Here is a 114,951-nt window from a genome sequence, read left to right on the forward strand (position 1 = left end):
ACTAGATTTCTTATTCCATATCAATGGTCTGAAAATAAAATCCATCCGAAAGCCGTAAGCGGATTTAACATATAAACTGTTAATGTTGTCATATATTTGAGTCATCCAAGGAAGTTTACCATACTTTTCTTTATATAAGGCGCAAATTTCTTTGTAATATTTACGGTTTACTCTCCCTAGAATAGCGCTGATTATGCACAACAGCATAGCTATAATACCAGTATATGCTATAGCGTACTGTAAGTTATTCATCACTTGTTATCTCATATAAGCCAAGCATCTTACCAAGATACTCTCCAACACTACCGAAGGTAGAACCAAAAAATTTATCGCTACCATACCCAATTCCTCCAGCTACGCCTATCGTACAAAGCAAAGCTCCCGCACCACCTGCTTCAACGGTTGCAGCTCCCAGAACTAATGAGCAGACGGCAGTTGCAGCTCCTTTATCAATTAATTGTGAAGCTACCATCCCACCAAACATACTACCTGAAAACTCACCAATCGAGGTAAAAGCAGTTTTTGCACAATCCCGGCCCACTGCGCAAGCTTCTGTAATTTTTGAAGCAGTATCAAGGGCAGATAAACCAACTCCGATTTTTCCTGCCACGTCCATCAATTTGATGTACTTTGCAAGTTTCTCAATATGAGTAGCGTAGCCCTCGATATCTCCGACACCTGTTTCATCCCACCGATGTGTTATGGAATGGGTTGAAAGGCCCAGGGCTGATTTCAGGTCTGCATATTGATTGAACATGAAGCGATGCTTCATGAACATTTTCAGAACGCTATCAAGTTCCTTAAACAACCTTCCTCTTTCAACATAAAATTGTTCGCCGATCAGTGTGCCACTGGTGAGGTACTGATTTTTGTAGGTTGTTTCGATCTCTTTGAGAATTTTCTCAACTCTTTCAAAGTAACGTTTAGCGGCTTCTGTAGCTTGTCCAGAATAACTGTACACGTTGTTTGCTGTACTGGCGGCGGCTGCAAACATTTCAACAGTATCTTTATTTTTATAGAGGAAGCGGGCCTGTTGGTCTGTCAGAGGGGCTAATGCTTTATCTAACTTCTCCTGTGCTGCTTTCATATGCTCTATCTGCTTGCTGTCCTGCTTATCAGGATCAACCAGAAGGAAGATAGAACCTGCTTTTCGTGAAACATTCGTCTTCAGTGAACGATATAGTTCGCGTGTACCCGCTGGTGGATTATCGAAAATATAGCGATCAAACGCCGGAGCAGATCCGCCATAGGGAAGAATGCAGTAACCCGCATCTACAGGGATTCTTGGCTCGCTGGGGGCTACTGGAGCTGGGGCTGGAGCAGGTTGTGCAACGGTTTTCGGCTGAACTTCAGGCTTGGCGCTGGCAACAGGTTTTGGTGCTGGCCTGGCTGATTGCAGTTTACTTTCAGATTCGAAGTTATAGCTATCATTCCAGTTAGAGGGGATGAAGCGGCACTTGCAGCCGCACGTACCTCTGCTGTGTAGGGTTCCCGCAGCACTTACTCCATGAATTATATAATTTGGTATGCCGCCAGCAATATGGTAAATTTTTCCATCTTCACCACAAATGTATTTATCTCCATTCCTTGCAGTGGCGCGTCCATAAAATGAATGATTTTCACAGCCTGTTATTATTCTGCCCCCGCAAGTTGTCTTATCACCAACCGTTAAAAAATATCCCGTAGCCATTTTTTTAATCCTTTAATTGATAGGGTTATTTAAATTTGAGTAAATCCATTTTTGTTCCGGCATAGACCATATTGTTGCAATGTCAGGATTGAAATCTCTATTGGTTTCTGCCGAATTGATATTTTCGAGAGCAAGGATTGCTTCTTTCTTGCAGATTACATCATCAAGTTCATTAACTGACTCAAGATATTTCCTGTAGTCAGCGCTATCACTGATTTTATTGTTCCAGCATGAATAGATAAAATTCAATGTTTCTTTACTGAATCTTATTACAATGTCTTCATCACCCTCATATCTGCTGTCAACAGTGAACCCCTCAACTGCAAGGCACTGGCTTAAACAATATTTTTTATTAATTAAGTTACCCTCGCTATCACTCCAGAATCCAAATGAATAAATAAAGTTGTACCTGCTGTTATTGGTTAATTTTTTACAATTAACCATCATTTCTTGAATGTCAAAATTATTAAGTGGATAGACTTTCCATCGTTCATTATTCCTTTGCATATATTGCACTAATATTTCCGCATACAGCCGTGAAACAAATATTGCAATACCTTTTTGATCGGAGGTAGATAGCCAGAAAGGTTCCATCCACTGTTTAACTTCCTTCTTCTCATTAACTACATCAACTAGCCTGGCGATAACCCATAAATCACATTCATTGATGTATTTAATCTTATCATCCGGTTTGTAAAAATAAATATCGTTCAATTTAGAGTTCTCTTGTAAGTGAAAGCTCTAAGATATGAGGTGGATAGATATTTTTAATGATCCAGTTCAAATGATATGCAGTTTATGGGTTGCTTTTGATTACCTAGATGTTACCTATTTAGATGGTGAATATTAATGCCTGCATTAATATTTTTAATTTATTAAATTCAGTAAAACAGATTCCCATTTCAAAACCGCTTCCATCTTCTCTTCAAAGTAATCATAGCGATCATAGTGTTTAGAAGACACGTCACTTTTATTATGATTCTGAATGCGGTCCCTGATTTCCTTTGACAGTTTTATTTGTCCTCCGAGGGTTTTAAAAGTTCGACGGAAATCGCGTGGCGTAAATGATTGCATATCAACACGCTCACGACGAATATTTTCACTGAGAATACTTGTTGATATGAAAGGAGTGGGTTTTACAGAGTTCTTTTTCAGGGTTCCTTCCTTCTCTTTTGTAATCCATCCCTCCATTTTTGATTCATAACGTATATCAGGGAAAAGGTATTCACTTTCAGGATAACGCAAACACATTTCATCAATTAATTCTATCGCGCTGGGGCTTAAAGCGATGTGATACCATTTTTTTGTTTTTGCAATTTCAGGAGGGATCGAAAGTAACTGCGCATCCCGATTATAATGTTCTTTTTTTGCTGCCAGTATTTCGTATGGACGTTGACCACAACAAAAGAAAACAAGCTTTAAAAACACACTTATGTCATGTATGAAGTGTTCGCCTGAATGCGCATCTTTCAGTAGCTGACCCAGCTCATCAAAAGACAGGTAGCGCTCACCTACGTAGCTCTCACAAGCAAGTGTAGGAATGGCAGTAACAGGGTTAAAAGGGATATCAAACTTGCTTTGTACAACATCCATAACAGGCGATTTATCAGACTTCATACCCCAGGAAAAGAGAGCGCACATGTAGGAACGAACTTCAGGTAGACAGGTGTTCGGGGACATGGTGAACACTTTTTAACATCCTTTACCCATGGTGATCGACTTTTTCTTCAGGTTGATCACCCCCACTTTCGTGCTGTACCACCACACTTCATAGCAGCCGTCATCCTGCGTCTCCTTCAGCCCGACCCGTTCTCCCCTGAACGCCTTGCCTGCGCTCAGACTTACCCCTTTCACGCTCAGCTTTCCGCTGATATCCACTTTCCTGACCATCACGCCCTCATCGTATTCCGGTGGCGTCATGGTGCCACTGTACTGTCGTGCAGATGGCTTATACCGCGAGCCCGGTACCGCCATATCCAGCGCCTCATGCGGGCGTTCAAGGTTATAGACCGTCCGCCAGTGGTCGAAGGCGCGCTGCAGCTCACCCTCGCTCGCGAACCACTTCCCCTGCAGCACCTCTGCCTTCAGGCTGCGGTGAAAACGCTCCAGCTTGCCCTGCGTCTGCGGATGATACGGCCGGGAGTGCCCCACCCGGATACCCAGGCGCATCAGCCACAGCTCCAGCGCTGTCCAGGTGCCGGTGGTGTCTCCCCACGGTGAGCCGTTGTCCATTGTCATCCGGTCCGGCAGGCCGTAGCGTTCAAACACGCTGACCAGCTGCTGCTGCACGGTCTCGCGCCGTTCATCGTTACAGTGCGCCAGGCACAGGGAAAAACGGGAGTGGTCGTCCAGCAGGGTGAGCGGATGGCAGCGGCCACCGCCGAAGGGAAAGTGGCCCTTAAATCCATCTGCCAGAGGCGGTTCGGCGCGTTGTGTTCGAACCGTCCCGTGGCGGGAATGCCCGGTGAAGTGCCCGGCAGCAGGCCATGGCGGGCCATCAGGTTATGGACGGTGCTGAAGGCGGGCATGGTGTGCCCCTGGTCTTCGAGCCAGCGCTTTATTTTGCGTGCCCCCCAGCGTTGATGGCGGTCATGGGCCATACGCAGCAGGGCCGTGATGTCGTCAGATGAGCGGTTCGGGGAATGGTGCGGTATGCGCGGGCGGTCCTGAAGGCCGGCGGCACCTTCCTCCGCCCAGCGACGAAGCCACTTATAGCCGGTGGCAGGTGAAATGCCGAAGCGACGGCAGAGGGAACGGATGTTCGCCCCGTCCTGCGAGGCGAACAAAACAAACCCGGTACGTAATGACATGGTATCTCTCGCATCCCAGGGCATAAGCGACTCCATAAACGGGTTCTTATGCCTTAGTTGTAAGTGTCTACCATGTCCCCGAACAAGTGTTCACTATGTCCCCGGACCGTACAGTGGGAGAGGGCCGGGGTGAGGGCATCAGGCCGCAGAGTTCTGTTTTTTGCCGGGTGGCGCTGCGCTTACCCGGCCTACATGGGGCTGGGTGCTTACCGGTGCAATTTCCCATGATCCCGCAGCCACGCCGCCGTGCGCACAATCCCTTCATCCAGCGTCACAATCGGTTTATACCCCAGCTCATTCTCCGCTCGCGAAATATCCAGCGTGAAATCAAAGTTAAGCTTCGATACGCCGTAATGCGTCAACGCAGGCTCTTTGGCGGATTTACTGCCAAAACGCTCCATGCTGCGGGCGATCATGTCCAGCATCGGGTAGGGGACGGAACGAATGCGACAGTCGATCTGCAGCTCGTCGATCAGCCGCTGCACAATGCTGCGAAGCGTGCAGTGCTCGCCGTTGGTGATGTTGTAGGCGCGACCGGAAATCAGCTTATCGCAGTCCGGCTGGCTCGCCAGCCACATGGCGTGGACGGCGTTTTCGTAATAGGTCATATCCACCAGCGCATCGCCGCCGCGCGGCAGCAGCACGCTACCGTAGTGGTGCATCATCTGCGCCAGACGCGGAATAAACACTTTGTCGTGCGGCCCGAACAGGCTCTGCGGGCGCAGCACCGTAAAGCGGGTATGCGGGTTCGACTGCGCCAGCAGGTCAATCACCTCTTCACTGGCCGCCTTGCTGCGGGCAAACTCACAGGCAAAGCGAGCCGGACGGAAATCTTCCTGCACGTCACGATGGTGGTGATAGTCGAAATAGAGTGACGGGGAGGAGATATGAATGAAATTACGCACGCCCCAGGCAACGGCCCATTCGCCCAGACGGCGCGTGGCGCGCACGTTGGCGAGGTCAAAAGCTTCCTGGGTACCCCACGGGGAGGTGAAACTGGAGCAGTGCCACAGCGTGTCAATACCGGCGAGCATCACTTTCGCCTGAGAGGAGACCAGCTCCGTCAGGTCGGCATGGACAAATTCTGCGCCCATTTTTTGCAGCAGCTTACCCATCGCCTCGTTGCGACCGGTGGCCCTGACGCTGATGCCTTTGTTGCGCAGAAACTCGACCGCATTTCGGCCTAAGCCGCTGGTCGCCCCGGTAACCAGTACCTTCATATCAATCCACTGTGTTGAAAAAGAATTTCGTGCGCATTCTTTCGTGAATTACGACGTGTTGCAATGGGAAAGGTGAAAGAATAAGAGTTTTATTTACTTCTTTTCCGCCTTTTGTTCTGCCAGTTGCGCAATACGTTTTGCCATTCCGCGGAAGATAAACAGGTGTGCGGGGATCATCAATAACCAGTAGAACAGACCCGGCATCCCGTGCGGATGCCACCAGGCGCGGACGTCCAGTTCCCGGCGATCGCCTTTATCCTTCAGCGTAAAGCAGAGTCGGCCCAGCCCAGGCGCTTTCATGCCAAACAGCAGCGCCAGCTGTTTTTCCGGCTCGACGATGATCACCTTCCAGCTGTCTACCGTATCGCCCACCTCAAGATACGGGTGCGCCGGGCGGCCTTTCGCCAGACGATGGCCTACCAGCAGATCCATCGCGCCGCGCGTTTGCCAGAGAATATTGCCGAAGAAGTAGCGTTCTTTGCCACCGATCTGGTTCACGACCTCCCACAGCTCTGCAAGGCTGGCGGACGTTTTCACCGTGCATCCTGCCTGTTTCGGGTAGTAGCCATACTCCGGCCGCCAGCGGGCAAAGGCCTGGGCGTCGTAGCCCCAGTCGCTGGAGTTCACCAGCTGCTCTTCCTCTTTCAGCGTATTGCGCACGGCATCGTCAAAGCGGATCAAATCCTGAGGAATGAGCGCCCGCAGCGCGCGATCGTCCGCCAGCAGATCGTGCTTCAGCCCCTGGATCAGCGCTTTCGCGGTCGTCGGCGGTACCGAGGTGATCACATTCAGAAACCACACCGAAATCCAGCGGGTTGGAAAGGGGATAGGGATCAGCCAGCGGCGGCGGCCGCTGACGCGCATGAAATGTTCGAACTGCTCCTGATAGCTCAGGACTTCGGGGCCAGCGGCTTCCAGCACGCGGTGTTGCGCCGCCGGGTGATCCAGCAGGGCCACCAGATAATGCAGGAGATTCTCCAGCGCAATCGGCGTGGTGCGCGAACGGACCCAGCGCGGCGGCGTGAGTACCGGCAGGTTGTAGACCATATCGCGCATCACTTCGAAGGCGGCGGAGCCCGCGCCGACAATAATCCCGGCCCGCAGTTCGGTGACGGGGATATTTGCTCCGCGCAGGGTTTCAGCCGTCAGTTGGCGGGCGCGCAGGTGATCGGACTGCTCGTGTTCAGGTGCCTGGAGAGAGCTTAAAAAGATCACCTGCTTCACCGGCGTTTGCAGCAGGGCATCGCGGACGTTCATCGCCACCTGACGCTCGTGGGCGATAAAATCCCCGCCTTCGCCCATGCTGTGCACCAGGTAGTAAAGCGTGTCGACCCCGTCCAGCAGCGCGGGAAGTTCCTTCGGCCAGTTGAGGTCAACGTTGTGGCAGGTGACGCCTGGCAAACTGAGTTTTTGCAGGCGTTCGGTGTTGCGTGCCGCTGCCAGCACCTGGTGTCCCCGCTGGCTTAACGCCGCGGTGAGATGCTGACCGATGTACCCGCTGGCGCCGAGCACCAGAATGCGTTGCGGCACGTGATGCTCCTTATCGCTGTAAAAACGCCTGCCAGTGTTTCACCACGTCCGCCAGCTGTTCGCGGCTCACGTCAAGGTGCATGACCAGGCGCACGACAGATGAGGCGTTGATCAGCACGCCACGTGATTTCATAAACTCACCCAGCGCAGCGGCGTGCTCATCTCCGACGCGCACGAACAGCATGTTGGTGTCGTGACGCATCACGTCGGCACCAATCTCGCGCAGCTGCGCCGCCATCCACGCGGCGTTGTCGTGATCGTCCTTCAGGCGCGCCACGTTGTTTTTCAGGGCATACAGTCCGGCAGCCGCCAGAATACCCGCCTGACGCATGCCGCCGCCGGTCATCTTACGCCAGCGGTTGGCACGCTTGATGTAGTCTGCGTTACCGACCAGCAGAGAGCCCACCGGCGTGCCCAGACCTTTAGAGAGGCAGATGGTGAACGAGTCGCAGTATTGCGTGATCTCTTTCAGTTCGCAGCCGTACGCGACCACGGCGTTAAAGATACGCGCGCCGTCCACGTGCAGCCCGAGCTTGCGCTCGCGGGTAAACTCCCAGGCCGCTTTCAGGTATTCGCGCGGCAGCACTTTGCCGTTGTGGGTGTTTTCGAGGCTGAGCAGTCTGGTGCGGGCGAAGTGAATATCGTCGGCTTTGATTTTCGCGGCGACCTTATCGAGCGGCAAAGAACCGTCCGGCGCGGCGTCAATCGGCTGCGGCTGAATGCTGCCGAGCACCGCCGCGCCGCCTGCTTCATACAGGTAGTTATGTGCACCCTGGCCGACAATGTACTCTTCACCGCGCTCGCAGTGGCTGAGCAGCGCGACCAGGTTAGCCTGCGTGCCGGTGGGCAGGAACAGGGCCGCTTCCTTGCCGCTCAGTTCAGCCGCGTAGCGCTGCAGCTCGTTGACCGTCGGGTCATCGCCGTAGACGTCGTCCCCGACCGGGGCGGCCATCATCTCTTCGAGCATGGCGCGGCTCGGGCGGGTAACGGTATCACTGCGTAAATCGATCATGGCATGTCCTTATTATTAAAAAGGCGATGCCAGATGTTTTACCTGAGCCAGTTGGTTTTTGCCAGTTCGATCACCTCGTCACCGCGCCCGCTGATGATGGCGCGCAGCATATACAGGCTAAAGCCTTTGGCCTGTTCCAGCTTGATCTGCGGCGGGATCGCCAGCTCTTCTTTGGCGACGACGACATCCACCAGCACCGGACCGTCGATGGAGAAGGCGCGCTGCAGGGCTTCATCCACCTCAGAGGCTTTCTCCACGCGAATACCGGTAATGCCGCAGGCCTCGGCGATGCGCGCGAAGTTGGTGTCGTGCAGCTCTGTGCCGTCCGTCAGGTAACCCCCGGCCTTCATCTCCATCGCCACAAAGCCCAGCACGCTGTTGTTGAAGACCACGATTTTCAGCGGGAGCTTCATCTGCACCACCGACAGGAAATCCCCCATCAGCATGCTGAACCCGCCGTCGCCGCACATCGCCACCACCTGACGCTCGGGGGCCGTCGCTTTTGCGCCCAGCGCCTGCGGCATGGCGTTGGCCATCGAGCCGTGGTTGAACGAGCCGAGCAGACGGCGTTTGCCGTTCATCTTCAGATAGCGTGCGGCCCAGACCGTTGGCGTGCCCACGTCGCAGGTAAAGATGGCATCGTCGTCCGCGAAATGGCTGATCTGCTGCGCCAGATACTGCGGGTGAATGGCTTTGTCGCTCGGTTTGGCGAGGTCGTCCAGCCCCTTGCGGGCATCGCGATAGTCACTCAGGGCTTTATCAAGGAACGTGCGGTCGGTTTTCTCTTCGAGAAGCGGCAGCAGTGCTGCAAGGGTAGATTTGATGTCGCCCACCAGCGCCATATCGACCTTGCTGTGCGCGCCGATGCTGGCCGGGTTGATATCAATCTGAATGATTTTCGCATCCGCCGGGTAGAACGGGCGGTACGGGAACTGGGTACCGAGCAGGATCAGCGTGTCGGCGTTCATCATCGTGTGGAAGCCGCTTGAAAAACCGATCAGCCCGGTCATCCCCACGTCGTAAGGGTTGTCGTACTCGACGTGCTCTTTGCCGCGCAGGGCGTGGACAATCGGCGCTTTCAGCTTCCCGGCAAATTCGAGGAGTTCTTTATGCGCGCCCGCGCAGCCGCTGCCGCACATCAGGGCGATGTTGCTGGAGTAACGCAGCAGCTGGGCCAGCTTTTTCAGCTCCTCTTCAGCAGGCGTTACCACGGGCTGCGGGGCGTGATACCAGTGGGTGCTGGCCCCTTCTGGCGCAGCCTTGAGCGCCACATCGCCCGGGATGACGACCACCGATACGCCGCGGTTCAGCACGGCTTTACGCATGGCAATCGCCAGCACCTGCGGGATCTGCTCCGGGGATGAAACCAGCTCGCAATAGTGGCTGCATTCACGGAACAGCTCCTGCGGATGCGTTTCCTGAAAATAGCCGCTGCCGATTTCCGAAGAGGGGATATGGGCGGCAATCGCCAGCACCGGCACATGGTTACGGTGACAGTCGAACAGGCCGTTAATCAGATGCAGGTTGCCCGGCCCGCAGGATCCGGCGCAAACGGCCAGCTCGCCCGTGAGCTGTGCTTCAGCACCTGCGGCGAAGGCGGCAACCTCTTCATGGCGGGTGGGCATCCATTCGATGGTCTTCATCTTGTTGAGGCTGTCGCTGAGTCCGTTCAGGGAATCGCCGGTCACGCCCCAGATACGTTTCACGCCAGCCTGTTCGAGGGTTTTTGCTATATATGCAGCCACGGTGTGTTTCATGGTTGTCCGTCTCCTTTTTGTGATATCGCTTACAAGCTTAGAAGAAAGTCACTGTATTGCCTGCTTATTGCCCCTTAATTAAAGGTGGTTTTCCTGCGCAATTATTCGGCATAATCTGGTGATACTTAGGATGAAAACAGGAATCATTTCAAATGGTTAAATCATTGTTAATTGCTGTTAATGAAAAGCTATCATGCGACGATCTTGGCAAACTCTTGTTACGACTTGCCGTTGGCGGGCTGATGCTGTTTCACGGGCTGCATAAGCTTTTTGGTGGCGTGGGGTTCATCAGCGGCATGCTGGTGGAAAAGGGGTTGCCGGGGTTTATCGCCTACGGCGTGTTGATTGGCGAAGTAGTGGCACCGATCCTGATTATTGTTGGGCTCTTCACGCGTCCGGCCGCGCTGGTGCTGGCGTTTACGATGATCGTGGCGTGGCTGATGGTGGGCGTGGGGGAAACGCTCGCCCTCGATAAGGTAGGTGCATGGGCGATTGAAAGCCTGGTGTACTTCTTTATCGGTTCGCTGGCGGTGGCGTTTTTAGGGGCAGGGCGGTACGCGGTAGGGAAAGCGCCCGCGTGGCGGTAATGTCGTGGTAGGTCGGGTAAACGCAGTGCCACCCGACAAAAAAAGCCCGGTGGCGCTGACGCTTACCGGGCCTACAGGTGAATGGTTTACCGTTTATGCGAGAACCAGATCACCCTGCGGATGACACGAACACGCCAGCACGTAACCCTCGGCAATTTCGGCGTCGGACAGCGTCATGGTGCTGGTGACGGTGTAGTCACCGGAGACCACTTTCGTCTTACAGCAACCGCAGACGCCTGCACGGCAGGCTGCTACCACCGGCACCTTGTTACTTTCCAGCGCCTCCAGCAGCGTAGTGCCCACGCGGCCAAAGAAGGTTTGCGCTGGCTGAAGTTTGGTGAACTTAACGCCGCTGGTTACCGCTTCCGCCACCGGGGTGAAGAACTGCTCTTTGAAGAAGCGGGTCACGCCAAGCGCTTTCACCTCTTTCTCGACGATATCCATGTACGGCGCCGGGCCGCAGGTCATCACGGTGCGGTTCGCCATATCCGGCACGCTTTGCAGCAGCTCGCGGCTCAGGCGACCGGGCACAAAACCGTGGGTCGCGTTGTGCTCCGCCACCAGCGTCACCGGATAATCACGCCACTCCTCGGCAAAAATGACATCTTCCGGTGAACGCACGCTGAAGATCACCTGCACGTCGGCCTGCGGGCGATTTTTCGCCAGCCAGCGGCGCATCGACATAATTGGCGTTACGCCACAGCCCGCCGCCAGCAGCAGGAATTTATCGTCTGCTTTGTCGTCACAGGTGAAGTCACCCTGCGCGTCAGACAGCCAGATATAATCTCCGCGCTTCACGTCACGTGTCAGCCACTGGGAGCCTGCGCCGTCGTCAATGCGACGGACGGTGAGCGTAATGTACTCGCTCACGCCCGGCGTGGAGGAGATCGTGTAGGCGCGCAGGGTGTCCGCCGAGTTGCGAACGCTAACCAGCGCATACTGGCCTGCACGGTACGGATAGTAGTCATGGCACAGCAGCGACAGCGTCCACACATCCGGCGTCTCCTGATGGATGTGATGAACCTGCATCCGCCACGGACATTGTGAGGTTGGCATGGTCATGAGTTACTCCTTACGCGCTCAGCAGCTGCTTCATGTCATCTTCAACGTTGGTCACGGAACGCAGACCGAATTTCTCGTTCAGCACCGCCAGCAGGTCCGGCGTCAGGAAGCCTGGTGCGGTCGGGCCAGTCACGATGTTGGTTACGCCGAGAGAAAGCAGGGTCAGCAGGATGACAATCGCTTTCTGCTCAAACCATGACAGCACCAGCGACAGCGGCAGGTCGTTCACGCCGCAGCCCAGTTTCTCCGCCAGAGTGACCGCCAGAATGATGGCCGAGTAAGCGTCGTTACACTGGCCCGCATCGATCAGGCGCGGCAGGCCTTCGATGTCGCCGAAGTCCAGCTTGTTGAAACGGTATTTGCCGCACGCCAGGGTCAGGATCAGGCAGTCTTCCGGCACGTGGGTGGCGAAGTCGGTGAAGTAGTTACGCTCGCCGCGCGCGCCGTCGCAGCCGCCGACGAGGAAAATGTGGCGCAGCTTTTCACGGCTGACGAGATCGATCAGCGAATCAGCGGCGCCCAGCAGTGTTTCACGACCGAAGCCGACGGTGATCAGGTGCGGGATCTCGCTGTACGGGAAGCCCGCCATCTGCTGCGCCTGGGCGATAACGGGACCGAAATCGTCGCCTTCGAGGTGGCTCACGCCCGGCCAGCCTACGATGCTGCGCGTCCAGATGCGGTCGTCATACGCGCCCACGGTAGGGTCGATGATGCAGTTAGAGGTCATTACGATAGGGCCCGGGAAGCGGGCGAACTCCACCTGCTGGTTCTGCCAGCCGCTGCCGTAGTTACCGATCAGATGCGTAAACTTGCGCAGCTCCGGGTAGCCGTGCGCGGGCAGCATTTCACCGTGGGTGTAGACGTTAACGCCGGTGCCTTCGGTCTGTTTCAGCAGGTTGTAGAGATCTTTCAGGTCGTGACCGGAAATCAGGATGCACTTGCCTTCGGTCGCCTTAACGTTGACCTGCGTTGGCGTCGGGTGGCCGTAGGTGCTAGTTTCACCGGCATCCAGAATGCTCATTACCTTGAAGTTCATCTGGCCGATTTCCATTGAGCATTCCAGCAGCGCGTTCATATCCGCAGGCCAGGTGCCCAGCCACGCCATGATTTTGTGGTATTGGGCGTAGATGTCGTTATCGTACTGGCCGAGCACGTGCGCGTGTTCCATATAGGCCGCAGCGCCCTTCAGGCCGTACAGGCACAGCAGACGCAGGCCGAGAATGTTCTCGCCAATCGCCGCTTTGTCTTTATTCGGGGTGAATTCTGCCGCCTGACGCTGCAGGTCGCCCAGATCGTCGCTGGCCAGCTGAAGCTCTGACATCGGGTTTTCCACGCAGGCGCTGGCGTCCGCCTTCAGGCACTGCGCCTTAAGCGCTTCACGCAGGGCAATCGCTTCGCGGGCATAGCCGACAATGCGCGGGGAATCGAAGTTAACGTTGGTCAGCGTGGAGAAAAACGCGCGCGGGGCGAAGTTGTCGACATAGTGGTCGACAATGCCGTATTCACGGGCTTTAAAGGCCCAGGCGGAAAGGCCTTGCAGGGCTGCAATCAGCAGATCCTGCAGGTCAGATGTTTCTGCGGTTTTGCCGCACATACCCTGTGCGTAGGAGCAGCCATTGCCTGCCGGGGTACGGATGGTTTGTTCACATTGCACACAAAACATAATCACACCTGTTAAAGTTATATTTGATATACATGTTTAAGGTTATGCCTGTGCCAGAACGGTGAAAAGGGCTTTTTGCTACAAAATAGAGGGAGATTGATTTAGCGCAATTTTGGCGGCAGGTTCGCTACCGCCAAAGAAGTATCAGGCCGAGAAGAAGGCCATCAGAACGGGAACCAGCAGGCTTAAAATAAAGCCGTGCACGATGGCGGCAGGGACCAGCTCCAGCCCCCCTGAGCGTTGTAAAACCGGCAGGGTAAAGTCCATCGAGGTCGCGCCACACAGCCCCAGCGCGGTAGAGCGGCTGCGGCGTACCAGACCCGGGATCAGCATGATGGCAATCAATTCGCGCGCAAGGTCATTGAAGAAGGCGGCGCTGCCAATGACCGGTCCGAACGATTCGGTCAGAAGAATACCGGAGAGGGAGTACCAGCCAAAACCCGACGCCATCGCCAGGCCGGTTTTCAGCGGCAGGTCGAGAATAACGGCATTAATCACGCCTGCGACCATTGAACTGGCGACGACGACAATGGCCACTATCATTCCCCGGCGGTTGAGGACAATCTGTTTCAGCGTCATGCCATTATTTCGCAGCTGAATACCAATCAGGAACAGCAGGAAGATCAGGGTATATTCGCTGGCCTCCGTGGCGTGCTGTAAAAATGACCATCCGGTAAGGCCCAGCAGAAAACCGAGCACCACGACGCCGCAGAGTTTTAATGATTCCAGCGCCATCGCAATACGGGAAGGGAGTTTTTCCTGTTGATGGTTATTTTTCCAGGGAATAGTGCGTTCCAGCCAGAACAGCGCGGCAATATTACACAGCAAAATAACCACCACGGTGACGACGGAATAATGGAGGATAGAGAGTAAATTCGCTGACAGGTTATCCAGGAAGGCCAGGCTTATCCCCATAAAGAAAAGAATGACGTAAACAATCCAGCTGAGAAAACGGTTGATGAGCCGTAATGCGGATTCTCTGCGCAGCGGAATAAGGTAGCCCACGATCAGGGGCAGCAGAATAATGAGGAGTCCTGAAAACATGAACAGCCGGTCCTTTTGAGTATCTGTTAAGCGCCAGAGACACTACCCAATAAAGGCTGTCAGGTAAAGGAGCAATAAAAAAGCCGGGTGGCGGCTACGCCTTACCCGGCTTGTATATTTGGGGTGGTGCGGCCTGATGCCCTCACCCCGGCCCTCTCCCACGGGGAGAGGGAGAAAACCATTAATCGCGTTTTTCCAGCAGGGTGCGGTACAGCACGCCGCCCAGAATACCGCCGATAATTGGCATCACCCAGAACAGCCAAAGCTGCTCAAGCGCCCAACCGCCCTGGAAGATAGCAACCGCGGTGCTGCGCGCCGGGTTAACGGAGGTGTTGGTCACCGGGATTGAGATCAGGTGAATCAGCGTCAGCGCCAGACCAATGGCGATTGGCGCGAAGCCTGCAGGTGCGTATTTGTCCGTTGCGCCGTGAATAACCAGCAGGAAGCCTGCGGTCAGTACGATTTCAATCACGATGGCAGACAGCATTGAGTAGCCGCCCGGTGAGTGTTCACCGAAACCGTTAGAGGCGAAACCGCTGGCTACGGCGTCAAAGCCTGCTTTGCCGCTGGCAATCACGTACAGGACTGCGGCTGCAATAATACCGCCGATGACCTGGGCAATAATATAGCCTAATACGTCTTTCACCGGGAAACGACCGCCCGCCCATAAACCCAGCGTCACAGCAGGGTTAAAATGACCGCCGGAAATATGCCCTACCGCGAATGCCATGTTTAAGACCGTTAAGCCGAATGCCAGTGCGACACCGACAAAACCAATTCCTAATTCCGGGAATGCCGCTGCCAGCACTGCACTACCGCAGCCGCCAAACACCAGCCAGAATGTACCAAAACATTCTGCCGCTAATTTTCTGAACATAACCACCTCAATAATAAATTTCCGCACACTATCCTGCGCACGGGTTATATCGCCATAAAGGGATGACGACTCAAAGAGCCTTTATTTTAGAAAGCAACAACACCCCTTCGCCACTTAAATAAATTCGGATAATTTGATTTAAGGCAATGTGATGTCAATCCTTGTTCAAACTGGAGGTAAATAGAGCATAGTCCAATTTTCAAACGGGAGTATCTTGTTCTGGAAGCACCTTTTCAAATGAAACTTGATGGGTAAATTCTGAATTTTTCGTGCTTCATCGGAATAACGGAGGTGTCTGGCAGTGTCCACTCGGCGCCGCTGCCGCTATACTGCTGATAACTTGAAGGAAAAAGTGGTTATTACGCGGGGGATTTATGCTTCTCGAACGTGTGGAAATTGTCGGGTTTCGCGGTATTAACCGCCTGTCGCTCCAGCTGGAGCAGAATAACGTCCTGATCGGTGAAAACGCCTGGGGTAAATCCAGCCTGCTGGATGCGCTGACACTGCTGCTTTCCCCTGAAGATGACTTGTACCACTTCGTTCACGATGACTTCTGGTTTCCGCCGGGGGATGTCGCGGGGCGCGAGAAGCATCTGCATATCATTCTTACGTTTCGCGAGTCCGAGCCGGGGCGGCATCGCGTACGTCGTTTCCGCCCGATGTCGCCATGCTGGGTGCCATGCGATGATGACTATCACCGTATTTTCTACCGTCTTGAAGGTGAAATGGCGGAAAATGACGGGGTGTTAACCCTGCGTGAGTTTCTTGATGAAAAAGGCAACCCCATCCCGCTGGAGAATATTGACGACCTGGCGCGCCATCTGATTCGCCTGTCGCCGGTGCTGCGCCTGCGCGATGCACGCTTTATGCGCCGGATCCGCAACGGTTCCGTACCCAATATGCCGGAGGTGGAAGTCACCGCCCGCGAGCTGGATTTCCTGGCACGTGAGCTGGTCTCTCGCCCGCAGAACCTCACCGACGGTCAAATCCGCCAGGGGCTTTCGGCCATGGTGCAACTGCTGGAGCACTATTTTTCCGAGCAGGGGACGTCACAGTCACGCCATCGCCTGATGCGTCGCCGTTCGCACGATGAACAACGCAGCTGGCGTTATCTTGATATCATTAACCGGATGATAGACCGGCCCGGTGGACGTACCCATCGGGTGATCCTGCTGGGGTTATTCTCGACGCTTTTGCAGGCGAAAGGCACCGTCCGGTTAGACCGGGACGCCCGCCCGCTGCTGCTGGTGGAAGACCCCGAGACGCGCCTGCATCCGATCATGCTCTCCGTTGCGTGGCACCTGTTGAACCTGCTGCCGCTGCAGCGCGTGACCACCACCAATTCCGGCGAGTTGCTCTCGCTAACCCCCGTGGAATACGTCTGCCGCCTGGTGCGTGAATCCTCACGCGTATCCGCATACCGGCTGGGGCCGGGCGGCCTGAATGCGGAAGACGGTCGCCGCATTGCATTTCATATTCGCTTTAATCGTGCTTCATCGCTGTTTGCCCGCTGCTGGCTGTTGGTTGAGGGTGAAACCGAGACCTGGGTTATCAACGAACTGGCGCGTCAGTGCGGTCACCACTTCGATGCGGAAGGTATTAAGGTCATAGAGTTTGCCCAGTCGGGGTTAAAACCGCTGATCAAGTTTGCCCGCAGGATGGGGATTGAATGGCATGTTCTGGTCGATGGCGATGAAGCAGGTAAAAAGTATGCCGCAACCGTGCGCGGTTTGCTGAATAACGATCGCGAAGAAGAGCGTGACCATCTGACTATGCTGCCCGCGATGGACATGGAACACTTTATGTATCGACAGGGATTTGACGATGTTTTTCACCGCGTGGCGATGATCCCGGTGGACGTGCCGATGAACATGCGGCGGGTGATCGCCAAAGCGATTCATCGTTCGTCAAAACCGGACCTGGCCATCGAAGTGGCGACGGAGGCGGGAAGGCGAGGCGTGGAGTCGGTGCCCACGCTGCTGCGTAAAATGTTCTCCCGCGTGCTTTGGCTGGCGCGCGGGAGAGCGGATTAACGTTGGGTTGCCTGCGTCATTTGTTGGATCAGGCTATCCAGCAGTTCGTACCGGCGGCGGTATTCAGCGCGTTTCTTACTCGCAATCTCTTCCATCGGTTTGCGCGGCATGGTTAACGGCAGCGCGAAATGACCGCTCTCCCGGCGCTCGCCACCCAGGGAGAGCCAGAAACTGTCGTAATCCGCCAGCAGTTTTCCCTCTTTTTTCTTGCGGTAACGCCAGCTACGGTAAATGTGAGTGGCGTTGCTCACGGCGAGGATCTGTTCAACCGGGAACGCGGTGCCCAGCGTCATCACCGCTTCAACCAGCAGACGTTTCGGGAACAGGCCGTGGCACGCTTTGGTCGCGCCCTGAATCAACTCGTGCGGAACGTGCGCTTTTGCGCCCTGTAACCCGCCGATGAACAGCGTGGTTTTTCCCTCAAACGGGCACAGCGTAAAGGTCATTTCGGCCAGCACGGTGTTCTGATGGTTGCAGAAGGTGAGGGTCGCTTCACCCTCTTTGTCCATAAAGGCATCGGCACACAGGCGAATCGTGAACTGCTGCTCGTCCTTGCCGGTTAGCGTCAGCAGCGTCATTCCCTGACTTGAAAGATAGCCCTTGAGCAGCGTGGCGGGGAGGTGTTGGCTCATCGTCTGATAGTGCCCGTTTAGCGCCTTCAGCGCGTTCCGGCGGTTCATACTGACCGTCAGCCACGGACGATGCAGCCGGCACGGCAACCCTGGCTGGACCTGCAAGATTTGCATCAGACGCGGTTGCTTTGCCAGGCTTGCCAGCAGGCGAGCGGTGCTGAAAGGGGAAACCAGGGAACGTAACATAAATTTGCGTCGATATGAGGGGTTCTGCCACGCCAGACCGGGCGTGATGGCACCGGTTGCCAGACTTTTAAAAAGCGCCCAGCCGGACGTAGGCTGCGGCAGATTAGAATAAGGTGTATCGACTATGGAAGACATGTTAGATCCTGCTTCTTGGGGAAGAACGCTATTTCAGCAGGCGTTTTGTCAACATCATGTAAACAAATGCGGCCATTTCCAGAAAACAGGGGTTTCGTTGAGGAGTGGTTTAGATAGAATCAACGGTGATGTTAGCCAGAATAATTATTTGGAATATTTATGAACCTTAAGGGAAAACGCAGAAAACTGTTTCTGCTGCTGGCGGTCGTGCTGGTGGTCGGTGGATTCTGGCTTTGGCAGGTCCTCAATGCGCCCGTGCCGCAGTATCAAACGCTGATCGTTCGCCCCGGCGAGCTGCAGCAAAACGTGCTGGCGACCGGCAAACTGGATGCCCTGCGTAAAGTCGATGTTGGCGCGCAGGTGAGCGGCCAGTTGAAAACGCTGTCCGTCGAGATTGGTGACAAGGTCAAAAAAGGCCAGCTGCTTGGCGTTATCGATCCTGAACAGGCCGAAAACCAGATCCGCGAAGTGGAAGCGACGCTGATGGAGCTGCGCGCGCAGCGTGCGCAGGCCCTGGCGGAGCGTAACCTTGCGCAGGTGACGCTGACGCGCCAGCAGGCGCTGGCGAAAACCCAGGCCATTTCGAAGCAGGACCTCGATACCGCCACCACGGAACTGGCGGTAAAACAGGCGCAGATCGGTACCATCGACGCGCAGATTAAACGCAATCAGGCTTCGCTGGATACGGCGAAAACCAACCTGGACTACACCAAAATCGTCGCGCCGATGGCCGGAGAAGTGACGCAAATCACCACGCTGCAGGGACAGACGGTGATTGCCGCGCAGCAGGCGCCAAACATCCTGACGCTGGCGGACATGGGCACCATGCTGGTCAAAGCCCAGGTTTCCGAGGCGGATGTGATCCATCTTAAGCCGGGGCAGAACGCCTGGTTTACGGTGCTGGGCGATCCGCAGACCCGCTACGAAGGCGTGCTGAAAGACATTCTGCCGACGCCGGAAAAAGTGAACGACGCCATCTTCTACTATGCCCGCTTTGAGGTACCAAACCCGCAGGGCGTGCTGCGTCTGGACATGACCGCCCAGGTACATATCCAGCTGACCGGCGTGAAAAACGTGCTGACCGTTCCGCTCTCCGCGCTGGGTGAATCCGCCGGGGATAGTCGCTACAAGGTGAAGGTGCTGCGCAACGGCGAAACGCGCGAGCGCGAAGTGGTGATTGGCGCGCGCAACGACACCGACGTGGTGGTGGTGAAAGGGCTGGAAGAGGGGGAGGAGGTTGTCACCAGCGAAAGCCTGCCCGGAGCCGCTAAATGACCGCGCTGCTTGAGCTGAAGGATATCCGCCGCAGCTATCCGTCCGGCGACGGCCCGGTGGAGGTGCTGAAAGGGATCTCGCTGCGCGTGGAAGCGGGCGAGATGGTGGCGATTGTTGGCGCGTCCGGTTCGGGTAAATCGACGCTGATGAATATTCTCGGCTGTCTGGATAAACCCACCAGCGGTACGTACCGGGTGGACGGAACGGATGTCTCCACGCTCGACGGCGACGCGCTGGCGAAGCTGCGCCGGGAACACTTCGGCTTTATCTTCCAGCGTTACCATCTGCTTTCTCACCTGAGCGCGGCGCAGAACGTGGAGGTTCCCGCGGTTTATGCGGGCGTCGAGCGGAAGAAACGGCTTGAGCGCGCGAAGGCGCTGTTAACGCGTCTGGGGCTGGCGGAACGCGTGGAGTATCAGCCGTCGCAGCTTTCCGGCGGTCAGCAGCAGCGCGTGAGTATCGCGCGCGCCCTGATGAACGGCGGGCAGGTGATCCTCGCGGATGAACCGACGGGCGCGCTCGATAGCCACTCCGGCGAAGAGGTGATGGCAATCCTTCACCAGCTGCGCGATCAGGGGCATACGGTGATTATCGTCACCCACGACCCGCAGGTGGCGGCGCAGGCGGAACGCATTATTGAGATCCACGACGGCGAGCTGGTAAGCAACCCGCCGCCGCGCGAGTCCCGGGCGGCCGCACCGAAAGAGGCGCTGCCGGCCGCAACCGGCTGGGGGCAGTTCTCCAGCGGCTTTCGTGAAGCGCTGACCATGGCCTGGCTGGCGATGGCGGCCAATAAAATGCGCACCCTGCTGACGATGCTCGGCATCATCATCGGTATTGCCTCGGTGGTGTCGATTGTGGTGGTGGGCGACGCGGCAAAACAGCTTGTGCTGGCGGATATCCGCGCCATCGGCACCAATACCATCGACGTCTATCCCGGCAAAGACTTCGGCGACGACGAGCCGCAGTATCAGCAGGCGCTGAAGTATGACGATCTGGCGGCGATTCAGAAGCAGCCGTGGGTCAATTCGGCTACGCCTGCGGTCTCGCAGAACCTGCGTCTGCGCTACGGCAACATCGACGTAGCGGCCAGCGCCAACGGCGTCAGCGGCGACTACTTCAACGTCTATGGCATGACCTTCAGCGAAGGGGCGACCTTCAACGCCGAGCAGCTAGCGGGCAGGGCGCAGGTGGTGGTGTTAGACGCCAACTCCCGCAGGCAGCTGTTCCCGAATAAAACCAACGTGGTGGGGGAAGTGATCCTGGTGGGCAATATGCCTGCCACGGTGATCGGCGTGGCGGAAGAGAAGCAGTCGATGTTCGGCAGCAGCAAAATCCTGCGCGTCTGGCTGCCGTACACCACGATTTCCGGGCGCATTATGGGCCAGTCCTGGCTCAACTCCATTACCGTTCGCGTGAAGGAGGGCTACGACAGCGCCATGGCCGAACAGCAGCTTGAGCGGCTGCTCACCCTGCGCCACGGGAAGAAAGATTTCTTCACCTGGAACATGGACGGTCTCTTGAAAACGGCGGAAAAGACCACACGTACTCTTCAGATGTTCCTGACGCTGGTGGCGGTGATTTCGCTGGTCGTCGGCGGTATCGGGGTGATGAATATCATGCTGGTGTCGGTCACGGAGCGCACGCGGGAGATTGGCATCCGCATGGCGGTCGGGGCCAGAGCCAGCGACGTGCTGCAGCAGTTTTTGATTGAAGCGGTGCTGGTGTGTCTGGTCGGCGGGGCGATGGGCATTGCGCTTTCGATGATGATTGCGTTTGCGCTCCAGCTCTTTTTACCAGGGTGGGAGATTGGCTTTTCCCCCGTGGCGATCCTCACCGCGTTCTTATGCTCGACCTTCACGGGTATTTTGTTTGGCTGGTTACCGGCACGAAACGCGGCGCGGCTGGATCCGGTGGACGCACTGGCGCGGGAATAACCCGAAAATAAAAATGCCAGCCGATCGGGCTGGCATTTTGCCTGCGGGGTGTACACAATGAATTAGGGAGCTATGCAACCGCTTCTGCTTCAACGGGGACGATCAGACTGGCGTGATTGCCTTTAGGCCCCTGGTGTACATCGAACCGAACGGACTGCCCGGCTTTGAGCGTCCTGTAACCATCCATCTGAATGGTGGAATAGTGAGCGAAGATATCCTCGCCGCCGCCTTCAGGGCAGATGAAACCAAACCCTTTGGCGTTGTTGAACCACTTAACAGTACCCATTTCCATGCTTCGACATCCTTCGTAAATCTTATAAATTAAGATGGAATGAACCGGTGGTGGAGTGGGGGCTGTTCAAAACCTCGCCATCTCACGCTTGTACAATTTAGATAAACGGAAGAAGCCGTCAAGCGTTTGGCGCTGGAGTTGGGACAATAATCAACCAAAATTTGAGGCAGTTAACGCTATTGCAACAGTTTGTGACAGACATCGCGGATGACAGTAATAGATGATTGTTATCTAACATCTGAGGTAGATTCAAAGTGGTTATGCATAATGGGTAAGACCAACGATTGGCTGGATTTTGACCAGCTGGCGGAAGATAAAGTGCGCGACGCGCTAAAACCGCCATCTATGTATAAAGTTATGTTAATGAACGATGATTACACGCCGATGGAATTTGTTATTGACGTGCTACAAAAGTTCTTTTCTTATGATGTAGAACGTGCAACGCAACTGATGCTTACCGTTCATTATCGAGGCAAAGCGATCTGCGGCATCTTTACTGCCGAAGTCGCGGAAACCAAAGTGGCGATGGTGAACGACTATGCGAGGGAGAACGAGCATCCGTTGCTGTGTACGCTGGAAAAGGCCTGATAAGGCATAAAATTGGGGGAGGTGCCTATGCTCAATCAAGAACTGGAACTCAGTTTAAACATGGCTTTCGCCAGAGCGCGTGAGCACCGACATGAGTTTATGACCGTCGAGCATTTACTGCTCGCACTGCTTAGCAACCCATCTGCCCGCGAAGCGCTGGAAGCCTGCTCCGTGGATCTGGTGGCGCTACGTCAGGAACTCGAAGCCTTCATCGAACAAACCACACCGGTGCTGCCAGCCAGTGAAGAAGAGCGCGACACGCAGCCGACGCTCAGCTTCCAGCGCGTGCTGCAGCGCGCGGTATTCCACGTCCAGTCTTCCGGACGTAGCGAAGTGACTGGCGCAAACGTCTTAGTCGCCATCTTCAGCGAGCAGGAGTCACAGGCTGCCTACCTGCTGCGCAAACACGAAGTCAGCCGCCTCGACGTGGTTAACTTTATCTCTCACGGAACGCGCAAAGACGAGCCTAACCAGGCATCGGATTCCAGCAATCAGGTCAATAACAATGAAGAGCAAGCAGGCGGGGAGGATCGTATGGAAAACTTCACCACCAATCTTAACCAGCTTGCTCGCGTTGGCGGTATCGACCCGCTGATTGGTCGCGATAAAGAGCTGGAGCGCGCGATCCAGGTGCTGTGCCGTCGCCGCAAGAACAACCCGCTGCTGGTGGGTGAGTCAGGCGTGGGTAAAACCGCGATTGCCGAAGGGCTTGCCTGGCGCATTGTACAGGGCGACGTGCCGGAAGTGATTGCCGACTGCACCATCTACTCGCTGGATATCGGCTCGCTGCTGGCGGGCACGAAATACCGCGGTGATTTTGAAAAACGCTTCAAGGCGCTGTTAAAACAGCTGGAGCAGGACACCAACAGCATCCTGTTTATCGATGAGATCCACACCATCATCGGCGCAGGTGCGGCTTCCGGCGGCCAGGTGGATGCGGCTAACCTGATCAAACCGCTGCTCTCCAGCGGCAAGATCCGCGTGATGGGCTCCACGACGTACCAGGAGTTCAGCAACATCTTTGAGAAAGACCGCGCGCTGGCGCGTCGCTTCCAGAAAATCGACGTCACCGAACCGTCCGTCGAGGAAACGGTGCAGATCATCAACGGCCTGAAAACCAAGTACGAAGCGCACCACGACGTGCGTTACACCGCGAAAGCGGTCCGTGCGGCGGTGGAACTGGCGGTGAAATACATCAACGATCGTCATCTGCCGGATAAGGCGATTGACGTGATTGATGAGGCAGGGGCGCGTGCGCGCCTGATGCCGGCCAGCAAGCGTAAGAAAACCGTTAACGTGGCGGATATTGAGTCCGTGGTGGCCCGCATAGCGCGTATCCCTGAGAAGAGCGTTTCTCAGAGCGACCGCGACACGCTGCGCACCCTCGGCAATCGCCTGAAAATGCTGGTCTTTGGTCAGGATAAAGCCATTGAGGCCTTAACCGAAGCGATCAAGATGGCCCGTGCCGGACTGGGGCATGACCACAAGCCTGTCGGTTCCTTCCTGTTCGCTGGCCCGACCGGCGTGGGGAAAACCGAGGTGACGGTTCAGCTCTCGAAAGCGCTGGGCATTGAGCTGCTGCGCTTTGATATGTCCGAGTATATGGAGCGTCACACCGTCAGCCGTTTGATTGGTGCGCCTCCGGGATACGTGGGCTTTGACCAGGGCGGCCTGCTCACCGACGCGGTGATCAAGCATCCACACGCGGTACTGCTGCTCGATGAAATCGAGAAAGCGCACCCGGACGTGTTCAACATCCTGCTGCAGGTGATGGACAACGGGACGCTGACCGACAACAACGGGCGCAAGGCGGACTTCCGCAACGTGGTGCTGGTGATGACCACCAACGCCGGGGTACGTGAAACCGAGCGTAAATCAATCGGCCTGATCCACCAGGATAACAGCACCGATGCGATGGAGGAGATCAAGAAGATCTTCACGCCTGAGTTCCGTAACCGTCTGGACAACATTATCTGGTTCGATCACCTGTCTACCGAGGTGATCCATCAGGTGGTGGACAAGTTCATCGTCGAGCTGCAGGTTCAGCTGGATCAGAAAGGCGTATCGCTGGAAGTGAGCCAGGAGGCCCGCAACTGGCTGGCCGAGAAAGGCTACGACCGTGCGATGGGTGCCCGTCCGATGGCCCGCGTGATTCAGGACAACCTGAAGAAACCGCTGGCGAACGAGCTGCTGTTTGGCTCGCTGGTGGACGGCGGCCAGGTGACCGTGGCGCTGGACCAGGCGAAGAACGAACTGACGTACGATTTCCAGAGCGCGGCGAAGCACAAGCCGGAAGCGGCTCACTGAGTGAGTTGAACGTTAATGTCAAAAACCGGGCTTTTGCCCGGTTTTTTTATGGCTGCCAAGGTAAAAGCAAAACGACAACAGTGTTGTCGTTTTTAGTATTTTCTCCCTCTCCCTGTGGGAGAGGGTTGGGGTGAGGGCATCAGGCCGCAGAGGAATTTTGCGAGGCGCTTTCCAGTTTCTTTCGAAGTCAGTTGCTGGATAAAACTACAGTATTAAAATGGCGGCGCACCTGCAAAATCAGGTGCCGGGATTGGCGTCCTGATTACACACGAGAAATGATGTTGATACGTCAACTATCATCAGGTTCGTTCACACTTTTGAAAGCTAGCGATATAATCCGCAGACTCAATTATGGTGGGCTGAACCGGGGCTTCTTTTGAAGCGCCGATTTTCCCGTGTGGGTCGGTACGCCAAACCGGTTCAGTCTGCCACCTGAGTTGGCGTTCGGGTGGAGATCTCATCATTTCACACGGAGTCATAATCAAATGGAACATAACAATTTTTCACAGCTCTACAGCGAACTCTCTCTCAACCCCGATCTCCCAATCCTTGCCGAGCGCTGCAAACTGCTCACCGAAATCCTCCTCGACTGCAAATCACTCCCACAAACCCAGCCCGTTTGCCGCTGTCTCGGGGCCTGGCTGGAAGAGGTGAAAACCGGCCTCACAGAGTCAATGCGTGATTTTCAGGTGGTGGAATTTGAGGACGAAGCAGAACAACCGCGACAAAAAGAGTGGTTACTGGAAGATACAGAAACGAAATGCGACTACTGCCGGGCGTTAAACCATGTGCTGCTGGTGTCGCATTTTGACCGCGATATGTTGCCGCATCTCACGGGATTACTTCACGACATGGCTCATTCTATGGCAGGGGATTTAATCGCTCCTGCACAACCGTGGATGACAATACATCTTCCGACGCAGCAACACTGAAGCCATAAATAAAAAAGGCCGGGGTTATCCCGACCTTTTAAATATTCATCTGCCATTACAGGCGAAAACAATTAGCGACTACGGAAGACAATGCGGCCTTTGCTCAGGTCGTACGGGGTCAGTTCAACAGTCACTTTGTCGCCCGTTAAAATGCGGATGTAGTTTTTGCGCATTTTACCGGAGATGTGCGCAGTTACCACGTGACCGTTTTCCAGCTCTACGCGAAACATGGTATTAGGCAACGTATCAAGTACGGTACCCTGCATTTCAATATTGTCTTCTTTGGCCATCTAATCCTCTGGGGTATCACTACCAAGTTTTGAACCGGCAAGATAATGCCGAAATTCATCAATTAAGTAAAGAATTGCGCGTTTAAAACGCAGCAAAACAGTTTCAGCGCATTGCCCAAGCGTCACGGTACAACCGAACGGAAAGCGCATTCGTAAAGGGGAAACGACAGGATAAACGTCAGGACGTTATCTGAAGCGAGGGTCCCAAACGGCGGCGGGGCAACAGGCAGAAGCTACTCTGCGGCATAATTATAACACCCTCATAAAAAATATGCGGAAAACATTTAGGCATTGGGCAGAAAGAGTGTACGCGGTACCCAGAAGTCGCGCGGGAGCTTCTCCAGACGACAATTATCAAGATGTTCAATGTAGTGGCGACGGGAGATTTCGACAGCGCCAAGCGAGGCGGTGTGCTCGTTAAGCACCTGGCAATCCATCAGTCGTCCGCCACGCTGGGCAAATTCCTCGCTGAACACCAGCAGTGCCGTTTTTGAGGCATTAACCGCACGCGAGAACATCGACTCCCCACAAAACAGCGTTCCCTGAGCCACGCCGTACATGCCGCCCACCAGGTCACCGCCATCCCATACTTCAATAGAATGCGCGTAACCCAGCTCATGCAATTGGTGATAGGCGGTGATGATATCGCGAGTGATCCATGTACCTTCGTGCCGATCTTCAGCACAGCCTTCAATGACCTGACCAAAAGCGTGATTCAGGGTTACGCGATACGGCGACTTCGCGTGAAAGCGCTTCATGCTGCGGCTAATGTGAAACTGCGCTGGCCACAATACGGCTCGTGGATCGGGTGACCACCATAAAATCGGGTCGCCTGGAGAAAACCACGGAAAAATCCCGCGCTGATAAGCCATCAACAGACGAGCAGGGCTGAGATCGCCGCCCAGTGCCAGCAACCCGTTAGGTTCACGTAGCGCCCCCTCCGGTGAAGGGAACGCAATATTATGACGAGACAGCTGGACCAGGCGCATGACAGCAGAACTCCAATACGCGAGTGAGGATCGGTACAAATATAGTCTACAGACGTTGTTTAAACTGGTAGTAGCGACCCTGTTTTGCCAACAGTTCTGCGTGACTACCTTGCTCAATAATGTGTCCGTTGTCCATCACAATTATCCGATCGAAACTCGCCAGTCCGCGCAGGCGATGCGTCACCATCAGCACCGTTTTACCGGCCATAACATTCGCCAGTAAATCAAGGATTTGGCTTTCGGTGGTGGCGTCCAGCCCTTCGGTGGGCTCGTCGAGCAGCATCAGCGGCGCATCGTGCAGCAGCGCACGGGCGATCGCCAGACGACGCAGTTCGCCACCGGAGAGTTGACGACCGCCTTCACCCAGCCAGCTATTCAGACCTTCGTCCTCAAGCAGCTTATGAAGCCCGACCTGTTCTAGCGTGGTACGAAGTGCATCGTCAGATGCGTCCGGCGCTGCCAGCAGCAGGTTGTCTCGCAGCGTGGCGCTAAACAGATGCACGCGCTGTGGGACAACGCTGACGGTCTTGCGTAAGATCTGCTCGCTGAAATCAACCAGCGGCACTTCGTTAAAGAGAATCTGACCGTGCTGCGGATCCCAGGCGCGCGTCAACAGCTGCAGAAGCGTTGACTTACCGCATCCGGTCCGCCCAAGGATTGCAATGCGCTGGCCCGGGTTAACGGAGAGATTGATATCTTCAAGCGCATTCTGCGTCTGTGTGTTATAGGCGAAGGTGACGTTATTCAGCGTCAGCGCAACCTGCGCAGGAACCGCACTCTGTCCAGCCGTGAATTTCACCTCAGGTTCCTGCTCCGCAATTTCCGTGATGCGCAGGGCAGAGGCGATAACCTGCCCGAGATGCTGGAAGGCTCCCGTCACTGGTGCCAGCGCTTCGAAGGCTGCCAGAGCACAGAAGACAAAGAGCGCAATTAACGGGCCTGGCTGCAGATTTCCACCCACGCCGCCGGAGGCCATCCACAGCATCGCGATAACAGCCACGCCACCGATGAGCATCATCAGCGCCTGGGAGAAGGCCGTGAGTTCAGACTGTCGACGCTGAGCTTCATGCCAGTTCAACTCCGTACTTTCCATACGCGCGCGGTAACGCTTGCTGGCACCGAAAATGGTCAGTTCAGCCTGTCCCTGCAGCCAGGAGGTCAGCTGCTGACGATATTCTCCACGCAGGCGCGTCAGGCTTTCGCCGGTGGATTTACCGGCGCGATAGAACAGCGGCGGCAGGATAATCAACGTCAGCAGCATAATGCCGCCGAGCGTCAGCGCGATAGGGACGTCCAGAACACACAGACCCAGCGTGACGACAACAATCACCACAAACGCGCCGACTATCGGTGAAATCACGCGCAGATAGAGGTGATCAAGCGTATCGACATCTGCAACCACGCGGTTGAGCAATTCACCCTGACGAAAACGCGCCAGCCCGGCAGGGGAGAGCGGGAGCAGCTTGCTGAACGTGTAAATGCGCAGGTGCTGGAGCACGCGGAATGTGGCGTCATGGCTGACCAGACGCTCGAAGTAACGCCCGGCGGTACGGGTAATGGCGGTGCCACGTACCCCTGCTGCCGGGAGCATGTAGTTAAAGCTGTAGAGCCCGGCGAAACCTGCAACGGCAGAGGCAGACAGGAACCAGCCAGAAAGGGTGAGCAGGCCGATGCTGGCGAGCAGGGTAATAATTGCCAGCACGATCCCCAGCGTCAGCATCCATTTGTGGCGCTTATACAGGGCAAGATAAGGGAGCAGGGCACGCATCAGATGTCCTCCTGGCGATTCGCGAGAAGGGCCGCAAAAGGCCCCTGCGCGGCAACGAGTGAGGCATAATCGCCTTGCTCAACGAGTTGACCGTTTTCCATCACCCAAATCTGGTCCCAGTCGGCGATGCCTTCAAGCTGGTGGGTGACCATCAGCGTGGTTTGCTGCTGTGATGCGGCATTAAGCGCTTCCATCACGCGTTGTTCGCTGTGCGCGTCCAGGCTGGCGGCAGGCTCATCCAGCAACATCAGTTGGCAAGGATTCAACAACGCGCGGGCAACAGCCACACGCTGCGCTTGCCCTACGGACAGCCCGGCAGACTGGTCGCCAACGACCGTATCCACGCCCTGCGGGAGCAGCGGCAGAAACTCGCTAACCCAGGCGCGATCGAGGACCGATTGCAGCTCGTCTTCCCGCGCGTCCGGGCGAGCCAGAAGCACGTTTTCGCGTAGCGTGGAAGCCGGAAGCTGCGGGTTTTGTCCTACCCAGCTCAGCTGTTTGCGCCAGGCATCAGGCTCCAAATCGCACAACTCAGTTTTATTAATGCACAGCGAACCGGTGTAAGCCATAAAGCCGGAGAGTGCATTTAACAGCGAGCTTTTCCCTGAGCCACTGGTTCCGACCAGCACCACGCGCTGCCCGGCAGGCAGGGTAAAGTTGAGCGGACCTGCCAGCACTTTGCCTTCAGGTGACAGAACAGAAAAATCCTTCGCCTCAATCGTCACGGGCTCTTTGGCGTTCAGAACGATGTCACCACGCTCGGGATGCGCCAGCGGTGTTTCAAGGAAGGTTTTCAGGCTGTCGGCCGCGCCAACCGCCTGTGCTTTGGCATGGTAAAAGGTGCCAAGATCGCGCAGCGGCTGGAAAAACTCCGGAGCCAGGATCAATGCCAGGAAACCCGCTGAAAGCGTTACGGCTGTGCCGTAGTGGCCGAAATCCAGCGCGCCGAGGTAAGAAAACCCGAAGTAGACCGCCACAAGGGCAATCGACAGCGAAGTGAAGAATTCAAGCACGCCAGAGGAGAGGAATGCGAGACGCAGCACCTCCATGGTGCGCTGACGGAAATCCTGAGACGCCAGGCGAATATTTTCCGTTTCCGCTTCACCCCGGCCAAAAATACGCAGGGTTTCCATTCCGCGCAGCCGGTCAAGGAAATGACCGCTCAGGCGGCCCAGCGCGAGGAAGTTACGACGGTTAGCATCCGCCGCACCCATCCCGACCATCGCCATAAACAGCGGGATAAGCGGGGCGGTACCCAGCAGGATCAGCGCCGCTACCCAGTTGGTCGGGAAAATCGCAATCAGAATCAGCAGCGGGACGCAAACGGCCAGCGCCATCTGCGGCAGGTAGCGGGCGTAGTAGTCGTGCATATCGTCGATCTGTTCAAGGATCAGCGTCGCCCAGCTTCCTGCTGGTTTACCCTGGATCCAGGCCGGCCCGGCCTCCTGAAGACGATCCAGGACCTTACGGCGGATCTCGTAGCGGATATGCTGTCCGGCATGAAAACCAACGCGTTCACGCAGCCAGACGACCCACGCACGAAGGATAAAAACCAGAATCAGGACAATAAAGGGCAACAGGAGCGCTTCACGCGGAATGTTCTCCATGATCATATGATTAAGAATGCGGGCCAGCAGCCATGCCTGGGCAACAATCAACAAACCACTGACGAGTCCCAGAAGACGGGAAATCATGAGCCAGCGGCGGGAAAGAACGCTTTGCTGTTTAAGCCAGCGTGTTAACTCTTGTTGACGGGTTTTTTCCATTGCGTACTTTGCAGGTGACGTTATAAGAAATTAGACCACTGCATGTTACACGTGGGGAAAAATAAAGGCGACCTGTGGCCGCCTTTATTTACGTTTGTTACTGACTTGTAAAGATTATTTACCTTGTTCAGCCAGTCCGTCGAGGTAGCGTTCAGCATCCAGCGCGGCCATACAGCCGGTGCCTGCAGAGGTAATCGCCTGACGATAAATATGGTCCATCACGTCGCCAGCCGCGAACACGCCCGGGATGCTGGTCTGGGTCGCGTTACCGTGAATGCCGGACTGCACTTTGATGTAGCCGTTTTCCAGCTCCAGCTGACCGTCGAAGATCGCGGTGTTCGGGCTGTGACCGATCGCCACAAACAGGCCCGCCACTTCCAGCGACTCGATGTTATCGGTGTTCTGGGTATCGCGCAGACGCAGACCGGCAACGCCCATCTGGTCGCCCGTGACCTCTTCCAGGGTACGGTGGGTGTGAAGCACGATGTTGCCGCTTGCCACTTTATCCATCAGGCGTTTGATCAGGATCTTCTCCGCGCGGAAGGTGTCGCGACGGTGGATCAGGTGCACTTCAGAGGCGATGTTTGCCAGGTAGAGCGCTTCTTCCACTGCGGTGTTACCGCCGCCGATCACGGCGACTTTCTGATTGCGATAGAAGAAACCGTCGCAGGTCGCGCAGGCAGATACGCCGCGGCCCTTGAACGCTTCTTCAGACGGCAGACCAAGGTAACGGGCAGAGGCGCCGGTGGCGATGATCAGCGCGTCACAGGTGTATTCGCCGCTGTCGCCGGTCAGGCGGAACGGACGGTTCTGCAGATCGACCTTATTGATGTGGTCGAACAGAATTTCAGTTTCGAATTTAGCGGCATGCTCGTGCATACGTTCCATCAGCAGCGGCCCGGTCAGGTCGTTCGGGTCCCCTGGCCAGTTTTCCACTTCGGTGGTGGTGGTCAGCTGACCGCCTTTTTCCATGCCGGTGATGAGTACCGGGTGCAGGTTAGCGCGTGCAGCATAGACCGCTGCGGTATATCCCGCAGGTCCAGAACCAAGGATTAGCAGCTTACTGTGTTTGGCCGTGCCCATGAGATCCCCATTGTTGTTGGCAGACATTTGGCTGGATTGTAGGGAATTTGTTGTCGTAAAAAAAGAGCGCAGGAATTTTGATATCAATCTGTGTAATAGCCACGGACGATGAATGAGGCGCTATAACATCACTATTTCGCCTGAAATCCGGTCGTTTATAAGGCAATAAAATGACGATTAATACCCTGCCGTAATGAATATCCGGCATGTTGTACTAAAAATCGATGTTTTGCTTTGACAATCACCTGCGCTTTTGCGAAAACATTCAAGGAAGAAAAAAAAACCGCGTTAACCGTGTGCCGCATAGGCATGCACGTAAATGCCATTTTTACCGTGTCAGTGAAATCTACGCATGGCGTGGACAGACGCCATACGTGATGTCGGTGACTGCCTTCGGGCAACGGTCTTCTTACCAACAGAACCCGAATCCGCATCGCGTCTATAGCCTAATAATTCGAGTTGCATGAAGGCGGCGACGCAGCGAATCCCCGGGAGCGTACATCAGTACGTGACTGGGGTGAGCGAGGAAAGCCAACGCACAGGCAACTTGAAGTATGACGGATATAATACATAACCAGGCGATGTGATGACTAACGGGTACAGGCTCTGAACAGTGATGTGCACAGGGTCCAGGCAGGAGTAGGGAAGGAATACAGAGAGACAATAATAATGGTAGATAGCAAGAAGCGCCCTGGCAAAGATCTCGACCGTATCGATCGTAACATTCTTAATGAATTGCAAAAGGATGGGCGTATTTCCAACGTCGAGCTTTCAAAACGTGTGGGACTTTCCCCGACGCCGTGCCTTGAGCGTGTGCGCCGACTGGAAAGACAGGGTTTTATTCAGGGCTATACGGCTCTGCTTAACCCGCATTATCTGGATGCCTCACTTCTGGTATTTGTTGAGATTACTCTGAATCGTGGTGCGCCGGATGTGTTTGAACAATTCAACTCCGCTGTACAAAAACTTGAAGAAATTCAAGAGTGTCATCTGGTTTCCGGTGATTTCGACTACCTGTTGAAAACCCGCGTGCCTGATATGTCCGCCTATCGTAAGCTGCTGGGTGAAACCTTGCTGCGTCTGCCGGGCGTGAACGACACCCGTACGTATGTGGTGATGGAAGAGGTTAAACAGAGCAATCGTCTGGTCATTAAGACGCGCTAACACGGAACAGGTGCAAAATCAGCGTAGTTTGATTACACTCCTGTTAATCCATACAGCAACAGTGCCGGGGAGTCCCCCGGCGCTGTTGTCCGTTTTAGCAAACAGGCAGGATATGCCTGATACCTGGAGAGCCTTTCTTGAGCCAGGAATACACTGAAGACAAAGAAGTCACACTATCGAAGCTAAGCAGCGGACGTCGTCTCCTCGAGGCTTTGCTGTTGGTTATTGCCCTTTTCGCCGTCTGGCTGATGGCAGCCTTACTCAGTTTCAACCCCTCCGATCCCAGCTGGTCGCAAACCGCATGGCATGAGCCTATCCATAATTTAGGCGGTGTACCGGGTGCCTGGCTTGCGGACACGCTCTTTTTCATTTTCGGTGTGATGGCCTATACCATTCCCGTCATTATCATTGGCGGATGCTGGTTTGCCTGGCGTCATCGCCAGAATGACGACTACATCGATTACTTCGCGGTATCGCTGCGCCTGATTGGCGCGCTGGCATTGATCCTCACATCGTGCGGGCTGGCGGCGATAAACGCCGACGATATCTGGTACTTCGCCTCCGGTGGCGTCATCGGCAGCCTGCTGAGTTCCGCCCTGCAGCCGATGCTTCACAGCAGCGGAGGTACCCTGACGCTGCTTTGCATCTGGGCCGCAGGGTTGACCCTGTTTACTGGCTGGTCATGGGTGAGCATCGCCGAGAAGATCGGCAGCTTTATTCTCACTATCCTCACTTTTGCCAGTAACCGTACCCGTCGTGACGATACGTGGGTCGATGAAGACGAATATGAAGATGAGTACGAAGAGGAAGACGAGGCGCCGGTACAGCGTCGTGAATCTCGTCGGGCCCGTATTCTTCGTGGCGCGCTCGCGCGTCGTCAGCGCGTCGCTGAAAAATTTGCCAATCCGCTTGGGCGTAAAACAGATGCGGCGCTCTTCTCCGGCAAACGCATGGATGAAGACGAGCAGGTTGAGTACCGTGCGGCGGGTGCCGCCGTCGATCCTGATGATGTTCTGTTCTCCGGCAACCGTGCGATGCCGGGCGATTTTGACGAATACGATCCGCTGCTGAATGGTCATTCAGTGACAGAACCGGTCGCAGCCGCTGCTGCCGCAACCACGGCAGCGCAGGCTTTTGCTGCGCCATCGGAAGCCGTAATGCCATCCGCGCCCGTTCCTGCACCGGAGTCGGTTATCCAGCAACCTCAGGTTGACTGGCAGACTGCGCCGGGTGTCCACACCCCGGAACCTGTTATTGCGCCTGAACCAGAAAGCTATGTTCCTGTGCAGCAGGCACAATGGCAGCAGCCTTATCAGCCGGAGCCCGTGTATGAACCACAGGGGTACCCGGAATATGAGCAGCCGGTCGCACAGCCGTATGTACCGGAACCGGTTGAACCTGCGCAGCCATACGCACAACCTGAGCCTGACGTGGCGGAGGAGGCGAAACCATCTCGTCCACCACTGTACTACTTTGAAGAAGTGGAAGAGCGCCGCGCCCGTGAGCGCGAGCAGCTGGCAGCCTGGTATCAACCTGTGCCGGAGCCGGTGCAAGAGCCTGTCGCAAAAGCGCCTTCCGTTTCCGTACCGCCAGTCGATCCAACGCCTGTGGCAGAGAGCGTGAAGCAAGCCTCTGTCGCTGCCGCCGCTGCGGCACCAGTCTTTAGCCTGGCGACCGGCGGCGCGCCTCGTCCTCAGGTGAAAGAGGGCATTGGCCCGCAATTGCCTCGTCCTAATCGCGTACGTGTGCCCACGCGCCGCGAGCTGGCTTCCTACGGTATCAAGCTGCCTTCCCAGCGTATGGCTGAGGAAAAAGCGCGTGAATCGGACTATGAAGACGACGCCGATGAACTTCATCAGGATGAGCTGGCGCGTCAGTTCGCCGCGCAGCAGAATCAGCGTTACGGTGAAGAATATCAGCACGACGAGCAAATCCAGGAAGATGAAGACGATGCGGCAGAAGCGGAATTAGCCCGCCAGTTCGCCGCTACGCAGCAGCAGCGTTATTCTGGTGAACAGCCTTCGGGCGCGAACCCGTTCTCGCTGACGGATTTTGAATTCTCACCGATGAAAGATCTGGTGGATGATGGCCCAAGCGAACCATTGTTTACGCCGAGCGTAATGCCGGACGCTGAACCCGTGCGCCAGCAGCCTGCGCCTCAGGCCTACGCGCAGCCGCAACAACCTGCTCAGCAGCCGTATGCGCAACCGCAGCAGCCACCACAGCCGCCGCAGTTACAGCAGCCTGCGCCTCAGCCGCAGGAAAGCCTTATTCACCCGCTGCTGATGCGTAACGGCGATAGCCGTCCGCTGCAGCGCCCAAGCACACCGCTGCCGTCGCTGGATCTGTTAACGCCGCCACCGTCAGAAGTGGAGCCGGTTGATACCTTTGCGCTCGAACAAATGGCGCGTCTGGTCGAAGCCCGTCTGGCTGATTTCCGTATCAAGGCGGATGTGGTGAACTACTCGCCGGGTCCGGTGATCACGCGATTCGAACTGAATCTGGCACCAGGCGTAAAAGCAGCGCGTATTTCTAACCTGTCACGAGACCTGGCGCGTTCCCTGTCGACCGTTGCGGTACGTGTGGTGGAAGTGATCCCAGGCAAGCCGTACGTTGGCCTTGAGCTGCCGAACAAGAAACGTCAGACCGTTTACCTGCGAGAAGTGCTGGATAACACCAAGTTCCGCGATAACCCGTCCCCGCTGACCGTGGTGCTGGGTAAAGATATCGCAGGCGATCCGGTAGTGGCAGATCTCGCGAAAATGCCTCACCTGCTGGTTGCCGGTACCACCGGTTCCGGTAAGTCAGTTGGCGTTAACGCCATGATCCTCAGCATGCTATACAAAGCGCAGCCGGAAGATGTGCGTTTCATCATGATCGACCCGAAAATGCTCGAACTGTCGGTCTACGAAGGTATTCCGCATCTGCTCACGGAAGTGGTGACGGACATGAAAGACGCCGCCAACGCGCTGCGCTGGAGCGTCAATGAGATGGAACGCCGCTACAAGCTGATGTCTGCGCTGGGCGTGCGTAACCTGGCCGGCTATAACGAGAAAATCGCCCAGGCGATGCGCATGGGACGTCCTATTCCGGATCCTTACTGGAAGCCGGGTGACAGCATGGATGCCCAGCATCCGGTGCTGGAAAAACTGCCTTATATCGTCGTGCTGGTCGATGAATTCGCCGACCTGATGATGACCGTCGGTAAGAAAGTGGAAGAGCTGATTGCTCGTCTGGCGCAGAAAGCGCGTGCGGCGGGTATTCACCTTGTGCTGGCGACGCAGCGTCCTTCCGTGGACGTTATTACTGGGCTTATCAAAGCGAACATTCCGACGCGTATTGCGTTTACCGTATCAAGTAAAATTGACTCCCGTACCATTCTTGACCAGGGCGGCGCTGAGTCGCTGCTGGGTATGGGGGATATGCTCTATTCCGGTCCGAACTCCACCTCGCCGGTGCGTGTCCACGGTGCGTTTGTCCGCGATGAGGAAGTTCACGCTGTCGTGCAGGACTGGAAAGCGCGCGGTCGTCCACAATACGTGGACGGGATCACCTCTGACAGCGAGAGCGAAGGCGGCGGCGGCGGCTTCGACGGCGGCGAAGAGCTGGATCCGTTGTTCGATCAGGCGGTTAACTTCGTGACCGAAAAACGCAAAGCGTCCATCTCTGGCGTGCAGCGTCAGTTCCGCATCGGCTACAACCGCGCGGCGCGTATCATCGAGCAGATGGAAGCGCAGGGGATTGTGAGCGAGCAGGGGCATAACGGTAACCGCGAGGTGCTGGCTCCGCCGCCGTTTGATTAACCTTCAGCGATTGCAAAGAAGGGTAAATCAGCCAAAATTAAGCATTTTCTTCTGTCGCCTGCCTTCGGGCAGGGCCAGAATAGAAGACGAAAACCCCATATCGGGAAGACGTATTTTAAGGAATAACAATGAAAAAAATCGCCATCGCCTGTGCATTACTCACCAGTTTTGTCGCCAGCAGCGTCTGGGCTGATGCAGCCAGCGACCTTAAAAGCCGACTGGATAAAGTAAGCAGCTTCCACGCCAGCTTCACGCAAAAAGTAACTGACGGCAGCGGCAACGCGGTGCAGGAAGGTCAGGGAGATTTGTGGGTAAAACGCCCAAATCTCTTCAACTGGCACATGACCCAGCCGGATGAGAGTATCCTGGTGTCTGACGGTAAAACCCTGTGGTTCTTCAACCCGTTTGTTGAACAAGCCACGGCGACCTGGCTGAAAGATGCGACCAGCAATACGCCGTTTATGCTGATTGCCCGCAACCAGTCCAGCGACTGGCAGCAGTACAACATCAAACAAAACGGTGATGAGTTTGTCCTGACGCCGAAAGGCAGCAACGGCAACCTGAAGCAGTTCACCATTAACGTGAGCAGCAACGGCACGATCAATCAGTTCGGTGCGGTTGAGCAAGATGACCAGCGCAGCAGCTACCAGCTGAAAACGCAGCAAAACGGCGCTGTTGATGCATCGAAATTCACCTTTACCCCGCCGCAGGGCGTAACGGTGGATGACCAACGCAATAAGTAAGAGGCATGAGTGGGCAATCTGTCGCTCGATTTTTCAGATAATGCGTTTCAACCTCTGGCCGCTCGTATGCGGCCAGAAAATTTAGCGCAGTACATCGGCCAGCAGCATCTGCTGGCTGCCGGGAAACCGTTGCCACGCGCCATTGAGGCCGGGCATCTGCACTCGATGATCCTCTGGGGGCCACCAGGCACCGGTAAAACGACCCTCGCTGAAGTGATCGCCCGATATGCAAACGCGGACGTTGAGCGGATTTCTGCCGTGACCTCCGGCGTGAAGGAGATCCGCGAAGCGATCGAGCGTGCGCGGCAGAACCGCAATGCCGGGCGGCGCACCATCCTCTTCGTGGACGAAGTTCATCGCTTCAACAAGAGCCAGCAGGATGCCTTCCTGCCGCATATTGAAGACGGCACGATCTTCTTCATCGGTGCCACCACGGAAAACCCATCCTTTGAACTTAACTCAGCACTTCTTTCCCGTGCGCGCGTTTACCTGCTCAAATCGCTGACTACAGACGATATCGAAAAGGTGCTCACCCAGGCGATGGATGACAAAGCGCGGGGTTACGGCGGACAAGACATCGTTCTACCGGATGAGACGCGCCTCGCGATTGCTCAGCTGGTTAACGGTGATGCGCGTCGGGCATTGAACACGCTGGAAATGATGGCCGATATGGCCGAAATGGATGATTCCGGCAAGCGGGTGCTGAAGCCTGAATTGCTTACTGAAATAGCCGGTGAGCGCAGCGCGCGTTTTGATAATAAAGGCGATCGTTTTTACGACCTGATCTCGGCGCTGCATAAGTCTGTGCGCGGTAGTGCGCCGGATGCGGCGCTTTACTGGTATGCGCGCATTATCACAGCGGGCGGCGATCCGCTGTATGTCGCACGTCGCTGTCTGGCGATTGCATCAGAAGACGTCGGTAATGCCGACCCGCGCGCCATGCAGGTGGCTATCTCCGCCTGGGATTGTTTCACCCGCGTCGGGCCTGCTGAAGGCGAGCGTGCGATTGCGCAGGCGATTGTCTATCTGGCCTGCGCGCCGAAAAGTAATGCGGTTTATACCGCCTTCAAAGCAGCAATGTCTGATGCACGTGAGCGTCCGGACTATGATGTGCCGGTTCATCTGCGTAACGCACCAACAAAGTTGATGAAAGAGATGGGGTACGGGCAGGAGTATCGGTACGCCCACGACGAACCCAATGCCTACGCCGCCGGAGAGAACTATTTCCCGCAGGAGATGGCACAAACCCGCTATTATCACCCCACAAACAGAGGTCTTGAGGGTAAGATTGGCGAAAAGCTCGCCTGGCTTGCCGGACAGGATCAAAATAGCCCTATAAAACGCTACCGTTAGCGCTATCGTTGCGGTAATGTTGGCGTTGTATCCCTGTGACCGCAGGCTGTGGTCACTTTTCCTATTTTAATTCGATAAGCACAGGATAAGCATGCTCGATCCCAATCTGCTGCGTAATGAGCCAGACGCAGTCGCTGAAAAACTGGCACGCCGGGGCTTTAAGCTGGATGTAGATAAGCTGCGCGCTCTTGAAGAGCGTCGTAAAGTTCTGCAGGTACAAACTGAAAATCTGCAGGCAGAGCGTAATTCTCGATCGAAATCCATCGGCCAGGCGAAAGCGCGCGGGGAAGATATTGAGCCATTACGCCTGGAAGTGAACAAACTGGGTGAAGAGCTGGATCAGGCGAAAGCTGAACTGGACGTTCTTCAGACCGAAATTCGTGATATCGCCCTGGCTATCCCGAACATTCCTGACGACAGCGTGCCTGTCGGCAAAGATGAAAACGACAACGTTGAAGTGAAACGCTGGGGCACGCCTCGCGAGTTCGACTTCGAGGTTCGCGATCACGTGACCCTGGGCGAAATGCACGCGGGCCTGGACTTTGCTGCGGCGGTTAAGCTGACTGGCTCTCGCTTCGTGGTCATGAAAGGTCAGATTGCCCATCTGCACCGCGCGCTGGCACAGTTCATGCTTGATCTGCACACCGAGCAGCACGGTTACAGCGAAACCTACGTACCGTATCTGGTTAACCACGATACGCTGTACGGTACGGGTCAGCTGCCGAAATTTGCCGGCGATCTGTTCCACACCCGTCCGCTGGACGAGGAAGCAGACAGCAGCAACTATGCGCTGATCCCAACCGCGGAAGTGCCGCTGACTAACCTCGTGCGTGATGAGATCATCGACGAAGACGACCTGCCAATCAAACTGACTGCACACTCTCCGTGCTTCCGTTCTGAAGCAGGATCTTACGGTCGCGATACGCGCGGTCTGATCCGTATGCACCAGTTCGACAAAGTTGAGATGGTGCAGATCGTCCGTCCGGAAGAGTCTATGGACGCGCTGGAAGAGATGACCGGCCACGCTGAGAAAGTGCTGGAGCTGCTGGGTCTACCGTACCGCCGTATGGCGCTGTGCACCGGCGACATGGGCTTTGGTGCCTGCAAAACCTTCGACCTGGAAGTTTGGGTACCTGCGCAGAACACCTACCGTGAAATCTCCTCTTGCTCTAACGTCTGGGATTTCCAGGCGCGCCGCATGCAGGCTCGCTGCCGCAGCAAGTCCGACAAGAAAACCCGTCTGGTGCACACCCTGAACGGTTCTGGTCTGGCTGTGGGTCGTACGCTGGTTGCCGTGCTGGAAAACTATCAGCAGGCAGACGGACGTATTGAGATCCCGGAAGTGCTACGTCCCTACATGAAGGGCCAGCAGTTCATCGGCTAAATAATATGTCTTAAAACAAGAAAGCGCCTCAGGGCGCTTTTTTTATGCCTGCTAATTGATACGACTCAATAATCTCTCCCTCTAAAGTAGTAATACTCCTCCGAATGAAAGTCAGCATAAAAAGCTGATAACGAAGAAATTCGTTCTATATAAAACTATATAGCGGTTTGTGCCGCCTCTCTTTTCTTTGTGAGCAACCAAAGTGAGTCTTTATGAAAATCAAAGCGCCTGAAGCGTTAATGGCTGCCGAGGTCACTCGCCGTGGGTTGATGAAAACCACGGCAATTGGCGGCCTGGCTGTAGCCAGCAGCGCCTTCACGCTCCCTTTTACCCGACTAGCATCGGCGGCGGATGCATTATCCCCAGCCTCAGCCCCGGAAAAAGTGGTGTGGAGTGCCTGTACCGTTAACTGCGGTAGCCGTTGTCCACTGCGCATGCATGTGGTGGATGGTGAAATTAAATATGTCGAAACCGACAACACCGGGGACGATAACTATGAAGGGTTACATCAGGTTCGCGCCTGCCTGCGCGGGCGCTCCATGCGTCGCCGCGTCTATAACCCGGATCGTCTTAAATACCCGATGAAGCGTGTCGGTAAGCGTGGGGAAGGGAAGTTCGAGCGCATTAGCTGGGACGAAGCCTACGATATTATCGCGACCAACATGCAGCGTCTGATCAAGGAGTATGGCAACGAGTCCATCTACCTGAACTACGGCACCGGGACGCTCGGCGGCACGCTGACTCGCTCCTGGCCGCCGGGAAAAACGCTGGTAGCACGCCTGATGAACTGCTGCGGTGGTTATCTCAATCACTACGGCGACTACTCTTCCGCGCAGATTGCGGCTGGCCTGAACTACACTTACGGCGGCTGGGCCGACGGCAACAGCCCGTCTGATATCGAAAACAGCAAGCTGGTCGTCCTGTTCGGTAACAACCCGGGCGAAACACGCATGAGCGGCGGCGGGGTGACCTACTATCTCGAACAGGCCCGTGCTAAATCCAATGCCCGCATGATCATCATCGATCCGCGCTACACCGACACCGGTGCCGGACGTGAAGACGAGTGGATCCCAATCCGTCCGGGTACCGATGCGGCGCTGGTTTCAGCGCTGGCGTGGGTGATGATCACTGAAAACCTCGTCGATCAGTCTTTCCTCGATAAATACTGCGTCGGCTATGACGAGAAAACCCTGCCAGCCAGCGCGCCTGCTAACGGTCACTACAAGGCCTATATTCTCGGACAGGGCAGCGACGGCGTAGCGAAAACGCCAGAGTGGGCGTCCACCATCACCGGGATCCCGGTGGAGCGTATTGTTCAGCTGGCGCGTGAGATTGGTTCAGCTAAACCAGCCTACATCAGCCAGGGTTGGGGACCGCAGCGTCATGCAAACGGTGAAATTGCGACCCGCGCGATCTCCATGCTCTCCATTCTGACCGGCAATGTCGGCATTCACGGCGGTAACACCGGCGCACGCGAAGGCTCGTATGAAGTCCCGTTTGAACGTATGCCGACGCTGGACAACCCCGTGCAGACCAGCATCTCCATGTTTATGTGGACGGATGCGATTGAACGTGGCCCGGAAATGACCGCCCTGCGCGACGGCGTGCGCGGCAAAGACAAACTGGATGTGCCGATCAAGATGATCTGGAACTATGCCGGCAACTGTCTTATCAACCAGCACTCCGAAATCAACCGTACCCATGAAATCTTGCAGGATGACAAGAAGTGCGAAATGATTGTGGTGATTGACTGCCACATGACATCGTCGGCGAAATATGCCGATATCCTGCTGCCGGACTGTACCGCGTCAGAGCAGATGGATTTCGCCCTGGATGCCTCCTGCGGCAACATGTCCTACGTGATCTTTACCGACCAGGCGATTAAACCGCGCTTCGAGTGCAAAACCATCTATGAGATGACCTCTGAGCTGGCGAAGCGTCTTGGCGTAGAGCAGCAGTTTACCGAGGGGAGGACGCAGGAAGGGTGGATGCGCCATCTGCACGAACTTTCCCGTAAAGCGATTCCGGACCTCCCGGACTTCGATACCTTCCGCAAGCAGGGGATGTACAAACAGCGTGACCCGGAAGGGCATCACGTCGCGTACAAAGCCTTCCGCGAAGACCCGCAGGCTAACCCGCTGACCACACCGTCGGGCAAAATCGAAATTTACTCCGAAGAGCTGGCAAAAATTGCCTCCACCTGGGAGCTGCCGGAAGGGGATGTTATCGATCCACTGCCAATCTACACGCCGGGTTTCGAAAACTACAACGATCCGCTTACCGCGAAATTCCCGCTGCAGCTGACCGGTTTCCATTACAAGGCCCGCGTCCACTCAACCTACGGCAACGTCGACGTACTGAAAGCCGCGTGCCGCCAGGAGATGTGGATCAACCCGATGGATGCCAAAGCGCGTGGAATCAACAATGGTGACCGCGTACGCATTTTCAATGGTCGTGGTGAGGTACATATCGAAGCCAAAGTCACTCCGCGCATGATGCCTGGCGTTGTCGCGCTGGGGGAAGGGGCCTGGTATAACCCGGATGCAAACCGCATTGACCAGGCGGGCAGTATTAACGTACTGACCACACAGCGGCCGTCGCCACTGGCGAAGGGCAACCCGTCCCACACGAACCTTGTTCAGGTTGAAAAGGTGTAAGGAGTAACCGATGACAACCCAGTATGGATTTTTTATTGATTCCAGCCGCTGCACAGGGTGTAAAACCTGCGAGCTGGCCTGCAAAGATTACAAAGACCTGACGCCGGATGTGAGCTTCCGCCGTATTTACGAATACGCCGGTGGCGACTGGCAGGAAGATAACGGCGTCTGGCATCAGAACGTCTTTGCCTACTACCTGTCAATTGCGTGCAACCACTGCGAAGATCCGGCTTGTACCAAAGTCTGTCCGAGCGGTGCGATGCACAAGCGTGAAGACGGCTTTGTGGTGGTGGACGAAGATGTCTGCATCGGCTGCCGCTATTGCCATATGGCGTGTCCGTACGGTGCGCCGCAGTACAACGAAGCCAAAGGTCATATGACCAAGTGCGACGGCTGCCACTCCCGCGTGGCCGACGGTAAAAAACCGATCTGCGTGGAATCCTGCCCGCTGCGCGCGCTGGACTTTGGCCCAATTGAAGAGCTGCGTAAAAAACATGGCCAGCTTGCTGCCGTTGCGCCGCTGCCGTCCGCGCACTTCACCAAGCCGAGTATTGTCATTAAACCTAACGCCAACAGCCGTCCTACAGGTGATACCACCGGCTATCTGGCAAACCCGAAGGAGGTGTGAGATGGGAAGTGGATGGCATGAATGGCCGCTGATGATCTTCACGGTCTTTGGGCAGTGTGTTGCGGGTGGCTTTATTGTGCTCGCGCTGGCGCTGTTGAAGGGTAATCTCAACGCTGAACAGCAGCAGCGTCTGGTGCTGAGCATGTTTGGCCTTTGGGTACTGATGGGGCTTGGCTTTATTGCTTCTACGCTGCACCTCGGTTCACCAATGCGCGCGTTCAACTCTCTGAACCGCGTGGGCGCATCGTCCCTCAGTAACGAGATTGCCAGTGGGGCGATTTTCTTTGCTGTTGGCGGACTGGGCTGGCTGCTGGCCGCGCTGAATAAATTGCCTGCGGCGCTGCGCAGCCTGTGGCTGATTGTGACGATGGTGCTGGGCGTGGTGTTCGTGTGGATGATGGTGCGTGTCTATAACACCATTGATACTGTCCCAACCTGGTACAGCGTCTGGACGCCGATGAGCTTCTTCCTGACGATGTTTATTGGCGGGGCCGCTGCTGGGCTACCTGCTGCTGCGCGTGGCGGGTGTGGATGGCTGGGCAATGCGTTTGCTGCCTGCCGTATCGCTGCTGGCGCTGGTGGTGAGCGCTGTGGTTGCTCTGATGCAAGGGGCGGAGCTGGCAACGATTCACAGTTCGATTCAGCTGGCATCTGCCCTGGTCCCGGATTACGGTTCTCTGATGGCCTGGCGCATCGTTCTGCTGGTCGCGGCGCTGGTATTCTGGATCGCCCCTCAGCTTAAAGGTTATCAGCCCGCACTGCCGCTGCTGTCACTGGCCTTTGTGCTGGTATTGGCGGGTGAAATGATTGGCCGCGGTGTGTTCTACGGGTTGCATATGACCGTTGGTATGGCTATCGCCAGTTAGCGTTGTATTTAGTTCTATCAAGCCGGGCCCGAGCGCCCGGCTTTTCTTTTTTCAATCATGAAATTTTTCGACTGTCGTTTTGTTTTAATTTCGGGCATTAATAAATAAAAACAGAGACATAATTAATATCTATAGCAGGCGTGGCATTAGCAGGATAAGTTTTTTAAATCGACAGGGATCATATTGTGCGTGGCGCTTAAATCAGTGGATTGACTTTGTTTTTGCCAGTGGCATGATGCGCACGAAATCTGAACTTCCTCACGGTTTTTAATCCATGACCACCTATACCCGGCCAGTGCTTCTGTTGCTCTGTGGCCTGCTTCTGTTGACCCTGGCGATCGCAGTGTTAAATACGCTCGTCCCGCTGTGGCTCGCCCATGAAAACTTACCGACCTGGCAGGTGGGTATGGTCAGCTCGTCCTTTTTTACCGGGAACCTGCTGGGCACATTATTAACCGGTAGCCTGATTAAGCGTTTTGGCTTTAATCGCAGCTATTATCTGGCTTCGCTGATTTTTGCCGCCGGATGTGCCGGGCTGGGACTGATGGTTGGTTTCTGGAGCTGGATGGCATGGCGCTTTATCGCTGGCGTAGGCTGCGCGATGATTTGGGTGGTGGTTGAAAGTGCGCTGATGTGCAGCGGCACATCACGTAACCGCGGACGCCTGCTGGCCGCCTATATGATGGTTTACTACGTCGGCACCGTGCTGGGTCAACTGATGGTTAGCAAGCTGCCAACCGACCTGATGAGCGTTCTGCCGTGGGTAACGGGCATGGTGCTGGCCGCAATCCTGCCGCTGCTGTTTACGCGCATTGTGAACCAGAACAGCGAGCATCAGGAAGCGACCCACATCTGGCCGATGCTGAGGCTGCGCCATGCGCGCCTGGGGATTAACGGCTGTATTATTTCCGGGATTGTGCTGGGTTCGCTCTATGGCCTGATGCCGCTCTACCTGAATCATCAGGGCATGAGCGATTCCGGAATAGGGTTCTGGATGGCGGTGATGGTCAGCGCCGGGATTGTAGGGCAGTGGCCTGTCGGTCGTTTGGCTGACCGCTTTGGTCGCCTGCTGGTGCTGCGCGTTCAGGTTTTCGTGGTGATCATGGGATGCCTTGCGATGCTCAGCAATGCCGCCATGGCACCGGCCCTGTTTATTCTCGGGGCTGCGGGCTTTACGCTCTATCCTGTTGCGATGGCCTGGGCCTGTGAGAAAGTTGAACATCACCAGCTGGTGGCGATGAACCAGGCGCTGTTACTGAGCTATACCATCGGCAGTTTATTAGGGCCGACGTTTACCGCGATGCTGATGCAGAATTATTCCGATAACCTGCTGTTTATCATGATCGCCAGCGTATCGTTTATTTATCTCTTAATGCTGCTGCGCAAAGCGGGCGAGCACCCAACGCCAGTGGCACATGCCTGATTAAATAAAAGCCTGTCGATGACAGGCTTTTTTGTCCCCATCACAACTAAGAGTTTTACTTATTGTGTGTTTATCTCACCAGGCGATAATTCACAGGAGTCCTACCACAATAAGGCAGCCATCATGTCTATACGTCGTTTTTCCACTACTGCGCTTGCCGTAGTGTTGTCTTTAACGTTTGCAACCGCTCCGGTCATGGCTAATCCTGGAAATGGGAATGGCGGTGGTCACGGAAACGGTGGCGGACAAGGTAATAGCGGCAATCATGGCAACGGGAATTCTGGTGACCATGGTAATAAGCAAAACAACGGTAAGGACAATCCGGGAAAATCGGATAAGAGCTTCAAAAACAGCAAAGATGTCAGTAATGATGTCGACGTTCGTGTGAGCTTCGATCATGCCCGCCATCTGGCACTGAATTACGGCTTAACGGGCTATGATTCTCTGCCTCCGGGGATCGCAAAAAACCTGGCGCGCGGTAAACCGCTGCCTCCGGGCATTGCGAAGAAAACCGTGCCAGCGTCTATGCTGGGCCAACTTCCTTCTTATCCGGGCTATGAATGGCGGGTGGTGGGGGATGACCTGGTCTTAATCGCATTGAGTACCGCGATTGTGACCTCCGTTATTAACGGCGTCTTCAAATAGAATAAAGAAAAGGCCCGGTTTTCACCGGGCCTTTTCTTTAATACATCACCTTGTGGCCGTACTGTTCAAGAATACCTTTGACGCGTTCCATCGTCTCTTTTTTCGGCGGCTTCACGCCATCAAGCTTATATTCTTCACCCATCGCCACCCATTTGTGTTTACCGAGTTCGTGATAGGGCAGAAGCTCAATTTTCTCCACGTTGCCCATATCACGGGTAAATTCGCCCAGACGGTGCGCGGAATCATCATCATCTGACCAGCCCGGCACGACCACATAGCGGATCCAGGTTTTAATGCCTTTGTCGGCAATGTATTTGGCAAATTCCAGCGTGCGGTGGTTGGAGACGCCAACCAGGTTCTGGTGGATCTCATCATTCATCTGTTTGAGATCGAGCATGACCAGATCGGTCACTTCGAGCAGTTCATCAATAACCGGATCGTAGCGGCGTACAAAGCCATTGGTGTCGAGACAGGTATGGATGCCTTCCTTGCGGCAGGCACGGAACCAGTCGCGGACAAATTCAGCCTGCAGGATGGCCTCGCCGCCGGACGCGGTGACACCGCCGCCGGACGCGTTCATAAAGTGGCGGTAGGTCACCACCTCTTTCATCAGATCTTCAACGGTTACTTCTTTCCCGCCATGCGTATCCCAGGTGTCACGGTTATGGCAGTACAGGCAGCGCATCAGGCAGCCCTGGAAAAAGGTGATAAAGCGGATGCCCGGGCCATCGACGGTGCCACAGGATTCAAAGGAGTGAATGCGACCAATAATTGACATTGCGGTGATATCTCCAGCATCGGCCCGTCCGGGGCCTGTGTATGCACAGCTCAAAACCGGCTGTGTTAAGTCTGTTTTGGCTGTTATCCATTAAGTATAGATAGCGGACAAAAGAGACTGAGATGGAGAGGGTGCTAAAAAGGCCCCACTGACGTGGAGCCTTTATTGTACGCTTTTTAACGCGTGATTTCAGTCAATTCCAGTTAGATGGACTGAGTGAAAGTACGGGTGATAACGTCCTGCTGCTGTTCTTTAGTCAGGGAGTTAAAACGTACTGCGTAGCCAGATACGCGGATGGTCAGCTGAGGATATTTCTCAGGGTGTTCCATCGCGTCGAGCAGCATTTCACGGTTCATTACGTTCACGTTCAGGTGCTGACCACCTTCGATGGACGCTTCGTGGTGGAAGTAACCATCCATCAGACCCGCGAGGTTAGTTTTACGCACTTCGTCGTCTTTACCCAGCGCGTTTGGCACGATAGAGAAGGTATAAGAGATACCATCTTTCGCGTAAGCAAACGGCAGTTTAGCAACGGAGGTCAGAGAGGCAACTGCACCTTTCTGGTCACGACCGTGCATTGGGTTAGCACCTGGGCCGAATGGCGCGCCAGCACGACGACCGTCTGGGGTGTTACCGGTTTTCTTACCATACACAACGTTCGAGGTGATGGTCAGAACAGACTGAGTCGGGATAGCGTTACGGTAAGTCGTCAGTTTCTGAATTTTCTTCATGAAACGTTCTACCAGGTCAACCGCCATGTCATCAACGCGAGAGTCGTTGTTACCAAACTGCGGGTATTCACCTTCGATTTCGAAGTCTACAGCCAGGCCGTCTTCGTCACGAATTGGTTTAACTTTCGCATATTTGATTGCAGACAGGGAGTCAGCGGCAACGGACAGACCCGCGATACCACATGCCATGGTGCGAACCACGTCACGGTCGTGCAGCGCCATCAGAGAGGCTTCGTAGCTGTACTTGTCGTGCATGTAGTGGATAACGTTCAGCGCAGTGACGTACTGTTTAGCCAGCCAGTCCATGAAGTGATCCATACGATCCATCACTTCGTCGAAGTTCAGAACGTCGCCTTTGATCGGCTCAGACTTAGGACCAACCTGCATTTTCAGTTTTTCATCAACGCCGCCGTTGATTGCGTACAGCATGGTTTTCGCCAGGTTTGCACGCGCACCGAAGAACTGCATTTGTTTACCAACAACCATTGGGCTTACGCAGCAAGCGATAGCGTAATCGTCGTTGTTGAAGTCCGGACGCATCAGGTCATCGTTCTCGTACTGCAGAGAAGAGGTATCGATAGACACTTTAGCGGCGAATTTCTTGAAGTTCAGAGGCAGTTTTTCTGACCACAGAACGGTGATGTTCGGCTCCGGAGAAGGACCCATGGTGTACAGGGTATTCAGGAAGCGGAAGCTGTTTTTGGTTACCAGAGTACGGCCGTCAACGCCCATACCACCGATTGATTCTGTTGCCCAGATTGGGTCACCAGAGAACAGCTCATCGTATTCAGGGGTACGCAGGAAGCGAACCATACGCAGTTTCATGACCAGGTGGTCAATCATTTCCTGAGCGTCTTGCTCGGTGATTTTGCCTGCTTTGATATCACGTTCGATGTACGCATCCAGGAAGGTGGATACGCGACCGAAGGACATTGCTGCACCGTTCTGAGACTTAACCGCGGCCAGGTAGCCGAAGTAGGTCCACTGGATAGCTTCCTGAGCGTTGGTAGCAGGACCAGAGATATCGCAGCCATATTTAGCAGCCATCTCTTTGATCTGACCCAGTGCGCGGTGCTGTTCAGCGATTTCTTCACGCAGACGGATAGTCGCTTCCAGGTTTACGCCGTTTTCCAGGTCAGACTGCAGGGAAACGAACTGCGCATATTTGTCTTTCAGCAGGAAGTCGATACCGTACAGCGCAACGCGACGGTAGTCACCGATGATACGGCCACGGCCATACGCATCTGGCAGACCGGTCAGAACGCCAGATTTACGGCAGTTCAGAATGTCTTTGGTGTAAACATCGAATACACCCTGGTTGTGGGTTTTGCGGTATTCGGTGAAGATTTTTTTCAGCATTGGGTCCAGCTCGCGGTTATACGCTTTGCAGGAACCTTCAACCATTTTGATGCCACCGAACGGGATGATTGCGCGTTTCAGTGGTGCTTCAGTCTGCAGACCAACGATTTTCTCAAGGGCTTTGTTGATGTAACCAGCATCGTGAGAAGTGATGGTGGAAGCAACGGAGGTGTCAAAATCAACTGGCGCGTGAGTGCGGTTTTCCAGTTTAACGCCTTCCATTACGCTGTCCCACAGCTTGGTGGTCGCGTCAGTTGCGCCAGCCAGGAAGGATTCGTCACCTTCATACGGGGTATAGTTTTTCTGAATGAAGTCACGTACGTTTACTTCATTCTGCCAGTCACCTTTCGCAAAACCTTCCCAGGCTGTGGCTAACTTTTCATTAAGCTCGGACATGTAACACCTACCTTCTTAAGTGGATTTTTTATTTACTGCCTGAGACAACCATTAATGATGGTCGTCGCCACGCAGGTAAATGACCCAGTATGTCAACCCAACTAACAGACCCCCACCGATAATGTTCCCGATAGTGACAGGGATCAGGTTATCAGTAATGAAGTTCATGATAGTCAGGTGAGAGAAACTTTCCGGATTTGAACCAACTGCGGTCCAGAACTCCGGGCTCGCAAAGTTGCGGATAACAATCCCCATTGGGATCATAAACATATTCGCAATACTGTGCTCGAAGCCGCTGGCAACAAACATCGCAACCGGCAGAACCATAATCATGGCTTTGTCCATCAGGCTACGACCCGAGTAGCTCATCCAGACGGCCAGGCAGACCATCAGGTTTGCGAGGATGCCGAGAGCAACAGCTTCGATAAATGTATGGTGCATTTTGTGGTCAGCGGTTTGCAGGACGTTAAGCCCCCAGCCACCGTTGGCGGTCATATACTCGCCAGAGAGCCACATCAACAGAACAAAGAGCAGACAGCCAATCAGGTTACCAACATAGACGTTTAGCCAGTTGCGTGCCAGTTGACCCCAGGTAATTCTTCCGCTGGCTTTCGCCACAACAATCAGCACCGTAGAGGTGAAAAGGTCGGCGCCGCAGATGACGCAAAGAATCAGACCCAGTGAGAAGCAAATGCCGCCAATCAGTTTGGCCATGCCGAAAGGCATCCCGGCAGTACCGGTGGTGGCAGTGATGTAGAAGACGAAAGCGATTGAGATGAACACACCGGCCGTGATCGCCAGATAGAACGTCTTCATCGGGTGTTTCGTTGCTTTATAGACACCCGCTTCTTCGGCAACTTTGGCCATTGCAGCTGGGAGTAAAAGATCAAAAGGGTTGTCAGCTTTCACACTAACTCTCTCTTTATTAAGTCGGCGACGAGATACTAACAAAGCATTATAGAAGAGAAATTGATATAGATCATATCTCGCCTGGCTTATAGGCCCGCAATGTGTATGGATTTACAGTGAATGCGGAGTAAGTATTTGATTATCCGTATAAAAATAAATTTTAAAAGTTATGAAAAGAGTTGAATTTTTTCGTTAGGCCTCCCGTAAAACAGTTAATTAAAATGGAGTATTTACCACAAAAAGTAACAGCCCAGCCCAGGTAAGTATTATTATATTTACCCGTAATTAACTTAATTATTACAATCAAACGTCATTACCGAAAAAAAAAAAAAGGGGCAATGAAATTGCCCCGTAATATAGCCCAGACGATTGGATACGCCTACATCTGGTAATGTTATGTGCGCTTATTTTGACCAGTAAGCGGTTTTTGCCTTCTGTAATTTTTCATACGCTTTCAGCAGCGACTGATGCGCCGGGAAGGCTTTCAGATCGCTATCAACAGCCTGCAGGCCATAGAACGGCTCTTCGCCGCTCAGCGCCGCGCTGGCCGCTTCGACGGCATCTGCACCGTACATACGGACAAAGGCATTCAAGTACTGCAGAGGTTCACGGTCCTCTTCCTGAGCGAGCAGCAACAGCGTCTGAAGACAGCGGTAGTAGTTGGTGCGCTCGGCTGAGAAGACGGACTGGTTGAATTCCATGGTCCACTCGGTCCAGGCCAGGGCCTGGTCCAGATCGCCACCCGCAAGAGCCAGCATCGCTTTCAGCTCACCAATACGCAGGGTGTACCAGCCGTTGTCTTTACCGGTCGCCAGACCCAGCAGTTCACGCACGCGGGTGAAGTCATCGTGGCCTTCTTCGTCCAGTTGGGCGATCAGGTTCAGATAATCTTCTTTCTCCCACTCGCTGCCCGGCAGGGCCAGCAGCGTTTCGCGCAGGTGTGCGCCCATGCTGTTATTCGCCAGCCACAGATCTTCAGCCGGGTAGATGTCGGACATGCCAGGAACGATAATGCGGCACGCGTAGACGCCAAGGTGTTCGTAGTCAGCAATATAGACGTCCTGGTCTTCCGCTTTGAAGATTGCCATCAGCGTGGCGAACTCTTCTTCCGTGGTACCGGCAAAACTCCAGTCCACGAACGGATAGTCTGCATCCTGCTTAAACATGTCCCAGGAGATCAAACCGCTGGAGTCGATGAAGTGGGTTTCGAGGTTGGTGTGCTCGGCCACTTCTTCATCGTCAAAGGTTGGCGGGGTGAACACGTCGAGATCTTTCAGGCTACGGCCCTGCAGCAGCTCGGTGACGGTACGCTCCAGCGCCACGCCGAAGTCCGGGTGCGCGCCGAAGGAGGCAAAACAGGTGCCGTTGGTCGGGTTAAACAGCACGACGCAGATAACGGGATATTTGCCGCCCAGCGAGCCGTCATAGGCAAAGATTGGGAAACCTTCTGCTTCCAGCTTAGCGATGGATTCCACCACGCCCGGATAGCGCGCCAGCACGTCTGCCGGAATTTCTGGCAGGCTGATGGATTCGGCAATAATGCGGTTTTTGATGTGACGTTCGAAGACTTCAGAAAGACCCTGCACGCGCGCTTCATTGCGGGTGTTACCCGCGGACATACCGTTGGATACATACAGGTTGCCGACAATGTTCATCGGGATGTAAACGGTCTTTTCGTCAGACTGGCGAGTAAACGGCAGGGCGCAGATACCGCGATCCTCGTTACCGGACTGCAGATCGATCAGCATGCTGGCAGTCAGTTCGCTGTCTGGATCGTAGAACGCACGCAGGCGCGCGTCGAGAATGCCTTCCGGCAGTTCGTCGTCTTCGGTCAGCGGGAACCATTTTTCGTTCGGATAGTGAACGAACGGGCCGTTAGCGATGGTTTCGCCCAGCCAGAAGTCAGCGAAGAAATAGTTAGTGGACAGACGCTCAAAATACTCACCCAGCGCAGAGGCCAGTGCCGCTTTTTTTGTCGCGCCTTTACCGTTGGTAAAGCACAGGGCACAGTCTTTATCGCGAATATGCACGGACCAGACATGCGGCACCGGATTGAGCCAGGAGGCTTCTTCGATGTTAAAACCCAGGTCGGTCAGTTTCTGCTGGAAGCGAGCGATGGAATCTTCCAGAGCGGCGTCTTTGCCGGGGATAAACGTTTGAGTCATGGCGTTCACTTTTATCGTACGTAAAGCGCGCAATGATACGGGTTTTGCGTGACGGGTGCTATCTTCGGCGAAAATAAAAGGCTGGGCTATGCTTAGTGGCAGTAACTGACTGTTAAGGCATAGAAAAATGAAAGCATTTGATCTCCAGCGGATGGCGTTTGATAAAGTTCCTCCTGAATTTCTGGGCGAAGTGGCGCTGCGCAGCCTGTATACCTTCGTGCTTGTCTTCCTGTTTCTTAAAATCACCGGCCGTCGCGGCGTGCGGCAGATGTCGCTCTTTGAAGTGTTGATCATCCTGACGCTGGGGTCAGCGGCGGGGGACGTCGCCTTTTATGACGATGTGCCGATGGTGCCGGTGTTTATCGTTTTTGTCTCACTGGCGCTACTTTACCGTCTTGTCATGTGGCTGATGTCGAAAAGCGAAAAGCTGGAAGATCTGCTTGAAGGGAAGCCGGTCGTTATCGTCGAGGACGGACAGCTGGCCTGGGAAAATGTAAAAAGCGCCAATATGACCGAGTTTGAGTTCTTTATGGAGCTACGCCTGAACAGCGTTGAACAGCTCGGGCAGGTGCGGCTGGCGATCATGGAAACCAACGGGCAGATCAGCGTCTATTACTATTCTGACGACGAGGTGAAGCCGGGACTGTGTATCCTGCCGGATATGCTGATCGAGCGTTTCAGAACGGTTCCTGAATCAGGCGAGTATGCTTGCGTAAGATGTAGCCATGTTGTCGCGATGCAGCCGGGAGATCGTCAATTGTGCCCCCGCTGTGCAAATCCGGAATGGACGAAGGTTAGCCGGGCCAAACGTATCACCTGACAGCCATTTTGTCGGTTTTGTCTTAGCGAGGCGGCAGATTGTTTTGTGTGACGCGGGGCACATTTCATGGGTCATAAGTTTTAGACATTGCGGCGCGTGTCACTGAATGATAAAACCGATATCCACAGTTATAACTTATGGCTTTTAGCGTGGTGAGGGGAAATGGCTCAAGTCTTTAATTTCAGTTCAGGTCCGGCAATGTTACCGGCAGACGTGCTTAAACAGGCTCAACAGGAGCTGTGTGACTGGAACGGTCTGGGTACGTCGGTGATGGAAGTTAGCCACCGTGGTAAAGAGTTTATTCAGGTGGCGGAAGAGGCAGAAAAGGATTTTCGCGATCTGCTGAACATTCCCTCGAACTACAAAGTATTGTTCTGCCACGGCGGTGGGCGCGGTCAGTTTGCCGGTATCCCGCTCAACCTGCTGGGAGACAAAACTACCGCTGATTATGTGGACGCGGGCTACTGGGCGGCCAGCGCTGTCAAAGAAGCGCATAAGTACTGCACACCGAATGTCATCGACGCCAAAGTGACCGTTGACGGCCTGCGCGGCGTTAAGCCGATGAGCGAGTGGCACGTTTCTGATAACGCAGCCTATCTCCACTACTGTCCGAATGAAACCATCGACGGTATCGCCATCCATGAAGAGCCAAACTTTGGTGAAAACGTGGTTGTTACCGCGGACTTCTCTTCGACCATTCTTTCCACGCCGCTGGACGTTAGCCGTTACGGTGTGATCTACGCTGGCGCACAGAAAAATATCGGCCCTGCTGGGCTGACAATTGTGATTGTGCGTGAAGACCTGCTGGGCAAAGCACACAAATCCTGCCCGTCGATTCTCGATTACACCGTGTTGAACGATAACGATTCTATGTTCAACACGCCACCAACGTTTGCCTGGTATCTCTCCGGGCTGGTCTTCAAATGGCTGAAGCAAAACGGCGGCGTGGCGCAGATGGATAAGGTTAACCAGCAGAAGGCTGAACTGCTGTATGGCGTGATCGACAAGAGCGATTTCTACCGCAACGATGTGGCGAAAGCTAACCGTTCCCGCATGAATGTGCCGTTCCAGCTGGCGGATAGCAACCTGGACAAAGTGTTCCTGGATGAGTCCTTCTCTGCGGGTCTGCACGCGCTGAAAGGCCACCGTGTGGTGGGCGGCATGCGTGCCTCCATCTATAACGCGATGCCGCTGGAAGGCGTTAAAGCGCTGACCGATTTCATGATCGACTTCGAACGTCGTCACGGTTAATTTGCTGTTTTTCACCCCCGCAGCATCCCTGCGGGGTTTTTATTATGTTGAGTTGAGAGTTTAGTTTTCATGGAATCCCTGACGTTACAACCTATCGCGCGGGTAGATGGCACCATCAATCTGCCTGGTTCAAAAAGTGTCTCGAACCGCGCTCTGCTGCTGGCAGCTCTGGCAAACGGCACCACCGTCCTCACAAACCTGCTGGACAGCGATGACGTGCGCCATATGCTCAATGCACTGAAAGCGTTGGGCGTTCATTACACTCTCTCTGACGATCGTACCCGTTGTGAAGTCACCGGCAACGGCGGCGCATTACGTTCCGCTGAAGAGCTTGAGCTGTTTCTGGGTAACGCGGGTACCGCGATGCGTCCGCTGGCGGCAGCCCTGTGTCTGGGCAGCAACAATATTGTGCTGACCGGCGAACCGCGTATGAAAGAGCGTCCGATTGGCCATCTGGTCGATGCCTTACGCCAGGGCGGCGCGCAGATTGACTATCTGGAGCAGGAAAACTATCCACCACTGCGTCTGCGCGGTGGTTTTACCGGCGGTAACGTCGAGGTGGACGGCAGTGTTTCCAGCCAGTTCCTGACGGCACTGCTGATGACCGCGCCGCTGGCACCGCAGGATACGGCGATCGCGATTAAAGGCGATCTGGTTTCTAAACCGTACATTGATATCACGCTGCACCTGATGAAAACCTTCGGCGTTGAGGTGGAAAACCAGTCTTATCAGCGCTTCGTGGTGCGCGGGGCGCAGCAGTATCAGTCTCCGGGCAGCTACCTGGTTGAAGGGGATGCGTCATCCGCGTCCTACTTCCTGGCCGCGGGTGCGATTAAAGGCGGCACGGTAAAAGTGACCGGTATTGGCCGTAACAGCGTGCAGGGCGATATCCGTTTTGCGGACGTGCTGGAAAAAATGGGCGCGGTTGTGACCTGGGGCGATGACTTTATCTCCTGTACCCACGGTGAGTTGAACGCCATCGACATGGACATGAACCATATCCCGGATGCGGCGATGACCATCGCCACGGCGGCGCTGTTTGCCAAAGGCACTACCACGCTGCGTAATATCTACAACTGGCGCGTAAAAGAGACGGACCGCCTGTTCGCGATGGCGACCGAGCTGCGTAAGGTCGGCGCAGAGGTGGAAGAGGGCGAAGACTACATTCGCGTGACTCCGCCGGCAAAACTGCAGGTTGCGGAAATCGGCACCTATAACGATCACCGTATGGCGATGTGCTTCTCGCTGGTGGCGCTGTCCGACACGCCCGTGACCATTCTTGATCCGAAATGTACGGCGAAAACCTTCCCGGACTACTTCGAGCAGCTGGCGCGCATTAGCACGCTGGCCTGATACCTTCATGCCGCATCATCCGATGCGGCATTTCCTTACGCTTCCTGACGAACACTCCCGCTCATTTCTTCTACACTCTGCTTCTATCATTCTGTAATTTGCACGCAAAGGTAACAGTTGCGCACGTTGGCGCGTATAATGCGCGGCGTTCATGTAAACGGTATGCCTTATTTAAGGAGAAAAAGATGACGGCACTTGCCCCGGTAATCACCATTGATGGGCCTAGTGGCGCAGGGAAAGGTACTCTGTGCAAAGCGATGGCAGAAGCATTGCAATGGCATCTTTTAGATTCGGGAGCAATCTATCGCGTGCTGGCTCTGGCTGCGCTGCATCACCATGTGGATGTCGCCTCTGAAGAAGCGCTGGTACCGCTGGCTGCACATCTGGATGTGCGTTTTGTTTCGACTGATGGCAACCTTGAAGTGATCCTGGAAGGAGAGGACGTCAGCGGGGAAATTCGTACTCAGGAAGTCGCTAACGCGGCCTCCCAGGTCGCGGCCTTCCCGCGCGTTCGCGAAGCCTTGCTGCGCCGCCAGCGTGGTTTCCGTGAAGCCCCAGGTCTGATCGCTGACGGACGCGATATGGGAACCGTGGTATTCCCTGATGCGCCTGTGAAAATTTTCCTCGATGCCTCTTCGGAAGAACGTGCTCAACGCCGCATGCTTCAGTTGCAGGAAAAGGGGTTTAGTGTTAACTTTGATCGCCTTTTATCCGAGATAAAAGAGCGCGATGACCGCGATCGTAACCGCGCCGTCGCCCCACTTGTTCCTGCAGAAGATGCATTAGTTCTGGATTCAACCAGTTTAACTATTGAGCAAGTGATTGAAAAAGCGCTACAATATGCGCGCCAGAAATTGGCACTCGCGTAATCGCGACCGATTTAGCAGTACCCCCGCTGCAATGGATTGACGGCGGGTATGTGAAACAACCCCATCCGGCACGGAGCCAGGTGGACGTTATCTTAACCTGAAGATTAAACATGACTGAATCTTTTGCTCAACTATTTGAAGAATCCTTAAAAACAATCGAAACCCGTCCGGGTTCCATCGTTCGTGGTGTTGTTGTTGCTATCGACAAAGACGTAGTACTGGTTGACGCCGGTCTGAAATCTGAGTCCGCCATTCCGGCAGAGCAGTTCAAAAACGCCCAGGGCGAGCTGGAAATCCAGGTTGGTGACGAAGTTGACGTTGCTCTGGATGCAGTGGAAGACGGCTTCGGTGAAACCCTGCTGTCCCGTGAGAAAGCTAAGCGTCACGAAGCTTGGATCACGCTGGAAAAAGCTTACGAAGAAGCTGAAACTGTGGTCGGTGTTATCAACGGCAAAGTTAAAGGCGGCTTCACTGTTGAGCTGAATGGTATTCGTGCGTTCCTGCCAGGTTCACTGGTAGACGTTCGTCCAGTCCGTGACACCCTGCACCTCGAAGGCAAAGAGCTTGAGTTCAAAGTAATCAAGCTGGACCAGAAGCGTAACAACGTTGTTGTATCCCGTCGTGCCGTTATCGAATCCGAAAACAGCGCAGAACGCGATCAGCTGCTGGAAAACCTGCAGGAAGGCATGGAAGTCAAAGGTATCGTTAAGAACCTCACTGACTACGGCGCATTCGTTGACCTGGGCGGCGTTGATGGCCTGCTGCACATCACCGACATGGCGTGGAAACGCGTTAAGCACCCAAGCGAAATCGTGAACGTTGGCGACGAAATCACTGTTAAAGTGCTGAAGTTCGACCGCGAACGTACTCGTGTATCCCTCGGCCTGAAACAGCTGGGCGAAGATCCATGGGTAGCTATCGCTAAGCGTTACCCAGAAGGTACTAAACTGACTGGTCGCGTTACCAACCTGACTGACTACGGCTGCTTCGTTGAAATCGAAGAAGGCGTTGAAGGCCTGGTGCACGTTTCCGAAATGGACTGGACCAACAAAAACATCCACCCATCCAAAGTTGTTAACGTTGGTGATGTAGTGGAAGTGATGGTTCTGGATATCGACGAAGAACGTCGTCGTATCTCCCTGGGCCTGAAACAGTGCAAAAACAACCCATGGCAGCAGTTCGCGGAAACCCACAACAAGGGCGACCGTGTTGAAGGTAAAATCAAGTCTATCACTGACTTCGGTATCTTCATCGGCCTGGACGGCGGCATCGATGGCCTGGTTCACCTGTCTGACATCTCCTGGAACGTTGCAGGCGAAGAAGCAGTACGTGAATACAAAAAAGGCGACGAAATCGCTGCAGTTGTTCTGCAGGTTGACGCAGAGCGTGAGCGTATCTCCCTGGGCGTTAAACAGCTCGCAGAAGATCCGTTCAACAACTGGGTTGCACTGAACAAGAAAGGCGCAATCGTAAACGGTAAAGTGACTGCAGTTGACGCTAAAGGCGCAACCGTAGAACTGGCTGACGGCGTTGAAGGTTACCTGCGCGCTTCCGAAGCTTCACGTGACCGCGTTGAAGATGCCACTCTGGTTCTGAGCGTTGGCGACGACGTTGAAGCTAAGTTCACCGGTGTTGACCGTAAGAACCGCGCAATCAGCCTGTCTGTTCGTGCTAAAGACGAAGCTGATGAGAAAGATGCAATCGCAACTGTTAACAAACAGGAAGATGCAAACTTCTCTAACAACGCAATGGCTGAAGCTTTCAAAGCAGCTAAAGGCGAGTAATATCAAGTTCTCAGCATCATTTGAGCTGTAACGCATTTACAGCGAGAAGGATGAGGAGCAGACTTGACAGATTGCAGGATTCGTCCTGTAATCAATAACAAAGGGCGGCTACGGCCGCCCTTGTTTAATGAGCTGTTCAGCTAATTGGTTTGAAAGGAACCGGAGGAATCATGACCAAGTCAGAATTGATTGAAAGACTTGCCAGTCAGCAACCGCACATCCCAGCAAAGGCTGTGGAAGATGCTGTTAAAGAGATGCTGGAGCATATGGCCACCACTCTTGCCCAGGGCGAGCGCATTGAAATCCGCGGTTTCGGTAGTTTTTCTCTGCACTATCGTGCTCCACGTACCGGGCGTAACCCGAAGACTGGCGATAAAGTTGAGCTGGAAGGCAAGTACGTTCCGCACTTTAAGCCGGGTAAAGAACTGCGCGATCGCGCCAATATTTACGGCAACTGAGTTTTAGCCATAATGGCTAAGCTGGGTTTAAAAGAAAGCACCTGCGGGTGCTTTTTTTGTGCCTCTCGTCTGCATTTCTGAATGCGTCACGCATTTCCATTCTGGCTTTTCTGCAAACCGCTAAAAACGTTGCAGCGCCCGCCGTAACGCCCCTTTTTCCTGTCTGACGACACGCTATTCTCACGGCATACTGCCCGAAACAGGGAGGTATAAATGGGGATTCACATTGTCAGTGCTTGCGCCATTCTGGCCATTATTCCGCTCTATTGGTTACCTGTTTTACCGGAGCCAGAGAGCGTCTGGATGATGATTGCCGCAGGGATCGCGTTAGCCGCGCAGCAAAGACGATGGCTAACGTTCTCAGGCATCGGGTTGCTCTTTTTTTGCTGGGGCGTATTAGCGGCGCAGGAGAGCGTTTGGCCCTTGAATCATCTCACGACAGGGCCGCAGCAAGCGGAGGTGGTAATTACAGCAACCGACGGCGCAACAATGCATCAGGGAAACATTGTCAGCCTCAACGGAAAACGCTGGTGGGGCGTTACTGGGGTGACGCTGTATGGCAATTACCTGCCCCAAAAGGTGTGTGCCGGTCAACGCTGGGCCATGGTGCTGCGTCTTAGAGCGGTACATGGTGAATTAAACGACGGTGGCTACGATTCGCAGAAAAATGCTTTTGCCCGACATCAAACGCTGAGCGGGCGTTTTACGCATGCTGAGGCTGTTGACGCACGCTGTAGTCTGCGTTCACGGTATCTGGGCTCACTGCAAAACGCACTCACAGCATACCAGTGGGGGCTGGTGATCCTTGGGCTGGGGATGGGGGAGCGCCTGAATGTACCGCGTGAGATAAAAAATCTCATGCGCGAGACAGGGACAATACACTTGATGGCAATTTCGGGTCTGCACATCGCGCTGGCTGCGTCCATCGTCTGGTTACTGGCAAGAGGGTTGCAATATTTCCTGCCGAGCCACGCTATCCATTGGCAGTTTCCCATGCTTGCAGGTCTGTGCTTTGCGGCTTTTTATGCATGGTTAACGGGGATGCAGCCGCCCGCAATGCGCACGGTGGTCTCTCTCATGGTGGTGGCTGCGCTGCGGATTAGCGGCCGTCAATGGTCTCCCTGGCAGATCTGGTTAGCCTGCGTGGCGGCGATTCTGATTTTTGACCCTGTTGCTGTTCTGTCGCAAAGCTTTGCGCTGTCGGCGTTTGCGGTTGCGGCATTAATTTTTTGGTACCAGTGGCTACCGCTTCCGAACGGGCTCTGGATCCGCCGAATAAAACCTCTGGCAAATCTCATACATCTGCAAACAGGGATGCTGTGCCTGCTGCTTCCACTGCAGGTGCTGATATTTCATGGTTTCAGCCTGTCTTCATTCCTCGCGAATCTGTTTGCTGTTCCGCTGGTCACGTTTATTTCCGTGCCCCTGATCCTTCTCGGTATGCTGCTCCATCTTTTTCCGCTGGCGTTACTGGAGAACGCTGTCTGGTATGCGGCCGATAAGTCTCTGGCAGGGTTATTCGGGTTGCTGACTCGTTTGCCGGACGGCTGGCAGGATGTCGATGAACGTTGGCAATACCTGACGCTGCAACCCTGGCTTGCCATTATCGGCTGGCGTTTTAGAAGCTGGAAAGTTCTACCGGCTGTATGTCTGACAGCAAGTATTATGCTCGCACTTCCTTTGTGGCGAACGGATAAAACTGACAGCTGGACGCTGCACATGCTGGATGTCGGGCAGGGGCTGGCAATGGTAATTGAACGTCAGGGGAGGTCTATTTTATACGATACCGGGCTGGCCTGGCCGGGGGGCGATAGCGGGCAGCAGTTGATCATTCCATGGTTACGCTGGCATCATCTGAAGCCAGAAGGGGTGATCCTGAGTCATGAGCATCTCGACCACGCGGGAGGACTGGCATCGCTGCAAAAAGCCTGGCCCGAAATGTGGGTGAGGAGTCCGCTGCACCAGGATGGACATCTTCCTTGTTTTCGAGGGCAGCGATGGCAGTGGCAGGGGCTAACGTTCAGCGTTCACTGGCCGCCTGAAGAAGGGCACGCCAAAGGTAACAACCGCTCCTGCGTGGTTAAGATCGACGACGGTGAGCAGAGCATCCTGCTGACCGGGGATATTGAAGCACAGGCCGAAATGGCAATGCTGAGCCACCGCTGGCGCCATCTTGCGTCTACACTCATTCAGGTACCTCACCACGGCAGCAACACCTCGTCTTCTATGCCGTTGGTGCAGCGTGCCGAAGGGGAAATAGCGCTGGCCTCTGCAGCCCGCTATAACGCGTGGCATTTTCCATCCGCGAAAGTGGTGCGGCGCTACGGGAAAGAGGGATATACCTGGCTAGACACCCCTCATTCTGGACAAATATCGGTGACATTTTCGCAACATAACAGGCAGATCCGACGCTTGCGTGAACACAATTTACCGCGTTGGTATCATCAGTGGTTTGGCGCGCCCGTAGATAACGGGTAGAATATGCGGCTATTTCAACAAATGCTGGTTTTTTGAATGCATAACGACAAAGATCTCTCCACGTGGCAAACGTTCCGCCGACTCTGGCCGATGATTGCCCCTTTCAAAGCAGGCTTGATCGTGGCGGGCGTAGCGTTAATCCTCAACGCAGCCAGCGATACTTTTATGCTATCGCTCCTCAAACCGTTACTGGATGACGGTTTTGGTAAAACGGATCGCTCAGTGCTGCTATGGATGCCGCTGGTGGTTATTGGGCTGATGATCTTACGCGGTATTTCCAGCTATATCTCCAGCTACTGTATCTCCTGGGTATCAGGAAAAGTGGTAATGTCCATGCGTCGCCGACTCTTCGGTCACATGATGGGCATGCCGGTCTCATTCTTTGATAAACAGTCTACGGGCACGCTGCTGTCACGTATTACCTACGATTCAGAGCAGGTGGCATCATCGTCCTCCAGCGCGCTGATTACCGTGGTCCGTGAAGGCGCATCGATCATCGGCCTGTTTATCATGATGTTCTATTACAGCTGGCAGCTGTCGCTCATCCTGATCGTGCTGGCCCCGGTTGTCTCCATTGCTATCCGCGTCGTCTCAAAGCGTTTCCGCAATATCAGTAAGAATATGCAGAATACGATGGGGCAGGTCACGACCAGCGCTGAACAGATGCTGAAAGGCCACAAAGAAGTGTTGATCTTTGGTGGTCAGGAAGTCGAAACCAAGCGCTTTGATAAGGTCAGCAATAAAATGCGCCTGCAGGGAATGAAAATGGTGTCGGCCTCCTCTATCTCCGATCCTATCATTCAGCTGATTGCCTCACTGGCACTGGCATTTGTTCTGTATGCGGCGAGCTTCCCGAGTGTAATGGAGACCCTGACTGCAGGGACCATCACCGTAGTGTTCTCCTCCATGATTGCGCTGATGCGTCCGCTGAAATCCCTGACCAACGTGAACGCGCAGTTCCAGCGCGGGATGGCAGCATGCCAGACGTTGTTCAGCATTCTCGATTCCGAGCAGGAAAAAGATGAAGGTACGCGCGTGATTGAGCGTGCAAACGGAGACGTTGAATTCCGCAATGTGACCTTTACCTATCCAGGCCGTGAAGTGGCAGCACTGCGTAATATCAACCTGACGATTCCAGCAGGTAAAACCGTTGCGCTGGTGGGCCGTTCCGGCTCGGGTAAATCAACCATTGCCAGCCTGATTACGCGCTTCTACGACATTGATGAAGGCGAAATCCTGTTAGATGGTCATGACCTGCGGGAGTATACCCTGCAGTCGCTGCGTAACCAGGTTGCACTGGTTTCTCAGAACGTGCATCTGTTCAACGACACGGTTGCCAACAACATCGCCTATGCGCGTACTGAAGAGTACAGCCGCGAGCAGATCGAGAATGCCGCACGCATGGCGTATGCGATGGACTTCATTAACAAGATGGATAACGGTCTGGATACCATCATTGGTGAAAACGGCGTGCTCCTTTCCGGTGGTCAGCGTCAGCGTATCGCCATTGCGCGTGCGCTGCTGCGCGACAGCCCAATCCTGATTCTGGATGAAGCGACGTCCGCGCTGGATACTGAATCTGAACGCGCTATCCAGTCAGCGCTGGACGAACTGCAGAAGAACCGCACCTCTCTGGTGATTGCGCACCGTCTCTCGACCATCGAACAGGCTGATGAAATCGTGGTGGTAGAGGACGGCGTGATTGTCGAGCGGGGCAGCCATGCCGATCTGCTCGCCCACCGTGGCGTCTACGCTCAGCTTCATAAGATGCAGTTCGGTCAACAATGATTGCACGCATCTGGTCCGGTGAATCACCGCTGTGGCGACTGCTTCTGCCGCTCTCCTGGCTCTATGGCCTGGTGAGCGGTGCCATTCGTCTGATGTACCGCCTGGGGCTGAAGCGCGCCTGGCGCGCACCGGTTCCGGTTGTGGTGGTCGGTAACCTGACCGCTGGTGGGAACGGCAAAACGCCGGTGGTGATCTGGCTGGTGGAGCAGTTGCAAAAACGCGGTATTCGCCCAGGGGTTGTATCGCGCGGCTACGGTGGTAAAGCGACGCACTATCCGCTTCTGCTTACGGCTGATACAACAACGGCCGAAGCGGGTGATGAACCGGTCCTGATCTATCAGCGGACAGGTGTGCCGGTTGCGGTCTCACCCGTGCGCAGCGACGCCGTTCAGGCACTGCTTGCCGGGCACGCGGTGGACATCATTATCACCGACGATGGCCTTCAGCATTACGCGCTGGCGCGTGATAAAGAGATTGTGGTTATCGACGGCGTGCGCCGTTTTGGCAACGGCTGGTGGCTGCCTGCCGGCCCGATGCGTGAACGCGCGTCGCGTCTTCAGTCCGTTGATGCGGTCATTGTTAACGGTGGCCAGGCTAAGCCAGGGGAAATCCCTATGCATCTTCAGCCTGGCATGGCGGTTAACCTGTTAACGGGCGAGCGTAAGGCGGTTGAACAGCTGCCTGCGCTGGTGGCGATGGCGGGTATTGGCCACCCTCCGCGCTTCTTCGCGACGCTGGAGCAGTGTGGTGCCCGGCTGGAAAAATGCGTTCCGCTGGCGGACCACCAGGCGTTGGTGGAAGGCCAGGTAGACGCCCTGACCGTACCCGGGCAGTCGCTGATCATGACCGAAAAAGATGCGGTGAAATGCCGTGCCTTTGCGAAAGAAAACTGGTGGTATCTGCCGGTTGACGCTGAACTCAGCGGCGAGCAGCCGGAACACTTGCTCAAGGAACTGATTGCGTTGGTGCGATAAACGCTTACGCGGTTCTGGTGGCGCTTTGACTGACAGGAAAACGCATGTCTTTACCGCAACTCTCGCTTTCAGCCGCACGTCATTTACACCTTGCTGCCCAAGGGCTGCTTAAAAAGCCTCGCCGTCGCGCACAACCCTCTGACATTCTCTCCACCGTACAGCGCATGTCGTTGCTGCAAATCGATACCATCAACATCGTGGCGCGAAGCCCTTATCTGGTGCTCTTCAGCCGCCTGGGCAATTATCAGCCGCAGTGGCTGGACAATGCGCTTAGCCAGGGTGAGCTAATGGAATACTGGGCACATGAAGCCTGTTTCCTGCCCCGCAGTGATTTCGCACTGATTCGTCACCGCATGCTCTCTCCGGATAAGATGGGCTGGAAATATCGTCAGGAGTGGATGCATGAACACGCCGCTGAAATTGAGCAGCTTATCGCGCATATTCAGGAAAACGGTCCAGTGCGTTCGTCTGATTTTGAGCATCCGCGAAAAGGGGCGAGCGGATGGTGGGAGTGGAAACCGCATAAACGTCATCTGGAGGGGTTGTTTACATCCGGTAAAGTGATGGTTGTGGAACGACGTAACTTTCAGCGCGTATACGACCTGACGCACCGCGTGATGCCGCACTGGGACGACGAGCGTGACCTGCTTACGCAGGAAGCGGCCGAAGCCATCATGCTGGAGAACAGCGCCCGCAGTCTGGGAATTTTTCGTCCGCAATGGCTGGCAGACTACTACCGACTCCGTCAGCCCGCGCTTAAACCGTTGCTGGATGTGTGGCAGCGCGAGCAGCGCGTCATACCTGTCGCTGTCGAAACGCTGGGCGAGATGTGGCTGCATGCCGATTTACTCCCGCTTTTACCACAGGCGCTGGAAGGTAAGCTCAAGGCCACACACAGCGCGGTACTGTCACCTTTCGACCCGGTCATCTGGGACAGAAAACGGGCCGAGCAGCTGTTCAATTTCAGCTACCGGCTGGAGTGTTACACCCCCGCGCCAAAACGCCAGTACGGCTACTTCGTTTTGCCTCTGCTGCATAAAGGGCAACTGGTGGGACGCATGGATGCCAAAATGCACCGCAAAACCGGGACGCTTGAAATCATCGCGCTGTATCTTGAAGACGGGGTTAAGGCGACGGCTACCCTGGAGAAAGGATTATCATCCGCCATTAGCGAATTTGCGCGCTGGCAAGGGGCGAACAGCGTGACGCTGGGTCGTATGCCGGACGGGCTGTTTACGACCTGCCGAAGTGGTTGGGAAACAGACACTCCCTGAAAAGGGAATGTGTTAAGCTTTAGCGATTACCCATACGGAGGAACTATGGATCACCGTTTACTTGAAATTATTGCCTGCCCGGTGTGCAACGGCAAACTCTACTACAGCCAGGATAAACAAGAGTTGATATGCAAGCTGGACAGTCTGGCTTTCCCGCTGCGGGACGGTATTCCGGTCCTGCTGGAAAATGAAGCCCGTTCCCTGGTGGCAGAAGAGAGCAAGCCATGAGTTTCGTTGTCATTATTCCGGCGCGCTATGCATCAACGCGTCTGCCGGGTAAACCTCTGGTTGATATCAACGGCAAGCCAATGATTGTGCATGTCCTGGAGCGTGCGCGTGAATCGGGTGCAGACCGCGTCATCGTGGCAACCGATCACCCGGACGTGGCGCAAGCGGTTGAAGCGGCGGGTGGTGAAGTGTGCATGACTCGCGCCGATCACCAGTCCGGCACTGAGCGTCTGGCGGAAGTGGTTGAGAAATGCGGTTTCAGCGATGATACGGTCATCGTCAACGTGCAGGGCGACGAGCCGATGATCCCGGCGGTTATTATTCGCCAGGTAGCGGAAAATCTGGCGCAGCGACAGGTTGGCATGGCCACCCTCGCGGTACCCATTCAAAATGCTGAAGAAGCATTTAACCCGAATGCGGTTAAAGTGGTTATGGATGCCGAGGGCTATGCGCTCTATTTCTCACGCGCGACGATCCCCTGGGATCGCGATCGCTTTGCGGTATCGAAAGAGACCATCGGTGATTCATTCCTGCGCCACATTGGGATCTACGGCTATCGTGCGGGCTTCATTCGCCGCTATGTCAACTGGGCACCAAGCCCGCTGGAGCATATTGAAATGCTGGAGCAGCTCCGCGTGCTCTGGTATGGCGAAAAAATCCACGTAGCCGTTGCCAAGGAAGTTCCCGGAACGGGCGTTGATACGCCGGAGGATCTTGAGCGCGTTCGCGCCGAACTGCATTAATTTTGCCTCCATCCCTCCTTTCGGGGGGATGTTCTCACCCCACAATTTTTCCTTTCTTACCCATAATTGATCTCTTCCGGGTGACATCCTTTGCTCTCGCGCTCATTATAAAAGCAGTAGCCTTAATGGGGGTAATCTCATATGGAACAGCTGCGTGCCGAACTGAGCCATCTGCTTGGCGAGACGTTGAGCCGGGTCGAGTGTGTGAATGAAAAGGCGGATACCGCACTTTGGGCGCTGTATGACAGTCATGGAAACCCAATGCCTCTCATGGCCAGAAGCTTTACCTCACCCGGCGTCGCCAGACAGCTGGCATGGAAAATATCGATGCTGGCAAGGGAAGGTACGGTGCGAATGCCGACGGTTTACGGTGTCATGACGCATGAGGAACACCCCGGCCCGGATGTCCTGCTTATTGAGCGCCTGCGTGGCGTCTCTGTTGAAGCCCCGGCGCGCACGCCGGACCGCTGGGAACAGCTGAAAGATCAGATCGTCGAGGCGTTGCTGGCCTGGCACCGGCAGGATAGCCGCGGGCTCGTCGGTCCCGTCGACAGCACTCAGGAGAACCTGTGGCCGCTCTGGTATCGTCAGCGGGTGGAAGTGCTGTGGGGAACGCTTAACCAGTTCAACAACACCGGTTTAACCATGCAGGACAAACGCATTCTGTTTCGTACCCGCGAGTGCTTGCCTGCGCTGTTTGACGGCTTTAATGACAACTGCGTGCTGATACACGGCAATTTTACCCTGCGCAGCATGCTGAAAGATCCCCGCAGCGACCAGCTGTTGGCGATGGTTGGGCCGGGCATTATGCTCTGGGCACCGCGCGAGTACGAACTGTTCAGACTATGCGACAGCGCCTCTGCGGAAGGTTTGCTCTGGCATTATCTGCAACGAGCACCTGTCGCGGAGGCGTTTCTCTGGCGGCGCTGGCTCTATTTGCTCTGGGATGAAGTGGCGCAACTGGTGAATACCGGACGGTTCAATCGCGCCAACTTCGACCTGGCGACAAAATCACTCTTGCCCTGGCTCGCCTGACGCGCCTTTCAGCCATTGCCAGAGGCGTCCAAGCGTCTCGTAACCGACACGATCGCTGTGCATCAACCAGACCGGGGACGGGATTGCTCGTTCCCACGGGTTAAGCGGCGCGTTGATCGCTATCTGGTTAGCCGGTGCGGGTAGGGGGTGTAATCCCTGTTTCTCGAAGAAAATCATCGCTCTCGGTAAATGCGACGCCGATGTCACGAGCAGGAACGGCACGTCGCCGATGGCCTGCTTCACCGCGGCGGCTTCCTCTTCGGTGTCTTTTGGGCTGTCCAGGGTGATGATAGATGAACGCGGCACGCCCAATGATTCAGCGACGCGTGCGCCAGCCTCCGCCGTACTCACCGGGTTTGTTTTGGCGGCGGCTCCGGTGAAGATCATTTTCGAACCCGGATTAGCAAGCCACAGGCGGATACCTTCGTTCAGGCGCGGCAGGCTGTTGTTGATCAGATTAGAGCTGGGTGCCCAGTTCGGATCCCAGGTATACCCGCCACCCAATACCACGATGTACTCCACTTTCTGATTTCCCTGCCAGGTCGGGTACTTATTTTCGATGGGGCGTAACAGACCATCCGCGACCGGCTGCAGGCTCAGCAGCAGCATCATCAGCCAGCCGAGGGTGATAAGCGTTTTGCCACTTTTCTGAAAGCGACTGAACCACACCAGTGCCAGCCCCAGCGCGATGAGAAGCAGCAGCAGGGGAAGGGGAAGCATCATGCCTCCGATGTATTTTTTTAGGGTAAAAAGCATCCTTTTTGGTTCCTTTTTTAACCATACAGCAGGCGATTACCCGTGATATTACACCAGAGTGGTTCATTCTCCGCGCGGGTGTGACAAAATAGCGGTTTTGCAGTTAGCGAGTGGAACCTTCCCAATGCGGGATCGCAATTTTGATGACATCGCGGAAAAGTTTTCGCGCAACATTTATGGCACCACCAAAGGTCAGCTTCGTCAGACGATCCTCTGGCAGGATCTGGACAAGCTGTTGGCGGAATTGGGTGACCGGCGGTTGCGCGTGCTCGATGCCGGTGGCGGGGAAGGTCAGACTGCAATTCTGATGGCGCAGCGGGGGCACCACGTCACGCTTTGCGATCTTTCTGCTGAGATGGTTACTCGCGCCGAACGCGCGGCAGAAGAGAAAGGTGTGAGCGACAACATGCATTTTATACATTGCGCCGCTCAGGACATTCCCCAGCATTTGGAAACGCAGGTTGATCTGATATTGTTTCATGCTGTGCTCGAATGGGTCGCCGAACCGCAAGCCATGTTAAAAACGCTGTGGTCGATGTTGCGTCCGGGCGGTGCGTTATCGCTGATGTTCTACAATGCAAACGGTCTGCTGATGCGAAACGTGCTGGTGGGCAATTTTGGCTACGTGCAGCAGGGTATGTATAAAAAGAAACGGCGCACGCTATCGCCGGATTTCCCACGTGAACCGCAGCAGGTCTATGGCTGGCTGGAGGAGATCGGTTGGGAGATCACCGGTAAAACAGGCGTGAGGGTGTTTCATGATTATCTGCGTGATAAACAAAAACAGCATGACTGTTTAGACGCCTTAACAGAAATAGAAACGCGGTATTGCCGCCAGGAGCCTTATCTGAGCCTTGGCCGCTATATACACGTCACCGCGCGCAAGCCGCAGAAGCAAGGATAATCTATGAGTGAATTTTCCCAGACAGTCCCCGAACTGGTTGCCTGGGCCAGGAAAAACGATTTCTCCATCACGCTGCCGGTAGACAGACTCTCCTTCCTGCTGGCGGTTGCCACGCTGAACGGCGAACGGCTGGATGGTGAAATGAGCGAGGGTGAACTGGTGGATGCGTTCCGCCATGTCAGTGATGCGTTTGAGCAAACCAGCGAAACCATTAGCGTGCGTGCCAACAACGCAATCAACGATATGGTGCGTCAACGTCTGCTGAACCGCTTTACCAGCGAGCAGGCGGAAGGAAACGCCATTTATCGTCTGACGCCTCTGGGGATCGGCATTACCGATTACTACATTCGCCAGCGCGAGTTTTCGACGCTGCGTCTCTCCATGCAGCTCTCGATCGTGGCGGGCGAGCTTAAGCGCGCCGCCGACGCGGCAGATGAAAACGGTGACGAATTTCACTGGCACCGTAACGTCTACGCGCCGCTGAAGTACTCGGTGGCAGAGATTTTCGACAGCATCGATCTGACCCAGCGTCTGATGGATGAACAGCAGCAGCAGGTGAAAGACGATATCGCTCAATTGCTGAATAAAGACTGGCGTGCAGCCATCTCCAGCTGTGAACTTTTATTGTCAGAAACCTCCGGTACGCTGCGTGAACTGCAGGATACGCTGGAAGCCGCAGGCGACAAGCTGCAGGCCAATCTGCTCCGCATCCAGGATGCGACCATGGCGCACGACGACCTCCACTTTGTCGACCGTCTTGTCTTCGATCTGCAAAGCAAACTCGATCGTATTATTAGCTGGGGCCAGCAGTCGATCGACCTGTGGATCGGCTACGACCGACACGTGCATAAATTTATCCGTACCGCGATCGACATGGATAAAAACCGCGTCTTCGCTCAGCGTCTGCGTCAGTCGGTACAAACCTATTTCGATGCCCCGTGGGCGCTGACCTACGCGAATGCCGACCGTCTGCTGGATATGCGCGACGAAGAGATGGCGCTGCGTGATGAAGAGGTTACCGGTGAATTGCCACCGGATCTGGAATACGAAGAATTTAACGAAATTCGCGAACAACTTGCGGCGATGATCGAAGAACAGCTCGCTGTCTACAAAACCAGACAAGCACCGCTGGATCTTGGTCTCGTGGTGCGCGACTATCTGGCGCAATATCCTCGCGCGCGGCACTTTGACGTTGCCCGCATCGTGGTAGATCAGGCGGTACGCCTGGGCGTCGCGCAAGCAGATTTCACCGGACTGCCGCCGAAGTGGCAGCCGATCAACGATTACGGAGCCAAGGTACAGGCGCATGTCATTGACAAATATTGAACAAGTGATGCCAGTGAAGCTGGCACAGGCGCTGGCGAATCCGTTATTTCCGGCGCTGGACAGCCAGCTGCGTGCCGGTCGTCACATTGGTCTTGACGAGCTGGATAATCACGCTTTTTTGATGGATTTCCAGGAATACCTGGAAGAGTTCTACGCGCGCTACAACGTGGAGCTGATTCGCGCGCCGGAAGGGTTTTTCTACCTGCGCCCGCGCTCAACCACGCTGATTCCGCGTTCCGTGCTCTCCGAGCTGGATATGATGGTCGGCAAAATCCTCTGCTACCTCTACCTCAGCCCGGAACGTCTGGCGAACGAAGGGATTTTCACTCAGCAGGAACTCTACGACGAACTGCTGTCGCTGGCAGATGAAAGCAAACTGCTGAAGCTGGTGAACAACCGTTCGACAGGTTCCGATCTTGACCGTCAGAAATTACAGGAAAAAGTTCGCTCTTCCCTGAACCGTCTGCGTCGTTTGGGCATGGTCTGGTTTATGGGCCATGACAGCAGCAAATTCCGCATTACGGAATCCGTCTTCCGCTTTGGCGCCGACGTGCGCGCGGGTGACGACGCCCGTGAAGCGCAGCTGCGCATGATCCGCGACGGTGAAGCGATGCCGGTGGAAAACCATTTGCAGCTCAATGATGAGCATGAAGAGAATCAGCCGGATAGCGGGGAGGAAGAGTAATGATTGAACGCGGTAAATTTCGCTCACTAACGCTGATTAACTGGAACGGTTTCTTTGCCCGAACCTTCGATTTGGATGAGCTGGTTACGACGCTCTCCGGCGGTAACGGTGCGGGTAAATCCACCACCATGGCGGCATTTGTGACGGCGCTGATCCCCGATCTGACGCTGCTGCACTTCCGTAACACCACCGAAGCGGGCGCGACAAGCGGCTCTCGTGATAAGGGTCTGCACGGTAAGCTGAAGGCCGGTGTCTGTTATTCGGTGCTGGACGTCATTAACTCCCGTCACCAGCGCGTCGTAGTGGGCGTTCGCCTGCAGCAGGTCGCCGGTCGCGACCGTAAAGTGGATATCAAACCGTTCGCCATCCAGGGGCTGCCAACATCCGTGCAGCCGACGGCGCTGCTGACGGAAACCCTGAACGAACGTCAGGCGCGCGTGCTGACGCTGCAGGAGCTGAAAGACAAGCTCGAAGCTATCGAGGGCGTGCAGTTCAAGCAGTTCAACTCCATTACCGACTACCATTCCCTGATGTTCGATCTGGGCGTGGTGGCGCGTCGTCTGCGCACGGCATCAGACCGTAGCAAATACTACCGTCTGATCGAAGCGTCCCTGTACGGCGGTATCTCCAGCGCTATTACCCGCTCCCTGCGCGACTACCTGCTGCCGGAAAACAGCGGCGTGCGTAAAGCCTTCCAGGATATGGAAGCCGCGCTGCGTGAAAACCGCATGACGCTGGAAGCCATTCGCGTGACCCAGTCTGACCGCGACCTGTTTAAACACCTTATCAGCGAAGCCACCAACTATGTGGCCGCAGACTATATGCGTCACGCCAACGAGCGCCGCATTCATCTCGATCAGGCATTAGAGTACCGCCGCGAGCTGTTTACCTCGCGTAAGCAGCTGGTGGCCGAGCAGTATAAGCACGTCGAAATGGCGCGCGAGCTGGGTGAGCACAACGGTGCCGAAGGTGACCTGGAAGCGGATTATCAGGCCGCCAGCGATCACCTCAACCTGGTGCAGACCGCGCTGCGTCAGCAGGAAAAAATCGAGCGCTATGAAGCGGACCTCGATGAGCTGCAAATTCGTCTCGAAGAGCAAAACGAAGTGGTGGCTGAAGCCGCCGACATGCAGGAAGAGAACGAAGCCCGCGCCGAAGCCGCCGAGCTTGAAGTGGATGAGCTGAAAAGCCAGCTTGCCGATTACCAGCAGGCGCTGGACGTGCAGCAGACGCGTGCTATTCAGTACACTCAGGCCCTGCAGGCGTTACAGCGTGCCAAAGAGCTGTGTCATCTGCCTGACCTGACGCCCGAAAGCGCCGACGAATGGCTGGATACCTTCCAGGCAAAAGAGCAGGAAGCCACTGAGAAACTCCTGTCTCTCGATCAGAAAATGAGCGTCGCGCAAACGGCGCACAGCCAGTTTGAGCAGGCTTACCAGCTGGTGGTGGCGATTAACGGCCCGCTGGCGCGTAATGAAGCCTGGGACGTCGCCCGTGAACTGCTGCGTGACGGGGTGAACCAGCGCCATCTGGCCGAGCAGGTTCAGCCGCTGCGCATGCGTCTCAACGAGCTGGGACAGCGTCTGCGCGAGCAGCAGGAAGCCGAGCGTCTGCTGGCGGAATTCTGCAAGCGTCAGGGGAAAAATTACGATTTCGACGAGCTTGAGGCTCTGCATCAGGAGCTTGAAGCGCGTATTGCGGCACTTTCAGACAGTGTCTCTAACGCCAGCGAACAGCGTATGACGCTGCGCCAGGAGATGGAGCAGCTTCAGTCCCGCTCGCAAAAACTGTTGCAGCGTGCGCCGGTCTGGCTGGCAGCTCAAAGCAGCCTGAGCCAGCTCAGCGAACAGTGCGGCGAGCAGTTTGAATCCAGTCAGGAAGTGACCGAATACCTGCAGCAGCTGCTGGAGCGCGAGCGCGAAGCGATTGTTGAGCGTGATGAAGTCGGTGCCCGCAAGCGTGAAGTCGACGAAGAAATTGAACGCTTAAGCCAGCCGGGCGGTGCGGAAGATGCACGCCTGAATACCCTGGCGGAGCGTTTCGGCGGTGTACTGCTGTCCGAAATTTATGACGATGTTGGCCTGGACGATGCGCCGTATTTCTCCGCGCTGTATGGTCCGTCGCGTAATGCAATTGTTGTCCCGGATCTGTCGCTGATTTCTGAGCAGCTGGCAGGACTGGAAGATTGCCCGGAAGATCTCTACCTGATCGAAGGGGATCCGCAGTCGTTTGATGACAGCGTATTCAGCGTCGACGAGCTGGAAAAAGCGGTGGTGGTGAAAATCGCTGACCGCCAGTGGCGCTATTCTCGCTTCCCGGAACTGCCGCTGTTTGGCCGTGCCGCGCGTGAAAACCGTATTGAAAGCCTGCACGCCGAGCGTGAAACGCTCTCCGAACGCTTTGCGACGCTGTCGTTTGACGTTCAGAAAACCCAGCGTTTGCACCAGGCATTCAGCCGCTTTATTGGTAGCCATCTTGGCGTGGCCTTTGACGCGGATCCGGAAGCAGAGATTCGCAGGCTCAATACCCGCCGTGGTGAACTTGAGCGCGCGATTGCCAATCATGAAAGTGACAACCAGCAGAGCCGCGTCCAGTTTGAACAGGCGAAAGAGGGCGTCGCCGCCCTTAACCGCATCCTGCCGCGCCTGAATCTGCTGGCTGATGACACGCTGGCTGACCGCGTAGATGAAATCCAGGAACGTCTGGATGAAGCGCAGGAAGCCGCGCGTTTTGTGCAGCAGCACGGTAATCAGCTGGCGAAGCTGGAGCCGGTCATCTCCGTTCTTCAAAGCGACCCGGAACAGTTCGAGCAGCTAAAAGAAGATTACGCCTGGTCACAGCAGGTGCAGCGCGAAGCGCGTCAGCAGGCGTTTGCCCTGACGGAAGTGGTGCAGCGTCGCGCCCACTTCGGCTACTCCGATTCAGCAGAAATGCTGAGCGGAAACAGCGATCTGAATGAAAAACTGCGTCAGCGCCTGGAGCAGGCTGAAGCCGAGCGTACCCGCGCTCGTGAAGCCATGCGTACGCATGCCGCACAGCTGAGCCAGTACAGTCAGGTCATGGCCTCGCTGAAAAGCTCCTTCGATACCAAGAAAGAGCTGTTGAACGATCTGCACAAAGAGCTGCAGGATATTGGCGTGCGTGCCGACAGCGGTGCGGAAGAACGTGCGCGCATTCGTCGCGATGAACTGCACAGCCAGCTCAGCAACAACCGCGCGCGCCGCAATCAGCTGGAAAAAGCGCTGACCTTCTGCGAAGCGGAAATGGACAACCTGACGCGTCGCCTGCGCAAGCTGGAGCGCGACTATCACGAAATGCGCGAGCAGGTCGTGACCGCGAAGGCGGGCTGGTGCGCGGTAATGCGCATGGTGAAAGACAATAACGTTGAGCGTCGTCTACACCGTCGCGAGCTGGCCTATCTTTCCGGGGACGAATTGCGTTCCATGTCGGATAAAGCGTTGGGTGCGCTGCGTCTGGCTGTGGCGGATAACGAACACCTGCGTGATGTGTTGCGCATGTCGGAAGATCCGAAGCGTCCAGAGCGCAAAATCCAGTTCTTCGTGGCCGTTTATCAGCACCTGCGCGAACGTATTCGTCAGGATATCATCCGTACCGACGATCCGGTCGAAGCCATCGAACAGATGGAAATCGAGCTGGGTCGCCTGACGGAAGAGTTGACCTCCCGCGAGCAGAAACTGGCTATCAGCTCCCGCAGCGTGGCGAACATCATCCGTAAGACCATTCAGCGCGAGCAGAACCGTATCCGCCAGCTGAACCAGGGCCTGCAGAGCGTGTCGTTTGGCCAGGTTAACAGCGTACGTCTGAACGTGAACGTGCGTGAGGCTCACTCTACGCTGCTGGACGTGCTGTCTGAACAACACGAACAGCACCAGGATCTGTTCAATAGCAACCGTCTAACCTTCTCTGAAGCGCTGGCGAAGCTGTATCAGCGCCTGAACCCGCAGATCGATATGGGCCAGCGTACGCCGCAAACCATTGGTGAAGAGCTGCTGGATTACCGTAACTATCTGGAGATGGAAGTTGAGGTTAACCGTGGCTCCGACGGCTGGCTGCGTGCGGAGTCTGGTGCGCTGTCGACGGGTGAGGCTATCGGTACCGGTATGTCGATTCTGGTGATGGTTGTCCAGAGTTGGGAAGATGAAGCGCGTCGTCTGCGCGGGAAAGACATCTCGCCATGTCGTCTGCTGTTCCTTGATGAAGCGGCGCGTCTTGATGCCCGTTCCATCGCCACGCTGTTTGAGCTTTGCGATCGCCTCGATATGCAGCTCATCATCGCGGCACCGGAGAACATCAGCCCGGAAAAAGGGACGACGTACAAACTGGTACGTAAAGTGTTCCAGAACAGCGAACACGTACACGTTGTCGGGTTACGCGGTTTTGCACCGCAACCACCTGAGTCCTTACCGGGTACGGCAGACGCCTCCTGAGGTGTTTTGTTACAAAGCGCGGCGCAGTAGCGCCGCTTTTTTTTTACTCATAGCTTGTGCTTACGGCTGCGTTATCTTTAAACTTCTTTACATAAGGTAAGCCAACAGCAATTGTGCCTACCTATAATGAAAGAAAGCCCCAATGTGATGGGCGTGTCGTGAAAACAGGGGGCAAGGGATGTTGCTAAAGAAAAATCGTGGTCGTCAGCTGTCAGTGCTGAGTTTGTGTCTGGCAGTGATGTTTGCTCCACTGTTCACCGCGCAGGCTGATGAGCCTGAGGTTGTACCGACTGACAGCTCTGCAACGATGGGCGCTCAGCCTACATCGTTGTCGCAGCCGCTGGAGCAGTCGCCAGCAACGGCCATTATGGCCGGTATTACGCCGTTACCTGAAGGTATCGACATAGAGTCTGTCCGTCAGCAGCTGCAGTCCGGGCTGCCATCAGGATATACGCCTGCTTATCTCAATCAGCTCACGCTGCTCTATGCCGCGCGTGATATGAAACCGATGTGGGACAATCGTGATGCGGTGCGAGCTTTCCAGCAGCAGCTGGCCGAAGTGGCCATCGCGGGCATTCAGCCGCAGTTTACGACCTGGGTTGAGCTGTTGACCGATCCTGCCGTGACGGGGAAGGCGCGTGACGTGGTTCTCTCGGATGCCATGATGGGGTATCTCCAGTTTGTGGCGGGTATTTCGGTGAATGGCAATCGCTGGTTATACAGCGAAAAACCGTACAAACTGGCGACGCCAGCCCTGTCGGTCATAAACCAATGGCAACTGTCACTGGATAGTGGCGACCTGCCGCGCTTTATCGCAAGCCTTGCGCCTGCACATCCGCAATACGCCACAATGCATCAGTCGCTGCTTGAGCTGGTTGCGGATTCGCGTCCGTGGCCGCAGCTGCGAGCGACCGCCACGCTGCGTCCGGGGCAGTGGAGCAGTGATGTTCCCGCACTGCGCGAAATTCTCAAACGTTCCGGCATTCTGGATAATGGGCCAAAGATTGCGCTTCCTGGCGATGACGGTCAAAGCGTGGCCGTGAGCCCGTCGGCACCGGTAAAAGAGACCAGTGCAGCTCCGCTAAGCTCGAAGCCAGCCGCGTATGATCGCGAGCTGGTTGCGGCAGTTAAGCAGTTCCAGGCTATTCAGGGGCTGGGTGCCGATGGCGTAATTGGTCCGTCAACGCGCGACTGGCTGAATGTTTCTCCGGCACAACGGGCGGGCGTACTGGCGCTGAATATCCAGCGTTTGCGCTTGCTGCCAGGCACGCTGTCTACCGGCATCATGGTAAATATACCGGCGTATTCGCTGGTCTATTACCAGAACGGGAGTGAAGTGCTGGCTTCGCGTGTGATTGTCGGGCGTCCCGATCGTAAAACGCCAATGATGAGCAGCGCGCTGAATAACGTGGTGGTTAACCCGCCGTGGAACGTTCCGCCGACGCTGGCTCGTAAGGATATCCTGCCTAAGGTCTGGAACGATCCAGGATATCTGGAGCGCCACGGGTATACCGTGATGCGCGGCTGGAACAGTAAAGAGGCGATAGATCCCTGGATGGTCGACTGGTCAACGATAACGGCGTCAAATTTACCGTTCCGCTTCCAGCAGGCTCCAGGCGCCCATAACTCGCTGGGGCGCTATAAATTCAACATGCCAAGTTCAGATGCAATCTATCTGCATGATACGCCGAACCACAACCTGTTCCAGAAGGATACGCGCGCGCTCAGTTCGGGCTGCGTCCGTGTGAATAAGGCCTCCGAGCTGGCAAATATGCTGCTGCAGGATGCGGGCTGGAACGATACGCGGATTTCAGATGCGTTGAAACAAGGTGATACCCGTTACGTTAATATCCGACACAACATTCCGGTCAATCTTTACTATCTGACGGCGTTTGTCGGCGAGGACGGGCGCACCCAGTACCGTACAGATATTTACAATTATGATCTCACTGCGCGATCCGGCGCACAAATTTTGCCAAAAGCTGAACAATTAATCAGGTAAATGAAGTAGTTCGGGCAAATTGATTGTCGTAAGTTATGGTGAATACGGGGCGATCTGGCTGTAAGCCGCGTATTCACTGGGGTTGGGCGCCTTGACGTAAGCTGTTTTGACGGTTAAGGTGCCCTTCGTGCGCTAAGCATATTTACGATTTCATTGACCTGTAGACCTGATTATCATGGACAAATTTGACGCTAATCGCCGCAAATTGCTGGCGTTAGGTGGTGTTGCGCTCGGCGCTGCGGCCATCCTTCCGACGCCAGCATTTGCCACCCTCTCGACACCACGTCCGCGTATTTTAACGCTCAACAATCTTCATACCGGTGAGTCGCTTAAAGCGGAGTTTTTCGATGGCAGAGGCTATATTCAGGATGAATTAGCAAGACTTAACCATTTTTTCCGTGATTTCCGCGCGAATAAAATAAAAGCCATCGATCCAGGACTGTTTGATCAGATTTTCCGCCTTCAGGGCCTGCTGGGAACCAGCAAGCCGGTGCAGCTCATTTCAGGATACCGTTCACTCGATACCAACAATGAACTGCGCGCCCACAGCCGTGGGGTAGCGAAAAAAAGCTATCACACCAAAGGGCAGGCAATGGATTTCCACATTGAAGGCGTTTCGTTAGCCAATATTCGCAAAGCCGCGTTATCTATGCGCGCAGGTGGTGTAGGATACTACCCACGTAGCAACTTTGTGCATATTGATACCGGGCCGGTTCGGCACTGGTAATAACGAAACACAGGAGCAGTATGAACTATCGTATTATTCCGGTTACCGCGTTCTCCCAGAACTGTTCATTGATCTGGTGCGAGCAAACTAAACTGGCCGCGCTTGTCGATCCCGGCGGTGACGCTGAGAAAATCAAGCAGGAAGTCGCAGCAAGCGGCGTTACGCTGATGCAGATTTTGCTCACTCATGGTCATCTTGACCATGTGGGTGCTGCGGCTGAACTGGCTGAACACTACGGTGTGCCGGTGATCGGCCCGGAAAAAGAAGATGAGTTCTGGCTGCAGGGGTTACCCGCCCAAAGCCGCATGTTTGGCCTTGATGAGTGTCTACCATTGACGCCCGATCGTTGGTTAAACGAAGGAGATCGCGTTACCGTAGGGAATGTGACTTTACAGGTGTTGCATTGTCCTGGGCATACGCCAGGCCATATCGTCTTCTTTGATGACCAGTCACGTCTGCTGATTTCCGGCGATGTTATTTTCAAAGGTGGCGTAGGACGCAGCGATTTCCCGCGCGGCGATCACGGTCAGCTGATTCAGTCGATTAAACAAAAGTTATTGCCGCTGGGTGATGACGTAACGTTTATCGCAGGACACGGTCCGATGTCGACGCTGGGCTATGAACGGCTCCATAACCCGTTCCTTCAGGACGAAATGCCTGTCTGGTAACCCGAATAAAAAAAAGCCTGCATAATGCAGGCTTTTTTATGGGCGCAACTTACAGTACGGCGACAATCGCTTCGCACAGTGGCGCCATGTTGTCAGGTGTCATGCCTGCAACGTTCACGCGGCCAGACGCTACGGCGTACACGCCAAACTCTTCACGCAAACGCAGCACCTGCTCTTTGGTCAGGCCGCTGAACGAGAACATGCCGTTCTGTTTGATGATAAAGCTGAAGTCGCGGTCAGCGCCTTTCTCAGCCAGGGTGTTCACGAACAGCAGGCGCATGCGCTGAATGCGCTGGCGCATATCGTTCAGCTCTTGTTCCCAGATCGCACGCAGGGCATCGTTGCTCAGGATGGTGGCAACAACAGACGCACCGTGTGCCGGTGGGTTAGAGTAGTTCGCGCGGATAACCGATTTCATCTGGCTGAACGCACGATCGACGGTCTCTTCGTTTGCCGCGACCAGCGTACAGGCACCTACGCGCTCATTGTACAGGCCGAAGTTCTTGGAATAGGAACTCGCCACGATCAGTTCCTGATGCACGGCTGCGAACGCGCGCAGGCCTTCCGCATCTTCTTCCAGACCACGGGCAAAGCCCTGATAGGCGAAGTCAAACAGCGGCAGCCAGCCTTTTTCTACGGACAGCTTCGCCAGGTGTTCCCACTGCTCAAGCGTTGGATCGATACCGGTTGGGTTGTGGCAGCAGCCGTGGAACAGCACTACGTCACCCGCCTGCGCTTCGCTCAGGCTCGCCAGCAGGCCGTCAAAGTCGAGGGAGTGATTTGCCGCGTCGTAGTAAGCATATTCACGTACTTCCAGACCCGCAGAGTTAAAGACGCTCTTGTGGTTTGGCCAGCTTGGGTTGCTCACCCATACGCGCTTAACAGAGGTGTTTTTCGCCAGGAAATCCGCCGCAACGCGCAGCGCTCCGGTACCGCCAGGGGTTTGTGCTGTGCGAGCGCGTTTGCTGCTCACAATTTCGCTGCCTTTACCGAACAGCAGTTCCTGAGTGCAGCGACCAAATTCAGGGATACCATCAATACCGAGGTAGTTTTTGGTGGTTTCGTTTTCCAGCAGATACTGTTCAGCTTTTTTAACGCTGGTCAGGACCGGGGTTTTGCCGGTTTCATCTTTATATACACCAATACCCAGGTTGATTTTGCCAGGGCGGTCGTCGGCACGAAACAGATCGGCCAGGCCCAGAATAGGGTCGGCAGGAGCGGCGGTAATGTTCTCAAACATGACGAAGTTCCATTGTGATTACAGAAGTGAAATCCGCTATCAGGTTAACGGTAGATTTACAAAATGCCAACCGTTTGCGACGAAAAGCGTGCGGCTTTTCAAAAGTCGCCATTATTTTCTGTCGGGCATAAAAAAACAGGGCCGAAGCCCTGTTCATTAAGCATATAACAACGTGGTGTACTGATTAGAACTGGTAAACCAGACCTACAGCAACGGTATCATCGTTGTTGATGCCCAGCTTGTTGTCGTCTTTCAGCTGGTTGATCTGGTAGTCAACATAGGTGGACATGTTTTTGTTGAAGTAGTAAGTCGCACCGATGTCGATGTAGTTGATGTAATCTTCATCACCCACGCCTTCTACGTCTTTCGCTTTAGATTTGTAGTAAGCGATGGATGGACGCAGGCCGAAGTCGAACTGGTACTGAGCAACAACAGAGAAGTCCTGAGTTTTGTTAGCGAAGCCGTTGTCCAGGCGAGCCGCGTTGCGCATTTCACCGTACAGCGCTGCCAGGTAAATGTTGTTCGCGTCGTATTTCAGACCGGTAGCCCACTGCTCAGCTTTATCGCCTTTGCCCCACTGCAGATTCTGCTGGGCATTGGTACGGTCAGCTGCGCCGTATGCACCTACAACACCGAAACCGTCGAAATCGTAGCTAACAGAAGTTGCCCAGCCGTCGCCGTTGGAACGTGACGCATCGGTACGCTCGTTTTTGCCCAGGTACTGAACGCCAAAGTTCAGACCGTCAACCAGGCCGAAGAAGCCGCTGTTACGGTAAGTCGCCAGACCACCAGTACGGCCAGAGAAGAAGTTGTCGCTCACGCCGGTGTCGCCGCCGAACTCTGGCAGCATATCGGTGATGCCGATTGCATCATAAACCAGGCCATAGTTACGACCGTAGTCGAAGGAGCCTGCGTCACCGAATTTCAGACCTGCGAATGCCAGACGGGTTTTGTTACCGGACTGTGCATCGGAGCCTTCAGAGTTGTTACCCTGGAAGTTGTATTCCCACTGACCGTAACCAGCCAGCTGATCGTTGATCTGAGTTTCGCCTTTGAAGCCCAGACGCGCGTAAGTTTTGTCGCCATCGTTGCCGTCATTATCAGAGAAGTAATGCAGACCAACAGCTTTCCCGTAAAGATCTAATTTGTTGCCGTCTTTGTTATAGATTTCTGCAGCGTTTGCTGCACCGGCTACCAGCAGGGCAGGGATAACCACTGCCAGGATATTGCGCTTCATCATTATTTATTACCCTCATTGGTTTTTTTATGACACTCGCCACTGCCGTCAATAAATTCTGTCAATAAATATTTCCGGAACTATTGATGAGAGTTAGGTGTCTTTATGTATCTGACAGGCATCTTTCCATTCATAGAACCGTTTCGCTAGCCCGAAAGTGCTACAATTCTCAAGATTAGGTAACAAAAAGAAATAATGTGTAACTAGATATATATTTTGGGGAACTTTGTGAACCATCTCAAATTTCAGAGAGACTTGGTTAATTAATCGGCGGTTTCATTCCTATATATGAATTGCTTATGTTTAATTTGGCTAAAGGCAATTCATATAAACAGCGGTTAAACGGCTCATCTTTTCTTATGACCGCGAAAGGCCTTCTGGATGGCTGTGAAATTGAATAAAAAATATGCTATTGCTTGAGAATTAAATAAGCACAATAAGAATGCGGGATATTTTTTATTCACAGATATTCCATGGAAACAAAACGTAACAGCTAGTGCTTTTGACGGGGTTGTCTTTTAAAGAGGCTGACTTTGCGCTGACATAAACTGACATTGCAGAATAAAATAATGGCCAGCATGTGCTGGCCATTATCATTGAGGCGGGTTAGAAGCTTGCGTTACGCGGCGTACGTGGGAACGGAATCACATCACGGACGTTCTGAACACCGGTTACGTAGGCAATCAGACGCTCGAAGCCCAGGCCGAAGCCTGAATGCGGAACAGTACCGTAACGACGCAGATCGCGATACCAGCTGTAGTCAGCCGGGTTGAGACCCATCTCTTCCATACGGGCATCCAGGACGTCCAGACGCTCTTCACGCTGAGAACCCCCGATGATTTCTCCGATGCCAGGTGCCAGGACATCCATTGCGGCAACGGTTTTACCGTCTTCGTTAAGGCGCATATAGAAGGCCTTAATGTCTTTCGGGTAGTTTTTCACGACAACCGGTGCTTTGAAGTGTTTCTCTGCCAGATAGCGTTCGTGCTCAGAAGAGAGATCCACGCCCCAGTAAACCGGGTTCTCGAACTTCTCACCGCACTTCTCGAGGATGGCAACCGCATCGGTGTAATCCACCTGCGCGAAGTCAGCGGATACAAAGCGCTCCAGACGGGCAATAGCGTCGTTATCCACGCGCTCAGCGAAGAATTTCATGTCGTCTGCACGCTCTTCCAGAACGGCTTTAAACACGTATTTCAGCATGGCTTCCGCCAGGCCTGCCACATCATTGAGATCGGCAAAGGCCACTTCTGGTTCCAGCATCCAGAATTCCGCCAGGTGGCGGCTGGTGTTGGAGTTTTCTGCGCGGAAGGTTGGGCCAAACGTGTAGATCTTAGACAGCGCACAGGCATAGGTTTCACCGTTGAGTTGGCCGGATACCGTCAGGAAGGCTTCTTTACCAAAGAAGTCTTTGTCGTAATCCACTTTACCTTCCGGCGTACGCGGCAGGTTTTCCATATCCAGCGTAGAAACGCGGAACATCTCACCCGCACCTTCAGTGTCGGACGCGGTGATCAGCGGCGTGGATACCCAGAAGTAACCCTGCTCATCGAAGAAACGATGCAGCGCCTGCGCCAGCGTGTGACGCACGCGGGCCACCGCACCGATCAGGTTGGTGCGTGGACGCAGGTGTGCCACTTCGCGAAGATACTCAATGCTGTGGCGTTTTGCCGCCATCGGGTAGGTATCCGGATCTTCCACCCAGCCGGTGACTTCAATCGCCGAAGCCTGAATTTCGAAGCTCTGGCCCTGACCAGGCGATGCGACAACCACGCCGGTAACAATGACGGAGCAACCTGTGGTCAGGCGCAGAACGTCATCATTGTAATTGGGCAGAGAATTATTAATGACGGCCTGTACAGGATCAAAGCAGGAACCGTCATAGACGGCGAGGAAGGAGATGCCAGCTTTAGAATCTCGGCGGGTACGCACCCATCCGCGCACGGTGACTTCTTGGTCAACGGCGACACGGCCCTGGAGTACGTCGGCTACAGGCACAACGCTCATAATATTCTCTCTGTTAATTGTCGGAAATGATAAACACTTGTCCGCCCTTATGGGGGGATATCTATGTTACCTGGCATCCGCCATCAGACAAGCAGATTTCGCAGTCTTAAGAGAAGAAATAAGAAATAAATAAGAAGTGGGGAGCCTTTACGGCTCCCGAATGCGGTTAACTGGCTTTTTTAACCTGCGGCAGATCGAAGGCTTTGCGCAATGCGCGGACAAAAGCTTTGTCATGACAGATGGTTTTACCCGGACTATCAGAGAGTTTCGCCACTGGCTTGCCGTTACATTCCACCAGCTTTATGACGATGTTCAGAGGTTTTACCTGAGGAATATCGCAGGTCAAACGGGTGCCAATACCAAAGCTCAGATTCACTCTGGAGGAGAAGTGGCGGTAAAGATCCACCGCTTTGGCTAAATCCAGGTTATCAGAGAAGACCAGCACTTTCGTCATCGGATCAATGCCCAGCTTCTCGTAATGGGCAATGGCCTTTTCACCCCATTCCACCGGGTCTCCGGAGTCATGGCGTAAACCCTGATAACGCTCAGCAAATTCAGGACCGAAGTCGCGCAGGAAGGCATCCATTGTGATGCAGTCGGTGAGGGCGATCCCCAGTTGATTCGGATACTCATCAAGCCATGCGGCCAGGGCCGCGCGCTGGCTATTGGCCAGGTCAGGGCTGATCTGCTGATGCGCCTGGAACCACTCGTGCGCCTGGGTGCCCATTGGCGTCAGGTCCAGACGACGCGCAAGGTCGTAATTGCTGGTGCCCACAAACCACGGCTCTTGCTGAAGACGTTTAACGATAGCCTGCTGTACTTCGCGAGAGAAACGGCGGCGGGTGCCAAAGTCCATCAGGCGGAAGCGGGACATATCCAGCCCTTCGGTCAGGTGGGAAAATTCAACCAGCTTATTCTCCAGTGAGGCAACCGCCTGCTCAACGCCGGTTTCCGGCGAACGGTAGCGGTGGGCCAACTCGCTGATCACCGCCAGAAGCGGCACTTCCCACATGATCACTTCACGCCACGGACCGGCAAGGCGGATATTCAGCTTGCCATTATCGTTAGTCACCGTGACCTGCTCTGGCTTGTAGCGGAAGTCGCGCAGCCAGGTAAGGTAGTCAGCTTTAAAGAAGGGCAGGCCGGAAAGCCAGTGATATTCGTCGTCCTGCAGCGCCAGATGCTGCATGGCATCGACCTGTTCACGAATGGAATCCGCGTAGATACCCAGCAAGTCGTCGCCCCGGCAGCGAAACTCCGCCGCAACATGAACGTCATGGTAATGGTGGAAAACGGCTTGCTGCATATGCAGTTTATACGCGTCGGTATCCAGCAATGTATGCAGAACAGGAGAAGCGAATTGAGTCATAGGTGCGCAGTAGCATCCTCTCACGGGAGCGTTTAGTACAATAAACAACTCCGGAGTATACCTGTTTTAGTGATTTATTGAACCCCGATCACAACATAAGCGCTCTTTATGGTCGAGGGCATTTTGTGCCTCGTGTTATACAAATGTAGCAATAGAGCAGCTAACCACTTGAATTTACAGATTACTACTGTGCTACAACCATGCTTTGGGGCAGTGATGGGGCAAAGCGTGAAAGCGCCTGGTTGAGCAGGGTAACCTGTTCGGCACTCTTCTCTGACATCCACTTTCCATACACCTTGTAAACCATCTGTGCATCGGTATGTCCCATTTGAGTTGCTATAAAGTTTGGGTTTGCCCCAGCTGATAATGACCAGCACGCATAAGTATGTCGCGACTGGTAGGCGTTGCGGTACCGTATTCCGGCGCGCTTGATTATCGGGGCCCAAATTTTATTAATCGAATTAACCGCGTAGTGATATCCTCTACGAGGCCCATGCTTGACGCATTGAGGACTGAAAACGAAAGTGCAGGGGTGTATGACTGACTGGCCATATTCCCGCAATTTCACTTCAATCTCATACTGCCGGCCAAGGCGCGTCAGCTGGGCCTGATTCCTCAGGGCATCAATAGCTGGTTGAATGAGATAAATCACCCTGTCAGTGCCTGCGTCGGTTTTTGGCAGGGTGAACTCATTCGTCTGGGTAAGGTTGCGTTTTACTGTGATGGTTCCGGCATGCAGATCGATATCTTCCCACGCCAGACCGCACAACTCCCCATGCCTCATTCCAGTATAGACTGCCAGCGACCAGAGATTTCTCATCTGCTGGTGGCCGCAAGCCTGGATAAACCGGATAAACTCTTCTGTCGTGAGTGGATCTGGTTCACCTTTCGCTTTTTTGAGGCGGTTAATTCCGCTAAACGGGTTTTCCTTCGCGTAACCGTTATCCGCTCCGAACTGGAAGATCTCGGCCATCAGCATCATGTAATTATTCACGGTCGAAGACTTCCTGCCTTTAACCTGTGTCCGGTGATCCTTCTTCATTACATGAAAACCCGTCAGCAACTCCTTTCTCACGTACAGCAAATCCTCAGTGGTCACCGCAGAAACCATTTTGTTTTCGCCGATGCGCGGAAGCATGTTTTTTATGATGGATTCGTACCGACTCATAGTGTTAGAGCTGATTTCCATCCTCTTCAGCTCAGACCACTTTTCGGTAAGCTCCAGCACAGTAATTTCCTTTCTATCCTGACCGAACCGGGCAAGGTTCGGTGAGTTTGGGAATTTTTCCGCATAGTCAAAATTTCCCATCCTTATCGCAAAACAAACTGAAGAACGAAGCTCGCCGGCTATCTTGCGATTTTTGGCAGTATCAGGGACACCGAGGTTTTCCCTGACACGCTTGCCTTTATATACAAACCAGATGCGGAGTGAACCGCCGTGGTTTTCGACGCCTGTCGGGTATGATGCATTAGCCATTAATCCCTCCTGACGTCCAGGAGCGTTGACGAGTGTACTGCTTTTCATGCTGTCTTCGCACCTGGTTGATTTTTTTTCTGAGCCTCGATCCACTGATCAACGGCTTTTCTGTTGTACATGCATTCGCTCGAAGGCTTTGGATTGCCATCTGGTGAAATGTGCAGGTACTCGCGACCAAGCATCCAGGATTCTTTTCTGGCTCGGGTGATGGTTCCGGGCTTAAGCCCGGTAACCGCAATCAGAACCTTTTCGCTAACCCAGTCATTCGGCACCAGAAGAATAATTTCAGCACTGGTTTGCATGGTTCTCCTCCATTTTCTCTTTAGCCAGACGCACGCAACGCGCAAAAGAGGAGGGCGTAACAATTTCGCGCAGAGCCTGAACCAGGAAGTCGTTGTGCTGCTGGTGCAGATCTATGTTGCGTTCTTTTTCCTCATGACGCAGGACTGCCAGACGGGCTGTGATGATGCGACGCTTCCCTTTGATCAGCCGCAGAGCGTTCTCTGCCTTTTTGCGCCATGTACTCCATTCACTGCTGCTGTTCGATTTCGCCAGTTGCTCTTCAATACTGAGCTGCGCTTCTTCTGCGTTAACAAGCTGCTGCAGGCAATCGCTGATAGTGTTCAGGTTGTCTGTCTCCACGAAGAATTTGTGCATTCTTAACCCTCCCACCCAATCGCCTGGAACAGGCCCATTTTAGGGTGATACCAGCGAGTGCCGCGCGGTTCAGCTTCTGACATCATCTGGCGAAACGCGGCCATAAACGGCTCCAGTTCGACAATAGCCCTACGTGACAACAGCCCGTCTGGAGTCATAAATTCGTGCGTGTCTGTCGGGATGCGGTAGGCATTGACCAAATTACGGCACTTGGCGTCACTCATTCCGCTTTTGGCTACCACCTGGCGGTAACCGACATATCCGGCGCGCATGGTCCCGCGTTTGATGTTCTCCACAGCTTCAGTGACCGTTTCGATCTGCTCTTCAACATGATTCAGGCGCTTCTGCTGGCGAACGGCATCGGCGGCCATTGCGGCGATCATCTCGATTTCCGTCAGTGGTGCGCGAGTGCGAAAATAGCTGTTAACCAGCTCACGCTGAACCTGCCAGGCCAGATCGTCCGTGAGTGACTTCGCCACCATCAGATATCCAGATTCGAAAAGCACAATTCCAGAGGGCGCAAACTTAGAAAACACACCTTCCGGAAGGTCCCGGCGTATAGCGTCGGAACCTAATTCAACGTAATCTACCCCATCGACAAAGTAGTTCCTGTTTTCACGAAAATTACGTCCTGCTGTTCCATCTGGTCGTTGGTGAGCTTCGTCAATCATTGCGAATGTCACAACTCGCTGATCGCGGAATTCGACGGCTGGTAGTTGTTTGTTATTAATCGTTACTGTGTTCATCACCATTCTCCTCAGTGCATCACCGGCATGTCAGGCATACCTTCTTTTTGGATTTGTTCAATAAAGCTGTTGTGCAGCAGGTCGAAGCACTCTCTGCCCAGAGGCGACAACCTGAAGCCGCGTTCGTCGTCAGTCACAACCATGTCTTGGTACATCCGCAGCGCCAGCTTCTGCCCAATCTGCAGGCCGTATTTTTCGATGGCGCAGCCCTCAACATGATTTGCGAGCGCGAATCGCTCCGGTCCTGGGTAGACGCTGATTGAGCCGCACTTGCCGGAGTAGATAACGGCTGTGTCAAAGCCGCCTTCGTCATTGGCTACATCAATGGTCCCGTTCTTCTCCTGTTCCTCAGTAATTAAGACGGCGATGAGCAACCAACGCCATACGATTATTTCCTTCTCAATGCCAAGAGTGATCCAGCCGCTTTCTACCGCCTCCATGATGCAAGCCAATATGTCCATGCCTTCCGCGATGTTTTTGTCACAGTGACCTTTGTCGAGCTGGCGAATAGCTACTGAATACCCGATAACTCTGTTTCCATAACGGATGCCAATTGATGTGGGCTCCGGGTTAAAGACTGAATCAACCATTAATGCACTCCTTCTGGTTTGCATGCTTGCAGTGCATCACCCTCTTTAACGAATCGGTCATGCATCGCATCCCATTTCTCACACCATTTCTGCATATCTCGCTTACGCGCCAGGATTCGGCGAATGCGGCGCATGCATCGCTGGTGGGCTGCGATATATTCCGCCGTTACCTCCCCTCGTTGGCACATTTCAAAGCCATCTCTTTCTACGAGGACATCTGGATGGTTAGTCTGAAAACCTGAACATTCAAAAGCCCATGTCGTCATAAAAAACGCCAGGTAGCGGATCGCAGTGTCACGACTGAAGCATTTTTTGATGCGTCCATGGCGGCGGGCCACAAACACGGGTCCCGCAGGTGTGTCGTACTTCTGGAACACCAGGTCAATCATGCTGGTTGTACGGTTATTGTTCATTTTCTGTCCTTAACTTTTGAATAGCGCTCATGAGACATCACTTCCCAGCTCTGACCGCCATCGCGGGAAAATAGCCGCCAGCGGCGATTAACCCTCAGGCTCAGGTTTCCGGAGCCGTGCATACGGCAGGGATGAATCCGCCTGGTTCTGAACTGGCGGAGTACATGGACCGCCTGCAGGTGTACCCACTCAGGAATTCGTATTGCTGTCAGGGCCATTGTCCTTCTCTCCTGCAGGTGGGGTGATCGTGTAACCGGCGCGTTCAGCCATCCATAAAAAAGTCTCGAACGAAGCGGTAACTTCTCCTTTACAAACCCGGCGCGTGTCTATCACCTTCCCGTTCTCGATGGTCAGCACTACTTCAAATGTGGCGTGCTCCACCGAATAATTAACTTCAGTCATGAGATGCCTCCTGTTTAATCGGTGTATTCTTTTTTACATGCTCGACCAGCTCAGCAATGAGATCGTCGATTAATGCCTTTCCGCTTTCTGTCAGGAACTCACCGCTGCCATTTACATCAACAGAGCCGCTGTAAATTCCCTTAATAGCTTTTACGCCTTCGACATTTCCGTACTCACTGATCGCGAGCCTTTCGAATTTTCGTAATAATCCATCAAGTAAAATCTCTGTTAACTCGACCGTCTTAATACCGCCTTTATTCAGCTTAATAACAAGGCAGTTACTGCCTGTTTTGCGTTGGTGGCGTAATAGCGCTGCTTTTAAAATTCTGCGTCGATAGGTTTCAATTACGTTGTTTTTCACGGCGTTCAAACTCCGAATCCATCCATGTTGAAACCTGAGCTGATAAATCAAGGCAGAGGCCAGATAGGGAAATTATTTGCTCAATATCCATATCAATAATGTTTGTGTTGATTAGTTCCATTAAGTGATAAAGGTTACCGGCTGTATTTTTTGCTGTTTCTATAGAGCTATCTTTGCTGAGCATATTCAGACCCCGTAAGCTTTGCGCATGAAAAGGTCAGCGATATGGCGGTACTCTTCACCATAATTAATAAAGATAACCAACGCTGTTTTATACGCAGCTTTGTCTTTGATGAATGTCATTTTTAAAACCATCCTGTTTTCAGGTTGCAGGAAGCCACACCAGTTAAGGCGTAATTAAATGCATTGTGTTATTTAAAGTTTATAGGCGTCGAAGTCGCAAATGCTTTTATTCAATTTCTCTAACGTCTGAACTACTAGAGTAATAAGAGCATGCTCCCTTTCTTCTTCCGTGCTAGTCATTTGTTCCAAAAGAATCCATAAAGAACATGAGCAGCAGCGTACATCATGCGACCATTCAAGAATTGTTCTGCTGGTTTCTTCTTTGTCCAGGGTGATTGATTTGTCATTCATCATTTATTCTCCGGCCAGTCAGCGGCAAATAACATTTGAGGTGTTTTAATTGGCTTATTAAAAGAAAGTAAAGTTTGCATTTGGCTTTCCTCAAGGTGAGTGCGTCCTCACCTTTTAAGATGTTATAGTGATGAAGGCTGAGAAAATACTTTTTAATGAGCTTTTGCTATTAATGATTTTTTTCGCATATTCACCTGCTTCTTCATAAGATTTGAAGAAGTCAATCAAAACAAAATAAAGACCTTGGCGCTCATAGAGAGCGTATTCAATTTCTTCTTCGAATAGTTTGATGAATTCGAAGTTAGCGCCATCCTGATGAGGTTGAGCAATCTTTAAATAGCTCCAATTCGCTCCAGAAGATTTTAATTTTTCGATAACGATTTGGCTGTCAATTTGTTGGGTTACTGAATCTGCGCTTTTCATCTCACTGGCTCCGTTGTTTGCCGATGAATGCAATATAACTCGCGGTTCTTAATTTGTAAACACCGCGAGTTATATTTAAAAATAATTAGCGGTTATGAAATTGAATGATAAGGGATTATTTTTTGATTCGAATCGAATTTAGGTCGAAAAAAAACCCGGCGAACCGGGTTTATAAGCATGTCGTAGTTGATAGATCAAACCAGCATCATAGTCGTTTGTATCGCTACGCCAATGATACGACAGTTCCCATTTACAGGGACCAAAGGCCATGCTGGATTTAAGCCCTTTAGATACTTTTGTCCGCCATCAATTATTAACTTTTTAAAAGTAGCTTCGTTAGAATCCTCAAGCTTGGCGATAACTAAGCTACCATTATGGGCTTCTCGACCTGTATCAAACAGAACATATGTACCCTCGGGGATGCTGATTCCCATCGGAGCGGTCATGGAGTCGCCATCAACTTTTAGCCAGAAAGCATCTCCCTGTATGTGAGCATCAGATTCTAACCACTGGTCAACGTCCTTTATCGCATAAGCCTCTATAGCTTCACACCACGCACCTGCCTGAACGCTACTCAATACAGGATATTTATTCCCAGGCTTATAAGCGCCAGCAAAAGCTACGTTGGAGCGTGTCAGTTCCTGCGCCTCACTTGCTAACGTAGGGCTAAACTTTTCAACAGGAACCCCCAGGATCTCCGCGAGTTCTATGGCCCTCTTCAAGTTTAATGCGTTTTTACCCGCGAAAATCTGTGCAACTGCGCTCTGACTAATACCTAGCTTTTCAGCAAGAATTTCTTGTGAAAGACCCAACTCTTTCTTTTTGCTGTCGTAAATAGCTTTCAGCCTCTCGGCATCCTGTAACTGGTCAGCTGTTAACGGTTTTTTCTTCATGTTGAATCTCCTTATGAGTCAAAATTATCACCGCAGAGAATATAAAGCAATAACCGCCGGTGTTGCAATTATAACAACCGCGAGTTATATTCTCTGCGGAGGTGATAAATGCGAAAGATAACTTTGAGAAGCTTCGCCGAAGAAGTTGGTCAGCTCAAGGCGGCTAGTCAGCTTGGCGTGAGGCAAAGCGCAATAAGCAAGGCAATCAGAAATGGTCGGAATGTTGTAGTGACCATTTCCATCGATGGAAAGGTTACGGCAGAGGAGATTAAGTCCTTCCCATGTAATCGAAGAGACGATTCTTGTGTATCCGCCAGTTGAAAACAGCGTCCTCACAAGGATGCCAGAAGCGCACACTCAGGCCGATTCGGACTGGATTAAGCAGCAACTACTTACCCTTGCACCATCAGCACGACAAAAGGCAATGCAACGTTATGCCATGGTGTATCAGGAAACGTTCGACGCCGAACCGGTTTCTTACCGCAAGGAGAATCGGGCAAGACATGAAGCAAATACACGGCTTCGCATGTTCGTGAGGAATCACGGCAGAGCTTTACAGGGGTATACAACTCAGCCGCCCCTGGCAGGAACACAACTACGTTCCTGAGTGATGCCGGGCTTAAAGGTGCCCGGTGGCTGAATCCCAATTCTCAATGCATCCGTGTACTAGTTAAGTGGTTCGGGCGCAATTAAATGAGAGGAGGGGAGGGGGAGGAGTGCCTGTGTGTTAGTGCGAAGCACTGGAACAGGCTTTTCCAACAGACAGGCACATAGGTTAGGTAGATCTCGATCTAGGGCCTGGTTTTAAAAAATGCCCGTATCACTCAGCTAGTACAAAGAGGGAAGAATGAAAACAGACCTGAAGCAAAATTTAATCGCTCTCTTGGAAGAGCAGTTCATCCGGTCCGATGACAAAGTCATTTTCGACTACGTGATGCAAAAGAAAATCAAGGCTCAGGGATACCACCTGCAGCGCAATTTCACTGTCAGCGTCGGCGGTGGACGTAAGGGGTTTATCGATTGCCTGGTGACTTCATCTGATGGCCAGCAGTGTGCCATCGAAGTTGACAAACGCACACCTCGCAGCCGCTCGCTGATGAAACTGTGCGAACTGCCTGCAGGGATGTCTGGTTTCGTTCTTCTCAAAGACGGAAAGCACCCTTTGCGTTACAGCGAAGGCGGAATCGACATCATCCGGGCGACGAAATTTAAGTGAATTGAATCAGAAGGGAGGCTGGCAGCCTTTGGGGAGGCCACCAGCCATGTGAGGGGGAATCCATGAAAACCACATCACAAATTTATTATCTCATCACCACGGGAGCCGCACAATGCAGCTGACGATCACGCCAAATTTTGCCCAGGAGCGCGCGCTAAATATGCTGCGGCGTGACTGGAAGGCGCATAACACCTTCATGGTGTACGCACCAACGGGCAGTGGCAAAACTGGGTTGGCGGCCTTCATCGTCGCCGGGTTTGTCAGTCGCGGTATGCGTGTTCTGTTCTGCGCTCCGTACACCATCCTGATTGGCCAGACGGCTAACCGCTTTGTGGAGTACGGATTACCGGGTGATGAGATCGGTTATATCTGGGCGGATCACCCGAACTACGATCCGTCTCTGAAAATCCAGATTGCCAGCGCCGACACACTGATTCGTCGTGTGTTTCCGGAAGATATCGATCTGCTGATCATTGACGAAGCGCATCTGCGTAAAAAGCGAATTCTGCAGGATATTGAGCGCCTGCGCGCCGGTGGCGTAAAAGTCATTGGTTTGTCCGGAACACCATTTTCTCCGTTCCTGGGTAAATACTATGACCGGCTGATTAAACCGACCACCATCGGCGAGCTGATCCAGCGCGGGGACCTGAGCAAATATGAGTTTTTTGCGCCCACTAAGCCGGATCTGAAAGGCGTTAAAACTAAATCATCGCTGGAATACGGCAGTGATTACAACGAAACGCAGCTGGCTGAAATCATGTGCGGCTCTACGCTGGTGGGCGACATCGTTCAGAACTGGCTAGAGAATGGCCGGGATCTGCCTACCATCGCGTTCTGCGTCAACGTAGCCCACGCCAATTTTCTGACAATCCAGTTTAACCATGCTGGCGTTAACGCTGAGGTCATGACCGCCGACACTCCAGTTGATGAGCGCCAGACCATCATTCACCGCTTTGAAACCGGCGCAACGAAAATCATCGTGAGTGTGGGCGTTCTGGTTGCCGGGTTCGATAGTGATGTTCGCTGCATCATCTACGCCAGGCCAACAAAGAGCGAAATTCGATGGCTGCAGGCGCTCGGGCGTGGCCTGCGTACCGCACCGGGTAAAGAGTCCTGCCTCATCTTCGATCACAGCGGAACCGTGCACCGTCTGGGCTATCCGGATTCTATCGAGTATGACGATCTTCCCGGCAAGTCTGATGGTATGGAGGAAAGCGCGCGCCGTGCAGCTCAGGAACGGGCCGAAAAGCTTCCACATGAATGTTCCCAATGTCATTACATGAAACCCGCTGGTGTGTACGTCTGCCCGAAATGTGGACATAAACCGCTCGGTGGTGAGGACGTCGATACCGACACCGGCCGCAAACTCAAAAAGCTGGGTAAAAACCAGCATCAGCCCACTAAGGCAGAGAAACAGGCCTGGTGGAGTCAGATCAAATTCTATCAGCGCCAGCGCGTATCGCAGGGGAAAAAGCCCGTCAGCGATGGCTGGTGCGCAAATACCTTTCGCGAACGGTTTGACGAGTGGCCTAACGGGTTAAGCGATTTCCCGATGGAGATCACCCCGACTGTCTCTAATTTCATCCGGCACAAATTGATTGCGTATGCGAAAGGGCAGGAGAAGGCCAAGCGCCTGCAGGAAGCATCAGGCACGGCAGCCCCATCCTCAGTACAGCAAGCACAGAAAGCGATTAGCGATATCAAACAGCAGTTAGGAAAACGAGCATGAAGACGGCAGAAGCGGCAAAAGGTCAATGGGCAATGATTTTTGAGCACTTCGGGTTACCTCCCATTAATGCCAGAAATCACTTTAAAGGCGAATGTCCGGTATGTGGTGCGCGGGGAAAGCTGCGTATTGATGACCGGGACGGCCGGGGAACATGGATCTGTACCTGCGGCAGCGGTGACGGAATGAAGCTTGTCACTCTGACACAAGGGAAGCCATTCAATGAAATTTGCAGGGAAATAGACCAGCTGATTGGTAATAACTTTACCCGCGAAGCGTTCCCGCGCACTTCAGATGCAGTAAGCGCCCGTGATCGGGTTCTGTCCAAATTTTCGAAACTGGTCAACCTGAAAGGAACTACCGGGGCGGATTATCTGCAGGCCAGGGGAATTTATCAGCTCCCACAAGAGGCAGTGAAGTTCAATGATAAACAACGCTACGGCGGTAAGGTTTACCAGTGTCTGTATTCACTCGCAACTGACGACAAAGGAGAGCTTTGCTATCTGCACAGAACCTTACTGGACGGTAATCGGAAAGCCCAACTAAGGGATTCTGCCGGAGCGAAGCGCCAGAAATCTCTTCAGGACGAAAGCTATCTGGATCATGCCCGTTCCGTCGCTATTCGCATGTTCCCGGTAGCGACGACCCTCGGAATTGCCGAGGGTATCGAAACGGCTCTTTCCTGCAAGCAGCTGTACAACGTTAACACCTGGGCCACCATGACCAGCGGATTCATGAAGAAATTCCGTGTTCCTGCAGGTGTGAAGAATTTGATTATTTTCGCAGATCGAGACGTCAACAGCGCCACCGGATTGGCTGCGGCCACGGAATGCGCTCATGCCAACTTACTGGCAAAAAATGACCTGGAAAAAATCAGCATCTACTACCCGGATAACGGGGATTTTAACGACATGCTCATGAACGGCGATCAGGTTCGTGAGGTGGTTTTCTTCAAGAAAAAGGCGGCTGCGTAATGCGTACTGATAACAACGAACATAAAGCACTATTCACCATCCCGACGGCAGCGCACAGCTCCGCCCTCGCAAACATCAAGCCTCTGCCCGAGCAACGGAGAATCACCGGGCATAAGCAAACTGACGCTTATCTTTGGGTGCTGGAGGTGATCCGTCTGAACGAACCCGCACATCTGGACGCAGCCGAAGCCGCGCTGGAGAAAATTGAAATCTCCCCAAAAGAGGCCGAGGAACGTTACGCGCGTTATTTGCTGGCGAATGGTGGCGATCCTTTCCAGGTTGCTTTCGGTACCATCGGCATGGATAACCCGGCACAGGCAATCAGGAACGCCCGGGAGGACATCAAAAAAGCAGCATCAGTCAGGGCCACGTTCGGCAGCTATGAGGCAGCTCTCGAAGATGTGGAAGCCGAGCGAGTAATCAAGTCTTCCCCGAAATTTATCGACGATCATCTTTGGGGCTGGACTCTGGCCGAGAATAAAGCTGGCAGCATTAACGGCAGCCGCATGAACGAAATTGATGAACTGCGTCGGGTATTTGTTGATGGATATCGCGATGTGTTGCCTGAGCCTTATACGCTGTCTGATGTTGTTCGTGAGTTTGTTTACTGGGACTGGCTCTACAGCGTTCGCAATACCGCAGGCAAGGAACTCGGCTATGAATATGGCTACTCCGAGCATCACGAATCAGTTAACGACCGCGAGCGCTATCTCGAAAAATTGCTGACAACCATCAAGCCAGTGACCCGAGCCGAGGCCGTTGAGGTCTGCCGCTGGTTCCTCGATAGTGAAAAACCAGAATACATGGAAAACAACGGCGCGGCGGTGATTCTTAACCTGGTGGGGGAGTGTGAAGAATGAAACTGGAGGCATCGCTTAAACATTTTAGCCCTCAGGGCATGCATATCAGCGACGACGTGAAAGGAACCTCTCCGGATCGTATCACTGGCACCGATGTTATGGCGGCCATTGGTACCACCAGCAGCCGAGCGCGGTTTGGTCTGGCTGCCTTCTTTGGTAAGACCGGGATCAGCAAAAGCGATGAGCAGTTGGCTGTACAGGCTCTGGCGCGTCATGCAATGGAATCAGCGCCCAGGAATGTACGTAAAGCAGCAGCAGGCGAGTTTGGCTGGTGCATGCTGGTGCTCGCACAATTCGCCTTTGCCGAATACTCCCGTTCAGCGGAAACCAGCGTGACGTGTCACAGCTGCGGCGGCAGCGGATTAACCTCTCAGTATGAAGATGTGATCAAATATCCTGGAGTCTTCAACTCTGACGGAATGGAAATCGTACCACCGAAAATCAAGCACGAACTGGTCAAGCGTAAATGCGCGGCATGTAACGGTAAAGGTGAGCTGCTGGCCCGATGCCGTTGCGGCGGTAAAGGTGAGGTGCTCGACCGCAAAGCCACAAGCGAGCGCGGCGCGCCGGTGTTTAAAACCTGCGAGCGCTGCAGCGGAAATGGATTTTCTGGGGTGCCGTCTACTGCAGCCTATAAAGCGATACTGAAGCGAGTCCCGGATTTGCACGTCAGAACGTGGACACGTAACTGGAAACCGTTTCTGGAGGGACTTGTCGACGTCTGCTACAGAGAAGAACAAAAAGCAGACTCCGCGTTTCAGGACGCAACGAGCTTTCGTGATGATGTGAACAAAATTTAGCAAATTAGCCACGTTAAGCTTGATTTTGTCCGAACTTGTCATGTATGCTTCAAATCGTAGGTTATTGCGCCTACACGAAATCAAACCCGCCTCCGAGCGGGTTTTTTTGTGTCGGAATTACCCGCGCATAGCTCGATGCAATTCAACCATAGATGCTTTCAGTGGCAGCACTGTAAGAAATGGGCGATGTAATTCTCTCTACGTGATGATAATTAATTAGCGCCGACTCACCTGCTAAAAGTTATCTTTTGATATATTTTTTTATCCAAGTGAATTGGTTTTGTATGCGTTATTTTCCACGGAAAACATATATATTCTTCGCTCGCAATTGAGATGGCGTTGCGGTAAATGGTGGATATGCGTCCTTCAGTCTGGCGGCAATGCTGCAGCGCCATCTCAATTGCGGTGAATCCCCCTATGCGGAGGGGCATTTAGCTTAATTTATCTTAATCTCGACCATGTATATGCGCGTCAATTGATTGCTAACAATGACGCACCGGGAGGCACCCGGCACCGCAATACCTTTGGCCCTTTAGCTCAGTGGTTAGAGCGAGCGACTCATAATCGCCAGGTCGTTGGTTCAATCCCAACAAGGGCCACCAATGCCGACTTAGCTCAGTAGGTAGAGCAACTGACTTGTAATCAGTAGGTCACCAGTTCGATTCCGGTAGTCGGCACCAAATGCAGTCATCGTATAATCGCTATTACCTCAGCTTTCCAAGCTAATGATGCGGGTTCAATTCCCCCAGTTAGCTCTAAATTTTGCTTTTCTGCCTGCGATGATGGTTTAACCTGAGTGGTGGGAAAGCGTTTCCATTTAAACCTCGTTCCTGCGGGGTTGTATTGTTTGTACACAACAGAAAAGGTCACTTAGATCCCCTGATGATCTCCTTGATGTTCATTCACGGTTGGTTGAAACAAATTTCGCTCTGGTGAGTGGCCTTTTCTTTGTGGTGAATCCGTAGGTCGATACGGCTGAATAAATATCAGTGCGGGACAAGCTTTAAACGTACCGAACGAGGCGAGATCATTAGACAGGTTATGCTGCTAACCGCCTGGCCCTGAACGCTGGCACTATCGACGCCAGCCACCACTGCAATTTTAATCTCAGCCCTGGCATCCGCCGGGGCTTTTTGTTTCCATTCATCCAGGTCAAAATTTTAAAAACGGGCCGGGTGGGTTAAAGTGATAACCATCAGCAAGGCCTGTGGGGGTGTAATGGATAGACATACCGAGGAGCACTATCTTGATGCAGATGATGATCTCCTTAATTACCTTGAGATGCATGGCGAGAATTGCATTAAAGAAATTTTCCAGTCCAACGCATTGAACAAAGACGCAGCGCAAAAGCTGCTTAGTATCCTGATAGTGGGGATCGGTTCGTCATTTCTGCTGCTAACCCAAAAGGAAACTCCGGCTTATCTTTATTCTGGTCTGGCTATGTTTACTGTTTACTGGTCTCTGTGTGCGGCATATCTCGTGGTTCGCGTGCTGGGGGTTAGAAAAAGGATGCTGGGATGTTCAAGGCCGTACGATTTGTACCATGACGGCTATAAAGGCTTCACCGACGGTGATTACGCTTTTTTTGAAAGCCATGGCTACACGGGAAAGCGTAACACCCTGAGCATTCTGAGGCGATACAGGTTACGTGGTCTTGATGGCATTGCTTCTGTGGCAAAAAAAGAAAATGAGAGGCTTGGAAGGGAGCTTGAAAGGGTAAGGATCGCGACAATCCTTACCCCGATATTATCAACAATCGTTTCGGTAATTACTTACGTTTTCTCGTAAATTCATCCATGGAATCATTTACGACCATCCAGCGAGTGCTCAAATCCCGTGAAGGTTCTGGTGCTGGCTTGGATTGCTGGGTTGGCTGATTATTTTGTTGTGCTGACTGGCTATTTTCCTGTGGTTTCTTATTCGATTCTGACAAAAGTAACTCCTTCTTTGTTACGTGGTTATTTGGCGATGTCACGATAGCAAATAGAAGAAAGTGCCGCCACACGATCTGGTGGCGAAAGCCTGGCCCACTTCTGTGGGCCTTTTTTATTCCCGCGCCACGCTCGGCGCACATCAACCGCAGAGTCTTTCAGGGTGAGCCTTAGCAGTGGTCAGTGTGACTACATCTGCGGGCTGTCCACTCTGAGCGTAAGGCTCACCACTAAAGGAAGGTCACTATGTTTGGTTTTGGTAAAAAAGCACGTAAAGCAGTAGCTGAAGTAAAGAAATTTGAGAAACGCGATCTGGCTCAGGCTGTGATTAATGCGGCCTGGCTGGTGGCGTATGCCGATGGCGAGTGCTCTAACGTGGAAAAGGCGGCCGTGGATCAGGTTCTTCGCGCTAATCCGGTGCTGGGCGCGTTCACTTCTGAGATTCAGGGTATTAGCCAGACCATCATCGCGCAGCTCGATGCTAACTATAAAGTTGGCCGCCTGGCAGCGTATCGTGAGATTGAAGACTGTAAAGGCGATCAGCGTGAAGCTGAAGATGTGCTGGTGACGGCGATTGCGATCGCCGAAGCGGATGGCGATATCCAGGAATCTGAGAAGAAAGTGCTGGACGAAATCGCCAACCGTCTGGGCCTGCGTCTGGAGACGTACCTTGATTAATCAGGCAAGACTGGTGCTGGCGGCGTTGCTGCTGGCGCTGGTGGTGATGGTCGATTTCACCAGTAAGCTGATGTCGGTTCTTGCCGATGGCGTGCTGGTGGCGATGGTGGTCATTGTGATGTGGCCGCTGGTTAAACCCGAAAAATAACCAGCCTTCGGGCTGGTTTTACTTTGAGGCTTCATCATGTTTGGATTAAAGAAGAAGAAAAAGACGAGAAAAAAGGCTCTGGCAAACCAGTGGTGTCCTCTTCTGGATCTTCATCGGCTTACAATCATTTGCGCGACCCATTCAGCCCATTAAATCCAGCAAGTCCTGCGAGTATTTTTAACGCGCCTGATGATGTAACCACGCATCACCATTCACACCACAGCAGCGACTGCGGTTCATCCAGTTCCAGCAGCAGTTATGACAGTGGCTCATCATCCTGCAGTAACAGCAGCTCCGGGGACTGGTGAGGGCAGTATTTATCAACTAACGCCGCCGGAGTGCCGGTATGGCACAACGGAACCCTATGGACGAAACACAAAAAGAGGCTGGCCGCGCGCTGGCGGTCATTCGCTACGTCAACACCTGGAAGAAGCTGATTATCTTTATGGTGCTGGTAACGTTCTGCGCATCCGGGTACGCGGTATGGGATTACCGGCGGGAGCTTGCCTTCTGGGCGATGGCGAGCTTTGGCAATCCGCGTATTGATGAGGAGCGCGTAGAGCCTGAGGTCACATCGCTGATGGCTGATACTACTGCGCTCAGTGCGGCGGTGTGGTCGGTCAACCTTGAGAGCAACCAGCGCAGGGCGTTATTTGTTCGTGTGCGTAATGAGCGCCTGACAAATCAGGAGGGGACGGGAGACCTTGCCCTCAGGCCCCAGTCAAAGCTTACGGCTGAGATAATCGAGCTCATAAACAGCAAAACGAAATGCTGGCCTCACGTGGCAAATACCGTAGTTGGAAAGACGGCGCGCGAAGCGGGGGTGAAATGGGTATGTGCTGCAGCTATCCCTCCTCAGTTCGGGACGATGATTGGTATGCTGGCAGTAGGATTTGCTGAGCAGCCAGAAAATGAGGATTACGTGAAGATGCGTATCCGGGATGCTGCGGAGAGGATTATTAAGTGATGGTTGAAGAGATTTGCTGGGGTGTTGTCTGCGCCTTCGCGATTGTCATGTGGGTTTTAATAATCAGGTCGCTATGGTGAGTTCGGAAGATGATCAGCATGCTTTTCTCTTTCCTGCTCTCGATGGCTGTCTTTTTTTTGCTTCTGGCATTTCTTTGTGATTTTGAGGATTGAATTGTGGGTGATTTAAGCGAGCACTTCAGCAGGAGTGAGTTTGCATGTCGTTGCGGTTGTGGATTCGACACCGTTTCTCCTGAGCTCATTACGGTGCTGGAAGATGTGCGCACGCACTTCGGCACGCCGGTGAAAATAAACAGCGGATGCCGCTGCGAAAAGCATAATGCGAAGGTGGGTGGCGTACCGAACTCCCAGCACGTCCAGGGTATCGCTGCTGACATCGTTGTTTCTGGTCGTACCCCGGCGCTGGTGGCCGACTATCTCGAACGCAAATACCCGGACCGCTACGGTGTCGGCCGCTACAGCAGCTTTACGCACATTGATGTCCGCCAGGTCAAAGCGCGCTGGCGAGGGTGATTTTATTTTCTGCTGCCGCGTCACGATGGCCAACAGAAAAATCAGCATAAACGATCTGTTTTTATGGGGTGTGCTATCGGGTTTTCCCGGCAATATATTTCACAACTCAGCACAAAATTCTAAACATGCCTCGCTAATGCGGGGCTTTTTCATTTAAGAGAGACGCAAATGCAAAAAAGAGCAAAAGATTTTAAATTTCACCTTGGTCAGCTGGTGAATATCCGTATCAGCGACGAATGGGGAGAGGTACAGGCTCGCGCTCAATACCGTAGTGACGAAAATCAGTATTTCATTCACTACCAGGCTGCCGATAAATGTGCGACCACGCGCTGGTATTCCGAGTCGCAACTGCTGGCCGTAGAAGACGAGCGCTCCCCTGGTTCGCCAGTGTTCGGCTGTGTTGATTTGCCGCCAGGCGCTGTAGTCGAAGAGTAATCATTCCAAAGCCCATCAGCTGGTGGGCTTGATAATTATTATCTTCAAAATCCACATTTAGCAGCACAAGCCTTTATGGCGCCACGCGGCAAAACTTCATTTCTCAGAGGATTATTCTGTTATGGCAATTATTCCCGGCGGTATGGGAGGCGGTGGCTCTGGTGCGCCTGGCCCTCAAGGGCCGCCTGGTCCACCCGGGCCAAAAGGTGACACCGGCGCAACTGGGCCCGCGGGCCCACCTGGTCCTGCCGGAACGCCAGCGCCCATTGCCGATACTTTTCTGCTGGATATTTTCAACTGGACGGGCAGCCAGAACATAGCCAACGCCGCGTTTCTGAATTTCCTCTCCCTCGCTGGCATTACTCAGCAGACGGGTGGAACTGCAGGCGTAACAGTTGCTGCTGGTGTGGCAAAGCTGCCGGCAAAAACAAAGCCATCAGGCGTGACCTTCTCGTTTCGAATTACCGGAACGGTCGGCGGCTCATCCGGTACTGCTCGTGAATGGAAGTTCCAGACGCGCCGTGCAAACGGAACGACCATCATCGGCTCTACGGACGCAAGCAAGACGAGCGGGAACAGCATTGATAACCGTGATTCGGTGCTGGAGTCCCACACGTCCGGAGCGGCTGACCCGTTCACAACAGAGGGCGTCATTGTTGGCCTGCAAAACGACAGCGGCGCGACAATCACCCTGACATCAGTATCTGTGCGTATTTATCGCCAGGTTAACGCGGAGTAATTGATGGGATTAAAAACTGGGGTTTATACGCTGGGACGTGAATGGCGGCTACTGAGTGACGGTATCAACACCTCGTTTGTTACAGCTGAGGCTGGTCGGATTGAGTTTGTGTCTGCCGACACTGAGCCACCAGTTAATGCTCGTGGGCATACCGTTGTTGCAGGAGAATCAATGACCATAACACCTCCAACGGTCATATGGGGGCGTAGCGCTACAAAAATGTCAGCAAGAGTGGCGCTATCGGCGTGGTGACCAGAATTTAAAAGGTACTCCTGGCGACATTGAGTAACCGGGGGGCGGGAACACGCGGGGAACGGCTAGTTTTTGAATTTTCATGGGGACACCACCATATAGTGCAAGTGTATGTATTTTCTACGAAAATAAATCTCAAGCCTGTGCCGTCAGACCCTCGGCAGGACATTAGACCAGATGCTAATTAATTGATTATAAGAAGTAAAATAAATTTTCACCTGTGCTGTGGAGGTGGGTAATGACGGATGTCAGCAATATTGGCGACGTGTATAACTGGAGCGTCGCCAGAATTGCCGAGGCGTTTGGCATGGATCGAAAAGCTGTTAAACGCCGATTGCTTGAGGCCAATATCCCTGTTGCCGCAACGGTGCGCGGTAATCCGGTGTATGCACTCAGAAATGTCGGTCCAGCGCTGTTCCGTGGCAGCGAGCGGGCTGGTCCTGAAAGTATTCATGATCCGTCTCAGATGGATCCGAAATCCCGCAAGGACTGGTATCAGTCAGAAAATGAGCGACTCAAGCTTGAGAAGGAGCAGCGAAAACTGGTCCCTGTTGATGAGGTTGTTTTTGTTTACTCTTCGATGCGAAAAGCAGTCGTCCAAGTTCTCGAAACCATTCCGGATATTCTTGAGCGTGACTGTGGCCTGATGCCCCAGGCAGTGGGCATGGTGCAAAAATCTATTGATGATTTGCGCTATATGCTGCAGGAAAAAACTTATGCCGCCTGTGCAGCAGAGCTAATGGATAATGATGGAGGTGAACCCGACGAGGAGGGGTAATGATTTTTTCTTCAGCCCCGAATATAGGCAGGGACATTTCATGGGGCTTCTCCCCGCCGCGGCGAATCCCGGTTGCGGATGCTGTTAAAAAGTACATGCGCGTCCCAAAAGGAGCTGGAAGCTCCGTTGACTGGGATCCGCACCTTACGCCTTATGTTATCGAGCCCATGAATTGCCTGGCCTCCCGTGAATACGATGCCGTGATATTTGTCGGGCCGGCGAGAACAGGGAAGACGATTGGCCTTATTGACGGCTGGATTGTCTACACCATAGTCTGTGATCCCTCCGACATGCTGGTTGTTCAGATGACCGAGGATAAGGCCCGCGAGCACTCGAAAAAGCGACTGGACCGAACATTCAGAAGCAGCAAGGCTGTAAAGGCCAGGCTGAGTCCGCGCAGTAACGACAATAACGTGCATGACAAAACCTTCCGGGATGGCTCTTTTCTGAAAATTGGCTGGCCATCGGTAAATATTATGTCCTCGTCCGATTATCGCTTTGTGGCACTAACCGATTACGATCGATTTCCTGTTGATATCGGTGGTGAAGGGGATGCCTTTTCTCTCGCATCGAAGCGTACCACCACATTCATGTCCAGCGGTATGACGCTGGTGGAAAGCTCTCCGGGGCGAGACATCTCTGATGTTAAGTGGCGTCGCAGCACGCCACATGAAGCGCCGCCAGCGACGGGCATACTCTCCCTCTATAACCGTGGCGATCGTCGCCGATGGTACTGGCCGTGCCCGCACTGCGGAAAATATTTTCAGCCTGTTGGTGATGTGGTGACCGGCTATCAGGAAATAAGCGATCCGGTGCTGGCAAGTGAGGCCGCATATATTCAGTGTCCGCACTGTGCAGGTCGTATCGCGCCAGAGCTGAAGCGTGAGCTCAATGGCCGCGGTCTGTGGTTACGTGAAGGTGAGACTGTTACACCAGACGGTGTGCGCGGAGGGACGCCGCGTCGTTCGAGAATAGCGAGTTTCTGGATGGAGGGCCCGGCTGCGGCTTACCAGACGCTTGCCCAGCTGGTCTACAAACGCCTGACGGCCGAGCAGGAATACGAGGCAACGGGCAGTGAAGAGACCCTGAAGACCGTCATCAATACCGACTGGGGGCAACCCTATCTGCCGCGTTCTTCTGTTGATCAGCGTCAGAGTGACGAGCTTATGGCGCGTGCCGAGCGCTACGGAAAGCGGCTCGTTCCGCCGAAGGTGCGCTTTCTCCTGGCATCCGTGGACGTTCAGGGGGGAAAACATCGGCGCTTTGTCGTCCAGATTGTGGGTTACGGGCAGCATGGCGAGCGCTGGCTTATCGATCGGTACAACATAAAAACGTCACTTCGCTGCAGCAGCGATGGCGAAGCGCAGCCCATTGAGCCTGGCGGATATCCTGAGGACTGGGATGTGCTGATTTCCGATGTCCTTGAAAAGGAGTATGCACTTGAAACCGATCCGCGTCGCACCATGCCGGTGCTGGCGATGGCGGTGGACAGCGGGGGGGAGGATGGCGTGACGGACAATGCCTATAAATTCTGGCGCAGATGTAAGCGAAACGGGCTTGGGAAACGTGTTTACCTGTTTAAGGGAGACAGCACTGCCCGCGCGAAACTCATTACCCGAACCTACCCTGACAACACCAGTCGCAGCGATCGCAAGGCGGGGGCCAGGGGCGATGTTCCTGTTTACCTGCTGCAGACCGACAGACTCAAGGACGGTATTCATAACAACCTCAAGCGTGAAACCGAGGGGCCGGGATTTATTCATTTCCCCGACTGGATCGGCGAGTGGTTTTACGACGAGCTTACCTACGAGGTGCGGGGGGCGAACGGCAAATGGAGCAAGCCCGGAAAGGGGCCCAATGAGGCGCTGGATCTTTTTTGCTATTGCCACGCCCTGGCCATTTTACGTGGCTATGAGCGCATCAAAGACTGGAGCAACCCTCCGGTCTGGGCGATGCCACAGCACCTGACCGCCATCACAACCACTGACAGGACAGACAAAGCTGCTGCCAGTCAGACAGAAAAAACCGAAACAAGCTCCGGTGCTGTCGCACCGATGAAAAAACCCAGACTCATTTAGGTGAAATATGACTATCGCGGAAATTCAGGCGATGCGCGATAGCGCACTGAGTGCCTATAAGAACGCCCTCAAAGCCCAGAGCATTAATAAAGACGGGCGAGGGATAACGATGCAAAACCTGTCATCGCTCCGAGCCGAGCTGGACAGGTGGGACAGAAAACTGGCCGCTGCCAAAAGAAAGTCCAGACCGTTTTCACTGGTGAAATTTACGGGGGAATGATGAATATTTTAACCCGCGCGATCAGGCATATATCTCCCGGATGGGCGGCAAGCAGACTGCGTTCGGAAATGCAGGTCCAGGCATATGAAGCAGCGAAACCGTCCCGAACGCATTCTGCCAGGCGCGAAAATCGCAGCGCGAACACGGCGGTGTTTGCCGCCGGCGCATCCATTCGAGAGCAGGCCCGATGGCTGGATGAGAACCATGACCTGGCAATTGGCATACTTGATAAATTAGAAGAACGTGTAGTAGGGGCTCGCGGGATCCAGATAGAGCCCCAGCCACTGACGCCCGACGGTAAAGTGCATGAAGACTTTGCAGCCGAAATTGCCCGCTTATGGGACAAATGGGCGGAAGCGCCGGAAGTCACCGGCTGCTTCAGTCTGGCTGAGGCGCAGCGCCTGATGCTTCGCTCTGCTGTACGCGATGGGGAGGTCTTTGCTCAGCTTATTCGCGGCCCGGTTAAAGGCGTTGAATATCACAGCGACGTCAGGTTTACCTTTGAAATGCTGGAGGCTGACTTTGTACCACTGAATCTTACCGGCACCGGCGATGGTTACAACACCATAATGGGCGTCAACGTTAACGCCTGGAATCGCCCCGTAGGGTATCACGTTTATAAGTTCCATCCACAGAGCGGGCTCGGCTCCAGCCAGACCAAAATCATTCCAGCCGATCGCATTTTGCACCTTGCTGTGCGCAAGCGACTTCATCAGGTGCGGGGGGTGTCCATATTTGCCGGTGTCCTGCAGCGTCTTGATGATATAAAAAGTTACTATGTCTCTCGTTATTTTTTAATGGTTCACACGCTTTCAGTTTTTAACTTAACCTTTTGATAGTTATGGATTTTTATTTTCATCCCATTTCAACGATATGCCGATGATTTCAACGATTGCAAAGGTCTGTGTATTAAAGTGTGTATTAAAAGTGAGGGATTATGGTTGCAGAAAATAAGCTTAGCGATAAGGCGCTCAAAGCTATGTGTGGTAAACCGCTTGAACGTCAAAAGTGCATTGCTGATGGTAAGGGGCTGTCACTGAGGATAAGCCGGAACGGAAGGATTAGTTTTGTGTTTTCTTATCGGCTTGGTGGGCGAGAGAGCAGCCCAGTAACATTAACACTGGGTAAGTATCCAGACATGTCGCTAAAGCTTGCCAGGGCAAAACGTGATCAGTGCCGATCATGGTTAGCTGATAATCGAGATCCACGCATTGAAATGAAAATCACTGCTGAGAAAACGCTTAGGCCTGTCACAATTAAAGAGGCACTGGATTACTGGTACGAAAATTATGCATGTGTTAAACGCAAACGACATACAGATACTATTTACCGATTCAAACTACATATTTATCCTAAAATAGGCGATATTCCGCTTGAACGTAGCACTATTAAAACATGGTTAAGCGTATTTGATGCTTTGGGCAGAAAGTCCCCGACAATGTCAGCTTATATTTTTTTAGACGTTAAACAAGCCCTGCAATTTTGCCGTGTAAGGCAATTTGCTCATTCGAATGTCCTGAGTGATTTAAAAGTAACTGATGTTGGGTCTTTCCCGGAAAAAAGAGAAAGAGTATTGAGTGACGAAGAGCTAAAAACGGTTGGCAAATATCTCTTTAATGATGAATTGCTGAATGTTGAAAACGTACACAGTTGCCGTTTAGTGCCACAGATTTACATCCGAAGGATTTTACTAATCTGCCTGATTTTTGGTTGCCGCCTGAGTGAGGCCAGGCTATCCCATCCGTCAGAGTGGAACTTTGAAGATATGCTCTGGATTGTACCTAAGGAGCACAGTAAGAACGGGAAGGAAATTTACAGGCCGATTCCTGAAAAGGCACTTAAATTTTTAAAAGTATTTTATGAAGAAAATAAAGGCAATGATTATATTATAGGTCGTCTGGATAATCAGAGAAATATAAGTACATTTGTATGGCGGTATAATAAAGTAACATTTGGAGGGGATAACCCCTGGACACTTCATGATTTCAGACGAACTCTTTCAACTCGCTTAAATGAAATGGGGGCTGATTTTTTTGCTATAGAGCAATTGCTCGGGCATACGATAAAAGGGGTTTCAGGGATTTATAACAGAAGTCGATATATTCAAAAAAAGAAAGAGGCCTTAGATATGTGGTTAACATATATTGAGGGTTTAATTAATGAAAATTCAAATGTAACTTTTATAAGAAGAGAGGCCATCTAATATGGAAAAAAATTTCGATCACCTGTCAGGCGTAGACCGCGTTATCCGTGAAGATGAATGCAAATACCTAACTTGCCTGGCGCATACATCGCGCTGGCGGCTGGAGAAGGTAGGAAAATTCCCTAAGCGTAGAAAGCTTGGTGCAAAGGCCGTTGGCTGGAGTCTCGCGGAGATACAGGCGTGGATCCGTGGTGACTGGCATCCGGGATGGAAAGAAGAGCAGAAAGCAAAGCAGTAAAGCGAACAACCCGCCTTGTGCGGGTTTTTTTATGTCTATTTTTTAAGGAAACAAAGAATGAAGAAAGATATTACCTTGAGCGGTAAGGGTTCCCCGCGTGCAGAGGCCAGCCCACATCCAGAATGCGCCGATCTGGCGGTATTGAGATTTGAGGGTGTCAATATTCGCGTGTTGCGCTTGAATGGCGAGCCGTGGTTTGTGGCTGCCGATGTGTGCTCTGCGCTCGATATCGGAAACGCAACCAAAGCGGTTAGATCGCTGGATGCTGACGAGAATACCCTAACTTCAATTCAGGGTATTCATTCAGGCCGGGGCAATCCTTCCGTGAACGTAATATCCGAATCTGGCTTTTACAAACTGATCGTAAGGTGCCGTAAGGCCAGCGTTCCTGACACATTCCCGCACCGCTTTACTAACTGGGTATTCAGGAACGTGATACCGGGTATCAGAAAAACGGGTGGTTATGGCATCCCGTGGGGTGAACTGCAGGATTTTACCCGGCGAAAAGAGCAGTACGCGATAAGCGCCAGCAAAAAGGGCAAGGCGCTGCAAAAATGCAGGAGGGAGAAACGGAAGCTGGCGGAGGAAGAAAAAAGGCTGATACGTGAATATCAGCCTGAGCTTTCCTTGGGGGATGTGCAGTCCTCAAATAGCAGAGACGATTCTACCAGGGGAAAGCGGCGTGTATCAAGCGATTTAGAACACCCATTCAGCAGGATATTTCGCTGAAAAATGACGGTATCGTCAGCGGGTGGAAAGCAGGAAATAACGCCGATTGTGAAAGCGCAGTGTTTTATCTCTGTTTGCTGGTGGTTGGGCGTGGTGCCGGGGATCTGCCTGTGATTTAGCCCCTGCATTGCTGCAAGGGCTGTCCGGTCATCTCATTAATCGCGGTTTTGTGGTGCGGGTATCTGGGGCGGGGCTGCTGTCTGCTGGTGGTTCACTGCCGGGGCGCAGCTGCTGGAGCTGCTGCCGGGCAGAGCTGACTATTTCCTGCAATTCCTTCCCTGCTTTGGCGCTGGCCGCTTCGATGTGCGCGAGGGTATCCAGTGCGCTGTTAAGGTCTGACATAACCTTCTCGCTGCCGTTCTGCGTCAGTTGTCGGCGGGCGATCTCTCCGCGCATGGCGGTAACGATGAATCCGGCGTTACTTTCTCCGTCCTGCTTAACACCTTCCATTCCTTCCATTACGTCATGGGGGACGCGGACGGTTGTTAACTGTGATTTGGCATTTTTATTTGGCGTTGCCATGAATAGTACTCCTCTGGTTTGGTGTGTTTCAGAATACACCAAAAAAGAAATACAAAAAAGTCTTGACGTGTGTTTCATTTAAAAATAGCATGAAACACACCATTGAGGTGAATGGTACTACGAAAACGCGAAGCCCGGCAGTGCGGAAACACTAACCGGGCGTCTAACCATCAACGAAAGGAGTAAACGATAATGGCTACAGCCAATATTACCACAACAGGACGGCCGGCATTCACCTGGCTATTTCTGGGGCAGCCTAAGGGCGAGGAGTGGACGGGTAAGCCTGTCACTCTGCGCACTCAGGCAGACACCGAAGAGGCAGCGCGTGACGCGTTTCCATCGTGGGATCTGACGTTCGCCGCGAAAATCAGGACGGCCAGCCCGCTGAATTGCCAATTCATTGAGGACAATTACAGCTGGTTGCTGGTGGGGGTGCGCCATGCGTAAAACCTTCCATGTCGCCGGATACGGCGTTAACAAGCGCGGTCACACGGTAGGCATTCATTACACAATGACCAGCGCAAGCGCAGATGAAGCCAGGACAACAGCGCAGCAACTGGCGCAGGCAGCGGGCTATAAACACGTGCGTATCACTTTTATTCAGGGGGCGCAAAATGCGTGAGCCAATCAGCCTTGACCAGGCAGAATATAAAGCAACGTTGGCTGCCTCACTCTTCGAAATCATTCTGGAGAGGGCTAATAAAGAATGCCATCCGGTGCTGGTGGATTTGATTTCAATCGCCTGTGATTTTAACCACGAAATTCGCGTGGCATTAATCGCCGAGCTGGGTATAGGAGATACGAAATGAGACGGGTTCCTTTTGAAGTTCTGAACCAGGCTGAAAATGCGCTGGCTTACAGCGATCAGGCGCTGGCTATTCTGGAAATCTGGATGGAATGCCTCGGCAAAGGTGACGAACACCAATGTAACTGCGTGGCCGCCATACACAGCCTGGTATATAAATCCAAAGAACACCTGCAAAAAGCAGTAGATATTAAAAACATGGTCAAAAAAATTAATCGGGCTAAGCCCGAGGGCATCGCTCAGCCAAAAATCGAGGATCACAGCCGCTGGAAAAATAACTACGGTGAAAAAATCACGGTAAAGAGTGCTACTGAATCCCGTATTACATACGTCCGTGACGGGTATGAAAACGAATGCGTTTGCTCTGGATACCGGTTCAGTAATGAATTTACGTACCTGCCGGAAGAGACGGAGAAAAGCCAGGCTGAGGCCAGGGAAAAAGTTAAACGCCGCATTGCTGAGATTCGCAGCACGCTGCCGCTGAGTGTTGGATCTGACGGATGGGATAAGGGACTGAAATGAAAAACGCACCTAACGTTAAGGCTCTGCCGAAAGACAAATATACCGAAGCGATTATTTTCGCCGGGGCTGACGCATACGCGCACGCCAGACACTGGATCGAGAGCGAGGGCAAAAAATCGGGAGACACAACGCCGCCCGTCTATCTGAGTGGCCGCGAGCTGGCGCAACTGCACAACATCCGGGTGGTTGACGATGGCCGTTACCGCGCCCGCGTCTTTCTGGCCGGGGATATCACAGAACAGCAAATCAGTGATGTGGCGATGCGCCTGGCGGCCGCTGGCGTGGTAGAGGCGCGGATGTACCGCAGCGCTGAGCATGAGCCGGAGGACTGGGGCGACTTCCTTGACCGCCAGCGCCAGAGCATCGAGGAGAACAGCCAGTACGCGCACACGCTGCCGCTGAGCGTTGGATCTGACGGATTCGACGTTGAGCAGGATTACACGCTGAAAAGCTATCTCCCGGCGCAGAGCCTGACCAGCATTTACGGGCCCAGCGGCTCCTACAAGAGCTTTCTGGCGGTATCGTGGGCGTGCCACATTGCCGCCGGGATGAAGTGGGCTGGAAAGTCGGTTTCCGCTGGCTCTGTGATGTACGTCGTCGGTGAGGGTGGTATCGGCGTTCCTCGCCGTATCAGGGCATGGGAGAAGCAACACGGGCTTAAGCTGGATAATCTGTATCTGGTCAATCGTCCTGTGTTCCCGGTTCGCTTTGAGGATATCAGCCAGGTGATTAACGCTGCCCGAGACGTGGAGAGGAAAACAGGCCAGCCAATCCGCCTTATCATCCTGGACACGCTGGCGCGCTGTTTCGGTGGCAATGACGAGAACGATGCCAAGGACATGGGGGCATTCATCGAAGGGTGTGATCGCATCAAACAGGCGACGCGCTCTACGCTGCTGGTGGTGCATCATTCCGGTAAGGACGACACCAAAGGCGCTCGCGGCTCCAGCGCGTTCAGGGCGGCTCTGGATGCAGAATTTAGCGTAAGGCGCGAGGGGGAGGGCGGCGCTATCGTGCTGACCTGCACGAAGATGAAAGACGCTGAGGAACCGAAACAAGCGGCGTTTGACCTGGCGGAGCTGGATCTGTTCCAGGACAGAGACGGCGAAACGGTTTCATCGCTGGTGGTGCGTGACGTTCCGCGGGAGCCGCAGGGCGTTGATCCTGAGCTGGAGGGCATTAAACACCTGAGCGAAAACCACGCCACCTTGTGGCAGTCAATCCGCAGCCGCAAGGCCAAAGGCGAGCCGTGCAACCGTGCGGTACTGCGTGACGACATGGAGGCAATGCTTGGCGACAAGGCCAGAAAATCATTCCACAAATGGTTTGATAAGCTGGTGCGCGATGACCTTATTTCTGTAGATAGCGCTGGTGACATTACTATCACGTGCAAAAACTCGCGGTAAATGTGCGGCTGGTGCGGTTAAAGCCACTAAAACAACTGAAAAGCGCACTTTTTCCATATATATCTGGAGAAAGTGCGGTGACGATGGTTTGTTGGTCTGAAAGCCGCGCCATTACTGGCTTTTAGCTGTGCGCACCACTTTGAAAACGCCGCACTATTCTGCGGCGCAAATGAAAGCGGCAATAAATGCGCTAGGCGCGGCAAATTTAATTAATCAGAGAGGTTTAAATGTTGGACGCTCAAGAGGTAGAAAGACAGGCTTTTGTTACTGCAACATGCCTGATGGAGAAAGCGATTACGCATATTGATTCGCTGTTCGGTGAGGGGTACGCCAAAGCAAACCCTGGGCTTATTGGTGACATCATGAAAACGGCAATGCTGGATCAGATTGGTATGTATATCCGGGGAGTGGCTGAGACTCTGGAAGAGATCTAGCCAGCCTGTTTATCCCACGATTCAATCTCCTAAATTTTCAGGAGAACCACCACGCCGGGCAACGCCCGGTTTTTTTATGCCCGTGCACCATTAACCCTAATTTTAAGTTCCGACGTAATACGTACGGACCTCCCTGAACGGGCGCATTTCAAATTCGCCATCACCCCTCCGTGCGCGGAGTGAGCTCTTATTTTTTATAATTTTCAGGAGAGCCAACACGCCGTGCAATGCCCGGTTTTTTCGCCCAAAGTGAGGAAGACGAGGAAATAAGTTGGTTACGCCAGAGGTGATTTACACCCCCCAAAATCGGGTATGTAAAAACCAGCACACCGCACTATACAACCCAGACTCATTAATAAGTGTCTGATTTGTATGGTTTCGTCCATTTTGCAGGATATGCTTTCTCTTTTCGTCATCGACTATTGGTAGCGGGCATTTAGGTGAGCTTGATTTCAAGCCCCCCTCCGTGCGGTTTTTTTATGCCTGTGCACCATTAACCTAAAAATATGGTTGAATAATAAAAATTAACCGTAAATACTGATTATGTGATTTTAACCAGTACAGGACTTCAATTGTGGTAGCAAAACAAAAACCGAAGGGCATTACCGTTCAGTTAGATACTGAGCTGAGTTTGGCGCTGAACCGTAGTCGCCAACAGATTATTGATGAACTGAACGCATCAGGATTTAACGGCCTGGCCATGGCTCCATCTCTCGGGGCGCTGGCGCGTATGGCACTGCGTAAATCGCTGGGGCTACCTGAAAACAAAAAGATGATTTGCAGGCGTAAGGCTGACCATGGAACTGACGTTATACGACGGCATTAATGCCGAATCAGCAAAAACGCTTGCTGCGAACATCGTTAAGGCGGGAAAGTTACCCCTGACTATCGCCATTCATTCACCCGGCGGTAACACGTCAGATGGCTTTATGCTGGCTAACGCTATCAGCCGTTACCCTGGCTACGTGACTGCTCGCATTGATGGCATCGCCGCTTCTATGGCTACGGTGGTTGCGTGTGCGGCAAGACGCGTGGTTATGGCCTCTAACGCCTGGTACATGATCCATAATCCATGGTCTGTGGCTGGTGGTGGTGCCGAAGATTTTCGGAAAAACGCCGATCTTCTGGAAGCAACGCAAAAACAGATGATCGCCGCGTATGCAAAAAAATCAGGGCTCGGGGAAGACGAAATCAGCGCCATGATGGACGAAGAAACATGGATGACAGCAGACGAAGCCAAAGAAAAAGGCTTTGTTGATGAAGTCTACCCGTCTGAAAGCATTGATGCTTTTTCCGGTGCTACGTTCTACGCATCGCTGGCGAACTTCCAGAACGCGCCAGAGGCAGTAAAAAGCATGTTCACTAATAACCCGGCCAGTGATAACCCGGATGATGTTTCACGTATTTTTTCGAAGCATCGCAAGGCTGAGTCACCGGACGTTGATCAGGTAAAAGCCCGTTACGACATGGGCGGGATTTCGCTTGATGATGCTGCGGGGGTGCTTCTTTTTCTGGATAGCTGCGCTTCTTTCCCGCAGTTTGATTCGGTGGAACTGCGCCAGCAGCTGATTAGCGGAAAAATTAATTTAACTCAGGCCAGAGAAGGTTTTTTACAGGAAATGGCGAAAGGAACAGAATCAATTGCCGGGGGATTTGCCCATATTACTAACGGTAATCTTGTCGGTGACTCTATACGCGCTTCTATTGAGGAGCGCATTGGTATTGCTCAGCGAGAGAAAGACAACCGCTATACCGGCTACTCCCTGAAAGAGCTTGCCCGCGCATCACTTCGGGATCGAAATATCAGCATCAGCGGTATGAATACCGTGCAGATGGTAGGTATGGCGTTCACTCACTCGTTAAGCGATTTTGGTCAGATTCTTGGAGACGTGGCGAACAAGTCTGTTCTTACTGGCTGGAATGACTCACCGGAGACGTTTGACCAGTGGACGCGCACGGGCAACCTGCCGGACTTTAAGCCGGGGCATCGTGTGGGGCTTGATACTTTCCCGCGCTTGCGTGAAGTTCGCCCGGGGGCTGAATACAAATACGCGACCATTGGCGAGCGTGGTGAGCGCATCATTCTTGCAACGTATGGCGAGCTTTTCAGCATCGACCGCCAGAGCATTATCAATGACGATCTTTCTGTGCTGTCCACCATTCCCCAGGCGATGGGAAGGGCAGCGAAAGCTACGGTTGGCGATCTGGTTTATGAAGTGCTGATGGCTAACGCCGCGATGTCTGATGGTTATCCTCTGTTCAGTGCCGAGCACAAAAATTTTGTTGAAGGTGCTCTTTCCGTTGAGAC

General features: G+C 53.7%; 106 protein-coding genes, 2 tRNA genes and 2 pseudogenes (1 of these 110 only partly in view). 68 read left to right on the plus strand and 42 right to left on the minus strand.

Going from position 1 to position 114,951, the window contains the following annotated elements; all coding sequences use genetic code 11:
• From EXW94_RS17500 to poxB, 9 genes and pseudogenes are all read right to left on the minus strand, one after another.
• On the minus strand, nucleotides 1-252 hold the 5' portion of the coding sequence (locus tag EXW94_RS17500) for a hypothetical protein (RefSeq protein ID WP_108415979.1). Its footprint begins 147 nt before the window's first position; only the first 252 of its 399 coding nucleotides appear in the window; it begins with the start codon at nucleotides 250-252; the stop codon falls past the left edge of the window.
• Nucleotides 245-1,690: a PAAR domain-containing protein gene (locus EXW94_RS17505; RefSeq protein ID WP_174340645.1), complete on the minus strand. Its 1,446-nt coding sequence runs from the start codon at nucleotides 1,688-1,690 to the stop codon at nucleotides 245-247. Before EXW94_RS17505 ends, EXW94_RS17500 begins: the two co-directional genes overlap by 8 nt.
• Before the next feature lie 12 nt (nucleotides 1,691-1,702).
• The gene (locus EXW94_RS17510; protein WP_174340646.1) at nucleotides 1,703-2,404 is read right to left on the minus strand and encodes a hypothetical protein; all 702 of its coding nucleotides are present in this window, start codon (nucleotides 2,402-2,404) and stop codon (nucleotides 1,703-1,705) included.
• Between the two features lie 153 nt (nucleotides 2,405-2,557).
• Nucleotides 2,558-3,379, minus strand: a complete 822-nt coding sequence (locus EXW94_RS17515; RefSeq protein WP_174340647.1) for a site-specific integrase — start codon at nucleotides 3,377-3,379, stop codon at nucleotides 2,558-2,560.
• A 3-nt stretch (nucleotides 3,380-3,382) separates the two neighbouring features.
• Nucleotides 3,383-4,536, minus strand: a pseudogene (locus tag EXW94_RS17520) (IS481 family transposase).
• A gap of 170 nt (nucleotides 4,537-4,706) precedes the next feature.
• Nucleotides 4,707-5,720 (minus strand): NAD(P)-dependent oxidoreductase, encoded by a 1,014-nt coding sequence (locus tag EXW94_RS17525; RefSeq protein ID WP_174340648.1) that lies wholly within the window; start codon nucleotides 5,718-5,720, stop codon nucleotides 4,707-4,709.
• Nucleotides 5,721-5,813: 93 nt separating this feature from the next.
• Entirely contained in the window at nucleotides 5,814-7,250 is a 1,437-nt protein-coding gene (locus tag EXW94_RS17530) for an SDR family oxidoreductase (RefSeq protein ID WP_023335097.1), read from the minus strand.
• A 10-nt stretch (nucleotides 7,251-7,260) separates the two neighbouring features.
• A complete protein-coding gene (ltaE, locus tag EXW94_RS17535; RefSeq protein ID WP_120158449.1) occupies nucleotides 7,261-8,262 on the minus strand; it encodes a low-specificity L-threonine aldolase in 1,002 nt (333 codons plus the stop codon).
• A gap of 38 nt (nucleotides 8,263-8,300) precedes the next feature.
• Nucleotides 8,301-10,019, minus strand: coding sequence for a ubiquinone-dependent pyruvate dehydrogenase (gene poxB / locus EXW94_RS17540; protein WP_108415985.1), 1,719 nt, complete (start codon nucleotides 10,017-10,019; stop codon nucleotides 8,301-8,303).
• Between the two features lie 152 nt (nucleotides 10,020-10,171).
• Here poxB and EXW94_RS17545 point away from each other — a divergent pair, with 152 nt between their 5' ends.
• Nucleotides 10,172-10,606 carry a DoxX family protein gene (locus EXW94_RS17545; RefSeq protein ID WP_108415986.1) on the plus strand — a complete coding sequence of 145 codons (435 nt, stop codon included), beginning with the start codon at nucleotides 10,172-10,174 and terminating at the stop codon, nucleotides 10,604-10,606.
• Nucleotides 10,607-10,699: 93 nt separating this feature from the next.
• Here the strand turns inward: EXW94_RS17545 and hcr are convergent, their stop codons facing one another.
• The 4 genes from hcr to aqpZ form a co-directional block, all read right to left on the minus strand.
• On the minus strand, nucleotides 10,700-11,668 hold the full coding sequence (gene hcr / locus EXW94_RS17550; protein ID WP_126815648.1) for an NADH oxidoreductase: 969 nt from the start codon (nucleotides 11,666-11,668) through the stop codon (nucleotides 10,700-10,702).
• A 10-nt stretch (nucleotides 11,669-11,678) separates the two neighbouring features.
• On the minus strand, nucleotides 11,679-13,331 hold the full coding sequence (hcp, locus tag EXW94_RS17555; protein WP_174340649.1) for a hydroxylamine reductase: 1,653 nt from the start codon (nucleotides 13,329-13,331) through the stop codon (nucleotides 11,679-11,681).
• 144 nt (nucleotides 13,332-13,475) lie between these two features.
• Nucleotides 13,476-14,375 carry a lysine exporter LysO family protein gene (locus EXW94_RS17560; protein ID WP_120158454.1) on the minus strand — a complete coding sequence of 300 codons (900 nt, stop codon included), beginning with the start codon at nucleotides 14,373-14,375 and terminating at the stop codon, nucleotides 13,476-13,478.
• Between the two features lie 181 nt (nucleotides 14,376-14,556).
• A complete protein-coding gene (gene aqpZ / locus EXW94_RS17565) occupies nucleotides 14,557-15,252 on the minus strand; it encodes an aquaporin Z (protein ID WP_174340650.1) in 696 nt (231 codons plus the stop codon).
• Nucleotides 15,253-15,626: 374 nt separating this feature from the next.
• On the opposite strand from aqpZ, the gene EXW94_RS17570 reads away from it, so the two are divergent.
• The gene (locus tag EXW94_RS17570) at nucleotides 15,627-17,285 is read left to right on the plus strand and encodes an ATP-dependent endonuclease (protein WP_042717575.1); all 1,659 of its coding nucleotides are present in this window, start codon (nucleotides 15,627-15,629) and stop codon (nucleotides 17,283-17,285) included.
• Here EXW94_RS17570 and EXW94_RS17575 read toward each other — a convergent pair.
• On the minus strand, nucleotides 17,282-18,238 hold the full coding sequence (locus tag EXW94_RS17575; RefSeq protein WP_174340651.1) for a VirK/YbjX family protein: 957 nt from the start codon (nucleotides 18,236-18,238) through the stop codon (nucleotides 17,282-17,284). The genes EXW94_RS17570 and EXW94_RS17575 overlap by 4 nt on opposite strands.
• Before the next feature lie 159 nt (nucleotides 18,239-18,397).
• Here EXW94_RS17575 and macA point away from each other — a divergent pair, with 159 nt between their 5' ends.
• Nucleotides 18,398-19,513, plus strand: coding sequence for a macrolide transporter subunit MacA (macA, locus tag EXW94_RS17580; protein ID WP_010429157.1), 1,116 nt, complete (start codon nucleotides 18,398-18,400; stop codon nucleotides 19,511-19,513).
• Nucleotides 19,510-21,450 (plus strand): macrolide ABC transporter ATP-binding protein/permease MacB, encoded by a 1,941-nt coding sequence (gene macB / locus EXW94_RS17585; protein WP_010429159.1) that lies wholly within the window; start codon nucleotides 19,510-19,512, stop codon nucleotides 21,448-21,450. The genes macA and macB overlap by 4 nt, the downstream gene beginning before the upstream one ends.
• Before the next feature lie 70 nt (nucleotides 21,451-21,520).
• On the opposite strand, the gene cspD is transcribed toward macB, so the two are convergent.
• On the minus strand, nucleotides 21,521-21,742 hold the full coding sequence (gene cspD / locus EXW94_RS17590) for a cold shock-like protein CspD (protein ID WP_006174390.1): 222 nt from the start codon (nucleotides 21,740-21,742) through the stop codon (nucleotides 21,521-21,523).
• Nucleotides 21,743-22,009: 267 nt separating this feature from the next.
• Between cspD and clpS the strand changes: the two genes are divergently transcribed.
• The 3 genes from clpS (at nucleotide 22,010) to EXW94_RS17605 (ending at nucleotide 25,569) form a co-directional block, all read left to right on the plus strand.
• Nucleotides 22,010-22,330, plus strand: a complete 321-nt coding sequence (gene clpS, locus EXW94_RS17595) for an ATP-dependent Clp protease adapter ClpS (protein ID WP_006174393.1) — start codon at nucleotides 22,010-22,012, stop codon at nucleotides 22,328-22,330.
• 27 nt (nucleotides 22,331-22,357) lie between these two features.
• Complete coding sequence (gene clpA, locus EXW94_RS17600) at nucleotides 22,358-24,637, plus strand: ATP-dependent Clp protease ATP-binding subunit ClpA (RefSeq protein ID WP_089597777.1); 2,280 nt, start codon at nucleotides 22,358-22,360, stop codon at nucleotides 24,635-24,637.
• A 485-nt stretch (nucleotides 24,638-25,122) separates the two neighbouring features.
• Nucleotides 25,123-25,569, plus strand: coding sequence for a hypothetical protein (locus EXW94_RS17605; RefSeq protein ID WP_148399742.1), 447 nt, complete (start codon nucleotides 25,123-25,125; stop codon nucleotides 25,567-25,569).
• 71 nt (nucleotides 25,570-25,640) lie between these two features.
• On the opposite strand, the gene infA is transcribed toward EXW94_RS17605, so the two are convergent.
• The 5 genes from infA to trxB form a co-directional block, all read right to left on the minus strand.
• Nucleotides 25,641-25,859 carry a translation initiation factor IF-1 gene (infA, locus tag EXW94_RS17610; RefSeq protein ID WP_002211347.1) on the minus strand — a complete coding sequence of 73 codons (219 nt, stop codon included), beginning with the start codon at nucleotides 25,857-25,859 and terminating at the stop codon, nucleotides 25,641-25,643.
• Nucleotides 25,860-26,143: 284 nt separating this feature from the next.
• On the minus strand, nucleotides 26,144-26,848 hold the full coding sequence (gene aat, locus EXW94_RS17615) for a leucyl/phenylalanyl-tRNA--protein transferase (protein ID WP_174340652.1): 705 nt from the start codon (nucleotides 26,846-26,848) through the stop codon (nucleotides 26,144-26,146).
• A gap of 46 nt (nucleotides 26,849-26,894) precedes the next feature.
• Nucleotides 26,895-28,616: a cysteine/glutathione ABC transporter ATP-binding protein/permease CydC gene (gene cydC / locus EXW94_RS17620; protein ID WP_174340653.1), complete on the minus strand. Its 1,722-nt coding sequence runs from the start codon at nucleotides 28,614-28,616 to the stop codon at nucleotides 26,895-26,897.
• Entirely contained in the window at nucleotides 28,616-30,382 is a 1,767-nt protein-coding gene (gene cydD, locus EXW94_RS17625) for a cysteine/glutathione ABC transporter permease/ATP-binding protein CydD (RefSeq protein WP_148399736.1), read from the minus strand. The genes cydC and cydD overlap by 1 nt, the downstream gene beginning before the upstream one ends.
• Before the next feature lie 114 nt (nucleotides 30,383-30,496).
• Nucleotides 30,497-31,465, minus strand: a complete 969-nt coding sequence (gene trxB, locus EXW94_RS17630) for a thioredoxin-disulfide reductase (protein WP_010429185.1) — start codon at nucleotides 31,463-31,465, stop codon at nucleotides 30,497-30,499.
• Nucleotides 31,466-32,134: 669 nt separating this feature from the next.
• On the opposite strand from trxB, the gene lrp reads away from it, so the two are divergent.
• The 10 genes and pseudogenes from lrp to EXW94_RS17680 all read left to right on the plus strand — a co-directional run bounded on the left by lrp (nucleotide 32,135) and on the right by EXW94_RS17680 (nucleotide 46,131).
• On the plus strand, nucleotides 32,135-32,629 hold the full coding sequence (gene lrp, locus EXW94_RS17635; RefSeq protein ID WP_002439523.1) for a leucine-responsive transcriptional regulator Lrp: 495 nt from the start codon (nucleotides 32,135-32,137) through the stop codon (nucleotides 32,627-32,629).
• Nucleotides 32,630-32,766: 137 nt separating this feature from the next.
• Entirely contained in the window at nucleotides 32,767-36,432 is a 3,666-nt protein-coding gene (locus EXW94_RS17640; protein WP_174340654.1) for a DNA translocase FtsK 4TM domain-containing protein, read from the plus strand.
• A 128-nt stretch (nucleotides 36,433-36,560) separates the two neighbouring features.
• Nucleotides 36,561-37,175, plus strand: a complete 615-nt coding sequence (gene lolA, locus EXW94_RS17645; protein WP_010429202.1) for an outer membrane lipoprotein chaperone LolA — start codon at nucleotides 36,561-36,563, stop codon at nucleotides 37,173-37,175.
• A gap of 9 nt (nucleotides 37,176-37,184) precedes the next feature.
• Nucleotides 37,185-38,528 (plus strand): replication-associated recombination protein RarA, encoded by a 1,344-nt coding sequence (rarA, locus tag EXW94_RS17650; protein ID WP_126815664.1) that lies wholly within the window; start codon nucleotides 37,185-37,187, stop codon nucleotides 38,526-38,528.
• Nucleotides 38,529-38,619: 91 nt separating this feature from the next.
• Nucleotides 38,620-39,912 (plus strand): serine--tRNA ligase, encoded by a 1,293-nt coding sequence (gene serS, locus EXW94_RS17655; RefSeq protein ID WP_010429208.1) that lies wholly within the window; start codon nucleotides 38,620-38,622, stop codon nucleotides 39,910-39,912.
• Nucleotides 39,913-40,124: 212 nt separating this feature from the next.
• A complete protein-coding gene (dmsA, locus tag EXW94_RS17660; RefSeq protein WP_108416002.1) occupies nucleotides 40,125-42,569 on the plus strand; it encodes a dimethylsulfoxide reductase subunit A in 2,445 nt (814 codons plus the stop codon).
• A 10-nt stretch (nucleotides 42,570-42,579) separates the two neighbouring features.
• A complete protein-coding gene (dmsB, locus tag EXW94_RS17665; protein ID WP_089597769.1) occupies nucleotides 42,580-43,197 on the plus strand; it encodes a dimethylsulfoxide reductase iron-sulfur subunit DmsB in 618 nt (205 codons plus the stop codon).
• A 1-nt stretch (nucleotide 43,198) separates the two neighbouring features.
• Nucleotides 43,199-44,063, plus strand: a pseudogene (locus EXW94_RS17670) (dimethyl sulfoxide reductase anchor subunit family protein).
• Nucleotides 44,064-44,337: 274 nt separating this feature from the next.
• Nucleotides 44,338-45,486 (plus strand): MFS transporter, encoded by a 1,149-nt coding sequence (locus tag EXW94_RS17675; protein ID WP_148399730.1) that lies wholly within the window; start codon nucleotides 44,338-44,340, stop codon nucleotides 45,484-45,486.
• 123 nt (nucleotides 45,487-45,609) lie between these two features.
• Complete coding sequence (locus tag EXW94_RS17680) at nucleotides 45,610-46,131, plus strand: anti-virulence regulator CigR family protein (RefSeq protein WP_120158466.1); 522 nt, start codon at nucleotides 45,610-45,612, stop codon at nucleotides 46,129-46,131.
• Nucleotides 46,132-46,168: 37 nt separating this feature from the next.
• Here the strand turns inward: EXW94_RS17680 and pflA are convergent, their stop codons facing one another.
• The 4 genes from pflA to ycaO all read right to left on the minus strand — a co-directional run bounded on the left by pflA (nucleotide 46,169) and on the right by ycaO (nucleotide 52,469).
• On the minus strand, nucleotides 46,169-46,909 hold the full coding sequence (gene pflA, locus EXW94_RS17685; protein ID WP_010429226.1) for a pyruvate formate lyase 1-activating protein: 741 nt from the start codon (nucleotides 46,907-46,909) through the stop codon (nucleotides 46,169-46,171).
• 203 nt (nucleotides 46,910-47,112) lie between these two features.
• Nucleotides 47,113-49,395, minus strand: coding sequence for a formate C-acetyltransferase (pflB, locus tag EXW94_RS17690; protein ID WP_089597765.1), 2,283 nt, complete (start codon nucleotides 49,393-49,395; stop codon nucleotides 47,113-47,115).
• Between the two features lie 51 nt (nucleotides 49,396-49,446).
• Nucleotides 49,447-50,304 (minus strand): formate transporter FocA, encoded by an 858-nt coding sequence (gene focA / locus EXW94_RS17695; protein ID WP_126543592.1) that lies wholly within the window; start codon nucleotides 50,302-50,304, stop codon nucleotides 49,447-49,449.
• A gap of 404 nt (nucleotides 50,305-50,708) precedes the next feature.
• Nucleotides 50,709-52,469, minus strand: a complete 1,761-nt coding sequence (gene ycaO, locus EXW94_RS17700; RefSeq protein WP_148399728.1) for a 30S ribosomal protein S12 methylthiotransferase accessory factor YcaO — start codon at nucleotides 52,467-52,469, stop codon at nucleotides 50,709-50,711.
• Nucleotides 52,470-52,596: 127 nt separating this feature from the next.
• On the opposite strand from ycaO, the gene EXW94_RS17705 reads away from it, so the two are divergent.
• From EXW94_RS17705 to EXW94_RS17765, 13 genes are all read left to right on the plus strand, one after another.
• Nucleotides 52,597-53,289, plus strand: coding sequence for a DUF421 domain-containing protein (locus tag EXW94_RS17705; RefSeq protein ID WP_108416006.1), 693 nt, complete (start codon nucleotides 52,597-52,599; stop codon nucleotides 53,287-53,289).
• A gap of 162 nt (nucleotides 53,290-53,451) precedes the next feature.
• Entirely contained in the window at nucleotides 53,452-54,540 is a 1,089-nt protein-coding gene (gene serC, locus EXW94_RS17710; protein WP_174340655.1) for a 3-phosphoserine/phosphohydroxythreonine transaminase, read from the plus strand.
• 69 nt (nucleotides 54,541-54,609) lie between these two features.
• Nucleotides 54,610-55,893 (plus strand): 3-phosphoshikimate 1-carboxyvinyltransferase, encoded by a 1,284-nt coding sequence (gene aroA / locus EXW94_RS17715; RefSeq protein ID WP_108416008.1) that lies wholly within the window; start codon nucleotides 54,610-54,612, stop codon nucleotides 55,891-55,893.
• Between the two features lie 185 nt (nucleotides 55,894-56,078).
• Nucleotides 56,079-56,762, plus strand: coding sequence for a (d)CMP kinase (gene cmk / locus EXW94_RS17720; RefSeq protein WP_010429248.1), 684 nt, complete (start codon nucleotides 56,079-56,081; stop codon nucleotides 56,760-56,762).
• Between the two features lie 110 nt (nucleotides 56,763-56,872).
• Nucleotides 56,873-58,546 carry a 30S ribosomal protein S1 gene (rpsA, locus tag EXW94_RS17725; RefSeq protein WP_010429251.1) on the plus strand — a complete coding sequence of 558 codons (1,674 nt, stop codon included), beginning with the start codon at nucleotides 56,873-56,875 and terminating at the stop codon, nucleotides 58,544-58,546.
• 170 nt (nucleotides 58,547-58,716) lie between these two features.
• Nucleotides 58,717-59,004: an integration host factor subunit beta gene (gene ihfB / locus EXW94_RS17730; protein WP_003858233.1), complete on the plus strand. Its 288-nt coding sequence runs from the start codon at nucleotides 58,717-58,719 to the stop codon at nucleotides 59,002-59,004.
• Nucleotides 59,005-59,217: 213 nt separating this feature from the next.
• Nucleotides 59,218-61,482 carry a ComEC family protein gene (locus tag EXW94_RS17735; protein WP_174340656.1) on the plus strand — a complete coding sequence of 755 codons (2,265 nt, stop codon included), beginning with the start codon at nucleotides 59,218-59,220 and terminating at the stop codon, nucleotides 61,480-61,482.
• A 36-nt stretch (nucleotides 61,483-61,518) separates the two neighbouring features.
• Entirely contained in the window at nucleotides 61,519-63,270 is a 1,752-nt protein-coding gene (gene msbA / locus EXW94_RS17740; protein ID WP_089598356.1) for a lipid A ABC transporter ATP-binding protein/permease MsbA, read from the plus strand.
• Nucleotides 63,267-64,244 carry a tetraacyldisaccharide 4'-kinase gene (gene lpxK, locus EXW94_RS17745; RefSeq protein WP_174340657.1) on the plus strand — a complete coding sequence of 326 codons (978 nt, stop codon included), beginning with the start codon at nucleotides 63,267-63,269 and terminating at the stop codon, nucleotides 64,242-64,244. The genes msbA and lpxK overlap by 4 nt, the downstream gene beginning before the upstream one ends.
• 44 nt (nucleotides 64,245-64,288) lie before the next feature.
• The gene (locus tag EXW94_RS17750) at nucleotides 64,289-65,518 is read left to right on the plus strand and encodes a winged helix-turn-helix domain-containing protein (RefSeq protein WP_174340658.1); all 1,230 of its coding nucleotides are present in this window, start codon (nucleotides 64,289-64,291) and stop codon (nucleotides 65,516-65,518) included.
• Between the two features lie 45 nt (nucleotides 65,519-65,563).
• On the plus strand, nucleotides 65,564-65,746 hold the full coding sequence (gene ycaR / locus EXW94_RS17755; protein ID WP_006174474.1) for a protein YcaR: 183 nt from the start codon (nucleotides 65,564-65,566) through the stop codon (nucleotides 65,744-65,746).
• Nucleotides 65,743-66,489, plus strand: coding sequence for a 3-deoxy-manno-octulosonate cytidylyltransferase (gene kdsB, locus EXW94_RS17760; RefSeq protein ID WP_174340659.1), 747 nt, complete (start codon nucleotides 65,743-65,745; stop codon nucleotides 66,487-66,489). Before ycaR ends, kdsB begins: the two co-directional genes overlap by 4 nt.
• A gap of 141 nt (nucleotides 66,490-66,630) precedes the next feature.
• Entirely contained in the window at nucleotides 66,631-67,524 is an 894-nt protein-coding gene (locus EXW94_RS17765) for a YcbJ family phosphotransferase (RefSeq protein ID WP_042713970.1), read from the plus strand.
• On the opposite strand, the gene elyC is transcribed toward EXW94_RS17765, so the two are convergent.
• Entirely contained in the window at nucleotides 67,501-68,280 is a 780-nt protein-coding gene (elyC, locus tag EXW94_RS17770) for an envelope biogenesis factor ElyC (RefSeq protein ID WP_010429275.1), read from the minus strand. The genes EXW94_RS17765 and elyC overlap by 24 nt on opposite strands.
• Nucleotides 68,281-68,404: 124 nt before the next feature.
• Here elyC and cmoM point away from each other — a divergent pair, with 124 nt between their 5' ends.
• The 7 genes from cmoM to EXW94_RS17805 all read left to right on the plus strand — a co-directional run bounded on the left by cmoM (nucleotide 68,405) and on the right by EXW94_RS17805 (nucleotide 79,040).
• On the plus strand, nucleotides 68,405-69,184 hold the full coding sequence (cmoM, locus tag EXW94_RS17775; protein WP_010429276.1) for a tRNA uridine 5-oxyacetic acid(34) methyltransferase CmoM: 780 nt from the start codon (nucleotides 68,405-68,407) through the stop codon (nucleotides 69,182-69,184).
• 3 nt (nucleotides 69,185-69,187) lie between these two features.
• Nucleotides 69,188-70,510 carry a chromosome partition protein MukF gene (mukF, locus tag EXW94_RS17780; protein WP_010429279.1) on the plus strand — a complete coding sequence of 441 codons (1,323 nt, stop codon included), beginning with the start codon at nucleotides 69,188-69,190 and terminating at the stop codon, nucleotides 70,508-70,510.
• Nucleotides 70,491-71,195 carry a chromosome partition protein MukE gene (mukE, locus tag EXW94_RS17785; protein WP_003858208.1) on the plus strand — a complete coding sequence of 235 codons (705 nt, stop codon included), beginning with the start codon at nucleotides 70,491-70,493 and terminating at the stop codon, nucleotides 71,193-71,195. Before mukF ends, mukE begins: the two co-directional genes overlap by 20 nt.
• A complete protein-coding gene (gene mukB, locus EXW94_RS17790; protein WP_174340660.1) occupies nucleotides 71,195-75,643 on the plus strand; it encodes a chromosome partition protein MukB in 4,449 nt (1,482 codons plus the stop codon). The genes mukE and mukB overlap by 1 nt, the downstream gene beginning before the upstream one ends.
• A gap of 178 nt (nucleotides 75,644-75,821) precedes the next feature.
• A complete protein-coding gene (ldtD, locus tag EXW94_RS17795; protein WP_174340661.1) occupies nucleotides 75,822-77,645 on the plus strand; it encodes a L,D-transpeptidase in 1,824 nt (607 codons plus the stop codon).
• 175 nt (nucleotides 77,646-77,820) lie between these two features.
• Nucleotides 77,821-78,372, plus strand: coding sequence for a YcbK family protein (locus EXW94_RS17800; protein ID WP_010429293.1), 552 nt, complete (start codon nucleotides 77,821-77,823; stop codon nucleotides 78,370-78,372).
• Nucleotides 78,373-78,392: 20 nt separating this feature from the next.
• Complete coding sequence (locus EXW94_RS17805) at nucleotides 78,393-79,040, plus strand: MBL fold metallo-hydrolase (RefSeq protein WP_089598364.1); 648 nt, start codon at nucleotides 78,393-78,395, stop codon at nucleotides 79,038-79,040.
• A 49-nt stretch (nucleotides 79,041-79,089) separates the two neighbouring features.
• Here the strand turns inward: EXW94_RS17805 and EXW94_RS17810 are convergent, their stop codons facing one another.
• From EXW94_RS17810 to EXW94_RS17885, 16 genes are all read right to left on the minus strand, one after another.
• Nucleotides 79,090-80,280 (minus strand): amino acid aminotransferase, encoded by a 1,191-nt coding sequence (locus EXW94_RS17810; protein WP_047648166.1) that lies wholly within the window; start codon nucleotides 80,278-80,280, stop codon nucleotides 79,090-79,092.
• 184 nt (nucleotides 80,281-80,464) lie between these two features.
• Nucleotides 80,465-81,520 carry a porin OmpF gene (ompF, locus tag EXW94_RS17815; protein WP_010429301.1) on the minus strand — a complete coding sequence of 352 codons (1,056 nt, stop codon included), beginning with the start codon at nucleotides 81,518-81,520 and terminating at the stop codon, nucleotides 80,465-80,467.
• Nucleotides 81,521-82,123: 603 nt separating this feature from the next.
• Entirely contained in the window at nucleotides 82,124-83,524 is a 1,401-nt protein-coding gene (gene asnS / locus EXW94_RS17820; protein ID WP_010429307.1) for an asparagine--tRNA ligase, read from the minus strand.
• A 166-nt stretch (nucleotides 83,525-83,690) separates the two neighbouring features.
• Nucleotides 83,691-84,893: a nicotinate phosphoribosyltransferase gene (gene pncB, locus EXW94_RS17825; protein WP_010429311.1), complete on the minus strand. Its 1,203-nt coding sequence runs from the start codon at nucleotides 84,891-84,893 to the stop codon at nucleotides 83,691-83,693.
• Between the two features lie 184 nt (nucleotides 84,894-85,077).
• Nucleotides 85,078-86,370 (minus strand): site-specific integrase, encoded by a 1,293-nt coding sequence (locus tag EXW94_RS17830; RefSeq protein ID WP_174339178.1) that lies wholly within the window; start codon nucleotides 86,368-86,370, stop codon nucleotides 85,078-85,080.
• Between the two features lie 44 nt (nucleotides 86,371-86,414).
• Nucleotides 86,415-86,672 (minus strand): excisionase family protein, encoded by a 258-nt coding sequence (locus tag EXW94_RS17835; protein ID WP_058657756.1) that lies wholly within the window; start codon nucleotides 86,670-86,672, stop codon nucleotides 86,415-86,417.
• On the minus strand, nucleotides 86,656-87,027 hold the full coding sequence (locus EXW94_RS17840) for a hypothetical protein (RefSeq protein WP_217436298.1): 372 nt from the start codon (nucleotides 87,025-87,027) through the stop codon (nucleotides 86,656-86,658). The genes EXW94_RS17835 and EXW94_RS17840 overlap by 17 nt, the downstream gene beginning before the upstream one ends.
• Before the next feature lie 2 nt (nucleotides 87,028-87,029).
• Nucleotides 87,030-87,773 (minus strand): ORF6N domain-containing protein, encoded by a 744-nt coding sequence (locus tag EXW94_RS17845; protein WP_174339180.1) that lies wholly within the window; start codon nucleotides 87,771-87,773, stop codon nucleotides 87,030-87,032.
• Between the two features lie 11 nt (nucleotides 87,774-87,784).
• The gene (locus EXW94_RS17850) at nucleotides 87,785-88,363 is read right to left on the minus strand and encodes a hypothetical protein (RefSeq protein WP_174339181.1); all 579 of its coding nucleotides are present in this window, start codon (nucleotides 88,361-88,363) and stop codon (nucleotides 87,785-87,787) included.
• Entirely contained in the window at nucleotides 88,363-88,776 is a 414-nt protein-coding gene (locus tag EXW94_RS17855) for a hypothetical protein (RefSeq protein ID WP_174339182.1), read from the minus strand. Before EXW94_RS17855 ends, EXW94_RS17850 begins: the two co-directional genes overlap by 1 nt.
• Before the next feature lie 189 nt (nucleotides 88,777-88,965).
• Entirely contained in the window at nucleotides 88,966-89,178 is a 213-nt protein-coding gene (locus EXW94_RS17860; RefSeq protein ID WP_174339183.1) for a hypothetical protein, read from the minus strand.
• Entirely contained in the window at nucleotides 89,171-89,539 is a 369-nt protein-coding gene (locus EXW94_RS17865; protein ID WP_174339184.1) for a hypothetical protein, read from the minus strand. The genes EXW94_RS17860 and EXW94_RS17865 overlap by 8 nt, the downstream gene beginning before the upstream one ends.
• On the minus strand, nucleotides 89,520-89,723 hold the full coding sequence (locus tag EXW94_RS17870; RefSeq protein WP_174339185.1) for a hypothetical protein: 204 nt from the start codon (nucleotides 89,721-89,723) through the stop codon (nucleotides 89,520-89,522). Before EXW94_RS17870 ends, EXW94_RS17865 begins: the two co-directional genes overlap by 20 nt.
• Nucleotides 89,724-89,914: 191 nt before the next feature.
• Nucleotides 89,915-90,136 carry a hypothetical protein gene (locus EXW94_RS17875; RefSeq protein ID WP_174339186.1) on the minus strand — a complete coding sequence of 74 codons (222 nt, stop codon included), beginning with the start codon at nucleotides 90,134-90,136 and terminating at the stop codon, nucleotides 89,915-89,917.
• Between the two features lie 111 nt (nucleotides 90,137-90,247).
• On the minus strand, nucleotides 90,248-90,556 hold the full coding sequence (locus tag EXW94_RS17880) for a hypothetical protein (protein ID WP_174339187.1): 309 nt from the start codon (nucleotides 90,554-90,556) through the stop codon (nucleotides 90,248-90,250).
• Between the two features lie 194 nt (nucleotides 90,557-90,750).
• Nucleotides 90,751-91,449, minus strand: a complete 699-nt coding sequence (locus EXW94_RS17885) for a LexA family transcriptional regulator (protein ID WP_174339188.1) — start codon at nucleotides 91,447-91,449, stop codon at nucleotides 90,751-90,753.
• Between the two features lie 108 nt (nucleotides 91,450-91,557).
• Between EXW94_RS17885 and EXW94_RS17890 the strand changes: the two genes are divergently transcribed.
• From EXW94_RS17890 to EXW94_RS17995, 23 genes are all read left to right on the plus strand, one after another.
• On the plus strand, nucleotides 91,558-91,770 hold the full coding sequence (locus tag EXW94_RS17890) for a Cro/CI family transcriptional regulator (protein ID WP_174339189.1): 213 nt from the start codon (nucleotides 91,558-91,560) through the stop codon (nucleotides 91,768-91,770).
• Between the two features lie 19 nt (nucleotides 91,771-91,789).
• Nucleotides 91,790-92,056, plus strand: a complete 267-nt coding sequence (locus EXW94_RS28290; protein WP_254797789.1) for a hypothetical protein — start codon at nucleotides 91,790-91,792, stop codon at nucleotides 92,054-92,056.
• A gap of 240 nt (nucleotides 92,057-92,296) precedes the next feature.
• Complete coding sequence (locus tag EXW94_RS17895; RefSeq protein WP_174339190.1) at nucleotides 92,297-92,665, plus strand: hypothetical protein; 369 nt, start codon at nucleotides 92,297-92,299, stop codon at nucleotides 92,663-92,665.
• Nucleotides 92,666-92,777: 112 nt separating this feature from the next.
• Nucleotides 92,778-94,394, plus strand: coding sequence for a DEAD/DEAH box helicase (locus tag EXW94_RS17900; RefSeq protein ID WP_174339191.1), 1,617 nt, complete (start codon nucleotides 92,778-92,780; stop codon nucleotides 94,392-94,394).
• Nucleotides 94,391-95,365 carry a toprim domain-containing protein gene (locus EXW94_RS17905; RefSeq protein WP_047364217.1) on the plus strand — a complete coding sequence of 325 codons (975 nt, stop codon included), beginning with the start codon at nucleotides 94,391-94,393 and terminating at the stop codon, nucleotides 95,363-95,365. The genes EXW94_RS17900 and EXW94_RS17905 overlap by 4 nt, the downstream gene beginning before the upstream one ends.
• Complete coding sequence (locus EXW94_RS17910; protein ID WP_174339192.1) at nucleotides 95,365-96,225, plus strand: helix-turn-helix domain-containing protein; 861 nt, start codon at nucleotides 95,365-95,367, stop codon at nucleotides 96,223-96,225. The genes EXW94_RS17905 and EXW94_RS17910 overlap by 1 nt, the downstream gene beginning before the upstream one ends.
• A complete protein-coding gene (locus tag EXW94_RS17915; RefSeq protein WP_174339193.1) occupies nucleotides 96,222-97,025 on the plus strand; it encodes an antitermination protein in 804 nt (267 codons plus the stop codon). Before EXW94_RS17910 ends, EXW94_RS17915 begins: the two co-directional genes overlap by 4 nt.
• Before the next feature lie 526 nt (nucleotides 97,026-97,551).
• Nucleotides 97,552-97,627 (plus strand) — tRNA-Ile (locus EXW94_RS17920).
• Between the two features lie 2 nt (nucleotides 97,628-97,629).
• Nucleotides 97,630-97,705 (plus strand) — tRNA-Thr (locus tag EXW94_RS17925).
• A 538-nt stretch (nucleotides 97,706-98,243) separates the two neighbouring features.
• Entirely contained in the window at nucleotides 98,244-98,813 is a 570-nt protein-coding gene (locus EXW94_RS17930) for a hypothetical protein (RefSeq protein ID WP_174339194.1), read from the plus strand.
• Between the two features lie 389 nt (nucleotides 98,814-99,202).
• A complete protein-coding gene (locus EXW94_RS17935; protein WP_174339195.1) occupies nucleotides 99,203-99,634 on the plus strand; it encodes a tellurite resistance TerB family protein in 432 nt (143 codons plus the stop codon).
• Complete coding sequence (locus EXW94_RS17940; protein WP_375336635.1) at nucleotides 99,630-99,782, plus strand: DUF3927 family protein; 153 nt, start codon at nucleotides 99,630-99,632, stop codon at nucleotides 99,780-99,782. The genes EXW94_RS17935 and EXW94_RS17940 overlap by 5 nt, the downstream gene beginning before the upstream one ends.
• A gap of 364 nt (nucleotides 99,783-100,146) precedes the next feature.
• Complete coding sequence (locus tag EXW94_RS17945) at nucleotides 100,147-100,749, plus strand: hypothetical protein (protein ID WP_174339197.1); 603 nt, start codon at nucleotides 100,147-100,149, stop codon at nucleotides 100,747-100,749.
• Between the two features lie 176 nt (nucleotides 100,750-100,925).
• Nucleotides 100,926-101,282, plus strand: a complete 357-nt coding sequence (locus tag EXW94_RS17950; RefSeq protein WP_174339198.1) for a D-Ala-D-Ala carboxypeptidase family metallohydrolase — start codon at nucleotides 100,926-100,928, stop codon at nucleotides 101,280-101,282.
• A gap of 168 nt (nucleotides 101,283-101,450) precedes the next feature.
• The gene (locus EXW94_RS17955; protein WP_174339199.1) at nucleotides 101,451-101,717 is read left to right on the plus strand and encodes a hypothetical protein; all 267 of its coding nucleotides are present in this window, start codon (nucleotides 101,451-101,453) and stop codon (nucleotides 101,715-101,717) included.
• 121 nt (nucleotides 101,718-101,838) lie between these two features.
• On the plus strand, nucleotides 101,839-102,456 hold the full coding sequence (locus EXW94_RS17960) for a protease (RefSeq protein ID WP_174339200.1): 618 nt from the start codon (nucleotides 101,839-101,841) through the stop codon (nucleotides 102,454-102,456).
• 490 nt (nucleotides 102,457-102,946) lie between these two features.
• Nucleotides 102,947-103,486 carry a DUF1441 family protein gene (locus EXW94_RS17965; protein WP_174339201.1) on the plus strand — a complete coding sequence of 180 codons (540 nt, stop codon included), beginning with the start codon at nucleotides 102,947-102,949 and terminating at the stop codon, nucleotides 103,484-103,486.
• Entirely contained in the window at nucleotides 103,486-105,564 is a 2,079-nt protein-coding gene (locus EXW94_RS17970) for a phage terminase large subunit family protein (protein WP_174339202.1), read from the plus strand. The genes EXW94_RS17965 and EXW94_RS17970 overlap by 1 nt, the downstream gene beginning before the upstream one ends.
• Before the next feature lie 7 nt (nucleotides 105,565-105,571).
• Complete coding sequence (locus tag EXW94_RS17975; RefSeq protein ID WP_174339203.1) at nucleotides 105,572-105,784, plus strand: hypothetical protein; 213 nt, start codon at nucleotides 105,572-105,574, stop codon at nucleotides 105,782-105,784.
• The gene (locus EXW94_RS17980; protein ID WP_174339204.1) at nucleotides 105,784-106,620 is read left to right on the plus strand and encodes a phage portal protein; all 837 of its coding nucleotides are present in this window, start codon (nucleotides 105,784-105,786) and stop codon (nucleotides 106,618-106,620) included. Before EXW94_RS17975 ends, EXW94_RS17980 begins: the two co-directional genes overlap by 1 nt.
• A 101-nt stretch (nucleotides 106,621-106,721) precedes the next feature.
• The gene (locus EXW94_RS17985; RefSeq protein ID WP_174339205.1) at nucleotides 106,722-107,987 is read left to right on the plus strand and encodes a site-specific integrase; all 1,266 of its coding nucleotides are present in this window, start codon (nucleotides 106,722-106,724) and stop codon (nucleotides 107,985-107,987) included.
• Between the two features lies 1 nt (nucleotide 107,988).
• Nucleotides 107,989-108,225: an AlpA family transcriptional regulator gene (locus EXW94_RS17990; RefSeq protein ID WP_174339206.1), complete on the plus strand. Its 237-nt coding sequence runs from the start codon at nucleotides 107,989-107,991 to the stop codon at nucleotides 108,223-108,225.
• 57 nt (nucleotides 108,226-108,282) lie between these two features.
• Nucleotides 108,283-108,954, plus strand: a complete 672-nt coding sequence (locus tag EXW94_RS17995; protein WP_174339207.1) for a BRO family protein — start codon at nucleotides 108,283-108,285, stop codon at nucleotides 108,952-108,954.
• A 147-nt stretch (nucleotides 108,955-109,101) separates the two neighbouring features.
• On the opposite strand, the gene EXW94_RS18000 is transcribed toward EXW94_RS17995, so the two are convergent.
• Nucleotides 109,102-109,476 (minus strand): YlcI/YnfO family protein, encoded by a 375-nt coding sequence (locus tag EXW94_RS18000; protein WP_174339208.1) that lies wholly within the window; start codon nucleotides 109,474-109,476, stop codon nucleotides 109,102-109,104.
• 192 nt (nucleotides 109,477-109,668) lie between these two features.
• Here EXW94_RS18000 and EXW94_RS18005 point away from each other — a divergent pair, with 192 nt between their 5' ends.
• The 8 genes from EXW94_RS18005 to EXW94_RS18045 form a co-directional block, all read left to right on the plus strand.
• On the plus strand, nucleotides 109,669-109,923 hold the full coding sequence (locus tag EXW94_RS18005; RefSeq protein WP_174339209.1) for a host cell division inhibitor Icd-like protein: 255 nt from the start codon (nucleotides 109,669-109,671) through the stop codon (nucleotides 109,921-109,923).
• Nucleotides 109,916-110,098: a hypothetical protein gene (locus tag EXW94_RS18010; RefSeq protein ID WP_174339210.1), complete on the plus strand. Its 183-nt coding sequence runs from the start codon at nucleotides 109,916-109,918 to the stop codon at nucleotides 110,096-110,098. Before EXW94_RS18005 ends, EXW94_RS18010 begins: the two co-directional genes overlap by 8 nt.
• The gene (locus EXW94_RS18015) at nucleotides 110,091-110,285 is read left to right on the plus strand and encodes a hypothetical protein (RefSeq protein ID WP_174339211.1); all 195 of its coding nucleotides are present in this window, start codon (nucleotides 110,091-110,093) and stop codon (nucleotides 110,283-110,285) included. Before EXW94_RS18010 ends, EXW94_RS18015 begins: the two co-directional genes overlap by 8 nt.
• Nucleotides 110,282-110,803, plus strand: a complete 522-nt coding sequence (locus tag EXW94_RS28295; RefSeq protein WP_254797788.1) for a DUF4222 domain-containing protein — start codon at nucleotides 110,282-110,284, stop codon at nucleotides 110,801-110,803. The genes EXW94_RS18015 and EXW94_RS28295 overlap by 4 nt, the downstream gene beginning before the upstream one ends.
• Nucleotides 110,800-112,209, plus strand: coding sequence for a helicase RepA family protein (locus EXW94_RS18030; RefSeq protein ID WP_174339212.1), 1,410 nt, complete (start codon nucleotides 110,800-110,802; stop codon nucleotides 112,207-112,209). The genes EXW94_RS28295 and EXW94_RS18030 overlap by 4 nt, the downstream gene beginning before the upstream one ends.
• 227 nt (nucleotides 112,210-112,436) lie before the next feature.
• On the plus strand, nucleotides 112,437-112,643 hold the full coding sequence (locus EXW94_RS18035; RefSeq protein ID WP_174339213.1) for a hypothetical protein: 207 nt from the start codon (nucleotides 112,437-112,439) through the stop codon (nucleotides 112,641-112,643).
• Between the two features lie 574 nt (nucleotides 112,644-113,217).
• A complete protein-coding gene (locus EXW94_RS18040; RefSeq protein WP_174339214.1) occupies nucleotides 113,218-113,469 on the plus strand; it encodes a hypothetical protein in 252 nt (83 codons plus the stop codon).
• Nucleotides 113,441-114,951: ClpP-like prohead protease/major capsid protein fusion protein (locus tag EXW94_RS18045; RefSeq protein WP_174339215.1), on the plus strand; the 1,511-nt coding region annotated here is incomplete at its 3' end. The genes EXW94_RS18040 and EXW94_RS18045, both read left to right, overlap by 29 nt.

Source organism: Enterobacter sp. JMULE2, assembly GCF_013337145.1.
In the GTDB taxonomy this organism is placed as follows: Bacteria; Pseudomonadota; Gammaproteobacteria; order Enterobacterales; family Enterobacteriaceae; genus Enterobacter; species Enterobacter mori.

Bases quoted from the DNA above. Each gene is read 5' to 3' on its own strand.
- clpA (WP_089597777.1), top strand. From the start codon at position 22,358: ATGCTCAATCAAGAACTGGAACTCAGTTTAAACATGGCTTTCGCCAGA.
- ldtD (WP_174340661.1), top strand. From the start codon at position 75,822: ATGTTGCTAAAGAAAAATCGTGGTCGTCAGCTGTCAGTGCTGAGTTTG.
- EXW94_RS17545 (WP_108415986.1), top strand. From the start codon at position 10,172: ATGGTTAAATCATTGTTAATTGCTGTTAATGAAAAGCTATCATGCGAC.
- EXW94_RS17915 (WP_174339193.1), top strand. From the start codon at position 96,222: ATGAAACTGGAGGCATCGCTTAAACATTTTAGCCCTCAGGGCATGCAT.
- EXW94_RS17840 (WP_217436298.1), bottom strand. From the start codon at position 87,027: ATGCACAAATTCTTCGTGGAGACAGACAACCTGAACACTATCAGCGAT.
- mukE (WP_003858208.1), top strand. From the start codon at position 70,491: ATGTCATTGACAAATATTGAACAAGTGATGCCAGTGAAGCTGGCACAG.
- cmoM (WP_010429276.1), top strand. From the start codon at position 68,405: ATGCGGGATCGCAATTTTGATGACATCGCGGAAAAGTTTTCGCGCAAC.
- EXW94_RS17705 (WP_108416006.1), top strand. From the start codon at position 52,597: ATGAAAGCATTTGATCTCCAGCGGATGGCGTTTGATAAAGTTCCTCCT.
- EXW94_RS17810 (WP_047648166.1), bottom strand. From the start codon at position 80,280: ATGTTTGAGAACATTACCGCCGCTCCTGCCGACCCTATTCTGGGCCTG.
- ihfB (WP_003858233.1), top strand. From the start codon at position 58,717: ATGACCAAGTCAGAATTGATTGAAAGACTTGCCAGTCAGCAACCGCAC.
- EXW94_RS17765 (WP_042713970.1), top strand. From the start codon at position 66,631: ATGGAACAGCTGCGTGCCGAACTGAGCCATCTGCTTGGCGAGACGTTG.
- mukB (WP_174340660.1), top strand. From the start codon at position 71,195: ATGATTGAACGCGGTAAATTTCGCTCACTAACGCTGATTAACTGGAAC.
- pflB (WP_089597765.1), bottom strand. From the start codon at position 49,395: ATGTCCGAGCTTAATGAAAAGTTAGCCACAGCCTGGGAAGGTTTTGCG.
- EXW94_RS28295 (WP_254797788.1), top strand. From the start codon at position 110,282: ATGAGACGGGTTCCTTTTGAAGTTCTGAACCAGGCTGAAAATGCGCTG.
- EXW94_RS17830 (WP_174339178.1), bottom strand. From the start codon at position 86,370: ATGGCTAATGCATCATACCCGACAGGCGTCGAAAACCACGGCGGTTCA.
- trxB (WP_010429185.1), bottom strand. From the start codon at position 31,465: ATGGGCACGGCCAAACACAGTAAGCTGCTAATCCTTGGTTCTGGACCT.
- cspD (WP_006174390.1), bottom strand. From the start codon at position 21,742: ATGGAAATGGGTACTGTTAAGTGGTTCAACAACGCCAAAGGGTTTGGT.
- EXW94_RS17880 (WP_174339187.1), bottom strand. From the start codon at position 90,556: ATGAAAAGCGCAGATTCAGTAACCCAACAAATTGACAGCCAAATCGTT.
- dmsA (WP_108416002.1), top strand. From the start codon at position 40,125: ATGAAAATCAAAGCGCCTGAAGCGTTAATGGCTGCCGAGGTCACTCGC.
- EXW94_RS17955 (WP_174339199.1), top strand. From the start codon at position 101,451: ATGCAAAAAAGAGCAAAAGATTTTAAATTTCACCTTGGTCAGCTGGTG.
- EXW94_RS17750 (WP_174340658.1), top strand. From the start codon at position 64,289: ATGTCTTTACCGCAACTCTCGCTTTCAGCCGCACGTCATTTACACCTT.
- EXW94_RS17935 (WP_174339195.1), top strand. From the start codon at position 99,203: ATGTTTGGTTTTGGTAAAAAAGCACGTAAAGCAGTAGCTGAAGTAAAG.
- EXW94_RS17850 (WP_174339181.1), bottom strand. From the start codon at position 88,363: ATGGTTGATTCAGTCTTTAACCCGGAGCCCACATCAATTGGCATCCGT.
- elyC (WP_010429275.1), bottom strand. From the start codon at position 68,280: ATGCTTTTTACCCTAAAAAAATACATCGGAGGCATGATGCTTCCCCTT.
- EXW94_RS17680 (WP_120158466.1), top strand. From the start codon at position 45,610: ATGTCTATACGTCGTTTTTCCACTACTGCGCTTGCCGTAGTGTTGTCT.
- hcp (WP_174340649.1), bottom strand. From the start codon at position 13,331: ATGTTTTGTGTGCAATGTGAACAAACCATCCGTACCCCGGCAGGCAAT.
- EXW94_RS18000 (WP_174339208.1), bottom strand. From the start codon at position 109,476: ATGGCAACGCCAAATAAAAATGCCAAATCACAGTTAACAACCGTCCGC.
- EXW94_RS17870 (WP_174339185.1), bottom strand. From the start codon at position 89,723: ATGCTCAGCAAAGATAGCTCTATAGAAACAGCAAAAAATACAGCCGGT.
- pncB (WP_010429311.1), bottom strand. From the start codon at position 84,893: ATGACTCAATTCGCTTCTCCTGTTCTGCATACATTGCTGGATACCGAC.
- mukF (WP_010429279.1), top strand. From the start codon at position 69,188: ATGAGTGAATTTTCCCAGACAGTCCCCGAACTGGTTGCCTGGGCCAGG.
- EXW94_RS17570 (WP_042717575.1), top strand. From the start codon at position 15,627: ATGCTTCTCGAACGTGTGGAAATTGTCGGGTTTCGCGGTATTAACCGC.
- EXW94_RS17895 (WP_174339190.1), top strand. From the start codon at position 92,297: ATGAAAACAGACCTGAAGCAAAATTTAATCGCTCTCTTGGAAGAGCAG.
- EXW94_RS17805 (WP_089598364.1), top strand. From the start codon at position 78,393: ATGAACTATCGTATTATTCCGGTTACCGCGTTCTCCCAGAACTGTTCA.
- EXW94_RS17855 (WP_174339182.1), bottom strand. From the start codon at position 88,776: ATGAACAATAACCGTACAACCAGCATGATTGACCTGGTGTTCCAGAAG.
- kdsB (WP_174340659.1), top strand. From the start codon at position 65,743: ATGAGTTTCGTTGTCATTATTCCGGCGCGCTATGCATCAACGCGTCTG.
- EXW94_RS18035 (WP_174339213.1), top strand. From the start codon at position 112,437: ATGTTGGACGCTCAAGAGGTAGAAAGACAGGCTTTTGTTACTGCAACA.
- EXW94_RS17735 (WP_174340656.1), top strand. From the start codon at position 59,218: ATGGGGATTCACATTGTCAGTGCTTGCGCCATTCTGGCCATTATTCCG.
- pflA (WP_010429226.1), bottom strand. From the start codon at position 46,909: ATGTCAATTATTGGTCGCATTCACTCCTTTGAATCCTGTGGCACCGTC.
- EXW94_RS17875 (WP_174339186.1), bottom strand. From the start codon at position 90,136: ATGATGAATGACAAATCAATCACCCTGGACAAAGAAGAAACCAGCAGA.
- lpxK (WP_174340657.1), top strand. From the start codon at position 63,267: ATGATTGCACGCATCTGGTCCGGTGAATCACCGCTGTGGCGACTGCTT.
- EXW94_RS17890 (WP_174339189.1), top strand. From the start codon at position 91,558: ATGCGAAAGATAACTTTGAGAAGCTTCGCCGAAGAAGTTGGTCAGCTC.
- EXW94_RS17505 (WP_174340645.1), bottom strand. From the start codon at position 1,690: ATGGCTACGGGATATTTTTTAACGGTTGGTGATAAGACAACTTGCGGG.
- aat (WP_174340652.1), bottom strand. From the start codon at position 26,848: ATGCGCCTGGTCCAGCTGTCTCGTCATAATATTGCGTTCCCTTCACCG.
- macA (WP_010429157.1), top strand. From the start codon at position 18,398: ATGAACCTTAAGGGAAAACGCAGAAAACTGTTTCTGCTGCTGGCGGTC.
- EXW94_RS28290 (WP_254797789.1), top strand. From the start codon at position 91,790: ATGCCAGAAGCGCACACTCAGGCCGATTCGGACTGGATTAAGCAGCAA.
- clpS (WP_006174393.1), top strand. From the start codon at position 22,010: ATGGGTAAGACCAACGATTGGCTGGATTTTGACCAGCTGGCGGAAGAT.
- asnS (WP_010429307.1), bottom strand. From the start codon at position 83,524: ATGAGCGTTGTGCCTGTAGCCGACGTACTCCAGGGCCGTGTCGCCGTT.
- aroA (WP_108416008.1), top strand. From the start codon at position 54,610: ATGGAATCCCTGACGTTACAACCTATCGCGCGGGTAGATGGCACCATC.
- EXW94_RS17975 (WP_174339203.1), top strand. From the start codon at position 105,572: ATGACTATCGCGGAAATTCAGGCGATGCGCGATAGCGCACTGAGTGCC.
- EXW94_RS17525 (WP_174340648.1), bottom strand. From the start codon at position 5,720: ATGAAGGTACTGGTTACCGGGGCGACCAGCGGCTTAGGCCGAAATGCG.
- ompF (WP_010429301.1), bottom strand. From the start codon at position 81,520: ATGATGAAGCGCAATATCCTGGCAGTGGTTATCCCTGCCCTGCTGGTA.
- poxB (WP_108415985.1), bottom strand. From the start codon at position 10,019: ATGAAACACACCGTGGCTGCATATATAGCAAAAACCCTCGAACAGGCT.
- EXW94_RS18010 (WP_174339210.1), top strand. From the start codon at position 109,916: ATGCGTAAAACCTTCCATGTCGCCGGATACGGCGTTAACAAGCGCGGT.
- EXW94_RS17960 (WP_174339200.1), top strand. From the start codon at position 101,839: ATGGCAATTATTCCCGGCGGTATGGGAGGCGGTGGCTCTGGTGCGCCT.
- EXW94_RS17800 (WP_010429293.1), top strand. From the start codon at position 77,821: ATGGACAAATTTGACGCTAATCGCCGCAAATTGCTGGCGTTAGGTGGT.
- aqpZ (WP_174340650.1), bottom strand. From the start codon at position 15,252: ATGTTCAGAAAATTAGCGGCAGAATGTTTTGGTACATTCTGGCTGGTG.
- hcr (WP_126815648.1), bottom strand. From the start codon at position 11,668: ATGACCATGCCAACCTCACAATGTCCGTGGCGGATGCAGGTTCATCAC.
- EXW94_RS17910 (WP_174339192.1), top strand. From the start codon at position 95,365: ATGCGTACTGATAACAACGAACATAAAGCACTATTCACCATCCCGACG.
- serS (WP_010429208.1), top strand. From the start codon at position 38,620: ATGCTCGATCCCAATCTGCTGCGTAATGAGCCAGACGCAGTCGCTGAA.
- serC (WP_174340655.1), top strand. From the start codon at position 53,452: ATGGCTCAAGTCTTTAATTTCAGTTCAGGTCCGGCAATGTTACCGGCA.
- msbA (WP_089598356.1), top strand. From the start codon at position 61,519: ATGCATAACGACAAAGATCTCTCCACGTGGCAAACGTTCCGCCGACTC.
- EXW94_RS18015 (WP_174339211.1), top strand. From the start codon at position 110,091: ATGCGTGAGCCAATCAGCCTTGACCAGGCAGAATATAAAGCAACGTTG.
- EXW94_RS17965 (WP_174339201.1), top strand. From the start codon at position 102,947: ATGACGGATGTCAGCAATATTGGCGACGTGTATAACTGGAGCGTCGCC.
- EXW94_RS17995 (WP_174339207.1), top strand. From the start codon at position 108,283: ATGAAGAAAGATATTACCTTGAGCGGTAAGGGTTCCCCGCGTGCAGAG.
- EXW94_RS17860 (WP_174339183.1), bottom strand. From the start codon at position 89,178: ATGACTGAAGTTAATTATTCGGTGGAGCACGCCACATTTGAAGTAGTG.
- EXW94_RS17990 (WP_174339206.1), top strand. From the start codon at position 107,989: ATGGAAAAAAATTTCGATCACCTGTCAGGCGTAGACCGCGTTATCCGT.
- EXW94_RS18005 (WP_174339209.1), top strand. From the start codon at position 109,669: ATGGCTACAGCCAATATTACCACAACAGGACGGCCGGCATTCACCTGG.
- EXW94_RS17845 (WP_174339180.1), bottom strand. From the start codon at position 87,773: ATGAACACAGTAACGATTAATAACAAACAACTACCAGCCGTCGAATTC.
- EXW94_RS17980 (WP_174339204.1), top strand. From the start codon at position 105,784: ATGAATATTTTAACCCGCGCGATCAGGCATATATCTCCCGGATGGGCG.
- ycaR (WP_006174474.1), top strand. From the start codon at position 65,564: ATGGATCACCGTTTACTTGAAATTATTGCCTGCCCGGTGTGCAACGGC.
- EXW94_RS17945 (WP_174339197.1), top strand. From the start codon at position 100,147: ATGGACGAAACACAAAAAGAGGCTGGCCGCGCGCTGGCGGTCATTCGC.
- dmsB (WP_089597769.1), top strand. From the start codon at position 42,580: ATGACAACCCAGTATGGATTTTTTATTGATTCCAGCCGCTGCACAGGG.
- EXW94_RS17930 (WP_174339194.1), top strand. From the start codon at position 98,244: ATGGATAGACATACCGAGGAGCACTATCTTGATGCAGATGATGATCTC.
- EXW94_RS17560 (WP_120158454.1), bottom strand. From the start codon at position 14,375: ATGTTTTCAGGACTCCTCATTATTCTGCTGCCCCTGATCGTGGGCTAC.
- EXW94_RS17885 (WP_174339188.1), bottom strand. From the start codon at position 91,449: ATGAAGAAAAAACCGTTAACAGCTGACCAGTTACAGGATGCCGAGAGG.
- macB (WP_010429159.1), top strand. From the start codon at position 19,510: ATGACCGCGCTGCTTGAGCTGAAGGATATCCGCCGCAGCTATCCGTCC.
- ycaO (WP_148399728.1), bottom strand. From the start codon at position 52,469: ATGACTCAAACGTTTATCCCCGGCAAAGACGCCGCTCTGGAAGATTCC.
- EXW94_RS18030 (WP_174339212.1), top strand. From the start codon at position 110,800: ATGAAAAACGCACCTAACGTTAAGGCTCTGCCGAAAGACAAATATACC.
- ltaE (WP_120158449.1), bottom strand. From the start codon at position 8,262: ATGATCGATTTACGCAGTGATACCGTTACCCGCCCGAGCCGCGCCATG.
- EXW94_RS17575 (WP_174340651.1), bottom strand. From the start codon at position 18,238: ATGTCTTCCATAGTCGATACACCTTATTCTAATCTGCCGCAGCCTACG.
- lolA (WP_010429202.1), top strand. From the start codon at position 36,561: ATGAAAAAAATCGCCATCGCCTGTGCATTACTCACCAGTTTTGTCGCC.
- EXW94_RS17900 (WP_174339191.1), top strand. From the start codon at position 92,778: ATGCAGCTGACGATCACGCCAAATTTTGCCCAGGAGCGCGCGCTAAAT.
- cydD (WP_148399736.1), bottom strand. From the start codon at position 30,382: ATGGAAAAAACCCGTCAACAAGAGTTAACACGCTGGCTTAAACAGCAA.
- EXW94_RS17675 (WP_148399730.1), top strand. From the start codon at position 44,338: ATGACCACCTATACCCGGCCAGTGCTTCTGTTGCTCTGTGGCCTGCTT.
- infA (WP_002211347.1), bottom strand. From the start codon at position 25,859: ATGGCCAAAGAAGACAATATTGAAATGCAGGGTACCGTACTTGATACG.
- EXW94_RS17605 (WP_148399742.1), top strand. From the start codon at position 25,123: ATGGAACATAACAATTTTTCACAGCTCTACAGCGAACTCTCTCTCAAC.
- cmk (WP_010429248.1), top strand. From the start codon at position 56,079: ATGACGGCACTTGCCCCGGTAATCACCATTGATGGGCCTAGTGGCGCA.
- rpsA (WP_010429251.1), top strand. From the start codon at position 56,873: ATGACTGAATCTTTTGCTCAACTATTTGAAGAATCCTTAAAAACAATC.
- EXW94_RS17970 (WP_174339202.1), top strand. From the start codon at position 103,486: ATGATTTTTTCTTCAGCCCCGAATATAGGCAGGGACATTTCATGGGGC.
- EXW94_RS17985 (WP_174339205.1), top strand. From the start codon at position 106,722: ATGGTTGCAGAAAATAAGCTTAGCGATAAGGCGCTCAAAGCTATGTGT.
- lrp (WP_002439523.1), top strand. From the start codon at position 32,135: ATGGTAGATAGCAAGAAGCGCCCTGGCAAAGATCTCGACCGTATCGAT.
- EXW94_RS17835 (WP_058657756.1), bottom strand. From the start codon at position 86,672: ATGCAAACCAGTGCTGAAATTATTCTTCTGGTGCCGAATGACTGGGTT.
- cydC (WP_174340653.1), bottom strand. From the start codon at position 28,616: ATGCGTGCCCTGCTCCCTTATCTTGCCCTGTATAAGCGCCACAAATGG.
- EXW94_RS17905 (WP_047364217.1), top strand. From the start codon at position 94,391: ATGAAGACGGCAGAAGCGGCAAAAGGTCAATGGGCAATGATTTTTGAG.